92 protein-coding genes and 2 pseudogenes (1 of these 94 cut by a window edge) are annotated in these 115,343 nt (G+C 41.1%); 32 read left to right on the top strand and 62 right to left on the bottom strand.

The window, feature by feature from the left end:
- Window positions 1-497 precede the first annotated feature (497 nt).
- The 6 genes from CDC37_RS19285 (at window position 498) to CDC37_RS19255 (ending at window position 6,379) form a co-directional block, all read left to right on the top strand.
- Window positions 498-1,121 (top strand): exopolysaccharide biosynthesis protein, encoded by a 624-nt coding sequence (locus CDC37_RS19285; RefSeq protein ID WP_096624229.1) that lies wholly within the window; start codon window positions 498-500, stop codon window positions 1,119-1,121.
- 388 nt (window positions 1,122-1,509) lie between these two features.
- On the top strand, window positions 1,510-2,094 hold the full coding sequence (locus tag CDC37_RS19280; protein ID WP_096624227.1) for a DUF1802 family protein: 585 nt from the start codon (window positions 1,510-1,512) through the stop codon (window positions 2,092-2,094).
- Window positions 2,095-3,450: 1,356 nt separating this feature from the next.
- A complete protein-coding gene (locus CDC37_RS19270; protein ID WP_096624223.1) occupies window positions 3,451-4,323 on the top strand; it encodes a DUF4388 domain-containing protein in 873 nt (290 codons plus the stop codon).
- The gene (locus tag CDC37_RS19265) at window positions 4,323-4,904 is read left to right on the top strand and encodes a GTP-binding protein (RefSeq protein ID WP_096624221.1); all 582 of its coding nucleotides are present in this window, start codon (window positions 4,323-4,325) and stop codon (window positions 4,902-4,904) included. The genes CDC37_RS19270 and CDC37_RS19265 overlap by 1 nt, the downstream gene beginning before the upstream one ends.
- 137 nt (window positions 4,905-5,041) lie before the next feature.
- Complete coding sequence (locus CDC37_RS25320; protein WP_096624219.1) at window positions 5,042-5,647, top strand: roadblock/LC7 domain-containing protein; 606 nt, start codon at window positions 5,042-5,044, stop codon at window positions 5,645-5,647.
- Between the two features lie 177 nt (window positions 5,648-5,824).
- The gene (locus CDC37_RS19255) at window positions 5,825-6,379 is read left to right on the top strand and encodes a protoglobin domain-containing protein (RefSeq protein ID WP_096624217.1); all 555 of its coding nucleotides are present in this window, start codon (window positions 5,825-5,827) and stop codon (window positions 6,377-6,379) included.
- A 462-nt stretch (window positions 6,380-6,841) separates the two neighbouring features.
- Here the strand turns inward: CDC37_RS19255 and hypB are convergent, their stop codons facing one another.
- The 8 genes from hypB to psaK all read right to left on the bottom strand — a co-directional run bounded on the left by hypB (window position 6,842) and on the right by psaK (window position 16,066).
- On the bottom strand, window positions 6,842-7,687 hold the full coding sequence (gene hypB, locus CDC37_RS19250; RefSeq protein WP_096624215.1) for a hydrogenase nickel incorporation protein HypB: 846 nt from the start codon (window positions 7,685-7,687) through the stop codon (window positions 6,842-6,844).
- On the bottom strand, window positions 7,678-8,019 hold the full coding sequence (gene hypA, locus CDC37_RS19245) for a hydrogenase maturation nickel metallochaperone HypA (RefSeq protein WP_096624213.1): 342 nt from the start codon (window positions 8,017-8,019) through the stop codon (window positions 7,678-7,680). Before hypA ends, hypB begins: the two co-directional genes overlap by 10 nt.
- A gap of 420 nt (window positions 8,020-8,439) precedes the next feature.
- Window positions 8,440-9,522, bottom strand: a complete 1,083-nt coding sequence (gene hypE, locus CDC37_RS19240) for a hydrogenase expression/formation protein HypE (RefSeq protein WP_096624211.1) — start codon at window positions 9,520-9,522, stop codon at window positions 8,440-8,442.
- A gap of 610 nt (window positions 9,523-10,132) precedes the next feature.
- Window positions 10,133-11,266, bottom strand: coding sequence for a hydrogenase formation protein HypD (gene hypD / locus CDC37_RS19235; RefSeq protein ID WP_096624209.1), 1,134 nt, complete (start codon window positions 11,264-11,266; stop codon window positions 10,133-10,135).
- Window positions 11,267-11,377: 111 nt separating this feature from the next.
- The gene (locus tag CDC37_RS19230) at window positions 11,378-11,632 is read right to left on the bottom strand and encodes a HypC/HybG/HupF family hydrogenase formation chaperone (protein WP_096624207.1); all 255 of its coding nucleotides are present in this window, start codon (window positions 11,630-11,632) and stop codon (window positions 11,378-11,380) included.
- A 302-nt stretch (window positions 11,633-11,934) separates the two neighbouring features.
- Window positions 11,935-14,316 carry a carbamoyltransferase HypF gene (gene hypF / locus CDC37_RS19225; protein WP_096626412.1) on the bottom strand — a complete coding sequence of 794 codons (2,382 nt, stop codon included), beginning with the start codon at window positions 14,314-14,316 and terminating at the stop codon, window positions 11,935-11,937.
- A gap of 341 nt (window positions 14,317-14,657) precedes the next feature.
- Complete coding sequence (locus tag CDC37_RS19220) at window positions 14,658-15,506, bottom strand: prohibitin family protein (protein ID WP_096626410.1); 849 nt, start codon at window positions 15,504-15,506, stop codon at window positions 14,658-14,660.
- Window positions 15,507-15,820: 314 nt separating this feature from the next.
- Entirely contained in the window at window positions 15,821-16,066 is a 246-nt protein-coding gene (gene psaK / locus CDC37_RS19215) for a photosystem I reaction center subunit PsaK (protein WP_096624205.1), read from the bottom strand.
- A 127-nt stretch (window positions 16,067-16,193) separates the two neighbouring features.
- On the opposite strand from psaK, the gene CDC37_RS19210 reads away from it, so the two are divergent.
- Window positions 16,194-16,868, top strand: a complete 675-nt coding sequence (locus CDC37_RS19210; RefSeq protein ID WP_096626408.1) for a phosphoribosylanthranilate isomerase — start codon at window positions 16,194-16,196, stop codon at window positions 16,866-16,868.
- A gap of 450 nt (window positions 16,869-17,318) precedes the next feature.
- On the opposite strand, the gene folE is transcribed toward CDC37_RS19210, so the two are convergent.
- The 5 genes from folE to CDC37_RS19185 all read right to left on the bottom strand — a co-directional run bounded on the left by folE (window position 17,319) and on the right by CDC37_RS19185 (window position 22,708).
- A complete protein-coding gene (folE, locus tag CDC37_RS19205) occupies window positions 17,319-18,011 on the bottom strand; it encodes a GTP cyclohydrolase I FolE (RefSeq protein ID WP_096624203.1) in 693 nt (230 codons plus the stop codon).
- A 255-nt stretch (window positions 18,012-18,266) separates the two neighbouring features.
- Window positions 18,267-18,992 carry an SDR family oxidoreductase gene (locus CDC37_RS19200; protein ID WP_096624201.1) on the bottom strand — a complete coding sequence of 242 codons (726 nt, stop codon included), beginning with the start codon at window positions 18,990-18,992 and terminating at the stop codon, window positions 18,267-18,269.
- Between the two features lie 447 nt (window positions 18,993-19,439).
- Window positions 19,440-20,420, bottom strand: coding sequence for an acetyl-CoA carboxylase carboxyltransferase subunit alpha (locus CDC37_RS19195; protein ID WP_096624199.1), 981 nt, complete (start codon window positions 20,418-20,420; stop codon window positions 19,440-19,442).
- A 343-nt stretch (window positions 20,421-20,763) separates the two neighbouring features.
- Entirely contained in the window at window positions 20,764-21,783 is a 1,020-nt protein-coding gene (locus CDC37_RS19190; protein ID WP_096624197.1) for a long-chain acyl-[acyl-carrier-protein] reductase, read from the bottom strand.
- A gap of 229 nt (window positions 21,784-22,012) precedes the next feature.
- A complete protein-coding gene (locus CDC37_RS19185) occupies window positions 22,013-22,708 on the bottom strand; it encodes an aldehyde oxygenase (deformylating) (protein ID WP_096624195.1) in 696 nt (231 codons plus the stop codon).
- A gap of 209 nt (window positions 22,709-22,917) precedes the next feature.
- Between CDC37_RS19185 and CDC37_RS19180 the strand changes: the two genes are divergently transcribed.
- Complete coding sequence (locus CDC37_RS19180) at window positions 22,918-23,727, top strand: carbohydrate ABC transporter permease (protein ID WP_096624193.1); 810 nt, start codon at window positions 22,918-22,920, stop codon at window positions 23,725-23,727.
- A 219-nt stretch (window positions 23,728-23,946) separates the two neighbouring features.
- On the opposite strand, the gene CDC37_RS19175 is transcribed toward CDC37_RS19180, so the two are convergent.
- The 6 genes from CDC37_RS19175 to CDC37_RS19145 form a co-directional block, all read right to left on the bottom strand.
- On the bottom strand, window positions 23,947-24,309 hold the full coding sequence (locus CDC37_RS19175) for a hypothetical protein (protein ID WP_096624191.1): 363 nt from the start codon (window positions 24,307-24,309) through the stop codon (window positions 23,947-23,949).
- Between the two features lie 60 nt (window positions 24,310-24,369).
- Window positions 24,370-24,576, bottom strand: coding sequence for a hypothetical protein (locus tag CDC37_RS19170; protein ID WP_096624189.1), 207 nt, complete (start codon window positions 24,574-24,576; stop codon window positions 24,370-24,372).
- A 269-nt stretch (window positions 24,577-24,845) separates the two neighbouring features.
- On the bottom strand, window positions 24,846-25,445 hold the full coding sequence (locus CDC37_RS19165; RefSeq protein WP_096624186.1) for a superoxide dismutase: 600 nt from the start codon (window positions 25,443-25,445) through the stop codon (window positions 24,846-24,848).
- Between the two features lie 554 nt (window positions 25,446-25,999).
- A complete protein-coding gene (locus CDC37_RS19155) occupies window positions 26,000-26,416 on the bottom strand; it encodes a hypothetical protein (protein WP_096624182.1) in 417 nt (138 codons plus the stop codon).
- A gap of 320 nt (window positions 26,417-26,736) precedes the next feature.
- Complete coding sequence (moeB, locus tag CDC37_RS19150) at window positions 26,737-27,909, bottom strand: molybdopterin-synthase adenylyltransferase MoeB (protein ID WP_096624179.1); 1,173 nt, start codon at window positions 27,907-27,909, stop codon at window positions 26,737-26,739.
- Between the two features lie 283 nt (window positions 27,910-28,192).
- Window positions 28,193-30,769, bottom strand: a complete 2,577-nt coding sequence (locus tag CDC37_RS19145) for a GAF domain-containing protein (RefSeq protein WP_096624177.1) — start codon at window positions 30,767-30,769, stop codon at window positions 28,193-28,195.
- Between the two features lie 455 nt (window positions 30,770-31,224).
- On the opposite strand from CDC37_RS19145, the pseudogene CDC37_RS19140 reads away from it, so the two are divergent.
- Window positions 31,225-31,893: pseudogene (locus CDC37_RS19140) on the top strand (RNA-guided endonuclease InsQ/TnpB family protein); the annotation flags it as partial.
- 303 nt (window positions 31,894-32,196) lie between these two features.
- On the opposite strand, the gene CDC37_RS19135 reads toward CDC37_RS19140, so the two are convergent.
- From CDC37_RS19135 to CDC37_RS19120, 4 genes are all read right to left on the bottom strand, one after another.
- Window positions 32,197-34,407 (bottom strand): transketolase, encoded by a 2,211-nt coding sequence (locus CDC37_RS19135; RefSeq protein WP_096624175.1) that lies wholly within the window; start codon window positions 34,405-34,407, stop codon window positions 32,197-32,199.
- 232 nt (window positions 34,408-34,639) lie between these two features.
- The gene (locus tag CDC37_RS19130) at window positions 34,640-35,383 is read right to left on the bottom strand and encodes a response regulator transcription factor (RefSeq protein ID WP_096624173.1); all 744 of its coding nucleotides are present in this window, start codon (window positions 35,381-35,383) and stop codon (window positions 34,640-34,642) included.
- Window positions 35,384-36,301: 918 nt separating this feature from the next.
- Window positions 36,302-36,730 carry a DUF2294 domain-containing protein gene (locus tag CDC37_RS19125; protein ID WP_096624171.1) on the bottom strand — a complete coding sequence of 143 codons (429 nt, stop codon included), beginning with the start codon at window positions 36,728-36,730 and terminating at the stop codon, window positions 36,302-36,304.
- 667 nt (window positions 36,731-37,397) lie between these two features.
- Window positions 37,398-37,853: a Spy/CpxP family protein refolding chaperone gene (locus CDC37_RS19120; RefSeq protein ID WP_096624169.1), complete on the bottom strand. Its 456-nt coding sequence runs from the start codon at window positions 37,851-37,853 to the stop codon at window positions 37,398-37,400.
- 524 nt (window positions 37,854-38,377) lie between these two features.
- Between CDC37_RS19120 and CDC37_RS19115 the strand changes: the two genes are divergently transcribed.
- The 5 genes from CDC37_RS19115 to CDC37_RS19095 all read left to right on the top strand — a co-directional run bounded on the left by CDC37_RS19115 (window position 38,378) and on the right by CDC37_RS19095 (window position 42,980).
- A complete protein-coding gene (locus tag CDC37_RS19115) occupies window positions 38,378-39,598 on the top strand; it encodes a sensor histidine kinase (RefSeq protein WP_096624167.1) in 1,221 nt (406 codons plus the stop codon).
- A complete protein-coding gene (locus CDC37_RS19110) occupies window positions 39,595-40,266 on the top strand; it encodes a response regulator transcription factor (protein ID WP_096624165.1) in 672 nt (223 codons plus the stop codon). The genes CDC37_RS19115 and CDC37_RS19110 overlap by 4 nt, the downstream gene beginning before the upstream one ends.
- 482 nt (window positions 40,267-40,748) lie before the next feature.
- Entirely contained in the window at window positions 40,749-41,531 is a 783-nt protein-coding gene (locus CDC37_RS19105; RefSeq protein ID WP_096624163.1) for an ion transporter, read from the top strand.
- 291 nt (window positions 41,532-41,822) lie between these two features.
- Entirely contained in the window at window positions 41,823-42,299 is a 477-nt protein-coding gene (locus CDC37_RS19100) for a phosphate-starvation-inducible PsiE family protein (protein WP_096624161.1), read from the top strand.
- Between the two features lie 102 nt (window positions 42,300-42,401).
- Window positions 42,402-42,980, top strand: a complete 579-nt coding sequence (locus CDC37_RS19095) for a thioredoxin family protein (protein ID WP_096624159.1) — start codon at window positions 42,402-42,404, stop codon at window positions 42,978-42,980.
- 240 nt (window positions 42,981-43,220) lie between these two features.
- Here the strand turns inward: CDC37_RS19095 and CDC37_RS19090 are convergent, their stop codons facing one another.
- The 3 genes from CDC37_RS19090 to CDC37_RS19080 form a co-directional block, all read right to left on the bottom strand.
- The gene (locus CDC37_RS19090; RefSeq protein ID WP_096624157.1) at window positions 43,221-44,441 is read right to left on the bottom strand and encodes an EAL domain-containing response regulator; all 1,221 of its coding nucleotides are present in this window, start codon (window positions 44,439-44,441) and stop codon (window positions 43,221-43,223) included.
- A gap of 322 nt (window positions 44,442-44,763) precedes the next feature.
- Window positions 44,764-48,915 (bottom strand): PAS domain S-box protein, encoded by a 4,152-nt coding sequence (locus CDC37_RS19085; RefSeq protein WP_096624155.1) that lies wholly within the window; start codon window positions 48,913-48,915, stop codon window positions 44,764-44,766.
- 287 nt (window positions 48,916-49,202) lie between these two features.
- The gene (locus CDC37_RS19080) at window positions 49,203-50,783 is read right to left on the bottom strand and encodes an FAD-dependent oxidoreductase (RefSeq protein WP_231943112.1); all 1,581 of its coding nucleotides are present in this window, start codon (window positions 50,781-50,783) and stop codon (window positions 49,203-49,205) included.
- A 212-nt stretch (window positions 50,784-50,995) separates the two neighbouring features.
- Here CDC37_RS19080 and CDC37_RS19075 point away from each other — a divergent pair, with 212 nt between their 5' ends.
- Window positions 50,996-52,672: a pentapeptide repeat-containing protein gene (locus tag CDC37_RS19075; protein WP_096624153.1), complete on the top strand. Its 1,677-nt coding sequence runs from the start codon at window positions 50,996-50,998 to the stop codon at window positions 52,670-52,672.
- A gap of 75 nt (window positions 52,673-52,747) precedes the next feature.
- On the opposite strand, the gene CDC37_RS19070 is transcribed toward CDC37_RS19075, so the two are convergent.
- Window positions 52,748-53,242 (bottom strand): GNAT family N-acetyltransferase, encoded by a 495-nt coding sequence (locus CDC37_RS19070; RefSeq protein ID WP_096624151.1) that lies wholly within the window; start codon window positions 53,240-53,242, stop codon window positions 52,748-52,750.
- Window positions 53,243-53,488: 246 nt separating this feature from the next.
- Window positions 53,489-54,623, bottom strand: a pseudogene (locus CDC37_RS19065) (RNA-guided endonuclease InsQ/TnpB family protein).
- A 266-nt stretch (window positions 54,624-54,889) separates the two neighbouring features.
- Here CDC37_RS19065 and CDC37_RS19055 point away from each other — a divergent pair.
- Window positions 54,890-55,111, top strand: a complete 222-nt coding sequence (locus tag CDC37_RS19055; protein ID WP_096624147.1) for a hypothetical protein — start codon at window positions 54,890-54,892, stop codon at window positions 55,109-55,111.
- Window positions 55,112-55,340: 229 nt separating this feature from the next.
- Here the strand turns inward: CDC37_RS19055 and CDC37_RS19050 are convergent, their stop codons facing one another.
- Entirely contained in the window at window positions 55,341-56,495 is a 1,155-nt protein-coding gene (locus CDC37_RS19050; RefSeq protein ID WP_096624145.1) for a baeRF7 domain-containing protein, read from the bottom strand.
- 652 nt (window positions 56,496-57,147) lie between these two features.
- Entirely contained in the window at window positions 57,148-58,539 is a 1,392-nt protein-coding gene (locus CDC37_RS19045; RefSeq protein WP_096624143.1) for a glycerol acyltransferase, read from the bottom strand.
- A gap of 370 nt (window positions 58,540-58,909) precedes the next feature.
- Here CDC37_RS19045 and CDC37_RS19040 point away from each other — a divergent pair, with 370 nt between their 5' ends.
- Window positions 58,910-59,833: an alpha/beta fold hydrolase gene (locus CDC37_RS19040; RefSeq protein WP_096624141.1), complete on the top strand. Its 924-nt coding sequence runs from the start codon at window positions 58,910-58,912 to the stop codon at window positions 59,831-59,833.
- Here CDC37_RS19040 and CDC37_RS19035 read toward each other — a convergent pair.
- Window positions 59,830-60,390 (bottom strand): hypothetical protein, encoded by a 561-nt coding sequence (locus CDC37_RS19035; protein ID WP_157780787.1) that lies wholly within the window; start codon window positions 60,388-60,390, stop codon window positions 59,830-59,832. The two genes, CDC37_RS19040 and CDC37_RS19035, sit on opposite strands and share 4 nt — an antisense overlap.
- Before the next feature lie 689 nt (window positions 60,391-61,079).
- On the opposite strand from CDC37_RS19035, the gene CDC37_RS19030 reads away from it, so the two are divergent.
- Both CDC37_RS19030 and CDC37_RS25845 read left to right on the top strand, forming a co-directional pair.
- Window positions 61,080-62,849, top strand: coding sequence for a DUF3685 domain-containing protein (locus CDC37_RS19030; RefSeq protein WP_096624137.1), 1,770 nt, complete (start codon window positions 61,080-61,082; stop codon window positions 62,847-62,849).
- A complete protein-coding gene (locus CDC37_RS25845) occupies window positions 62,846-63,019 on the top strand; it encodes a CAP domain-containing protein (RefSeq protein WP_197707084.1) in 174 nt (57 codons plus the stop codon). The genes CDC37_RS19030 and CDC37_RS25845 overlap by 4 nt, the downstream gene beginning before the upstream one ends.
- Before the next feature lie 57 nt (window positions 63,020-63,076).
- Here CDC37_RS25845 and CDC37_RS19020 read toward each other — a convergent pair whose 3' ends face one another.
- The 13 genes from CDC37_RS19020 to CDC37_RS18960 all read right to left on the bottom strand — a co-directional run bounded on the left by CDC37_RS19020 (window position 63,077) and on the right by CDC37_RS18960 (window position 75,955).
- Window positions 63,077-63,325 (bottom strand): hypothetical protein, encoded by a 249-nt coding sequence (locus CDC37_RS19020; protein ID WP_096624135.1) that lies wholly within the window; start codon window positions 63,323-63,325, stop codon window positions 63,077-63,079.
- Between the two features lie 150 nt (window positions 63,326-63,475).
- Window positions 63,476-63,727, bottom strand: a complete 252-nt coding sequence (locus tag CDC37_RS19015) for a hypothetical protein (RefSeq protein WP_157780786.1) — start codon at window positions 63,725-63,727, stop codon at window positions 63,476-63,478.
- 71 nt (window positions 63,728-63,798) lie between these two features.
- Entirely contained in the window at window positions 63,799-64,536 is a 738-nt protein-coding gene (locus CDC37_RS19010; protein WP_096624131.1) for a Uma2 family endonuclease, read from the bottom strand.
- A gap of 68 nt (window positions 64,537-64,604) precedes the next feature.
- Window positions 64,605-65,150 carry a dTDP-4-dehydrorhamnose 3,5-epimerase gene (rfbC, locus tag CDC37_RS19005; protein ID WP_096624129.1) on the bottom strand — a complete coding sequence of 182 codons (546 nt, stop codon included), beginning with the start codon at window positions 65,148-65,150 and terminating at the stop codon, window positions 64,605-64,607.
- Window positions 65,151-65,210: 60 nt separating this feature from the next.
- Window positions 65,211-66,197: a glycosyltransferase family 2 protein gene (locus tag CDC37_RS19000; RefSeq protein WP_096624127.1), complete on the bottom strand. Its 987-nt coding sequence runs from the start codon at window positions 66,195-66,197 to the stop codon at window positions 65,211-65,213.
- A 430-nt stretch (window positions 66,198-66,627) separates the two neighbouring features.
- The gene (locus tag CDC37_RS18995; protein ID WP_096624125.1) at window positions 66,628-67,563 is read right to left on the bottom strand and encodes a class I SAM-dependent methyltransferase; all 936 of its coding nucleotides are present in this window, start codon (window positions 67,561-67,563) and stop codon (window positions 66,628-66,630) included.
- Window positions 67,564-67,637: 74 nt separating this feature from the next.
- Window positions 67,638-70,253, bottom strand: a complete 2,616-nt coding sequence (locus CDC37_RS18990; RefSeq protein WP_096624123.1) for a glycosyltransferase — start codon at window positions 70,251-70,253, stop codon at window positions 67,638-67,640.
- The gene (locus CDC37_RS18985) at window positions 70,246-71,376 is read right to left on the bottom strand and encodes a methyltransferase domain-containing protein (protein ID WP_096624121.1); all 1,131 of its coding nucleotides are present in this window, start codon (window positions 71,374-71,376) and stop codon (window positions 70,246-70,248) included. The genes CDC37_RS18990 and CDC37_RS18985 overlap by 8 nt, the downstream gene beginning before the upstream one ends.
- Window positions 71,377-71,433: 57 nt before the next feature.
- A complete protein-coding gene (locus tag CDC37_RS18980) occupies window positions 71,434-72,030 on the bottom strand; it encodes a methyltransferase domain-containing protein (protein ID WP_157780785.1) in 597 nt (198 codons plus the stop codon).
- Between the two features lie 277 nt (window positions 72,031-72,307).
- The gene (locus CDC37_RS18975) at window positions 72,308-73,015 is read right to left on the bottom strand and encodes a CmcI family methyltransferase (protein ID WP_096624117.1); all 708 of its coding nucleotides are present in this window, start codon (window positions 73,013-73,015) and stop codon (window positions 72,308-72,310) included.
- 414 nt (window positions 73,016-73,429) lie between these two features.
- On the bottom strand, window positions 73,430-74,773 hold the full coding sequence (locus tag CDC37_RS18970; protein WP_096624115.1) for an ABC transporter ATP-binding protein: 1,344 nt from the start codon (window positions 74,771-74,773) through the stop codon (window positions 73,430-73,432).
- Between the two features lie 185 nt (window positions 74,774-74,958).
- On the bottom strand, window positions 74,959-75,123 hold the full coding sequence (locus CDC37_RS18965; protein ID WP_157780784.1) for a hypothetical protein: 165 nt from the start codon (window positions 75,121-75,123) through the stop codon (window positions 74,959-74,961).
- Between the two features lie 7 nt (window positions 75,124-75,130).
- Entirely contained in the window at window positions 75,131-75,955 is an 825-nt protein-coding gene (locus CDC37_RS18960; RefSeq protein WP_442861099.1) for an ABC transporter permease, read from the bottom strand.
- Window positions 75,956-76,158: 203 nt separating this feature from the next.
- Here CDC37_RS18960 and CDC37_RS18955 point away from each other — a divergent pair, with 203 nt between their 5' ends.
- Window positions 76,159-77,652: an aldehyde dehydrogenase family protein gene (locus CDC37_RS18955; protein WP_096624109.1), complete on the top strand. Its 1,494-nt coding sequence runs from the start codon at window positions 76,159-76,161 to the stop codon at window positions 77,650-77,652.
- Window positions 77,653-77,937: 285 nt separating this feature from the next.
- Here the strand turns inward: CDC37_RS18955 and CDC37_RS18950 are convergent, their stop codons facing one another.
- From CDC37_RS18950 to CDC37_RS25595, 3 genes are all read right to left on the bottom strand, one after another.
- Window positions 77,938-78,411: a Fur family transcriptional regulator gene (locus CDC37_RS18950; RefSeq protein WP_096624107.1), complete on the bottom strand. Its 474-nt coding sequence runs from the start codon at window positions 78,409-78,411 to the stop codon at window positions 77,938-77,940.
- Between the two features lie 345 nt (window positions 78,412-78,756).
- Window positions 78,757-79,158 (bottom strand): response regulator transcription factor, encoded by a 402-nt coding sequence (locus CDC37_RS18945; protein ID WP_096624105.1) that lies wholly within the window; start codon window positions 79,156-79,158, stop codon window positions 78,757-78,759.
- 722 nt (window positions 79,159-79,880) lie between these two features.
- A complete protein-coding gene (locus CDC37_RS25595) occupies window positions 79,881-80,012 on the bottom strand; it encodes a hypothetical protein (RefSeq protein WP_255408847.1) in 132 nt (43 codons plus the stop codon).
- 64 nt (window positions 80,013-80,076) lie between these two features.
- On the opposite strand from CDC37_RS25595, the gene clpB reads away from it, so the two are divergent.
- Window positions 80,077-82,746, top strand: a complete 2,670-nt coding sequence (gene clpB / locus CDC37_RS18940; protein ID WP_096624103.1) for an ATP-dependent chaperone ClpB — start codon at window positions 80,077-80,079, stop codon at window positions 82,744-82,746.
- 156 nt (window positions 82,747-82,902) lie between these two features.
- Here clpB and CDC37_RS18935 read toward each other — a convergent pair whose 3' ends face one another.
- Window positions 82,903-83,274, bottom strand: coding sequence for a hypothetical protein (locus CDC37_RS18935; protein WP_096626404.1), 372 nt, complete (start codon window positions 83,272-83,274; stop codon window positions 82,903-82,905).
- A gap of 732 nt (window positions 83,275-84,006) precedes the next feature.
- On the opposite strand from CDC37_RS18935, the gene CDC37_RS18930 reads away from it, so the two are divergent.
- Entirely contained in the window at window positions 84,007-85,311 is a 1,305-nt protein-coding gene (locus CDC37_RS18930) for a type IV pilus twitching motility protein PilT (RefSeq protein WP_096624101.1), read from the top strand.
- A gap of 98 nt (window positions 85,312-85,409) precedes the next feature.
- Window positions 85,410-86,180 (top strand): circadian clock KaiB family protein, encoded by a 771-nt coding sequence (locus tag CDC37_RS18925; RefSeq protein WP_096624099.1) that lies wholly within the window; start codon window positions 85,410-85,412, stop codon window positions 86,178-86,180.
- Between the two features lie 186 nt (window positions 86,181-86,366).
- On the opposite strand, the gene xseA is transcribed toward CDC37_RS18925, so the two are convergent.
- Entirely contained in the window at window positions 86,367-87,581 is a 1,215-nt protein-coding gene (gene xseA / locus CDC37_RS18920) for an exodeoxyribonuclease VII large subunit (RefSeq protein WP_096624097.1), read from the bottom strand.
- Between the two features lie 539 nt (window positions 87,582-88,120).
- Between xseA and recA the strand changes: the two genes are divergently transcribed.
- Entirely contained in the window at window positions 88,121-89,209 is a 1,089-nt protein-coding gene (recA, locus tag CDC37_RS18915) for a recombinase RecA (protein WP_096624095.1), read from the top strand.
- A gap of 477 nt (window positions 89,210-89,686) precedes the next feature.
- Window positions 89,687-90,100: an Hsp20/alpha crystallin family protein gene (locus tag CDC37_RS18910; protein ID WP_096624093.1), complete on the top strand. Its 414-nt coding sequence runs from the start codon at window positions 89,687-89,689 to the stop codon at window positions 90,098-90,100.
- Between the two features lie 70 nt (window positions 90,101-90,170).
- Here CDC37_RS18910 and CDC37_RS18905 read toward each other — a convergent pair whose 3' ends face one another.
- Window positions 90,171-90,824 (bottom strand): HD domain-containing protein, encoded by a 654-nt coding sequence (locus CDC37_RS18905; protein ID WP_096624091.1) that lies wholly within the window; start codon window positions 90,822-90,824, stop codon window positions 90,171-90,173.
- 238 nt (window positions 90,825-91,062) lie between these two features.
- Here CDC37_RS18905 and CDC37_RS18900 point away from each other — a divergent pair, with 238 nt between their 5' ends.
- Complete coding sequence (locus CDC37_RS18900; RefSeq protein WP_096624089.1) at window positions 91,063-92,043, top strand: ABC transporter ATP-binding protein; 981 nt, start codon at window positions 91,063-91,065, stop codon at window positions 92,041-92,043.
- A 67-nt stretch (window positions 92,044-92,110) separates the two neighbouring features.
- Here CDC37_RS18900 and speA read toward each other — a convergent pair whose 3' ends face one another.
- From speA to CDC37_RS18880, 4 genes are all read right to left on the bottom strand, one after another.
- On the bottom strand, window positions 92,111-94,156 hold the full coding sequence (speA, locus tag CDC37_RS18895) for a biosynthetic arginine decarboxylase (protein WP_096624087.1): 2,046 nt from the start codon (window positions 94,154-94,156) through the stop codon (window positions 92,111-92,113).
- 77 nt (window positions 94,157-94,233) lie between these two features.
- Window positions 94,234-95,364 carry a tRNA guanosine(34) transglycosylase Tgt gene (tgt, locus tag CDC37_RS18890; protein ID WP_096624085.1) on the bottom strand — a complete coding sequence of 377 codons (1,131 nt, stop codon included), beginning with the start codon at window positions 95,362-95,364 and terminating at the stop codon, window positions 94,234-94,236.
- A gap of 359 nt (window positions 95,365-95,723) precedes the next feature.
- Window positions 95,724-96,338, bottom strand: a complete 615-nt coding sequence (locus CDC37_RS18885; protein ID WP_096624083.1) for a Uma2 family endonuclease — start codon at window positions 96,336-96,338, stop codon at window positions 95,724-95,726.
- Between the two features lie 146 nt (window positions 96,339-96,484).
- Entirely contained in the window at window positions 96,485-96,937 is a 453-nt protein-coding gene (locus CDC37_RS18880) for a hypothetical protein (protein ID WP_096624081.1), read from the bottom strand.
- A gap of 548 nt (window positions 96,938-97,485) precedes the next feature.
- Here CDC37_RS18880 and cobS point away from each other — a divergent pair.
- A complete protein-coding gene (gene cobS, locus CDC37_RS18875) occupies window positions 97,486-98,262 on the top strand; it encodes an adenosylcobinamide-GDP ribazoletransferase (RefSeq protein ID WP_096624079.1) in 777 nt (258 codons plus the stop codon).
- 29 nt (window positions 98,263-98,291) lie between these two features.
- Here cobS and CDC37_RS18870 read toward each other — a convergent pair whose 3' ends face one another.
- The 4 genes from CDC37_RS18870 to CDC37_RS18855 all read right to left on the bottom strand — a co-directional run bounded on the left by CDC37_RS18870 (window position 98,292) and on the right by CDC37_RS18855 (window position 102,761).
- The gene (locus CDC37_RS18870) at window positions 98,292-98,753 is read right to left on the bottom strand and encodes a PPC domain-containing protein (RefSeq protein ID WP_096624077.1); all 462 of its coding nucleotides are present in this window, start codon (window positions 98,751-98,753) and stop codon (window positions 98,292-98,294) included.
- Window positions 98,754-98,820: 67 nt separating this feature from the next.
- Window positions 98,821-99,531 carry a ComF family protein gene (locus CDC37_RS18865; protein WP_096624075.1) on the bottom strand — a complete coding sequence of 237 codons (711 nt, stop codon included), beginning with the start codon at window positions 99,529-99,531 and terminating at the stop codon, window positions 98,821-98,823.
- Between the two features lie 125 nt (window positions 99,532-99,656).
- Complete coding sequence (gene cobQ, locus CDC37_RS18860) at window positions 99,657-101,135, bottom strand: cobyric acid synthase CobQ (protein WP_096624073.1); 1,479 nt, start codon at window positions 101,133-101,135, stop codon at window positions 99,657-99,659.
- A gap of 444 nt (window positions 101,136-101,579) precedes the next feature.
- On the bottom strand, window positions 101,580-102,761 hold the full coding sequence (locus tag CDC37_RS18855; RefSeq protein WP_096624071.1) for an XdhC family protein: 1,182 nt from the start codon (window positions 102,759-102,761) through the stop codon (window positions 101,580-101,582).
- A 449-nt stretch (window positions 102,762-103,210) separates the two neighbouring features.
- Between CDC37_RS18855 and CDC37_RS18850 the strand changes: the two genes are divergently transcribed.
- The 3 genes from CDC37_RS18850 (at window position 103,211) to CDC37_RS18840 (ending at window position 104,870) form a co-directional block, all read left to right on the top strand.
- On the top strand, window positions 103,211-103,420 hold the full coding sequence (locus CDC37_RS18850; protein ID WP_096624069.1) for a photosystem I reaction center subunit IV: 210 nt from the start codon (window positions 103,211-103,213) through the stop codon (window positions 103,418-103,420).
- Window positions 103,421-103,575: 155 nt separating this feature from the next.
- Window positions 103,576-104,451: a DNA-formamidopyrimidine glycosylase gene (locus CDC37_RS18845; RefSeq protein WP_096624067.1), complete on the top strand. Its 876-nt coding sequence runs from the start codon at window positions 103,576-103,578 to the stop codon at window positions 104,449-104,451.
- 203 nt (window positions 104,452-104,654) lie between these two features.
- The gene (locus tag CDC37_RS18840; protein ID WP_096624065.1) at window positions 104,655-104,870 is read left to right on the top strand and encodes an NAD(P)H-quinone oxidoreductase subunit O; all 216 of its coding nucleotides are present in this window, start codon (window positions 104,655-104,657) and stop codon (window positions 104,868-104,870) included.
- A gap of 159 nt (window positions 104,871-105,029) precedes the next feature.
- Here the strand turns inward: CDC37_RS18840 and CDC37_RS18835 are convergent, their stop codons facing one another.
- On the bottom strand, window positions 105,030-105,722 hold the full coding sequence (locus CDC37_RS18835; RefSeq protein WP_096626402.1) for a RibD family protein: 693 nt from the start codon (window positions 105,720-105,722) through the stop codon (window positions 105,030-105,032).
- Between the two features lie 558 nt (window positions 105,723-106,280).
- On the opposite strand from CDC37_RS18835, the gene CDC37_RS18830 reads away from it, so the two are divergent.
- The gene (locus CDC37_RS18830; RefSeq protein ID WP_096624063.1) at window positions 106,281-108,254 is read left to right on the top strand and encodes a sensor histidine kinase; all 1,974 of its coding nucleotides are present in this window, start codon (window positions 106,281-106,283) and stop codon (window positions 108,252-108,254) included.
- Window positions 108,255-108,467: 213 nt separating this feature from the next.
- Here CDC37_RS18830 and CDC37_RS18825 read toward each other — a convergent pair whose 3' ends face one another.
- Window positions 108,468-110,372, bottom strand: coding sequence for a WD40 repeat domain-containing serine/threonine-protein kinase (locus CDC37_RS18825; RefSeq protein ID WP_096624061.1), 1,905 nt, complete (start codon window positions 110,370-110,372; stop codon window positions 108,468-108,470).
- Window positions 110,373-110,608: 236 nt separating this feature from the next.
- Window positions 110,609-111,115: a hypothetical protein gene (locus tag CDC37_RS18820; RefSeq protein WP_096624059.1), complete on the bottom strand. Its 507-nt coding sequence runs from the start codon at window positions 111,113-111,115 to the stop codon at window positions 110,609-110,611.
- 257 nt (window positions 111,116-111,372) lie between these two features.
- Here CDC37_RS18820 and murJ point away from each other — a divergent pair, with 257 nt between their 5' ends.
- Window positions 111,373-113,007: a murein biosynthesis integral membrane protein MurJ gene (gene murJ / locus CDC37_RS18815; RefSeq protein ID WP_096624057.1), complete on the top strand. Its 1,635-nt coding sequence runs from the start codon at window positions 111,373-111,375 to the stop codon at window positions 113,005-113,007.
- A gap of 177 nt (window positions 113,008-113,184) precedes the next feature.
- Here the strand turns inward: murJ and CDC37_RS18810 are convergent, their stop codons facing one another.
- Window positions 113,185-115,343 carry the 3' portion of an nSTAND1 domain-containing NTPase gene (locus tag CDC37_RS18810; RefSeq protein ID WP_096624055.1) on the bottom strand. 499 nt of this gene lie beyond the right edge of the window, so the window shows 2,159 of its 2,658 coding nt (coding positions 500-2,658); the start codon falls outside the window, past its right edge; its stop codon occupies window positions 113,185-113,187.

Raw genomic sequence — 115,343 nt, 5'->3', positions numbered from 1 at the left:
ATCGGGGAGGGTTAGGGTGGGGTTCTTTCTATGCGTCTTCATATTAAATTGGTATTAATTAAATTGAAATTAATGAGGATTGCTCAAAATATCCGTGAATATATAGTCAAGAGATTGCCACTATAAAGCCAAAGTTACCATACACTTTCCACCTTCATCAACTTAGGTTTTCTGTTAAATGCTTAACGATTGAAAGTCAACTGTCACCTGTAAACCGTCAACAAACTAAAAGAGAGATATATCAGCGTGCGAAGTATACCATTTAAACCTCATGACCACAAATAATAATCAAACTATATATCAGGATAGGAAAATTCCCCTGCTCACGAGGGCTTTCTTTACACCCTAATACTACTTCCTATTCCCGTACAGACGCGACATGTTGTGTCTCTCCCCACTCCCTCTAATTTTACAAACGAATGCTTGATTCAACTCTATAAACTGTGGTATTTTCTGCAACATTGAAACTAAATTCTCATCTATAGTAGTAATTATTTATGGCTAGACTTTCTCAAGAACTTGGACGATTTTTTTTTGAAGAAGAACGCTCAGAGACAGTAACTTTAGCAGAAATACTAAATCTTGCGGGGGAGCGAATTTTTGGATTTTTGTTTGTTATCCTTTCCCTTCCTTCCGCTTTACCAGTTCCTGCACCTGGTTACTCAGTTCCTTTTGGCGTATTATTATTCGTTTTAGCAGTACAATTAATTATTGGGAATAAAACCCCTTGGCTACCGCGAAAAATGGCTAAACATCCCATTAATTTGGAATTAGCACAAAAATTCATCAAAGCGGGAATCCCTTGGTTACAAAGAATAGAAGCAATTACCCGTCCTCGTTTAAGCTATGTTTGTACAACTTTACCAGGGAGGGTAGTTATTGGTACGGCAATTAGTTTAATGGCGATATCAATGATGATTCCAATTCCGGGAACAAATACCTTACCCGCGATGGGAATTTTTGTCACCGGTTTTGGTTTGCAAGAAGATGATGGTGCAATTAGTTTAGCTGGTTTAGTTTTATGTTTAATGGGTGGAATTCTCAGTATTTCGATTATCGCTGCTGTTGTTTGGGGTGGTACAAGTTTGTATGACCAGATAAAAATTTGGTTGGGTCGATAAGTAATATTATCTGTTGAGATGAGGGAGTACAGACGACCCGTCGGTTCGTCTGTAAAGGGAGTAGGGAGTAGGGAGTAGTGAGTTGTGTGTAATATTTCCATAGAACTCCTACAGTTTTTGATAAATAATAATTAGGGCTTGCTGAAAAAAAAATAGTAAAGACGCGATATATCGCGTCTCTATATGTTGCAAGGAATTGACGGGATTTTAGTCTTCAAAAGTGCGAACAATAGGCGTACAGAGTGAAAAAACCTTGCATCTGTAATTTTTAGAAGCCAATAAAAAAAGGAATTTCTGGGTTAAAACTACTCCCCACTCCCTACTCCCTTCCCTATCCCTATTCCCTTTTACCTTTGCATCAATTCCTACTAAAATTTCGGAACCACAGATGATGACATCAACTTTCCTTACACATGCATTAAAAGAATGGTCTGTTGCTATTAATGCACTGGAAACAGGACAAACCATCATGTTGTTGCGCAAAGGTGGTATTCGCGAAGAAGGGGGACGCTTCCAGGTTGACCATACTCAAGTTTTATTATTTCCTACCTATGAGCATCAAAATGCTGAACTACTTAAAGATTCCTATGGAACACAAGTTAAAACAGTCGAGTCGGGATGGCATCCTCTGGAAATAAAAATTAGTAGTTGGGCAGAAATTACGGATATTTTACCGATTTTTACGGCTGATAATTTGGCAAGTTTATTCCCTTTTCATATCTGGAATCAACGATTTATTCAAGAAAGGTTAAAGTGGAAACCACGCCAACCTTTATATATTTTGTTATTGCGAGTTTATTTGTTCTCTACACCCTTTTTGATTCCCTACAACAGTAAATATGGCGGATGCAAGTCTTGGATTAGTTTAGAACAATCAATTACTCTAGATTGGCAAAATCCGGTGATGGGTGAATCGGATTATTTGAACCAGGTAAGTAGTATTCGGCAAATTCTCAATAAATTTGTTAAATAACACAAGTGTATGAAAAATGATGAAAAATTGCTAGCAAAAGCAGATTTATTCATCTTAATTAGTACTTCTACCAGTTAAACCTGATTTCTGACAAACCTCTTCAACTTTCAGGGATTAGGGTAAAACTAAACCTTTACTCAGCGCTGAACAATCACTTGTGGAAAATATGGGTTAAGTATTTATGCAGTAAAGCAAAGGAGATATGCGAAGCATAAACTCAGGTTTTGAGCAAAATTTTTTTTATGACACTCATATTTGATTTCTGAAGACCCCAACTAACTGAAAGCTGGTCATACAAAGCTTTATTTATAAGTATACCTCATAAGGTTCAAGTACGATTCCTATATTTAGGCGACATTGATCCAAAAAAACTGATTTCTCACCCCAAATATCCATCAAGATACAAGATAAATCATCTCGGAAAAATTTATCTTTACTAATTATTCTTTGAGAAAATTTTATTAGAGCAATTACTTTAGCTAGTTATATAGCGAATTGTAAACCTATAGTTGAACAAATGCTCAGGTAATCCTAATTTATATTTCCTTTATTTCACAAAATTGTGTTTATGCTTTACTATGCTCAGTGTAGGTAGTATTGTTTGAGATACTTACCTGAATAAGTATATATATCTAATACAATTTACAGCAAATATACTTTGCACGCTGATATATTTCCCTTTTGGTTTATTGACAGGTTACAGCTGACCTTTAAGCACTAAATATTTAAACCAAAAGCTCACATATTTAGAGGTGTAAAGTGTAACAGCAGATAGTAGTCCGATATATTTTGGGAAATTTTTGAATATTTTGAATCGATAGATACAAAAGTCCTTATTTGATGAATGCAATTGCGAGTTTGTTTGTTAATTAGTTTGGTGCTGATTTTAGCTGAAGTTTCGCTTAAGTCCATTGTTGTATTTGCATAAATAAATATAGCTTCATTTTTCATCCAGGGAAAATTAGATTATCTAATAAGTTTTTTTAACTATAAATACTTGTGAATTAAGGACTGCATCGATACAACAATCTACCTAATTCCATTAGTATGAATTGATTTCCATGATTTTTAGTTTGGCAATTAGATTTCCCACAGATGATTGGGTAATTAGATATGACTTGACTAATTTTGATACAAAGCAAACCAGTGTATCCATTAGGTCAATCCAAAATCCGTCTTGGAGAGTTGGTTGCGACGGAAACCGACTCCAACACATTTCCGTAAAATCCATACTCTCTGATAAAGCTATGCGTAACCATTCTCCGATTTCTCTGTGCATAGCACAGTAGGCTAGGGTAATCCAAAATCGTTTTGATGATTATCTAAATTACTTCACTTAAATTAAATGGATCAAATATGGCTCTTTCTAGTTCTTTTGCAGATTTTTCCTTAGCGGAACTATTTCAGTTGATTGACAGGGGTAAAAAGTCGGGATGCTTAACAGTTTGTACTTTACCAAACATTAAAGTTCTCGGTTCCAAGTCGGAGTATTATTATATTTGGTTTCGTCAAGGACAATTGGTAGCAGTAGCCAATAAATTAAATCATCATGGCTTGTTGGAAAAAATGAATAAGCGGGGTTTAGTCAACGAAAAAATTATCAAAAATATTCTCCAAAATTCGCCCAATTCCTCTAGCAAGCTTTTACCTTTGGGTTTACAATTAAAAACACAAGGGGTGTTGAGTAGTGAAGACTTAAATTTACTATTTGCCAGCCAATTGCAGCAGGTACGAAAATTATTTGAAACCCAACAGGGTGTGTTTCAATTTGACGCTAAAGCCGAATTACCGCTCAACGAAATGACTGGATTAAGTATCAGAGCCATTGAAGTTGCTTTAATGGTATTACGGGTGTTAAAAAATTGGTCAGCTTTGGCAGATGCTTTACCCGACAAAAACTCCGCAATTGAAACCATTGCTCCAGCAAACTCCCAATTACATCTGCATCCCTTGGAATGGCAGGTATGGGAATTCGCCAATGGTAGTGCAACCTTAACCGCGATCGCATCCCAACTTAACCAACCAATCGCTATCATACAACAAACCGCTTTTCGGTTGATGTTAGCGGGTTTAGTGGAAGAAGTTCCCTTTGTACCCCCATCCTCCGAACTGCAAGACCGTTCCATTAGTGCTAGTTTAGCAGCAAGAAAAAGCCAAAATTCGCGATCGCTCACCATCAGTAGTGCATTTTTGCAAAACCTAGTTGGATTTTTAAGGAGCAAAACTTAATGGAAATCCTGCGAATTGTCGTCACAGGAAGCGTAGGTGCGGGAAAAACTACCCTCATTCGTACTATCAGCGAAATTGATGTGGTAGACACCGATAAACGTGCTACCGATGAAATGGCAGATATCAAAGATAGTACGACGGTGGCTTTAGATTTTGGTCGATTGACCATTGCGGATCAACAATCATTGCATCTCTACGGAACACCGGGACAAGTTCGCTTCGATTTTATGTGGGACATTCTTATCCAAAAAGCCCACGCTTATATTTTACTGGTTAATGCCCACCGTCCCGAACATTTACGCTTTGACCGCAAAATCCTCCATTTCCTCAACCAACGGGTAAGTATCCCCCACTTGATCGGTTTAACCCACACCGATTTTGCTGATGCTTGGGAAGCAGAAGATATTGCGATCGCTCTAGGTTTAGACCCCAACAACAATTATCCCCCCATTATTCAGATTAATCCCACCCAACCCCAATCCATCATTCCCGCTCTGATGAATCTGGTTGAACAATTAGCTGCTGATGTAGACCCCGAGATGAACAATTGTTCGAGCATCCAGTCATTTGGGCAAATGTAGCTAATTTGACTTACATAAACAATTCTTATTCTCTTCTTTACCTAATCCATCTAAGTTTTATTTAGTTTTCCCAAAAAAGTATCAAAATGGAAGTGTTCAAGAATACCCAAATTTAATAGAATAATTAGGCGACTACCATGACTCTGGGTAAAATTATCCAGCTAATTACCAAGAGGTTGACACAAAAAACCTCTGAGTCAGCAGAAATAACGGAGTTGTCAGAAGTTGAGCAATCAACATTCGTAGCACCTACCCGACCTCCAACCACGGAATCCGAATCGGTGGAATCGTTGACCGTGGATGGGGACGGTTTGGCTTCGACAACAATGGTTTTTGTTAAAACAGATGAACTCAGAAGAATTAAGGAAAACAGTATGATTAATTTCTCAATGTTACAGCAGGAATTACAAACCTTCGTCAGTGGTTCTGCTGATGTTCAAGGAGCAGCTTTAGTTAGTCCTGATGGTTTAGCATTAGTTTCGGTTTTATCTGCGGGAATGGATGAGGAGCGAACTGCGGCCATGTCTGCATCCATTCTCTCCTTGGGTGAAAGAATTGCCAGTGAACTAGCACGGGGAGTAGTTGAACGGATTGTGGTAGAAGGTGAAAAAGGCTATGCAGTCTTGGTGGGTTGTGGTAGTGATGCGGTTCTGCTGGTATTAGCCAATGAGAACGTGAAACAGGGAATTTTGTTTTTAGAAGTGAAGCGAATTGTGTCCAGATTAGCCCCTTTGTTGGGGTAGTCAGTTACCAAATCATCAAAAACAATCCGTACTCTGATATTTGGATTGCTGACTTTCGCTGACACATGTTGTCGTGATTTTGTCGCGACTAATTTTTCCCTGGAAAAATTCTATTGATTAATTATAACTTATAACTTTCATTCCGAATTTAGAAATTCGTCAACTCAGGAGTTCGTAATGGCTTTGGAACCACATGCATTTTTAAAAACCTTAATTCAGCGTGCTGGATTGACGGAAGAAGATAAACAATTATTGCGATCGCAATCCGAATGGGGATTTAAAGTCGCACCGGAAATGGCAGACCATTTTTATAATTATTTACAACGGGACGAGGAAATGAATGCCATCCTCAACAATGGAGAAGGACGTATTCATCGTCTCCGGGAAACTTTTATTCAGTGGTTCCAGGAAATGTTTACTGGTATGGACAACTGGGGTGATGCATACGCTGACCGTCGTTGGAAAATAGGTCTAGTTCATGTCCGAATTGGTATTGGACCCCAACACGTAGTCCCAGCAATGGCCACCGTTGTTCATGAAGTTGGTAAGCGTCTCAGGAATGACGGTCAAAGCGAAGAACTCAAGGATGCACTCGGTCGCATTTGCATGATTGATTTAGCTTTTATTGAACAAGCCTATATTGAAGTCTCATCTTCTGCGGTATTACGGGAAACAGGGTGGTCAGAAGCCTTATTCCGTCGTTTAATTGCTACCGGAGCAAAAGTGATGTAAACTCCCATCGAATTGTTGACAGTTGACAGATAAGATGAATGTTAACTGTCAATTAATTTGCAAGTTGGTATTATTTCGCCGGAGAGCATCCCAAATATGTAAAAACATATTTTGTCTATGTAAAAACATATTTTGTCCGCAGCGAGTGCAGCGTACGCAGAGCGTTCTCGAAGAGTAGCGATCGCAAAATCCATCACTCAGAATGAGTCCATCGATTGCTGAAGGTCATACATCCAATACAATGATCAGATTACTCTTTTACCGAGCAATCAAAGCTTTTTATCCCTAATCGGGATTAATTTGAATAAACACCCTCAACCAGATTAATTTTGATTGATAAGAAAAGGAACGTAGTGGCGCTAGTCTACGACAACCCTGGGGGTATAACGCTTTATACTAAAACTTTTTCGAGGCTAAAGCCACCACTGCAAACCCCTCAAAACTTATGTAGTCGAATACTAATTACTCACAATTTTTTAACCACTCATACCATTCCCCTAATCCGCTACCAGTTAGGGAAGAAACTTGAAAAATCTTGATATTGGGATTTACCTGTCGAGCATATTCTAAACAACGTTCCACATCAAATTGTACATAGGGTAGCAAATCAATTTTTGTAAGAATCATCACCTCACAAGCGCGAAACATATGGGGGTATTTAATCGGCTTATCATCCCCTTCTGTAACAGAAAGAATTACGACTTTGAGTCGCTCTCCTAAATCAAATAAAGCCGGACAAACTAAATTACCAACATTTTCAATCATCACCACCGAATTCATCGGTGGATTCAATTCTTCTAACCCCTTTTCCACCATTGATGCATCTAAATGACAGCCAGTACCAGTGTTAATTTGCACAACTCGACAACCTGTCTCTTGAATTTTTTTAGCATCATTAATTGTCTCTTGGTCTCCTTCAATTACACTGATAGACAATTGATTTTTTAAATCTTGAATTGTCCGAGTTAACAAAGTCGTCTTTCCCGCACCAGGAGAACTCATCAAATTCAAAGCCAGGATATTTCTGCCTTTCAACCAACCCCGATTTTGGGCTGCTATCAGATTATTTTTTGCTAAAATATCTTGCTCTAAAGTAATAGTGGTACCATGAATTTTGGCATGAATATGGCTGACTTCATGATGGTCATGATTATGGGAGTGGGAATGGGTAATTACAGTACCATCCGCTAAAGTATGGGTATGATGTTTATGGTCATGGTCATGGTTATTAACAGCTAAAACTTTACCATTTTCTAGATTAGCAATTTGTGCATTTCCCTCATCACTACAGCCACAAGTTACACACATATTTCCTCTACCTCAATTTCCTTAATTTTCAGTTCTTCACCAGCAATAACATCTATCTCTCTACTACCACATTGACAAACACCAAAATGTATATCTAGGTTAAATTCTCCACCACACACACGACATTTTCCTAAACCAGGAATTTCCCTAATTTCTAACTTTGCTGCTGCTAAAACCGTACCCTGGGAACATATATCAAAACAAAAACGAATTGCATCCGGCATAATTGCCGAAAGTTGACCAATTTCCAGTACGACTCGCTTAACCTTGGCTTGTTGCGCATGTTCTGCGACAATCGCCACAATGTTTTGTGTAATCCCTAATTCATGCATAAAATCATGATTTTTTTTATAGTTGACAATGGGTAAATTATCTGTATGAGTAGGGAGTAGGAAACAGAAAAAAACACTTTTTAAGTCTACGGAGTTTTTCAGAAATCAAATATGAGTTTAATGTCATACTTATGATGCTTAATTCACAGTTTAAAGTAATAAATCGGCAACAAGAAACAGAGTAAAAAACGTAATGACAAACTCTTATCCCTAGAGAAGAAATATAATTTGATAAAATGCACAAACATCTTGAAATTTTATCGAAAATCTATCAATTTAATTTATTTATGATAATAATTTCATGAAATGGTAATGCAGGATGATTTTATCACTTAATGAATTTCAAATATGACTACCGATTCCCTTAGAGACGCGACATGTCGCGTCTCTACTTAAATATCCTCTAAAAATCAGACAAAATCAACAAATTCTCGGTAACTGCTCACCCACCAACATATCCACAATTCTCTCCGCACCAAAAATACTTTTTAAAAACACCACTCCCCTGGGGTTTGCAACCACCTCACCAATGATACAAGCATCTTTCCCCGCAGGATGGGACTTCATCGCTGTTAAAATTTCCTCCCCATATTCCTGTCCTACAAATAATACTAACTTCCCTTCATTCGCCAAATATAAGGGGTCTAAACCCAAAATTTCACAGACCCCTTTCACCTCTTCCCGGATGGGAATATATTGTTCATCCAGACGAATTCCCACATTTGCACTGACTGCAAATTCATTTAAAACTGTTGCTAAACCACCTCTAGTTACATCCCGCATTGCATGAATTTCTGGACAAATATCCAGAATAGTTTCTACTAAACTATGCAGGGGTTGACAGTCACTTTCAATATTAGTTTCTAAGGCTAATTCACCCCTCGCAATTAAAATTGCTGTCCCATGATTACCCAACTCACCATTTATAATCACCACATCTCCCAGTTGAATATTCTGCGCAGCACAATTAATACCTCCAGGAATCACACCAATCCCCGTAGTATTAATAAATAATTGATCTGCTGCACCACGATGCACAACTTTTGTGTCACCTGTAACTATTATGACTCCTGCTTGATTTGCAGCAACCTGCATACTTTCAGCAACTCGACGTAAAGTGTCTACCGCTAATCCTTCCTCTAAAATTACACTACAACTCAGGTATAAAGGCTTTGCACCACTAACAGCTAAGTCGTTAATAGTACCATTAACAGCTAACTTACCAATGTCACCTCCAGGGAAAAATAGGGGATCTACCACATAGGAATCAGTCGTAAAAGCAAGTCGATTTCCATATTCCATCAAACTCGCTAAATTTAAACTAGCTTGGTCTTCTAGGAGGGAGAGAATTGGATTATCAAAATTACTTACAAAAATATCATCTATTAAATCCCGCATTGCTTTCCCACCACTACCATGTGCAAGGGTAATATGGGTGTCCCTCACTTTTGCTTTTTTAATCAATCGAGAATCTGATGATGAGTTATTTGTGGGAATTTGCATATTTACGTGATACCAGATATGAAGTTAATTCGTAATTTGTAATACCCGCTACCCGGGAAGCAAGCTACATAATTCGTAATTCGTCTTGGTCTAAGGGAAAGCTGCAACTAGGTAATTTAAACATTTAAAAGGGTTGAATTCCTCTACTTCTATCTATATCCTGCATTTCTCACAAAACCCTAAAACTCGCAGGGAATAGTCCGTGACAGGAGTAGTGTAGACGCTACGCTTCTAGTCTACGACAACGCTGCTTGTACCCGTAGGGTGTAGAAGGAAAATCAATCCCTTACTCAAGGCTTACAACTTACTCCCTCAAAATCCAGGTATATGTAGTGCTGTTTCTGGTGGTGTTTAGGAACTTCTAGAAAATAAAATATCAAAATATCCTGTGGTTTCGCATCTTGTCAGAAAAGACAGGCTAGGATGACAATAGAAGATTGGATAATTATTAAATTTAGATTACCCTTAACTTGATTCATAATTACGAATTATGAATTGATCTTATATCGGTTCCCGGTCTGGTGAGGTACGATTGTAATTCTGCTTGTATTTTGATCAAAGCTAGAGAATTTTAGATGTACCTCAGTCGCTTGGGAAAGGCTATATGCACTTAGGGTTTTTTAGATGAATTTTGTTTTTCAACAAGAGGGAGACGACCGTACTTGTAATAAGCAGCACAAGCACCCTCGGAGGAAACCATACAGCTACCAATTGGTGTTTCTGGTGTGCAAGCTGTACCAAAAACTTTACATTGCCAAGGTTTTAATACTCCTTTGAGAATTTCTCCACATTGACAAGCTTTATGGTCAGCAACAGTTCGATTGGGAATTACAAATTTAACTTCAGCATCAAATAAAGCATATTCGGGACGAATTTTTAACCCAGAATGGGGGATATCTCCTAAACCTCGCCATGCAAAGGTTTCTCGTTCAATAAAAACTTGATTAATTGCCTTGAGAGCGATAGTATTTCCCTCTGGTTTAACTAAGCGATTATATTGATTTTCTACCTCACAGCGACCATCTACAAATTGTCGTAATAACATCCAAATTGATTGGAGAATATCTAAAGGTTCAAATCCGGAAATTACTATCGGTTTATGGTAATCTTGAGGTATGAATTGGTAAGGTTTTGTTCCAATTACCATACTAACATGACCAGGCCCAACAAATCCATCTAGCTGTAAATCGGGGTTTTCTAGTAATGCTTTTAATGCTGGTATTACTAGGACATGATTTGCAAACATACTAAAATTTTTGAGATTCTCACCTGCTGCTTGGAGAATTGTCAAAGCCGTGCTAGGAGCAGTTGTTTCAAATCCAATCCCAAAAAACACTACTTCCTTAGTGGGATTTTCCTGGGCGATTTTCAGACTATCTAGGGGGGAATAAACCATCCGAATGTCTGCTCCTTCAGCTTTTGCCTGTAGTAAACTTTTGCTGGAACCAGGAACCCGCATTGTGTCACCAAAAGTCGTCAGAATCACATCAGGATATTCTGCGATCGCAATTGCATCATCAATCCTTCCTTTCGTCATCACACACACTGGACAACCGGGACCATGAATTAATTCAATTGATGGTGGTAAAACTTCTTCAATCCCATATTTAAAAATTGCATGGGTATGACCACCACATACTTCCATAATTTTTAGAGGCTTACCGATAATATGACAAAGCTTTTCTATTTGCCACAGTAAAGCTTCTCCTTTGTAAGTATCACGAAATTCATCTACGTATTTCATTGTTTTCCCCTGAATTTTCAGCGAGTAAGTTATCAGCATTGAGTAACCCCTCGATTATTTTCTACTCCCTGATTCCTGAAAGTTTTAGGATTTTTGAGATAATAGTGGAAGTTAATAATCAACCATTAACTCTGCCATTTCTGTTAATAACTGTAATGTTTCTGCGGCTTCTTCTTCATTAATGCGATTCATTGCAAAGCCAACATGAACTAATACCCAATCCCCAACACAAGACTCCGGTGGATGTTCCTCATCCACAATACAAGTAATATTTACCTGACGTTTCACACCACCGACATTGACAATCGCTAATTGATGATTGGTATCGCTGATTTCTACTATTTGACCTGGAATTCCTAAACACATGATTTATTTTCCTCTTTCAGGGAATAGGGAGTAGTGGGGAAATCAACTTATACTAATTCGTAATACCCGCTACGCGGGAAGCAAGCTACGTAATAACCTACAGCAAGACTACGCCTACGTAATTCGTAATTTAAGAAGATAGAGGTAGGAATGATTTCGTTGATTCCATTTTTTACCTAGTTTGAGATAATTATTATTAATCAATGCTAATCGCGATATGAATGAAATTTGGGATACTAACTTCTGGAAAATTAAACAAGCGACAGGTATTTATTGATGCAAGTATAAGTGAATAAATAAAGTTATGATTTGATGACTCTTGCAGCTGCGATCGCAGCTTGTCCCAGAGATAAACCACCATCATTACTGGGAACTAGGTGATGGGTTAGTACCTGTATCTGTATTGCTTCTAACTGGGTTTTAACTTGTTGTAAAAGGATTTTATTTTGAAATACACCACCTGTGAGTACAACATACTTAATGAAGTTTTGTTGACGAAGACGGATTACCATTTTGACAATGGTGTCTGCTAAACCTTTGTGGAATTTAGCTGCTATCATTGCTGGTGATGTTTTTACCTGTAAGTCGTTGAGTAATGCCTCCCACATCGGACGTGGATCTATACAATCAATAGTATCTAAAATCTGCACATCAAAAGGATAGCTAATAATTTCTTGATAATTATTTAAGTTATTGGTATCACATACAGCTTCCATTTCCATCGCAGCTTGTCCTTCATAGCTAGATTCTTCTCGACAAATACCGATAGCTGCTGCTACTGCATCAAATAAGCGTCCCGTAGAAGATGCAAGGGGAGAGTTAAGATTTTGCTCAATCATCCGTGAAAGGACATGTAAGGGTTTTTGCTCCAGAAATTGAAAAATTTCTAAATCGGCGTATTTCCCTCTTAATTCTTCCCAATTAAATGCAGAAACTAATTGAGCGTAGGTATTTCGCCAAGGTTGATAAATAGCCTGTTTGCCTCCTATCATGGGTACAGGTTTTAATGTTGCCAGTCGGGTAAACTGACAGTAATCTGCCAACAAAAATTCCCCTCCCCAAAATGTATTATCTGCACCATAACCCAACCCATCTAAGGCAATCCCTAGGACGGGTTGTGTATCCAAAGGTAAGCCATTTTCTACCATACAAGCTACGATATGGGCATGATGATGTTGAGTTTCCACCACTTGAATTTGATTGCCTATAGCCAATTCTATGCCTAACTTAGTTGATAAATATTCTGGGTGTTTGTCTAGGGCAATTACCTCTGGTTGATGAGCAAATAAATGTAAATATAAATTCAAAGTATCTTGATAACTAGCAAACACATTTTTATTTGCTAAATCCCCTAAATATTGAGATAAAATCGCTTGTCTAGCTGTCAATAAACAAAAGGTATTTTTTAACTCACCTCCCATTGCTAATACAGGAGGAGCCTTGTCAAAACCTGGAGGTAAATTAATTGGTGCTGGTGCATATCCCCTCCCACGACGCAGAACTTGTACCTCCTGATCAACCACTCGGACAACCGAATCATCAACCCGATTTACAATATCTCGATTGTGTAGTAGAAAATAATCAGCAATCTGACCTAACTTATCTTTTGCCACTTCATTATCGATACATTGTGGTTCGTCAGAAATATTCCCACTAGTAAATACAATTGGTCGATCCATGCGTTTACAAATCAGATGATGAAGGGGGGTATAGGGTAGCATGAAACCAAGGGTATTTTGTCTAGGAGCAACTAGCTGAGAAATAGGACGATTTAAATTCTTGTTCCCATTTATCTCCGTCCCCATTACAGCTTTTATTCGTAACAATACTATCGGTGCTGCGGGACTTTCTAATAACTCTTTCTCCTGGTCATTAACATCACAATATTGCTCAATTATAAACCTATCCCGTGCCATTAAAGCCAAGGGTTTATCATATCTTTGCTTGCGTTGACGCAGAGTTGCCACCGCAGTATTATTAGTCGCATCACATGCTAAGTGAAATCCGCCTATTCCTTTAATGGCAACAATCTCACCCCTTTGTAATAACGTACAAACCGCATCCACATCATCCAGCATCGAAAACATGGAAGCAGTCACAGGTTTACCATCACTACGCTCCAACCAAGCCTTTGGACCACACACATGACATGCGATCGCCTGAGCATGAAAGCGACGATTATCAATCTGTTGGTATTCCTTGGCACACTCACCACACATAGGAAAAACACCCATACTAGTGTTATTTCGGTCGTAGGGAATAGCGCGAACAATACTCAGACGGGGACCACAGTGGGTACAGTTAGTAAAAGGATAGCGGTAGTAGCGGCTATAGGGGTCAAAAATCTCTTGCTGACACTGGGGACAAGTAGCAGCATCGGCAGCTATTTCCGTGGAAATTTGACTATTAATACTGGGGGAAATCACAAAATCATTAAATTTAAATTCGCCTTCATCGGGTTGACAGACTAATTCATTAATTTGTGCTAAGGGTGGAGATTCCGTTCGTAATTTTTGCATAAATTCGGTAATGGATTTTTCACTACCTCCAACCCGAATTAACACACCTTCACCATCGTTACAAACATCACCAACTAACCCATAATTTTTTGCTAAACGATATACTGTCGGACGAAATCCTACCCCTTGAACTGTACCACGAACCCTGATTTTCACTTTCATCATCATCTTTAATTATTAACTAGTACAAACAGGCAAAAAATAATAACCAAGCTGCAAGATATCAGGGGAGTAGGAAGCAGAAAAAAGCCACTTGCATCACTTTTGGTGTTAGCTTTACATCTAGTCTACTCTCCTATATCTAATTCCTCGCCTTTACAGATTAGAATAAAAATCAGGGAAAAATTACCAAACAAGATACAGAATTGATACTGTGAAACCTCTAATAGATAAAAATCCTGGGTGTTGCTGAATTTGGGTATGGATTATAATTATTTACGTTTTACATTTTGTATTCAAACCAAAATCATTGTAGAGACGTAGCATCGCTAGGTCTCTACCAACCCCTAATTACGATTTCGCTCCGATAAATCCTGTGGATTAATATTAATCATCGGTAAAGAACCACCACCAGTCATCACCGTCGGAAAACGTCCATCCCACTTTTCAATAGCTTGCTTCCGTAATAATTCCGGTGTTAACGTTTCCCTTTGTAGCCTTTGTGCTTCCGCTTGTCCCTTAGCTCGGTTTACCTCCGCTTGAGCTTCCTGAGTAGCTTTTTGAGCAATAAACTCGGCTTGTTTTGCTTCCTGTTCAGCAATTTGTTTTGATTCAATCGCCTTACTAAATTCCGGCGAAAAGGCAAAATCTACAAGGGAAACATCATCAATAATCACATTGTAAGCAGCTAATCTTGTCTTCAAAGCTGTATCAATTTCTTGCTTTAATTCAGTGCGTTTGGTGATAATTTCCTCCGCAGTTTTCTTCGCAGTTGCAGCTTTTAATACTTCCGAAACAGCCGGAGTCATAATTCCCCGAACAATTTGATTTTCATCTCCTATCTGTTGATAAATCTGGTTCGCCTTTGTCGGTTCAATGTGCCAATTAATCGCTAATTCAGTACTAATTTTTTGTAAGTCTTTCGAGGCTGCATCTGCCTTAAAACTATTTTGCTGAACTCGAACATTCAGGGTTTTTACAGAAGTGACAATTGGTAAAATTGGATGAATACCTTCTCCTAAAATTCTGTCCTCAACCTTCCCAAAACGCATGACCACTCCCCTTTCACCCGCGTTCACAATTGTAAAAGGGCGAAGAAAAATTAGTAATAGTAAAAAGATGAACCCACCCACAGGGAAAATACCTATCCACCGCAGATTCCCAGCATGTCTACCGATGCCATTAGTGTATTGCATATTATTATCTATCAATCCTCGTTTTTTTTTTAAACGGGTGCTAAGTCCCATAATATGCAGAGATTGTGTAAATAAACTTTAAACTTTATGTGTAGTCGTAAACAAAATCAATCCCCAACTCATGGGTAAAGTCGGGGATTGGTGAAAATCGGGAAATTTGGGGAAGATACTGGTAAGCTAAAATACATTTTCATCGTCCAATTATTTTATCAGGTTGTTAACTGTTAACTGCTAACAGTCAACAACCTTATACAACACCTGGTTTTAAATTCATCATTGAGGTAAATGCACCATCCAGTTCAAATTAAATCAAATCAAAACCGACCGAGATTTGCCAATCCTAAAATCACACCCACACCAACAATATGACCCAAACACATTGCTGCAACAAAAGCAGGTATACTCATCGGTAGTAGGGGAAATTTTGGCCCAACCATTGGTCTATTAATTTGAAGTGTCACAACTAAAGTCAGAATGCAGCAAATACCAATCACAATCGCCACACCTGGGTTCCATTCTAGAGTAGTAGGAACAGATGCAGTCATCAACAGGGTTTTCATGGGGTTATTTGACTCCTCAAAATTTTTGCTTAAACCACAAAGATTATAGAATTTTCCACAGAAAAACCCGAATTTAATCAGAAAAATAGAATTTACTGTGACAATGATGACAAAATCGCCAATTCCCCTGCAAATAAAAATTTGCGGAATCACTAAACCCGATCAGGGTGTAGTTATTAGTAAACTAGGTGCAACAGCTTTAGGATTTATTTGTGTTCCTAGCTCTCCTCGCTATATCTCACCCTCAGTAATTGGCTCGATTGTTGAACAAATTCCCACCAATGTAGAGAAAATTGGTGTTTTTGCGAATACAGATATTGCCACAATTTACACAGCAGTTCAAACTGGAAAGCTGACGGGTGTACAATTACATGGGGATGAATCACCGGAATTCTGTCAGCAACTTGCAAGTAAATTCATAGATATCAAAGCAAATATCAAAATTATTAAAGCTTTACGCATTCGCAGTGCTGCTGATTTACAACTAACTACTCAATATCAAAATTATGTGGATACTTTTCTATTAGATGCATACCATCCCCAGCAATTAGGAGGAACGGGAAAAATATTAGATTGGGAACTTTTAGCCGATTTTCAACCTGGTCGTCCCTGGTGGTTAGCTGGGGGAATCAACCCTGATAATGTGGTTGAAGCAATTAAAATCACCCATGCAGATGGGATTGATTTATCCAGTGGGGTGGAAATTTCACCGGGAAATAAGGATTTAGAAAAAGTCAAGCAGTTGTTTGTGCGATTGCAATCAGTTGGGGGAGTAGGGAGTAGAAAGCATTTTGGATTTTAGATTTTGGATTAATTGCAACACGGGGAACCCGCGCAATGTAGTGGTTCCCCAACCTTCCTGAGAGGATGTTTGTCAAGTGTCAATAAATACTTTATCAACCACTTCTTGAAGACGGTCAATACCCGGATTTCTCACAAACCCCTAAAAGCTTCAGGGAATAGGGAGTGGGGAGAGACGCAATATATCGCGTCTGTACGGGAGTAGCAGGAAAAACAACCCATGACCAACCCTTATCACTCACTCGTGAGAAATACAGGAATAGGCTCAAACGGTATATTTTTCGTTATGAACTACCGATTCCCTTCTCCCTGCTCCAAAAAGCGAGCTTGTTAAGTATTAAAATCGACTTTTAAAACATCCTCTGAATAAATACAATCAAAACCCAACTGCTGACCTGAATTTTTGATCAGTCATCCGTCAACTGTCAACAATCATCAACCCGTCAGGTGATTACATAAACGCAGGTTGGTGACGGATCAAGTTAAAGAACTCTTCGCGGGTTTTTTGTTCTTCTTGGAAGACACCTAGCATCGCGCTGGTGACAGTCCAGGAACCGGGTTTTTGAACACCGCGCATGGCCATACACATGTGAATTCCTTCCATGACAACCGCTACCCCTTGGGGTTCGAGGATTTCTTGGATTGCTTCGGCTACTTGTCTGGTTAAGCGTTCTTGGACTTGTAAGCGTCGGGAATACATTTCCACAATGCGAGCGAGTTTACTCAATCCGACGACTTTTTGGTTGGGAATATAAGCAACGTGAGCTTTACCCATGAAGGGTAACATGTGGTGTTCGCAAAGACTAAAGAAATCTATGTCGCGAACTAGTACCATCTCGTTGTGTCCCTCGTCAAAAATTGCTCCGTTGACGAGTTGTTCGAGGGATTGACTGTAACCACTGGTGAGGAAGCGCATTGCTTCGGCTACCCGTTTGGGGGTTTTTAATAAACCTTCCCGTTCGGGGTCTTCTCCAACACCTATTAATATATTTCTGACCGCATCCTGCATTTTTTCCATCATTTCTGGTGATGGGGGATGGAATTCTGCATCTCGACCGTTATTTTTGTTGCGGTCGGGACGAATTGCTTCTTCTAAATCGGTGATAAGTGGTGATTTGGAGCCGTTGGAACGCGCAATAGTCATAGTGAATGTTTATTGAGGATTTACTGCTGAAATTGATGGAAAAACCGAGTTTGGGCGTAATGCTTGTCTGGGGTTTAGTAAATGGTCGCGGTTAATAGAAATCTGGAATTCATCCTTTATTTTTGACCAAATTGAAATCCAAAAACTGGTTCGTGGTGATGAAGTTCATACTGATTGTTTATGGATTGGATATGATAAATTTGGGCAAATTTGGGCGAATTTAGGATTTTTGCTGGGCAAAATCAAGTTTGTTGTCTAGAGAACTCCGGCACTGGGCATAATTGTTAACTCATCAATGACTGCTAATGGTGGTAAGAGGGCTGCATAGAGGATTGATTCGGCTACAACTTCTGGAGTTAACATACGAGTACGGTCAAAATTGGCTTCAACTGTGTCCGTGTCCCAAATTTCCGTGTTGACTGCACCTGGACAGATGGCGGTGACGCGGATTCCGTGGGGTCTTTCTTCTTGGGCTAATGTTTGGGAAAATGCCATTAGTCCGGCTTTGCTGACGCAGTATGCCCCCCAGTTGGCAAATGCTTGCTTACCCGCGATGGAGGAGACATTAATGATGGTTCCCCGACCGCGATCGCGCATTCCTGGTAATATTGCTAGGGTCGTCTGAAATACGCTAGTTAGGTTCAAATCGATCACCCGTTGCCAATCCTTGAGGGGTGTATCTCGTAACATCCCGGTGTATCCAATTCCGGCATTATTGACGAGAATATCAATCTCTCCAAAGTCTGCTAATACCTCGCTGATTTTGGCTGGTATTTGCGTAACTTCACTTAAATCAAGTGTATAGGATTTTGCTTCCACTCCCACATGCCTAGCGGCATCAGCGACGGGTTCTAACTTGTCAAGAGAACGGCTGATTAGGGCTACATCTACACCTGCTTTCGCAAAGGCAAGAACTGTAGCTTTACCAATTCCACTACTGGCTCCGGTAATCAAAGCACGTTGTTTTTTTTGACCACTCATTACGTGATTAATCCTTCAGTAATTTTGGTGCAGTTGTTCACAGTGCAATAGCTGCAAAGGTCAACAGCAAAAATACATGCAACCCATGGGGATGATGACAGGGGAAATTTAACCGATGTCAATTCATCTGACATCAAAATTGCCATCGATGACTAGAGTCAATGATTTAAATTGGCATTTAAGCTCACGTTTGTAATATTGGCCTAATGTTGTAGGCATTGGTTCATGAGGCAAAATTCGTTGTTGTTGCTGATTGTGTACCGAAGATAACCGGACTCCACGATTTTGAGGGGTACTGTATATCTTTACCCTTCCCACATTGGTCTTGCAGGTAGTATCAGTTTGCCCATAATACAAATGCCTATGAAACATTAGTCGATTGTTAAAAATCTTTAAGTTCATAGGCAATTATAACATTTTGATTTCCCGAAAGCATCAAATCCCGATTTAGGCGCTAATTTCCGTGAAAGCGCCAATTTTGCGGAATTTTTCGTAGCGTAGGTTACGTCGTTCCTGGGGAGTTAATTGTTGGAGTTCTTCAATATTTTCCAGCAAAGCCTGTTTGAGGGTGGCAGCAGACTTGAGGGGGTCGGAGTGAGCGCCACCGATGGGTTCGGGTAAAATTTGGTCGATGATACCCAATTTTTTCAAATCGTGGGAGACCATTTTCAGCGCGATCGCAGCTTGGGGGGCTTTACTGGCATCTTTCCACAAAATTGCCGCACAGGCTTCTGGAGGTGCAACGGAATAAACTGAATGTTCAAACATTAACAGGCGATCGCCAACACCGATTCCCAAGGCTCCACCGGAACCACCTTCACCAATCACTGTACAAATAATTGGCACATCAAAGCTAAACATTTCGCGCAAATTATAGGCGATCGCTTCCCCTTGTCCCTGGTGTTCAGCTTCCACACCAGCCCAAGCGGCAGGTGTATCGATAAATGTTAAAATAGGCATTCCGAAGCGATTGGCATGTTCCATCAGCCGCAAAGCTTTGCGATAGCCACTGGGGTAAGCCATCCCAAAATTGCGGGCGATATTATCTTTGGTATCCCGTCCCTTCTGCTGTCCTAACATGACGACGGGTTGACCACCTACACGACCAACACCAGCAACCATCGCCGGGTCATCATGACCACCGCGATCGCCGTGTAACTCAAACCATTCATCACTGATGGATTGAATGTAATCTAAAGTACTAGGACGACGCGGGTGTCGGGCTACCTGCAATCGCTGGGATGGTGTTAAACTGCTAAAAATTTCCTCACGTAGTTGCATCGCCCTGGCTTCTAGTTGCCGAATTTGACCAGAAACATCGACGTTATTTTCATCTGCAAGTTGCCGAATTTGCTCAATGCGCGCGGTCAGTTCTGCTAATGGCTTTTCAAAGTCTAACAGTAATGGTTTTCGCTCGGTAGTTGCCATATTTTGTGATTCTTGATATGGAATTGGGTGGGGAGGATGGTAAATCAAAAAGGGAAGATTTAGTTATGACTGAGCATCTAAATAGGGAGTAGGGAGTAGGGAATAGGTAAGGGAACAGTCATCGTTTTGCCGCGTACACACGTTCTCTAGTAGAGATGGCTGTACCGACATGGGAGACTAGCATGGAGAGAATAATCACTTAGATTGACATCCTCCACGCTCCTTGAGAAGCGTGAATTCTAGGGTCGGGTTGAAGAATGCTCTCGTTAATTTCGCCTTGTCAACTAGACAAGAACCCGCCTAGTTAGATTACTCCCCAAAAACCAAAAGTGGTCTGCAAAGACTAAATTAACAACGGTCGAAATCCATGTTTAACAGATAAACGACCTATATATTCCATCTTTTCTACAGTAATCTGATTTCGTCCCCAGGAAAAGTTAGTATACAACTTCTCGAACTCCAAAAGCATGGATTCTGCAAAACATGCAAACAATTGACGAGCGGGAACGTTCATATTGACAATATGCATGATTTTCCAGTCTATATCCAAGGAATGTTCCACAATTCCACCATTGAGAACATGTAATCCTGGATGCTGGATTTTGGTGGCCAGGTTTTTCGGATATCCCCCGTCAATTAGTAAACAAGGCTGCTTGAGTCTACTCGGATCAATTTCCACACCCTTGGGCATACTCGCCACCCAAACGATAATATCAGCTTCCGGTAAGGCAGATTCTAAATCCATAATCTTACCCCGTCCTAATTCCGCTTGCAGTTCGGTCAGACGTTCTTGATTACGGGCAATCAACAGTAAATCTTTGACATCGGTACAAGCATCTAACCAACGGCAAACAGCACTACCAATATCCCCCGTCGCTCCGCAAATCGCAACCGTTGCATCAGCCAAATTAATACCAACTTGGGCTGATGCTTGTTCCACCTGGCGACAAATTATATAGGCGGTATGGGTATTCCCCGTGGTAAATTTTTCAAATTCCAGTTGAATATTCCGCACTTGGGGAAATTGTTCGAGTTTAAAATTCTCAAAAATAATTGACGAAAAACCACCCAGGGCCGTAATGTCAATGCCATGTTTTTGAGCATGGGCCATGGCGTTGAGGATTTTGCGAGTTGCGGCCTTAATTCGTCGGGTCGCCAGCATTTCTGGCAAAAAGCATGATTCTACGTATCGCCCTTCAATGGTTTGTCCGGTAATACTAGTAACTTTGATATTGTCAACGATTTGCGGTGGGGCACTACACCAAAAGTCTAACCCTTGGTCGGCGTATTCAGGGTATCCCAAATCGCGTGCTACACTTTGCGCGTGTTCTAAACTTGTCAGATGTCCGATTAAACCAAACATGAACGATGTGGATAGGCCTATTATTGATTATGGATGGGAGAATTGCGATCAGCCAGAGGCTTTATACTTCGCGTATCCCGTTTGTATATGTGATGATTTTAGTTGAAAAACAGAACGGGAATTTTTGACTTCGTAATTCAGTAAACAGTCATCAGTTTGAGATTTACCTGACCACTGTTTACTTGCAATTAACTACTGCTTCCCTGCCAAGATGGACTCGGTGAGGAAATTACGCAGCTCGCAGTCCGTAGGCGGAAAGGCGCATAATTTCACGGGTATTGAAGCCGATATTACTCAATGCTTCTCCATATTGAATCATAAAGTCTTCTACTAATGCGTCTTTTTCCATTGCTAAAATACTGGCATCGGCAGCAACTTGATTCAGCATACTCCAGACCAAGGGTAAATTTTCGGCGTTAGCAGTTTCTAATTCCGCCTTCGACTCTTCAAAGTGTTCCTTGAGCCAAACTTCGCCAAAGTTCAAATGCATGTATTCATCTTTAACAACCCCTTCAGTAATTTTACGGGCAAAATCATCAGCAACGGGGATATAAATGTTGTAAGCTGCGATCGCAAAACATTCAATAATTAATGATTGAATCAGCAAACAGGTGACGACTTTCCCGGATGCAGCAGCTGTTTGGAAGTTTTGATGTAAACCGTGGAAGAACTCTTTGGCAAATTCCATGTCGGGAGTCACTTGCAGATTCCGTCCACAAGCTTCAAATCCCTTTTGATGTCGCTTTTCCATTTTCGACAAACGAACCAATTCTTCCGCACTTTCGGGTAACATCTCGGCTAACCGGATGTAATTGTCATGAGCTTCTTGTTCACCTTCAATCACAATTGCATTAATGCGACTGTACGCATCTTTATAAGTTTCGCTGTGATAATCAAGTTGAGTTTGGGTTGCAACTTGCTGCATGGTTTTGTTTTCTCCTGATAAATTTAGTAGCTTTTAATGTCAACAATTGATTTAATTTATAAATGCAGGGCAGCCAACACCCGCATTCTCAATGTGCATTGTGCCGATAGTGATTTACAATCAACTTGAGGCACAATTGTTCCGATGGTTTTTTTGACACTATGTTTTAATTTAACTTAACAAGCGACCATGTTATAAATAAGCTCCCCATGCCAAAATTGCTCCAATCTCTTTTAATCCTAGTTTTACTACTGTTTGCAGGGTTAATTTTACTACCATTAGTGATTGTGGTGATGACTTCTTTTTCACCAACCCTGACAAATCCAGGGACAATTGCGCATCAGCAGTGGACACTGGCAAATTATCGGGAGGCTTGGGAGCGGGGAAAATTTTTACTTGCTTTTGCCAATTCTACTTTCGTGGCGATCGCTGTCACCGGACTACAAATTGTTACTTCTGCCTTGGCTGGTTATGCCTTGGCAAGAATGCAATTTCGCGGACGACAGGCTTTACTATTAATTGTGTTAGCCACCCTAGTGATTCCTTTCCAGCTACTGGTTATCCCCATTTTTTTGGTATTGAGATGGGGTAATTTAATTAACACCTATGGAGCCTTGATTTTACCGACAGCCGTCAACGGTTTTGGCATTTTCCTCCTGCGACAATTTTTCCAAACCATTCCCGTTGAACTAGAGGAAGCCGCAGCCCTCGATGGAGCAAATCGTCTGCAAATTCTCTGGCAGATAATGTTACCTTTAGCACGTCCAGCTTTGGTGACATTATTTTTATTTACCTTTATCGGTGAGTGGAATGATGTTTTTAAACCGCTAGTGTTTACCACTCGACCCGAACTACGCACCGTTCAATTAGCCTTGGCTGAATTCCAAGAACAGTTTACCAGTAATTGGCCATTGATGATGGCAGCCGTAACAATTGCCACTGTTCCCGTGGTGATTTTGTTTTTAATTGGACAACGACAGTTTATTCGCGGTATTGCAGCAACGGGGATTAAAAATTAAACCTCGTCCATAAATCAAAAACTGGAGTTTTCGTCATTGCGACAAGAGGTAGACGCGCAGCAACTTCTTGCAGAGTAGCAATCTCATAATCGCAACTAAGAACAACAATTCTCAAGCTGGACAGGGTTTAAAATCTATTTTGATGGGTCGGGTTAGGTAGGGGAAGCAGGGGAAGAAAATATTTTTTTCATGGATTCTGGTGTCAGCAGTACAAGTCGGCTACTCCCTGGAAAAATGTAATTTCAGACGAACAAACTTTTTGGACAGTTGATAAAAGCCGATAGCAAACATCAAAAAACCGCAAGAGCTAATAAATCCAGTCACAGTTACAAATAAAGCATATTGAGCAGGAGGAAAAACTCTGACGAGAAATACATGGGCGATCGCAGAGGTGGCAACATTGGAAAAAAATAGTAAAATGCTACCGACTAACAAGCAAAAACGAGTGAAATTACTCAGGTGTTGAAAAACAGCGATCGCACCTAAAACCAAGAGGGATTTTACAGTCAAGTTTAGGGCTGTGGAAATATAGGCAGCAGTTATTAATTCAGATTCGCTGGGAAAATTAGATAGAGATTCCATACATAACTAAAACATATTTGACTAACCTTTGTTTTAGCCTGTTAATGGAACATCAGCAACTTAAAATACTTCCTTTTCTCGACCTTTCCACCATTCCCCCAATTTCATTAAATCACCGTGGATATCCTCCAACTCCTGTACATACTCCTGATGAGAAATGCGATCGCGTCTTTCCTGTAATTTCTTTAACCGCAATTGCACTAACAACCAAGGTTTAGAAATACCGTCAGTGTGTTCAATGTATTTGGCAATATCTTCACTATTCATACATGTATATCAAGCTAATTTTTTCCAGTCTGTAATACTTTCCACGTTCATGAAATCTTCCTTGAGACGGCTAACCCTTAAATCACTTGTCAACCGTCAAAAAATAAAAGGAAACCATATCACCATGCAAAGCATAATTAGAAAGACGTAGCTATGCTACGCCTCCGATGTAGGTAGAACGTAAATGTAACAGTAATACTTAGCTATTTTCTGTTAAAGCATAGCCCAGTATAAATACTGACTACGAACTACTCCCTCACCAAAATCCACTACGCAGCGAGATTTTGAGCCACGAAGTCCCAGTTAACCAACTTATCCAAGAAGTTTTGAATAAAGGCAGGACGAGCATTTCTGAAGTCAATGTAATAAGCATGTTCCCAAACATCAAGGGTCAACAGTGCTTTTTTCCCATGTACGAGCGGGTTTTCCGCATTAGGGGTTTTCATGACTTTCAGAGTACCACCATCGTCTACCAACCAAGCCCAACCACTACCAAATTGGGTAGCTGCGGCGTTGGCAAATTCTTCCTTAAACTTATCAAAACTACCAAAATCTTTGTCAATTCTTGCAGCTAAATCTCCAGAAGGCTTACCACCACCACCGGGTTTCAAGCAATTCCAGAAAAAGGAGTGGTTCCAAACCTGTGCAGCATTATTGAAAATACCAGTTTTGGCAGAATCTTGAAAAGAAATTTGAATTACCTCTTCCAGCGACTTATCCGCTAGGTCTGTCCCATCGGTCAGCTTGTTGAGGTTGTCTACATATGCTTTATGGTGCTTACCGTAGTGATACTCAAACGTTTCGGCTTTCATACCGTAAGGTTCGAGTGCATCCATTGCGAAGGGTAAAGCAGGCTGTGTAAATGCCATGTTCTTAAGTCCTCTCTTGACCGGTTTTCTAATTACAGCTGTATGAATACAACTGACGAACTCACATACCAAGTCCACAACACCTTACGTCTATTAGCTTTTGGTTCCGTCACAGAGAATAATCAACAGTCAGACACTTTTGAATCAACTTCTGAACCTTTCCAAAGCACCAACAGTTGTAAAGGTGTACTGGAATTGGTGATAAAACTTAACAATTTGATTTTACAAGCAAATGTAGCGAAATACAGGAGTCAAGAGGCAGATGTAGCAAAAAAAATTTCTATATCCCCGTGGTGAGTAATCTATCGACAGAAGATAAAGATACCTGGAAGAATACCTTTCCCCTGTCACTAGTCTACAAAACAAACCAGAAATATATCAGCGCGCAAAGTAAGTAGGTAGGTGTAATTAAACATAAAACACAATGTAACCAATGATTCGGCGTAGAGACGCGATATATCGCGTCTCTCCCTGTACAGAAAACCCGACGGGTCGTCTGTACTCCCTAATCTGAACAACAATTTTCGCCACCCACCGACTTATAACCAACATGCTTAATCAAAAACATACTTCTCCGCTACTTTCCAATAACGAGAGAACCTTTTCAAATCGATAAAACCATCGTAATCAAAAAATGGTTCAACCTCAAACACTTCCAGTTCCCAAGACTTTTCCAATTGTCCACAAATCTCTTCAAAACGAGGACTAGGACTATTGACCGTCACAATTTTATCGGCATTATTTTCCTGAGCAAAGGTAATTAGCTCTTGGACAACATCACCGCGACGGATAACAACAGGTAATTCCAGCAAGCATTCGTAAATGAACAAAATTCGCTTGAAACTAATTTTCCATTCCGCCAGTAAATTTTGATCCCAAACCCAAATTGTGGGGGTATCAGGATATTCCACTAATGCAGGATTCTGGGGACTTAAGCAGTCACCATGTACCCAAATAATTGATTGAGACATAAGTCATAAACTAGGGTCTGCGGAAAAAGTCTTTGAGTAAGGGGGGAGCAGGAAGTAGCCTATATGTACTGCTTATACCATTTTACTTTGGAGTTCATACCTGACGGGGAGCTTTCGGGAGCAGGGGGAGTAGGGGAAGCAAATTTAAGTTGTGAAAAATAGCGTGCCGTTGACGGTTAACTGGTGACTGTCAACCCTTAACAACCCTAAATGTAAGATTTCAAAAATCCCCCTCGGACTGCTGTAGTTCATTTCCATTCCCCACTCCCGATTCCCTATTCCCCACTCCCTCCAAGCTTGAGGGATTGGAGAACACAGGATTAATAGGTGGGGACGGTGGGGTCTACTTCTTGACTCCAAGCATTAATTCCACCCTTCACATTGATACCTTCAATTCCAGCAGCCTTGAGGATACCTAAGGCCTTGGCAGAACGTCCACCCATTTTACAATGGGCAATTAAACGATTACCATTAACTAACTCGCGGACTTTTTCCACACCGTGTCCGGCTTCGATATCCCCTAAAGGAACCAAAACCGCACCGGGTATTCTGGCAATTTCATACTCGTGGGGATTACGTACATCAATTAAGACATAATCCTTGGCATCACTATCCAGTAGCTGTTTGAGTTCAGTGACGGTCATTTCCGGAATATCCATCTGCTGTTTTGCCTCCTGTGCTTTAGCTTGGGGTATACCGCAAAACTGTTCGTAATCTATGAGTTTTTCAATGACGGGACGTTCCGGGTTAGGACGTAGTTTTAATTCCCGGAATTTCATTTCTAGGGCATTATACAGTAACAATCGTCCACTTAAAGTGGTTTTGCTGCCAAGAATAATTTTAATCGTTTCTGTTGCTTGAATACTGCCAATAATGCCGCACAGTACCCCTAGGACACCGCCTTCCGCACAGGATGGAACCATTCCTGGTGGTGGTGGTTCTGGATACAAATCGCGGTAATTGGGGCCATCTTGGTAATTAAAGACCGTTGCTTGTCCTTCAAACCGGAAAATAGAACCGTAGACGTTGGGTTTGCCCAGCAATACACAAGCATCATTAGTTAAATAGCGGGTGGGAAAGTTATCCGTACCATCAACAATCACATCGTAAGGTTCCATGATGGAGAGGGCATTTTCTGAACTAATCCGGGTTTCATACAAATCAACTTGACAAAAGGGATTGATTTCTAAAATCCGGTGTTTAGCTGAGGCAATTTTCGGTTTACCCACCCAGGAAGTACCGTGAATTATTTGGCGTTGCAGGTTGGAACTATCAACTACATCAAAATCGACAATACCGATACGTCCGATACCCGCAGCCGCAAGATACAGTAACAAAGGAGAACCGAGTCCACCCGTACCAATACATAATACGCTGGCAGCTTTTAAACGTTTTTGCCCTTCTAGCCCGACTTCTGGCAAAATTAGATGTCGGGAGTAACGTTCGTAATCGTCTTTTGTGAGTTGGACTTCATCCAGATTAGGATTTAACATAGCAGTCTGATGAGGAAGCGCAGACTCTCTATTGTACCGAATATGGGGTTACTATTTGCATCGGTAAATAATTTTGGATTTTGGATTATCCTTCGAGTACGCGCGGTGTTGTCGAAGACTAGTACTTCACCACATACATAATTTCTGAGGGGTTGGTAGTAGTAGCTCTAGTCAGGAAAAGCTCTAGCATGAAGGCGCTATACCCGCAGGGTTGTTGTAGACTAGCGCAGCTACGTACCTTTTTCCTTACCCATCCAAAGTTAGTGTGGTGGAATACTATTTCCTACTTCTCCTTGAATGTCCACACACCATCGTCCCAGTCGGCTTCGGTGGGGGGAGTTTGTAACCAGTGCTGACAACGAGCTAGGTGCATGAGAGCGCCTTTATCGTTGGGGTCGATGGCGATTACTTTGGTGAATTCGTTTTGAGCTAGGGTAAATTGACGCTGGATGTAGTATTCCCGTCCTTTGTGGTAGTGTTCGATGGCGGAAAGTTTGGCGGGACTGATATTGTCGGTGCGTAAACCTACTAACTCGTAAATAGCCACTGGTTCGTTGCGTCCTTTGACACGAATGAAATCAAGCTCTCGGGCCCAGATGTGATTTTGACAAGGATTATATGTATTATCACTGATGACAATATCACAACCATAGTGTTTTGTAACGCTTTCCAGTCGGGAACCCAGGTTTACACCGTCGCCAATGGCAGTAAATTCCATTCGCTTGCTGGAGCCGATATTACCACTGATCACGGTATCTGAGTTAATCCCAATACCGATATCAATGCGGGGTTTACCATCATGGTGACGACGGTGGTTAAATTCACGCAGACGTTGACGCATTTCCAGGGAGGTTTGGACAGCCATCCAAGCGTGTTCTTCTAGGGGAAGGGGGGAACCAAATACGGCCATAATCGCATCGCCGATGTATTTATCTAGGGTTCCTTTGTGGGTGAAAACAGCTTCCACCATTGATTCAAAATATTCGTTGAGCATACTGACCACTTCCTCCGCTTCCAGGTTTTCTGTGAGGGTGGTATAGCCGCGAATATCGGAAAAGAGAATAGATACCTCTTTGCGATCGCCTCCTAATTTGGCATCATCGAGTTTGAGTAGTTCTTCTGCCAATTCTTGGGTCATGTAGCGGTACATGGTACTTTTGAGGCGTTTTTCATCGCTGATATCTTCCATGACGATCAAAGCACCGCGTACCTGTTGCTGGTCACTTGCATCGGCGATCGCATTGATGGAAAGATTGACGCTATGCTGTTCCTGGTTAGCTGTAATCAGGGTGCGGTCGGGATAATACTGTTGGCTATTGTTGGCATTTTCCGTTTGCAGAGCATGGTCGCACCATTTGCGAAAATCCCCTTCTTTGATATTAATAATATCGTGGATTTTACGCCCTTCTAAACGCTCTGACAAGCCAAGTAAACGTTGAGCGCTTTCATTGGCAGCAACCACCCGTCCATTTTTATCGGTGGAAATCACTCCGTTCGATAAACTACGGAGGATATCACGCTGCATCTGCTCCTGCTGTTTTACGGTATCAAACAATTGAGCATTTTGCAAAGCTACACCCGCTTGAATATTAAAGGCTTCCATAAACCCTTCATCGTTACGGTCAAAGCTTGCTTGGAAACATTCGGGTGCTTTTGGCCAATCGGCTGGATTATAGGGGGGGTGTTCTCCGCTTTTTTTCTTATTAACTAGTTGGGTGACACCTATTAACTGCCGATCCGCATTGAATACCGGCATACACAATAAACTACAGGTGCGATAGCCGTTTTGCTGATCCATTTGTTTGGCGGTGTCGGAGTCGGGATGGTCGTATAAATCACAAGGAATATTCAGGGTTTTCCCGGTTAAAGCTACTTGACCAACAAATCCTTTCCCCAAGGGAACCCGTAACTCCCGCATGGTTCCATCGGGTTGACGAATTTTCGTCCACAGTTCCTGAGCTTCCCGATCGATTAACCACAGGGTACTACGGTCAGCGCTCATCAATTCCTTGGCTTCATCCATCACCCGTTTGAGGGTATCTTCTAAATCGAGGCTACTTTGACTGAGGGATTCAATCGCCTTCATCAGTGCCGCCGCAGCCCGTTGTTTCTGGGTAGCTACGTAAAAGGAACGGGAAGATTCTAAAATTAAGCGGATGGAAAGGGCAAATTCTTGAAATAATTGTTCATCTGTACTCGTAAAACCACCTAAATCAATTCTGTCAGCAAGGGGGATTGAGGGGTCACAATGGGGTTTGAGTTTATTGAGTAATTGCACCACCGCCACTAATTTCCCTTGTTCGTTGAGTAAAGGCAAAGCCAACATGGTATAAGTGCGGTATCCGGTGCGCTTTTCCTGTTCCTTGGCAAAAATCGAGCGCGGGTCATTATAAAAATCATAGGGTATATTCACAACTTCCCGGTGAATTGCTACCTCCCCCGCAATCCCCTTATCCGCAGGAATACGGATTTCCAGCGAGCGATCGCCTTCGGATGCTGCTACTATTGACCACAGTTCCTGTTTTTCTTCATCCAATAAAAAAATTGTCGTTCGGTCTGCTCCCAATAACTCCCCTGTTTTCAGGGTAATCGAATGCAACATCTCCTGGAGGATTGTCTCAAAACCCTGCGAATCCAACATCGATAGGGTTTGATTCACAATCAATAGTTTTTGTTCAACTTCCCGCACCACCTGTTTAAAGGTATCTTGGGTAAGAGGAGCCAAAAAAGTAGATATTGTTCCCTGATTTTTTGCGAGAGTCCCGACAGGTGCAGTTTGTGGCTGCAAGTCGCGGTATTCAGATTCTCTCCCAATAATTAAATCGGTGGTCTGTCCGCAACTAAGTTGTTCGAGTGCCATAGTTTAATGTTTTGATATCGAATTCGATTTAAGAGATGTTTAACAACGCCATTAGTTTTATACGTATGCTTTCATGTAGCAACGAGGACTTTAATTATCCACAGTTTAATGCCTGAAATTGCTAGCGTCATCATTACCTATGCGGTATTTCACCCTCTTTATCGAATTTACACATCTACGTGTATACCGTATTTTATGAAGGAATTGGGAACAGTAAAGGATGGAGGATACAGAATACAGGAGACAGAATACAATACCTGAAAAAAATAGGACAGATAAATTTTGTCGAATTTTGTAGGAGACGTAGCATTGCTACGTCTCCTATTCTAGATGTGTTGCCAACTTTTTTAAGTTGGTATAAGTATTGGTATAAGTAGTAGATAGTAATATCGTTTACGCTAATGCTTGCTACATATCAGGGGCTGTAACCGTTGATTATTCTAGTTTCATTTGCGGAACGCAAAGAACAGCATCAGCACAATGGTAAACAAGTAGGAATTGATGTAGGACTTGAATTTTTCTACACTGATTCTGATGGCAAGACAGTTGAAAATCCCAGATTTTTGCGTAAGTCTGAGAAGTCTTTGAAACGCAAACAACGCAAAGTTTCTAGATGTAAAAAAGGCTCTTCTAATCGCCGCAAAGCTGTTAAAAAGTTGGCGAAAAAGCATCTCAAGGTAAGTAGACAGAGGAAAGATTTTGCTGTGAAGACAGCAAGAACTCTAGTCCAGTCAAACGACTTGGTAGTTTATGAGGACTTGCAGGTGCGAAACATGGTTAAGAACCATCATTTAGCTAAATCTATCAGTGACGCATCATGGTCACTGTTTACTGATTGGGTAGACTACTATGGCAAAGTTTTTGATACTTGGGTGATAGCAGTTGCACCTCACTACACATCGCAAGATTGTTCTGTTTGTGGGACACGAGTTCAGAAATCTTTGTCCACTCGTACCCACAAATGTCATTGTTGTGGTGCAGTGATGCACCGTGACTATAACGCGGCGACTATGATTTTGAACAAAGGATTAAAAAGTACTGTGGGGCGCACAGAATCTAAAGCTTGTGGACAGAACGACCTCTGCTTAAGTGGGGAGACTCCTTTAAGTAAGTCGGCTGAATGAAACAAGAATCCCACGGCTTTAAGTCGTGGGAGCGTCAATTAACTTGTATGAATCTGGTATGAATAGTGTAAAGCCCCAAAAAGAAACACTCGGACTTAATGAGCGAATGTTTGAATGTGTTAATCGTGGTTTTTTGACATCCTCACCGCACTTGTAGGGTGGTGTCTACTCGACCAAATAAGTTCTGAAGGGGTTTGTAATCTTGACTTTAGTCGCGAAAAAGCTTGAATATGCAGCGCTGTGAGCGCTACTATGTGCTTTTTCCCACTCCCTATTCCCGACTCCCCACTCCCTCAGAAAAAGCTAACCCACTAAATCCGCACTGCGCTTCACTAAAGCCTCCGCAGTCAAACCATTAAATGCCATCAGTTCCCCTGCACTGGCGGTAGTTTCTCCCCTTTTCCAAGCAAAAGTATCCCGTTGACAGGTACTTCTGAGCATAATTGGTTCTAACATGGCTGCTGCACCACCCGTCACCCCAATTAAGGCATCACCAGTAAATAGGGTGGCAAATTTACCATCATCAATAAAACCACCGTCAGCCTCTGCACAGGTATCCCAAGCAACATCGTGGGGACGATACAAACGCCGGGGATTGATCACAGCGACAATTCGACTACCGATACCTTGAGCTTGTAATTGTTGAGCAGCTGCATATACTGGTATCAAGGTCATATCACCAATCACCGCAAAAACCACTGTTTTATCTCCTGACAGTTCTTGCAGTACCACCGCACCATTTTCTAATCCCTCTTGAGTTTGGGCAAAAGTAGTTCTAATGGGTAGGGGGGATTTACTCGCAGTAATCACAATCCCCTTATTTTTCGTTGTTAAAGCCCAGTCATAGCAAACTTGGATACTATTTGCATCACAGGGAAACAGGGGAAAAATATTCCCGTTACGCATCATCGCTGCAAAGTAGGCCTCTATTTCTGGACGTTGGTGAGTCCAACCATTGCGTCCCTGTTCTAAAGCCCCGGCTGTATATAAGGTAACTGTTGATGGGGTAGGACGACGTAATTCCGCCATTGCTTGGGTAACGGTTTGCCAAATTGGTAAACCATTCACAGCAAAGGATTCATAGGAACACCATAAACTTCTTCCCCCCATTAGGGCTATCCCTGCTGCTAATCCCGCACAAGCATCTTCACTTAGAGGTTCATACACCTGACCTCCGGGTACCTGATTATACAAATCGTCGGCGACTGGGTGGTTAATCTTCAATGCCTGGTTAATATTACCAATACCCGATGCTTCGTTGCCATCGGCGTTGGTGACAATAAAGTTTTTGTCTTGTTGTCCAACTACTCCCACCAACTTACCCATTGCAGTAGTAGCCACTTTTGCTTCTCCACCAACTGGATATTCTTCTAAGGGTAGGGAACCAATCTCAGCCAAGGGTAAAATAAATTCGGTAACGACGGTTTTTGCTGCTGGACCACCTCCAGCTTTCTCTACATTCTCCCGCACCAATTGCCATGCAGCAGGAGGTAGAGCGCGAGCTTTTAATGCCTCAACGATGTGGGGTGCGTCGAGGGTATCCTTGGGATAGAGGTTGTGGGATTTCGCTCCCCGTGCGTGTACACCTGCACCCTTGAGTTGCTTAATGATAAATACGGTCAGTTTTCCCGATAAAGCTGATTTTGCAGCCTTATCCACCCCTGCTAACACTGCTTGGGTAAACTCCATCCGTTTTGCCCAGGAAAACGCCGTACTATCGACATAATCACCCGGTTGGTTCTGGTCGTCAAAATCCTTAGCATCCACCAATACAACTTCGACAAAGCCATTCCCTTGCCAATAGGTAATCATCTCAGCGTTGGTTTTGGTGGAAACCATGCTGTGGTGTTCTTGACTGAAACCGTTCCACACCAACACAGGTAGGAAATTAGTGACTTGGGGATAGGCTGTATGGAAATGGGCCATTCCGCTCATAATGTAGGGTTCACCTAAACCCCCGTCACCGACGGTAAACGGAAATAATTGATCCCGATGGAGTAAAGCTGCGGCCATGGCAAAATGTTGTCCCTGTCCCAAGGGACCAGCAGGTGCAAGAATTCCCGGAATATAACCTGAAAGATGTCCTAGTAAACCGTGTCTCTCACGAAAGCGATCGCGCAATTGTTGTACTGTTGTAATCCCCATGTCTTCTAGGGAACGATCTAAAAACATGGCACTGTAAAAACCAGGCGCATGATGCCCAACTTCGGTAATAATATTCTTGTATCCCAGCATGACTAGGGCTGCATAGGCTTCCGCTTGACTAGCAAACCCACCAGGGTGTCCTGATGCTTTCGCTCCTGTAATTTGTAAGGTAAGGTAGCGTAGGGCATCTGCATAGAGGATAGTCTGGTACACTGCTGTATCGTCATTGGGGTTAACCGCAGTTTCTCCAGCCCTAATGGCGCTACTTTGACCGTACTTGGCAAATTCTGGTAGAGATTCCCCAAAATATTGAATTCCTTCACAAAACTGGGGATGGGTGGATGTCGCTTTTGGGGTTGTTGCTGTCATGCTAGTACCTAAATAGCTGTGGGGAGAATTCAGATTTGATTGGTTGGGGAAAATTTCCCACCCTGATCAATTTGTTAAATACTGTTTAAATTTAACAAAGATTTTACAACCTTCTGCCCACCGCTATTGATTGAGATTTCAGAACCTACACATAAATAACAACAAGCACTCGTGCAAAAGCCTACACGAGCGCCAATTTGGCGTGTATTGTGGAGCGAGAAACACCCGAAAACTATTCGACACCCAATGCAGTTGCATTATCTCCTGATACTGGAGTACTAGGAAGTTCTAAACAATAACCAGCACCGTAAACGGTTTTGATATAACGAGGATGACGGGGGTCTGGTTCCAACTTGGTGCGTAGGTGACGAATATGGACGCGAATGGTTTCGATATCATCGTCAGGGTCGTATCCCCAAACTTCCCGGAGAATCTCGCTGGGAGAAACGGTTTGTCCGTGACGTTGCAGCAGACAATGAAGCAGTTCAAATTCTAGATGGGTTAGTTTCACGGTTTCGCCAAACCAAATTGCTTCAAACCGTTCCGGTACCAGGGTTAATGAACCGTAGTTGAGGATTTCGCTGTGTTTAGCAGCTTGGGGAATGCGGTCGGTACGTCGTAACAATGCTCGAACACGAGCAAGCATTTCTTCCACCTCAAAGGGTTTGGTCAGATAATCATCCGCACCAGCATTAAACCCTTCCACCTTATCCTGGGTTTGACTTAAGGCTGTCAGCATTAAAACTGGGATTTCGGCGGTGCGTTCATCCCTTCGTAATCTCTGACAGACTGTAAATCCGTCTACACGGGGTAGCATTAAGTCCAGCATGATTAAATCAGGCTGCAATTGTAATGCTAACGCCTGTCCCTTAATCCCGTCTTCGGCTTGACTGACATCGTAACCAGCCATTTCCAAGTTGACGGCAACAAGTTCCGAAATCGCGGGGTCGTCATCAATTACAAGAATCCTTGGCATTATAAATGCTTTTCACGTATTTTTTTAACAATAAATTAAGAATCTTTGAGTGGAGCAAAGATTGCTGTATTGATTATAAAAAAGTTTTTAAATATTACTTAAAGATTAAGATGAAATAATTGTAAAACTACATATTTTTCTGAAAAACTTCTTTGTGGTAGAGGATGCGGCTGGTGATAGCTGGGTTTTTGCCGTCCGCTATACATCAATCAATATTTGTACAAACACTACATTGGCATGTGGGACAAAGCTTTCTGTATTTATTTTTGTCCAGAGCTTAATCTAGAGCCTTGGGGAAAAAGTCTGATGGGGGTTGGAAACAGGGAACCCGAGGAAAATGAACCTATTGCTCAACAACCTCAACTGAAGTTATCTACATCCACTGGGAACCTGTAATGTCAGTTAATGTCTGTTTCCTAATCGATAGGATTAGACTGTTCAGATATTTCTATCCTAAAGTTAACCTAGGGTTAAGGGATGTGTACACACGTTAATGATAAAAGCAAACTAATTTTATAAAAATTAACCTGATACCATTTCACTGAAATTTTGATACATTTTCTTCCCCCGCTCCCCGTCAGGAGTCAACTCCAAAGTAAAACGGTACACCAGAGTAGGAAGCGCTATACGTAAGAGTTAGGCATTGGTAAAAAGTCAAAGTAAAAGGTAAAGTTTTCAATGCTTATAGCTAGAGATGTTTAATCAGATTCTCGCGATACTCCATATAAAGGTGTTGATCAAAGCCTGGAACCAAGTATTTACGCTTATACATTATGTATAATTATCGCTACCTGTGTTGTTAGCAAATTATACAAAAAAACTAATTTGGAAAAATAATGGGATAAATAGGAAGATAAAACCCTGATATCAAAAGGGTATTCAGAATAAAATCCAAAATCTAAAATCCAATTTCGGGTATTAGCTGGCTTTTTCCTTTCCTGAACTAGGCTTATTGGATTTAGCCTTTGTCGTAGAAGAGTTTTGACGGAATGAAGGAGCTTCTGAAAGTACGGCAATAATACCAGTTCGCGTTGTTTCTAAGGTTGCGTCAGAGAAAAGATCAATTACATTGATACCAATCATGTTTTCGATTAATTGCTTGAGGGGTTCTTGAATTGCCTCATCAAGTTTAGAACGAACTTCTTCAGCTAATTCGTTTTCTCCCTCTTTAATTAAAACTTGTTCTGCCAAAGTAATAGAATCATCAAGAATTATAATTAACTTATTGTCGCAAATTTGACAGCTAACCTTATCAGGGGTATGTCCTAACTGTTGGATATAAAAACGGATAACATCTTGAGAAATATTGCGCTCTAGTTCACCACGGGTTAGGGTTAACTTTTTCACTGGGTCTAACTCCTTGATCCAATCTGAAAATTAGATTTTAAGCATGTAAAAGTAGGTGATAGTGTTAATTAACAATTATCTGATATGAAGTGATCCAATTCCATTTTTGGTTGAAAGTACCATTCGGATATATATTTCCTATCTCAAGATAGATATTGAGGATATGGAATTCCAGTTTGATTTGTGTCAGCTATTCCTGCATCCTGTTTTGATATAACTTGCTGAACTAGCTGTTGATTACAATTGGAAATTTGGATCGATTGGTTGAGCGAGAATATCGGGAGCAATGTAGCGCAAGTCTGGTTGATATTGTTCTGTCAATTGACAATTACCTGGGTGTTAGTCGTTTGTTTATTCCATAATTGACACCGATTCCCAAAATTTTTGCAACACATATTTAACATGAGACTTAGCAATGCTATGTCTCTAAAAAAAATAATCTGTTGCATTCTTTTTTCCAATTGGTATTACAAAAATCGGCAAACCCAGGGCTTGCCGCAGTTGTAAAATAGTCTCAGGAATGTGATGCTGACATGGTTGTGTGTGGTGTGTGAGGAAACCAGGAATGTACTATTCGACCTGTAACCTGCTTGAATGCTAATTTGGTCTAGATAGGCAATAGAACTCTAAAAATCTAACTAGCTAGTTGAGAAGTAAAACTTAAAAATTAACGATTGCGAAATTGTCTACGATTTCCTCTATTTCCTTTCATTTGCGCTAATTGCTGACGTTGCTCTTCGGTGAGTACAGCATTAATTCTTTGTTGTTGCGATTCTTTGATTTGACGCATTTGGGTACGCTGTGCTTCAGTTAGGTTTAACTCACGCCATACACCTCTTTTATTTCCACTTTGTTTTGCTGCTTCCAATTGTTGACGTTGAGCAGGTGTTAAAACATTAGCCATTGCTGCGCGACCTTCTTGCATAATAGCTTGAATTTGAGTACGTTGTGCATCTGTTAAGCCTAAACGTTCAAATTTAGCACCGTAACCAGGTTTACCTTGAGCTTGTGCAGACATGAAGGATGCACGGTTAAAACGCATTTGAGCGCTAGCTGATAGGGGGACGGTGGTCAGAGTGACAGCGATAACACTAGCAATTAGGGGTAATGCTTTAAATTTCATCGGTTTCTACCTTTTAATTTGTGTATGTGCTTGAGTTGGTTTACTTTTCCCATTGGGATGTCCCCATCATAGAAACTGAACATACCAAAAAACATCTAGAAAAAGTCACGACCATCCAATAATTTCCCAAGCAGAAAGTCATGTCATCATCTATGACTAAAGTCATATACCCTGGTAAGTGTAACAATTCTATGATGAGATGAGAATGGAGAATATAGGATACAGGAGTCAGAATTTATTATGATTGATTTTTGGTGTTGCTGGAGAACTGGAGTAATTTGTGTTTTCAAGATAGATGAAATGGTTTCACTATGACAATTTTCAACCTTTTTTTATTTATATAAGCCTGATTTTTGTTGCTTTTAAATACATATTTTTAGATATTTATAATCAATTATTCCTAATTCTGTAGAGATGACCTACCGAGTCGTCTCTACTACCTAGACGACCCACCGGGTCGTTTTTACCTAGACGACCCACCGGGTCGTTTTTACTCCCTGTTTTCAAATTTGAGGAATATAAACGTGAATCGTCCGATTCAATATAAAAATCATCCTTTTCGATTCCTATTGTATTTGGAGTGGATATTACTGGGAATGGCTATTTTTATGACAATGGTACCCCTTCCCCCCCGGAGATATCCAAGTACATCTATGCCGGAATGGGCTGTGTTAAGTTTAATTACTTTTGGACTAATGGGGTTGCGATTACCAACGAATAATACTCCTGTGAAGGTGATTTATACGGGATTACAAATTATTTTGGTGGTAATTACAACTTTTTTTCTGGGGAAAACAGCGAGGTTATTTCCGGTTATTTACCTTGTTTTAGTCACCCGTAGTTGTTTGATTTTTCAGTTAACAGGGCGCTTAATTGTCACAGCGATCGCGTTTAGTTTATTTTTGTTAACTTTGATGCTCCGTTTTTATAGTTCGCCCTTTGCTACTCCGGGAATTAGCCATAAATTCCGGGTTTTTGGGTTTAATTTAGCCACTTTATTTAGTATCACGTTAATATTTATCTTGTTGTTAATGAATGCAGTGTTAGCGGAGCGAAAAAGCCGTGATGAACTTAAGATTGCGAATCAAAAATTAAGGGAATATGCCTTAAGAATTGAAAATCAAGCTACCCTCGAAGAACGTAATCGCATCGCGAGAGAAATCCACGATTCCTTGGGACATTCTCTGACCGCTTTGAATTTACAATTGGAAACAGCAGTAAAATTATGGCAATCCAACCCCCAAAAAGCCCAAGAATTTCTCTCCCGTGCGAAAGAGTTAGGTTCTAAATCCCTGCAAGATGTGCGTCATTCTGTTTCCGCTATGCGATCGCATCCTTGGGAAGGAAAATCTCTCCAGCAATCTATACTCAAATTAATCGAAGATTGTCAACACTCCACAGGTATAAAACCCACCTATCAAATCCACCTGAATCATCCCCTACCTACGGAAGTTAGTAGCGCAGTTTATCGCATCATCCAGGAGTCCATGACTAATATATCTAAATATGCCCATGCTAGTAGGATTGATATATATTTGGTCAGTACACCGAATCAGGTTTTATTACAAGTAGCCGATAATGGTATGGGTTTTGACCCCCAGCAAAAAACGACCGGGTTTGGTTTACAAAGTATGCGCGATCGCAGTCTTGCTTTAGATGGTGAATTTGCGATCGCCACAGCACCTAATCAAGGGTGTCAGATTGAAGTCAAAATCCCTTTGCATTCGGGTGACAGGAAAAAATGATTAAAATTATGCTGGTTGATGACCAAAATTTGATTCGTCAAGGTTTACGAGCTTTACTAGAATTGGAAGCGGATCTGGAAATTGTCGGTGAGGCTGAAAATGGTCGAGAAGCTCTCGATTTAATTCCCCAGTTGCATCCTGATGTCATTTTAATGGATATGCGAATGCCAGTTATGGATGGTGTGCGAGCAACTTTAGAAATCCAAAAAAATTATCCCCAGGTCAAAGTGTTGGTTTTAACAACTTTTGATGATGATGAGTATGTGACAGCGGCCATGCAAAATGGGGCAATGGGCTATCTCCTTAAGGATACACCTTCGGAGGAATTAGCGGTAGCAATTCGGGCTGTACATAAGGGATATACCCAACTCGGACCGGGAATTGTCAAAAAACTACTCACCCAGTACCCTGGTAATCATGTTTGTGACAGTCCCATCCCACCCCCTAGTTTAACAGAACTCACACCCAGGGAAAAAGAAGTATTAAAATTGATTGCCAACGGCGCTAGTAATCGAGAAATAGCCCAGGAGTTGTATATTTCCGAAGGAACAGTCAAAAATTATGTCACCAACATTTTAAATCGACTCAGTTTACGCGATCGCACTCAAGCTGCTATTTTTGCCAATTCCTATCTATCCTATCTTCAGGATGGGGACGCGGAAAAATAACCTATAGAAATCCGGTTGAGTTTTTGAATCTATCTATTGGATCAGGGAATAGGGAGTGGTGAATAGAAACTTTACTGTGGACGCAACAGCGACTTTCTCAAAGGTATTTTATTCAATATCTGTATGGGGTTTGCGGAATAAGTCTTTTAGTAGGGGTAGGGAATGGGGAGTGGGTAGAGGGGACTCGTCGGGTCGTCTGTACTTTTAAACTAATAATTCTACTTTTCAAAAGACCCAAAAAAATTACAAATGCCAGATTTTGAAGTTTTATATACCCATGTATTTGCACTTTTTTTCAGCCAAAATAGCCTCAACAGCTTACGATATCTAAAGTCCAATATCGATTCTCTTGTACTTTGATATGAATGAAACTAAAATAATCAACGGTTACAGCCCCTAATATGTAGCAAGCATTAGTGTAAACAATATCAAGTCTAACTATTTTTCAGCAAGCCCTATATAGGACTCCTGTATACTTACTTATGCAATTAAGTCGAGAACAGACAGCATTTTATCTTAAAGACCTAGAAACACCTCTCGGTCAATTAATTAATTTAACAATCGCAGGGTTAGTTTTTATCTCTTCTGCTATTTTCGTCACTGAAACCTATGCTTTACCCAACAGTTTACTAATTCTATTTAAAACGATAGATACGATTATTGTCGTTATTTTTGCTCTAGAATACCTAGTCAGGTTGTGGAGTGCAGAACAGAAGTTAGCTTACATGGTGAGTTTTTATGGCATCATTGATTTAATCGCTATTTTACCCTACTTTTTTGGCGCTTTTGATATTAGTTTTTTGCGTTTATTTCGCTGGTTTCGGATTCTGCGGTTAATTCGTTTGATTGACAGTAAATATATTTTTGGTATCAATTCGGAAGATGGTGTAATTTTTGCCAGAATTTTGTTTACCCTATTTGCAATTGTTTTTGTTTATTCCGGATTAATTTATCAGTTTGAACATCCCGTTAATCCCCACACTTTTAAAACCTTTTTTGACGCATTTTACTTTTCAGTGGTGACAATGACCACAGTTGGCTTTGGAGATGTGACACCCATATCCCAATTCGGCAGAATTTTAACTGTATTGATGATTTTTACGGGTATTGCCCTCATTCCTTGGCAAGTAGGAGATTTAATTAAAAGGTTAGTGAAAACAGCTAATCAAATTAAAATTATTTGCTCCAATTGTGGACTTGCATTTCACGATGCTGATGCTCAATATTGTAAGCGCTGCGGTCATCATTTAAGTCCTTCAAAGTAATATTAATATCTCAGTTTGGGTGTAATTAGTGAAATCAAAAAATTATGTCGAATATGGTTAGAGGATGTTTTAAAATTCGATTTTAATACTCGTTTTTTGGGAGTAGGCTTATGAGATTGCTTCGTCGTTCCTCCTTGTTTCAGAAAAATTGTGTAACTTCACGTGAAAATTGTATTACTATTTCCAATTAAAAAACGAGTCGTATCTAATACCACAAATAATCAACCCATAGTTATTTATGATTGAATTATCACCCAACAATCACAATCCATAAATAGCTTTAAATTAAATATGCCAAATCCTATCCCCACCCAGATAACTAAATGGTTTAAACTCCATACAATTGTCAGAAATTTAGAACTATTTCAAGACTTTATTGTAATTTCCCTCTGTTTGGGTTTATTTTGTGTCATGTTATCACGACTAGTGGATTTGTTTTCCCGTTTATTACAACCTTTAGATTTACGTCAGGTAACGTCTGATATTCTATTTATTTTAATTTTAGTCGAATTATTTCGCCTGTTAGTAGATTATTTACAAGAACGACGGATATCCGTTGGTGCAGCTGTGGAAATTTCCATCGTTTCCTCGCTACGGGAAGTAATTCTTCAGGGTGTATTAGATATCCCTCGTGATAGTATTATTGCTATTTCCATATTTTTAGTTGTATTGGGGGGATTATTGATATTTATGCCCTTAATGGTAGAGCATTTTACACATATCTCGAAGATGCAAATACCTAATTCCTTGGAAGATTTACAAAATTAGTGTTGGACATTTGGGTATTCCGTGATAACTTCCTATAATAAATTCGGTTAAACTGAAATTGTAATTATCATTAATTTTTATCGCACCAACATTGAAACGATTATGACAGAACCAGTCCTAACTAATACGGATATACAGGGGAAAAGAGTGAGAAATTTTTTAATTGCAATTGTGGCGATCGCTCTGAGTGTGGCTTTCATTATTGGACTGCGTACAGAAGCCACTAGCACTAGTCTCGCTAGCCTGAGTCAACAATCCATACCCTTGGAAGTCGCTTTGACCAATGGTAAACCCAGCCTAATTGAATTTTACGCTGATTGGTGTACAGTTTGTCAAAAAATGGCTCCAGATATGGCTGCTTTGGAAACCGAGTATGCAGGTCAAGTCAATTTTGTGATGCTGAACGTCGATAATAGTAAATGGCTACCGGAAATGACCCAGTACCAAGTCGATGGTATACCCCATTTTGTCTATGTTAATCGCAAAGGGGAAGCTGTAGCTCAAGCCATAGGTGATACTCCCCGAACAATTATGGCTGATAATCTCAATGCTTTGATTGCTGGGGATAATTTACCCTATGCTCAAGCAAGTGGTGCAACTTCGGCTTTTAAACCACCTGTTACACCTAGTGGTAGTGATAATACTGACCCCCGTTTGCATGGCGCTCAAGTTAAAAGTTAGTTAGAACCCAAATTTACTATGGTTCTTGATACAGTGTTATTGAACTCTGTTTGCTGGTTTGAGGCAGAGCCTTGTGGAATGCGTCCCCACGCGGAGCGTAGGGACGAGATAAAAGACGCGATATATCGCGTCTCTCTCTACATCAGTGGAATTTTGAGTTCCCTACCCTCACTAAAATACTTTTACAGCTTGCGCTGCGCTTTGCGAACAGCAGACCCTAGTTAGGTATCCTGTATTCCCTTAACTAATCGGTGTTGCCAATCTCCTATCGGTCATTAGTTGTTCTTCAAATTCTTCAGCAACTACGGCTTGACTAAATAAAAATCCTTGGATGGCATTACAACCGTGGGTTTGGAGGAAATCTAATTCTTCTTCGTTTTCAACGCTTTTGGCAACTACGTATAAATCTAAACTGCGTGCCATTTGAATCATGGATTTTGTGATGGCCGCTTTTTGTGTGTCCTGGGAAACTTTATGGATAAAGTAACGGAATATTTTGAGGATATCTACTGGCATTTGGTGTAATAACATGAGGGAGGAATCACCTAAACCAAAATCATCAATAGCGATTTTAATTCCCTGTTGTTTGAGTTGGCTAATGGTGTTAACGGAGGTTTTAAAATTGCGAAGAATTGAATTTTCACTCACTTCTAATTCCAGGTTTTCTGGAGCAAGATGATAGCTGTCTAACAGTGCTATAATTTGTTCACAAAAATCGGGTTGATTTAATTGATTAACTGATATATTTACTGATAAACATAAATCACGAAAGCCCTTGTCTACCCAACCTTTCAATTGTTGCAAAGCAGCGTTGAGTATCCATTCACTGATGGGGATAATTAATCCTGTGGATTCGGCTAGGGGTATTAATTTGGTGGGGGAAACTAAACCTAATTCTGGACTGTGCCATCTGACTAAGCTTTCCGCAGCAACTATTTTTCCAGTCTCGATATCCACTATGGGCTGATAATGAACTTGAAATTCGTGAAAGTTTTCCGATTCTAGGGTTTTGAGTAAACAGTTTTTAATGATATTAATTTCGCTCGATGAAGCACTGGATTCGGATGTAGTTTGCAAATACTTTTTCAAACTCGCTTGACGTTCGAGACGACCGAAAATTGCACTGAGTAATTCCGCACGGGTAAAGGGTTTTGTCAGGTAGTCATCCGCACCTAAATCCATCCCTTGACGGATATCGCTTTTAGATGCTTTTGCTGTTAAAAATATCAGGGGAATAACAGATGTTTTCGGGTCTTCCCGCAAGGTCGTTAATACCCCGTAGCCATCCATTTCCGGCATCATCATATCGCACAAAATCAAATCAGGGTTATGGGCGATCGCTTTTTCAATTCCGATTCTACCGTTTTCTGCCGCAATGGTTTCAAAGTTTTCGGCTTCAAGTAAATCAACGAGATTTGCACGGACTGTGGGTTCGTCTTCAATCACTAAAATTTTGGTCACAATATCCTCTTTTTCCGAAGTTACAAGTATATTACAATTTTTCCTATCGCTGACAGACGGTAGAACCGAAGAATCAAGCTATTAAGTCGTTGGACACGTCAAGAAAGGGTACGGGGAATAGGGAACACAATAGTAAGTATGGGATTAATCCTGTCTGGCTATTTATAAAGGTATTATCACAGTTGTGGCTTTTTTAGTCCCTGTTTGTCAATCAATTAACTTGATATTCACATAATTAATCACATAATTAATTATTATTGATAGTAGAGACGACCCAACGGTAGAGACGACCCAACGGTAGAGACGACCCGTTGGGTCGTCTCTACGGGTTTTGATGGGGGAATTTGACGATAAATGTTGTGCCTTTACCTAACTCGCTGTAAACGTCAATTTCGCCTTGGTGTAGGTTGACACATTGTTTGACAATCGCTAGTCCTAATCCTGTACCTTGAATATTACCAACATTAGTCGCTCGATGGAAGGATTCAAATAAATGGGGGATATCGGAGGGGGGGATACCAATTCCTTGGTCTTGAATTGTAAAGGTAATTTGGGTAGAAGTGGCGGCTAAATCAAAGTTAACTTTTGTTTCTGGTGGGGAATATTTGACGGCATTATTGAGCAAGTTGGTGAGGATATGTTCTAATAAGCGCTCGTCCATATAGGCTGGGATTGATGCTGCCGAGTGGGTAAATAGGATTCTATCAGTAGATTTAATCATGATGAGAATATTTTCAATTATATATTGGCAGTATGAGACGAGTTCGATGGGTTGCGGATTATATTCCAGTTTTCCAGCTTCAGCTTTTCCGATTAATAAAACATCATTGAGTAAATTAGTCATATGTCTGACCGCAGCTTGAATTCTTTGGAGGTGTCCAAGTTGTTTTTCTTCTGTTAATTTGTGGCGGTAGTATTCTAATAATTCGGAAGAAGAAAGGATGGTACTTAAGGGTGTGCGGAATTCATGGGAAGTCATGGAGATAAAACGGGATTTTAACTCGTGGAGTTCTTTTTCTCGTTCTATGGCTAATCGTAATTCCACTTCTAGCTGTTTGCGCTCGGTAATATCAATCCATTGACCAATAATTTCTAGGGGGTGATCGCAATTATCTTTGAGTATGGTCAAGGTATCAAAAATCCAGACGTATTCCTGCTGTGAATTGAGTACACGATACTCTAAACTAAGGTCAGTGGCGGATGTTAAAATCTGCCTACGGATGTGCATCGCAGCTTCCCGGTCTTCGGGGTGGATTTGTTTTTCCCAAAACTCGGTATCAAAGAGGAATTGTTCGGGATTGTAACCCAAAATATTCAAAATATTACTGCTGACAAAACTAATGGTAATATCTTGAAAGTCTTTGCAGGAATAGAGAATACTGGGACTAGATGACATCACATGATCCAGTCTAGCCCGACTGATTCGCAGGGCAATTTCAATTTGCTTTTCATCCGTAACATCCCTTTGCACACCGACATAATGGGTTAAATGACCCTTTTGGTCAAATACAGGAGCAATGGTTAGTTCATTGACAAACATGGTGCCGTTTTTGGTGTAATTTCTGATGGCTGCGGTGTAGGTAGCTCGTCGGCGAATAGCAGATTTCAGACCTTCTAATCCCGGTTGGTGATGGTCGAAACGTTGGAGGAAGCGACAGTTACGACCAATTACTTCATGGCTCTGAAACCCGGTTAGGCGTTCAAAACTATCGTTAACGTAGCTTAGAGGTGCATCGGGTAACTTCATGTTACTAATACTTACACCGTGGGTTCCCACACTTAAAGCCCGATCCCGTAGTCGAATCATCTCCTCCATGTGGCGCATTTCCGTGGTTTCAGTGTAAATGGCAACATAACCAATAATTTGTTGATGGCGATCGCAAATTGCATCAGCCCGCATTTTGGCATCAAATAGCTGACCACCAGCATCCTCCATGACAACTTCCCCATTCCAGGGTTTTCCCTGTACGATATGGTGATAGACTCTGCGAGCGCATTTGCGTTGACCATAGATTAAAATCGAGTTATTGCCTTGGTTTAATTCCTCCAGGGTGTAGCCCATTCGCGATACAAAGGCGGGATTAATGTAGATCACTTGACCTTGAGTATTGGCAATTGCTATCCCATCGACGGTGGTTTCAATGGCTTTTTGAAAGCGAATTAAATTTTCTTCCAGGTGTTTGCGTTCCGTAATATCAGTGGAAATACCACAAACAGCGTAGATTTTACCGCTAGTATCCCGGAGGGGAAATTTGACAGAAATATAGGTATGTTGGGTATTGTCAGGGTTTTTGACAAATTCCTCAACCTTGATGGGAGCGCCAAGTTGAACTGCTTTTGTATTACTAGTAATGCATTCGGCGACAGTTTCTGGGGGTAAAAATTCCGAGATATGTTTACCAACTAAATCCTGGGGTGAAAGATTAAATAGGCGAGCAATTTTTTGATTCGCTAAAATGTAACGATTATCCAAATCCACAAGATAAATTAAGGTGGGGGAGTAATCTAAAATCGCTTGGAGTTGACTATTTTTATAGTATAGAGCAGCCTCCGCTTTTTTTCTGGCGGTAATATTTTTTTTCACCCCTCGATAACCGCACCAATTACCATCCTCATCAAAAATTGCCAATCCACTTACTTCTAAATAGATCGAATCACCATTTTTATGGTATTTTTCAATTTCTAAATCCTTCAACGGTGCATAATCATTGGCTAAGGCTGCTAACCACCGGGATTGAAATCGTTTCTTTTCAATTGTGGGCATGAATCCAAATAGGGATTGACCAATTAATTCCTGGGGGGAGTAGCCAAGTAGGTTTTCCACATTGGGACTGACGTAAGTAATTATACCTTCCCTATCTACTTCCCAGAGCATATCACTGGTCAGTTCAATCAGTTGTCGGTAGCGAGCTTCGCTTTGTTTTAGTTGAATTTGAGTTTGTCGGAATTCGTGGACATCGGTATCGGTTGCCAAATATTTGACGATGTTGCCTTTTTCATCGCGAATTGCCACATATTTACTTAAGTGCCAACGGTATTCACCGCTAGGTACATGCAGCCACCGTAATTCCATTTCTACTGATTCTCCCAGGGGAGATTTGAGGTCTAATTCTGCTAAAACTACCTTTAAATCTTCCGGATGCAGCCATTTATGCCAACCTTTACCCTGTTTACTCTTAACCTCAGCTAAGGTGGTTTGAAAATAATCTAAAACCCGTTGATTAACATAAATAATTTCTCGATTGGCATTATACATCCACACCATTTGGGGGATATTTGCTAATGCTCCCAGTTGGGTGGCTTCGCTAATTATTAAAGCTTGTTCAATTTCGGTTTGAATTTCAATTTGGTGATGAAAATCCACAGCCGCACCGACATAACCAATAAATTCGCCATCGAGATTGAATCTTGGTGAAGCTTGATCTAAATGCCAACGATATTCTCCATCATGACGACGCAAACGATATTTTAATGTGATTGGTTGATGTTGGGAAAATGCAGTTTGAAAATTAATTTTATTTTGTTCGTAGTCATCGGGATGAACCCAATCTCCGCAGCTATCACTCCGCAATTTTTCCGTCGGTTCCCCGGTAAAATCTGATAAATATTTACTGACAAAAGTCACCTTTCCCTGGTGATCCATAATCCAGATTCCTACGGGTGCGGTTTCCGATAAAGCGCGAAAACAGGATTCAACTTCGTATAAAGCTGCGATCGCATTTTGATGTTGACTGATATCTGTACCCCGTAGCAACACCAAACTTTTACCGTCTACTTCCAAGCTGCAATAACGCACTTCCCACTTCACCTGTTGACCGTTTGCACCCAGGAAAGTCTGTTCTAGCAGCACCGGAACCCCCCCCAACACACATTCCCACAAACTTTCTTCCACGGGGGATACCACTAAATCCGTGAACTGGCGATAGTATATTTGCTCCCAGTCATATCCCAAAACACGACAAAAATGGGAATTAGCATCAATAATTTTGCCTTGGCGATCGCAAACTATTAAAACATCATTTGCTGCATCCATGAATTTCAGAAGATGCTCGCAAGTTGCTTGGATATTAGGGATGAATTGACACAAATTATGAGCTGCGATCGCTCCCACAACGCAACCATCATTGGTATCAACAACAGGTAAAACCGACGGTTGAAATTGTTTCCAGAGATTGACCACATGGGTCAGGTGACAATCTTCATAGTTGCAACAAACTTCCACTGCTGCCATAATTTTTCCCACGGGAGTTTGACGCAGATCCAGTCCTCCCACCACTTGCTGGAGAATATCTTGAGCGGTGACTATACCAATTACTTTTCCCGCTTCAACTACCAAAGCATAATCATTTTTTTGACTGCGATCGCAAATCAACTCCATCACCTCGAAAACCGTTGTTGGGGGAGCAACAATAACTGGATGGAAATTAATCAACGCATCTAAGGGAGATGAAACAGCTTGGAAAAATGATTGCATAGATTTATCAGCCTTGCTGCCAAGTGATGGGACTATTGGCAAATTGACGAGCCATTATCTCATATTTTCCTGTGAATTAACACAAATAAGTTGCGTATAACTACGGAAAAGGCAGAGGATTTTGGATTTTAGATTTTGGAATACTCTTCGATCGATCCGCACTACGTGCGTCTATGGATTTTGGATTTAGTCGATACATGCTAACACCGGGTTTCTCACAAATCCCTAAAACTGAATAGGGAGTAGAGACGACCCGGTGGGTTGTCTCCAGGGGAGTAGTATGAAAATTAATCAAGGTGGTGGAAATCACTTCCGGAACCATATTTCCATGCATCAAAATAACGATGCCAATAGTACTGGGATTTGTCTGGTAAATTTTTCACCCAAGTTGTCAAAAATGGTTGCAGGTGGTGTAAAACTGTGTAAATTCCTAAATTAGTGTAATGAATTAGCCAATCCAACAGGGCGAATATACCCACTTGGGGGAGGATTTTGGTAATAATTAACGGATGGGATAGGGAGGTTTGCCACAGGGTTTTCGTTAGTCCGGAAAATTGCACTACATCTTGTAAAAATGGTTTGAGTACGGGTTCCCCTAATTGCTGCATTTGGGTAAATACTGCTGATAATAAATCGTTGATTTGGGTCGGTGGAATTTGCTGATTTGGCTCCACGCTCATGGTTTTTTGAAATAGCCAGGTGACGGAAAGATTTGGTTGATAGGGTTGGAGTAAACCTAAAGCGGGTGCGGATAATTCGTTTACTTCTAAGGCTTCACAAATGCCGATAGTTAACCTTTTTAAATGTCTTACCATTGCTCCAAAACCACCAAAACTGAGGGGAGATTGGGAACCACTGCTATCACCAACGGGTAATATGTAATTCCAAGGTGTTGATAGGGGACTTTGGCGATAACTAGGGAAAAATCCGAACAAGGCGCGTAAAAAGTTTAATTGCTCTAACTCTATATTTTGGTATCCCGGTAATAATCGGAAATACTCAGTAAATAACTTTTCTAAACACAAATTATCTGTCTTACCATCCAGGTAGGTAAATAGATAAGTAGTCCTACCATCCCGTGCGGGAAAAGCCTCCCAAAAATATTGACATTGATTTTCGATGGGAGTAAAAGAAAATAATAAATCACCAGAGGAATTATCCACAAAACCCTCAGCACAGGTTCCCACAACTAAACATAAAGCATCGGGTTTATTCCCCTTCCGAGCTTGTTGAGAAATAGGGGAAAAATGACCCATTGCATCAATTAATAACCTAGTTGTAAATAGCTGCTGTACCCGTACCCCATTCGGGTGAATTACCGCACCAGTAAAAGGAGTTTGCTCGTATAACTTTCCCCCTGCTGCGAAAAACTTTTGTTTGAGGATTTCTAGTAAATAAACCGGATCAACACCAATATTTAAAACATCCTCCACCCAAGCAGACCAACCTCCAGCAAAACCGACACGCACCGGATTAAACTCAATGGCGATCGCCTGTGCTAATTCTTCCGCAGTGAGCAAATCTAAATCAATAAACACCTCCAATTCCCGTCGGGAAATATTCCATTCCTGCACCCTTCCCCGCAATACACCCCGTTCTAACAATGCTACCTTCACACCCCGTTTTGCTAAAGCAGCAGCCAACAATATCCCCAAAGTCCCACCGCAAATCACCACATCATAGTCAAAATCCCCTGTTAACATCTCCTGACTGTGGCTAATTACTTGGGGAACAGGGGTAGTATTTTTCCCCTGCAAATTCGCCAACAGTTGGTCAGCGCGTCGCAAATTTGTCAACGCATCACCAGGAATTTTCGCCAGAATATCTTCCGCTAACGACACCGTACCCTCCCTTTTATCCCGCAGCATATAATTATTTATATTTTGTATTAAAACCAAAATTAATGTAGAGACGCAGCAATGCTACGTCTCTACGTAACGTAAAATTTTCGGTTATTCATCCCCTCTATCCCCACCATTCTGTTACAGTTAACACCATAATGGGAATCCTAGTGTTGACAGATTAAAAATACAAATTCCGTTTTCATCGGGTTGGCAGACACAAGCATGGTTATGGATTGATGGATATTCGCAATGGGTCAGGGGATTTAGATTTAATTATTTCCAGGATTGAACGTTTGGAAGCACAAAACCTGCTGTTAAAAAAGTTTTTGGCGGTTTTGAAACGGGAGTTGAATTCCTTACGGGAGGAATTCCAAAATCGTCCGGAAATTCAACAGGTGGAAAGTATTCAATGGGAATTGGTTGATATTCAAAATCTGTTGGAGTCGGGTAGGTTTGATCCGATGCGGACAACCACGACTGTCCACCGTCATTCTTTACCACCTGATTTAGATGATACGGAAAACCTGACCTCACCAGTAGACAGTCATGATGATTGCAAAATGACGGTACTTGCAAAGCCGAAATCTGCTTACTTTCGCAGTGAGGTGGAATTTAAAGTTGAACGGATGTTGTTTATTTTAGACAAAATTTACACCTTCAGAGAAAAACGCAATTTGGATGTGGGGGAATTTTTGGCTGGATACCAAAAAGGCGATCGCAATTTTAGTCAAGTTGAATTAAGGTGTGCTGATTTAACCGGAAATGCCCTTAACCATATTCGCTTAAGTCATGCTAATCTTCAAGCTGCCAAATTGGGGGGAGTGGATTTACGTTATGCCGATATGAGTTATATCAACCTGGAAGGTGCAGATTTACACAAAGCTAATTTGTATGGAAGTAAACTCTGTTACGGAAATTTAGCCGCAGCAAACCTAAGTGGATCAAAGTTGACCCGGGTTGATTTAAATGGTGCAAACTTGATGGGTGCGGATCTCAGTGGAGTCGATTTGAGCGATCGCGTTTTACGGGATATAGATTTGAGCTATGCGAACCTCAGTTGGGTAACATTTCGCAACACGACGTTAATTAATGTTAATCTCAGTTATGCCCATCTCAGTCGCGCTGATTTTCTCAACACTAATTTAGCAGAGGTGAATTTGGAAGGGGCTAATCTCCAACACTCCCTATATAACCAGAAGACAATTTTTCCAGGGGATTTTGATATTACTAACCACGAAGCATATTTAATTGCACCCCAAGCTCACCTGCAAAATGCCAATTTAGCAGGGGTACAACTATGCCATGCAGATTTGTCCGCAGCCGATTTAAGGGGTGCAAATCTGAATTTAGCCGATTTGAGCGGTGCAAATCTTTCCAGCGCTAATTTAAATAATGCCAACCTCAGTCGAGCTAATTTAGAAGGTACTAATTTTGCGATCGCTGACTTGAGCAATGCAGACTTGAGTGAAGCCATATTTAGCAGTCCCCAGGGAGATATAACAGCCAAATTAGTCGGTGCAAACCTCAGTGGAAGCAATCTCAGTCGTGTTCGACTGACCCATGTTCACCTCACTGCGGCAGATATCAGTCGCGCGAATTTTAAATATGTTCAAGATTTTACCTCCCACTTAAGTCATGCTAATCTGACAGGTGTGAATCTTATGGGTATGTATTTAGGTGCTGTCAATTTAAGCTGTAGTAATTTAACAGGGGCAAATTTGTGTGGAACTTTCCTACAAGGTGCTAATTTACGCAATGCCATTTTAGTATCAGCCGATTTACGTGGTGCAGACCTTCGTCATACCAACCTGGAAAATGCTAACCTTCAAGATGCCAACCTCAATGGAGCAAATTTAGAGGGAGCAATCCTGAAAAATGCTATCTTACCAGATGGTCGCATTTATGCTAGGTAGAGACGCGATATATCGCGTCTCTACCTACAAACCATCGCGTTTCTACAAACAAACCATCAGGAATCCAAAATCAAATTAAATCATCTCAGCTAAACGCCTAATTCCCGCTCCTGTAACTCGACAAATTCGCCATTCATCGAGGATTTCTGCACCCATACGGGTATAGAATTTCTGTGCGGGTTCGTTCCAATCAAGTACACTCCACTCCAATCGACCACAATCCCTTTCTGCGGCAATTTTGGCAACTTTGACCAGCAGAGATTTACCAATTCCTTGGTGACGATAGGCTGGTAAAACAAAGATATCTTCCAGATAAATGCCTGGTTTAGTCAAGAAAGTGGAATAATTGGAAAAAAACAGAGCAAAGCCAACCAATTTCTCTTCAATTTCTGCGACAATTGCCTCTGCATAGGGTTTATCACCAAATAAATGGTCGTGCAGTAGTCCTGGATTTCCTGTCACCATTTCCGTTAGTTTTTCATATTCCGCTAACCCTAAAATCAGGTTGAATATTTCTGCACAATCATCAGGTTTGGCTAAACGGACAACTAATTGGGGATGGGAATTCATCTATGGGGAAGATAGGTATGTACAGTATATAGAATATCGTAATTCGTAGTTCGTGGTTCGTAATTACGAATTATCAATTAGGAGTTATCAATTATTGAAGATGTTTCTTTCGGAGGTTTTTCTTCACAAAATACACTTTTAGGATATGAAGTGTTGAAACTTTGGGCAAACAGCCATGATTAGGAAGTGGAATGGACAAAACAGATTTGACATACTCCCTGCCCTACAAAGGCAGGGATTCTAGGCTCAAACAACGATTGCAGACAAAGTCCGTCTTAAATCGTCTAACCCAGCAGTTGATGCCCCAACTGCACAAATATTTTTAGCTGCGTTTTCGTCTCTCCCATTGACTGACTGACAGGACGGACAACGCCACTTTCTAACTAACAAATCTAATTTTTCTAGAACGTGTCCACAATTAGAACAAGTTTTGCTAGACGGATACCATTGATCAATAAATACGATTTGTTTGCCTTTCTTTTTGGCAATCCACTCTAGAATTTGTAGAAATTCTCCAAAAGCCAGGTCTGATATCTTGCGCCCCCAAAGACGTTGCATTCCTTTGAGGTTGAGTGTTTCAAAACACAACACATCAAACCTATTAGTTAGGTCGTGAGCTAATTTCCAAAACCAATCACGTCTAGTATTAGAAATATCCTCATACTTGCGTACTAAATTTTTTCTAGCCCGTTCTCGATTAGCTGACCCTTTCAACTTTTTGGAATGCTGCCTACTGGCTTTTTTAATAGCATTAAGTGACTGTTTGAAGAATTGGGGCGACTCAATTTTAGTGCCGTCTGAGCAAGCGAGAAATGTCTTTAATCCCAAATCGAAACCAGCGATTTTACCTGTCTTGATTTCAACGTCTGGATTGCTAGCATCATCAACAACAATAACCATAAACAACTCACCTAATGATGTGCGTTTTCTAGTTAAAGTTTTGACTGTTCCTTCTATCTCTCTTGACTTCCAAAATTGATATATTCGATTACCAATCTTTACCTTGTTGCCACTTAAAAACTTATAACCTGCTTGCTTAAGGGTGAATGATTTGTACTTTTTAACTTTCTTGAATCCTGGTGGACGAACCCCCTTCTTGTTGTGTTTAAAAAATAATTGGTATGCTTTCTCAATGCGTTGGCAAATATCTTGTACTGCCTGAGAACCTACTGATTGCCAAAACAAGTTACGCTTCCGCAATTTGGCTATATGAGATTGGAGGAGATTGGAGTTTCGCACAACTCAAGTGTTTACCCCACATCCGGTAGTATCGACGATGAAGGGCAATGCAATGGTTATAAATCACCCCAGAAGCGTTAATCATTCGCTTGAGGTGTTTATTGCGTTTATGTTCGTACAACTTAAATCGTAGTGTTCTCATGCTACTATTGTACACAATAACGCTGTACAATAGTTAGTATGAAGAAACGATTAGATTTTAGAGTAGAAGAATACGAACTTCAAATCCTTGAAGACTACTGCTTATTTGTCGGCAGAACAAAAACTGATGTGCTTAGAGAACTCATTAGAAACCTGAAGATAAAGAAAAATCGTCCTAGAAGGACGGGGCTTTAGACCCATTCTTTCGGTAAATATCGACTCTATTCTCGAACTAAGAAATTCTTAGGTATCAGCTTACAAATCTTTTTGCTACTCATTATAATACTAATTGGCTTACCAGCCCCATTGCTGATTCTGAATGTACCTTCTTTTAGCCTCGGTCAGGAATGGTATTTAATTCTTCAGTGGAAAAATGATGTCACTGGCTTTGGGATTGAATTTAAGCTATTACCAATTGTGATTTTGGCAATAGGTTTTGGGTTTTTGATATTCCTTTGGCAATGGCTTCAGGGTCAAAAATCTGACTAATCAAGTATTTTTCACAAATATTTGCCAATTGGTGGGAATAGGTAGTCGTGGAAAAATCAATTCATTATTCAACGCTTACTAATCACTCTGGAAAAATCCAGGTGGGTAAATAGATAATCAGTAATCGCTAACAACTCAATTACCAAATTATCCATTCCTAATTACCGCAAAATCCCCCTGACTTTAGTCGGTGGATGAACTCAACAAACCGTACTGCAATATCAGATATCTAGTAACGCAGTATGGCTGCTAAGGGAGCATGTCCCGGTACTTTTTCTGGTGATACTGCATACACTTTACCACCGTTGATGAGGGTATGGAGTGCCGCTAAATCCAGTAAATCTTCGTCACCTGGTTGGGGTTGGGAATGGACTTGAACGCTATTGTTATCTGGATTAAATACTCCCCATATCTGCTTTCCGAGGGGAACAAATAGGGATTCTACTCTTTGGAAATAGGCTGCACTGATAACTTCGGGAATGTTATTGGCGGTTTTTCCTGTACCTAAATTGGCTTGATATTCAGCTATTGTTTGGTGTTGTTGAGCAGCAAAATAGGGTTCGATAATTTGCCATGCTTGGGATTGTAATTCTTCTGGTTTTAATTCGTCGGGGTTTCCGGTAATACCTGTTTCTACTAAATTGGGGTAGGAATTTACTTGTTTGTAAATGGGTAAAAGATAATCCACACCTGCTAAAATTAGGGGACAGGTTTGATTTTTTAATAATGTTTGTACACCATCGTTTACTTGACGAAAGTAGCGTAATATATTGTCTTTGGCATCATCATTTCCTGCTCCCTGTCCATGAAAAATAGCTGCTCTGTCACCACCACGACCTGGGGATGGTGTTCCGGTATGAAACTGAAGACTTTTCTCCGGGTCATCATATTGTAGTGCTTCCTCCATGCTGGTAGGAATGTCTGTTAATTCAATTTCCTGGACACTGTAACGGGTTGCTTGCAATAGACGCACCAAGTTTTGACTCAAAGCCAAAATATAAAAGCTCCCATCATCCGTGAGTAAGGGAATTAACGGTTTAAAATGAAAGCGATCGCTAACCACAACTAGTTCTGGAAAGTCAATTGGTACGGTATAGTAAGCAAAAAAATCTGGGGAGATAAATATTACTAAGCCATCACTTTGATGCTGCCAAAAATTATATTCATCCAGTTCATAAACCGGTGCAATGAGATCTTTTACATCTTGATTACGCAGTCCGGTTTGTATGAGTTTTTCTTCTGCTTCTTTTACTAAATTTTTAAATCTGATGGGGTTTTGTAGGGTTTCTGTACCCTTTTTCTCGGTGGGGATATAAATGGAAACACAGTTTTTATTGGCAACTGCGCTAATGATTGCTAATTCATCAATGGAAAATAATCTCATAATCAGACTGCTTTTCTCTAAATTTACTTTTAGTGAATGGAGTTTTAGGGGTAAGGCTTTGAGGTGAATTTATGTTTGATTTAACCCACCACTAAATTGCTATTACGGTGCTGCTGAATTTAGGTGTGAATCATGATTATTTACATTTTGTGTTCAAACCAAAATTATCTCTTCGAGAAGCCGCGCTATGCGCGTCTACGTAGAGACGTAGCGGTGCTACGTCTCTACACAACGTAACGTTTTCAATTCATATTTGTATTCAGCAACGTCGCTATGATTTTTATTTATTTTGGCGATTTTCATGTCTACTTGACATCTTCCGAGAGTCCATGACACCACCTATCTTTAGGGAGATATCTGGAATACAACCGAATATGAATCAGTAGAGACCTAGCAGTGCTACGTCTCTACACAACGTAACGTTTTCAATTCATATTTGTATTATTTGTATAATTATTCACAAACTATGAATTTTCTGCATATTAAAAATGAAATATTTGCAATTCATTCCGATGCTCAACTAGCTGAAACTCACAATATATGATAAATTTAATACTTCACGAGTTACACATAATTAGCGGCTACAAGTTTTATCTGGAGCCGCTTTCAATATTTCTGGTAATATCTTACTTAGATAAAATTACGTAATTATTTATATTAATTTCTCTAATGAAACCTGTAAATCTTGGGTCAAATCAGCAACGGCTTGTCGCGCACTCAAACGATTAGCTTTGTAAGCGGGGTAGCGTTGGGAGACGGATAGGGGTTGACCGATGGTGATTTTGGCTTGTTGTTTACCGAGGTGAGGGGTTTTTAGACCTGTTTCCTGACCGAGGATACAAGTCACCATCTCCCAGAAAATCAAGGTCATTTCTGCAAAGCGTTCAAAGCTAGGTTTTTCCCGGATATAGGTTCCAGTGACCGCGACGAAATTTTCCACAAGACGCATATGCCACATTCGCAGATTTGCTTCTTCGGCAATGCGATCGCCTAATCCTTTTTCTAGGGGTGATAAACTTTTAATATCGCGGAAATCGTCACGAAATATATAGTTCCACCCCGCTTGTTCAACTCGCCGACATCTGTCATTTAAATTACCTTTCGGTTGCAGATCAAAATACTCTTCGGCTACCTGTAAAATTACATCTAGCAGGGTTTGTAATCTAGTGGCTAGTTCCAGATTTTTATCGCTTGTTTCTTGGCTCTTGGGTAGGTCGCGATGGTAAAATTTGGTATAAAAATTTTCCATTATCCCCAGCAAATGGTCAGCAAAGGTGACTAAACGGGGATACAATGATTCCAAACTGGGAGGTTGATTTGTTGAAGAAGTTGCCATCCCGCAAGCTGTTCCCAATTCCGTTAATAAATCAGCAATTTTGTGCCAAGGAGCATCTAAATAATAATACTTAATCCCTACTGGTACAATTAATACCTCTTGATTTCGTCCTGCTTTGTGTAAATCTTCCACACACCAAAACCCAAATTGGGCGATTCCCGGTTCAAGGGGGTTGACAATTTCCGTCAAACCATTGGTAGCACCTTCCGGAGCAGCAGCCATTGGAAATTCCCCGTTCGCAAACAAATCCCGCGCACTCCGTAACCCAGTCCAATCAGCCTTACCCCGTTGGATGGGTGTTCCACCGAGATTTTGGGCAATCCAACCAATATGGCTTCCTGCCCACAATGGTACACCCCGGTCATAGATAAAATGACAATGAACAGGTTTATTTAACTTTGGTAAACCGGATTTTGCTTCCTGTTTGGCAACTTTGGGAACAATCTGGGATAACATATAACCTAGGCAAACCGGGTCTTCCACCTTGGGATGACGGAAGGCTAGCATAAAGCGAATTTTTCCCGCTTCAAACTGACGATACAAATCTGTGAGTATTTCCACATTTTCCGCTTCCACCTGGACAATACTCGTCATCAACCGCATCCACAGGGGGATTCCCACTTGGGCGATGCGTAAAAAAGTCGGGTTTAGGGTTGGGGGGATAAACTCTAAGGGTGGTTGAGCTTGATACAGGGATGATTTCGTCAAGGTAGATTCTCCAATGGGTAAATTTAGGTGATATTTTAGCCGTTTTTATTTCGATTAGCCCAAATTCGTACCCAGAGATAAATCCGTAATATAAATGTGTAAATTAATGCTATTGATGAACCTCACCCCAACCCCTCTCCAGGATGGAGAGGGGCAGAAAAATCCGTAGTTTTAGCCAAAAATCTATGTTTTCAGTTTTCAAAGCCTCTCTCCAAGAGGGGGAAAGGTTTGGAGAGGGGTTATTTGAATCCGTCGAATTCACGTTTATATAAATGCGATCGCCACCTTATAATAAAGGTGTGGCAATAGGGACTTTTATATTGACGTCAGCCTTGCTGTCCTCGTCATGAGGTCAATATATTGATTGGAAATGATTGGAAACCTAATTGGGAACTGGCAGCAAAAAATCGGTAATCAACGGGATTGGATTTGGCATGGATGGCAAACCCGTTATACTTTTGTGCGTCCGCAGCAACAAACTTCCCAAACAACACCGTTAATACTTCTACATGGTTTTGGCGCTTCCATCGGTCATTGGCGACATAACCTAGAAGTACTGGGACAACAACACATGGTTTATGCGCTGGACATGTTGGGTTGGGGTGCATCGGAAAAAGCCCCCATCAACTACAGTGTAGATTTATGGGTTGACCAGGTGTATGACTTTTGGCGCACCTTTATCCGTCAACCAGCAATACTAATTGGTAATTCCCTGGGTTCCTTAGTATCCCTGACCGCAGCTGCTAAATATCCGCAAATGGTCAAAGGGGTAATTATGATGAGTTTACCAGACCCCAGTTTAGAGCAGGAAGCCATTCCTCCCGGATTGCGTCCCCTGGTGAGGGGAATCAAAAGTATCGTTGCATCCCCCTTCCTACTCAAACCCCTATTTAAAATCCTCCGTAAACCGAGTGTGGTTCGTAATTGGGTAAAATTAGCCTATGCTAATCCCGAAGCAATTAGTGATGAATTAGTGGAAATTCTCACCGCTCCTCCCCAAGACCGGGGTTCTGCAAGGGCTTTTAGTGCTTTATTTCGAGCTACCATTGGCATAAATCTCCAACAGGGTGCGAAAGCCATGCTACCCAATCTATCCGTACCGATTTTACTCATCTGGGGTGAAAAAGATCGATTTGTACCACCTGCGATCGCCCCCCAATTTATCCAGTACAATTCCCAATTAGAGTTACTGAATTTGGCTAATGTCGGTCACTGTCCCCACGACGAATCACCGGAAACCGTTAATCAATCAATACTAGAATGGATTGAACGTAAGTTTACTCCCCAAACCTAACTCTTGAACCGACGTACTAACCAAACTAGTCCACCAATCACTAAAATACCGGGAACCATGACTGCTGGGAACAGATTCCACCCACTGTTTGCATCACCCTTCTTCTGTGCTGATACTTCCTCCTGGGTCGGAATGGGGTTTGCCTGTACGGAAGGATTTTCCGCCAAAACTGTCACATCATAGGTCAACTTAAAAGCCGTAAAATCCGCATTTCCACGAGGTTGACAATTCAACTGTAGTTGGTATATTCCCGGAGTGGGAAAAGTCACCTTCGCACCGGGAATCCCCCGATACTTTTCCGCATTAATCGGGATAACCGTCGGTGTTAAAATTGGTGCATCATTTGCTTGACGTGGTTGAGCATAGACACCCATCCCACAATTAACGGTTTCAAAAGGGACTAATTTTCCCCCTCTACGGGTCAGTACAACCCAAGCAAGGGTTTCTTCCCCAGCTTGAGGATTATGATTTGGTTCCACATGCCATAAACCAGCCACATCCCCTGCAATTTGGATTTTATGGGCGAAAACGGGATTGGTAGATATCAGCAGCACCATACCTATTCCAATACCTGGAAGCTGGTATATTTTATTTTCTAATTGAGAACGAAGGTACGTGAAAAATTGCTTGGGAAATAGGTCTTTGGGAGTTGGGAGTTGGGAATTGAAGTGAAGTATTCTCATGGTTTGGTTGTGTAAAAACGTTTTCGTAATTCGTAATTTCAACTGGAAAAAAGAATGTGACAGATTAATTTTGTCGCAATGCTACGTCTCATCTTCATGAATGTGTTGCAAACATTTTTTGAATCGGTATGATTTGTAATGCCCACTACGCAGTAAGCAAGCTATGTCATAACCTATGATCAGGAACTGTGCCTATATAATTCAATAGGTTCTGAGGGGTTTGTCGTTGTGGCTCTAGCTCCGAAAAAGCTTTGATATATAAGGTACTATAAGCGCAACTACGTACTTTTTCTGATCCATCAAAGTTAATGTGGTCAAATACTAGCGTGTATGGATGGGTTCCACTGCGTTGCCCAATCGTGGTATGAATTAAAAATGTAGTGACATGACCATCTAGTCAAGGATTTGCAAAACATACAGATATTGTAGATAAATCTGCTGGGCTATACCATTCCATTAAGGGAGAATTGCAGAGAAGTTAGTAAATGTAGTAAACATTACCTAGATTAGGTTGGCAAAGGTGGATTATATAGATTGTCTAAGGGCTATTTGTTAAATTAATCATGAGCGATCGCCTAGTTAAGTTAATTATTCTCGATCAAGATCCGATTTTTCGCTACGGATTATCTGCGATGTTAAATGAGACATCGGACTGTGAGGTAATTTGGAATGGCGATCGCGAAGCGGATGCTTGGGATTTTTTGGGGGAGTTGATGCGGGATAGTAATATGGATCATCCTGCGTCTGTGTATATGTTGTTGTTGGAGTTGGGGGATGGACGGAGTGAAGCGAGTTTATATGGGGGAATTCGTTTTTGTCAGCAGATAAAAAGTGAGTACCCCCAAATCCCAATTTTAGTTTTAAGTGCGGTGGGTGATGTCCAAATTGTCAATGCTGCTCGCAATGGGGGTGTGGATGGTTGGTGTGTCAAAGGTGCTTCTGTTACAGAAATCCAGAGTGCAATCGAGAGTATCCTTGCTGGACAAGGTTATTGGGATGGATTTATTGGTGTGACTAATTCCCTAACCCAATTTACTCCCGATTTCCCTAACCAGAGGTCTAATAGTTCTCTTTTTACCAATTTTCGCCAACGTTTACACCAATCGGGGGATAATTACATTAACGATAGCTTGCGACGAATTCAGCATAAATTGAAAACACCCGGATTGCCTCTATTAGAACAAGTTATTTTAGCAGGGCGATCGCGTGAGTTATTGGCTGCAAGATGGTTACTCGATCAAATTTTACCTTCCCCCACCACACCCGAAACCATCAGTAATACGGAAAACAGACAACCTTTGAGCGATCGCAATTTACCTGTGTTATCCCCTGTCACGACCCCCAGTAATCACAGTCCTAGGGGATTACAAGCCGAATTATTTGCCAATTGCGCGAACCACCTCCAGCAACCTCTCCACAATGTCAGTGATTTGGCTTTGGAAATTGATATCCTCCTAATTGACAAAAAACGCGAACTATTATACCTAGTCCTGCAAAATTTTGCTAATCAACTAGAGGATTTACGCAACGCTCAACTGGGAACTGAACAAATTAACCAATTAGCTGGGAATTTGATTCAGGATTTATGGGAAACCACCGTCATCAATTTTTTTGGCAAATTTTCCCGCATTCAAATCCCAGATCAGCAATTTCAGCAAGAGCGGGAAATAGAACTATCTCAATTAATTCTTCAAGACCGCAAACTAGTCAATCAAGAAATCCTCGCAAAAATCCCCCGTGTTGCTGATTTAATTGTTTATTTAATTCATCAAACCGATTGGTACATGGAAAATGAAGTATATCCAGCTACCCATCCGGAAGCGAAATCCGATGCACAAATTATTCTGGAAAACCTGCTAATTCAAGTCGCAAATGCCACAATTCAACCATTAATCAATCGACTTGCGGATGTAGAAAGTATCAAAAAGAACTTTTATAACCGCCAAATGCTGTCATCGCGGGAGATAGAGCGATTTCGGAATAATTTATCTTGGAAATATCGTTTTCACAAATATTATTTAGAACCTAAAGCCATCTTTGAAAGTCGTTATCATCTGTTTGTGTTTGCACCTCGGGGAATTGCACAGACTTCTGTTTATGCACCGCGACAAGCAGAACTCTCCCAACTTCGGGGTATCCCCTTATTAGTAACCATTGGATTTGAATTTCGGGATGCGATCGCTCCTCGTTTACAATCTCTGGTGTCGGTTTTGGGTAGTGCGGTCGTGTTTGTCTTGACCCAAGTTGTTGGAAGGGGATTAGGTTTGGTTGCAAAGGGTATTCTCCAAGGTATTGGTAGTGCAGCTTTACCTAATATGAAAAATCGGAAATAGGGAATTACTGGAAAAATAAAAAAAATTTTGCAACACATCCATGTAGAGACGTAATATATTACGTCTCTACTGGTAATTGGGTTGATGTTGGTCATTATACTCAAATTATTTGGCGTAATACCACCGAAGTTGGTTGCGCGATCGCTACCGCAGGGGTAATGATATTCTAGTCTGTCGTTACGCACCTGCGGGTAATTACATGGGAGAGAGGGTTTTCTAATCAAAAATCACCATTTTAAAAATGCTGCTTCTGTTCCCTGTTCACGACGGATTTTTCCATCTTTCTCAAACCAAGAAATAATTTGCTTTGGTGTCAAATCTTCCACAGCAACTTGGTTTTCTTTGGCTATGTGTATTAATACACGCAGGGAGGAAATCGTAATCCGAGTCAAAAATTTTTCTGGAGAGGAAAGTAAAGCTGCATCAACTTGACCAGATTCTTCCGGAGTGAGAAATTGAACTGTGGGTTCCTGCATTGGCAATTAAGAGAATAAAAGGATACAGAATACAGGATACAGGAGGAATGTAGATATACTACTCCACCATAATCATTCTACTTCAAATTTGAAATTTGATATATTTATGCAGCAATAAATCCCAAGGTTCACAATCCCACAGTCGAAAAATCATTCCACCTCCGAATCTGGTTCTATACCCAATTCCCCCAATTTCGCAGCCAATTTTTCTAGTTTTGGTTGACCTTCCTGGATTGCAGTTTCTTCTGGAGTGGGAACCAATTTAGCATCTGCGGTAAACAACCTTAATAATCCCTCATGGATACCAAATATAAACCTAACTGCTAACTCCATAACTGACCCTGGGGATTTGCTGCGATCGCTTGATTTTTTCCAATTTAAGCAACTATCGTAGACTAGCAAGCTGACAATCCTAATTGAAAACTACAAAATTTACAGATGGATTTGGTTTCCCTTTCCCCACTCCCCTATTGCTAGGGTAAATTATCAGGATCAATTCCTTGCTCACGCAAATAAGCAGCTAGTTGATCAGCTCGTTGACGTTCCATTTCCGCTCGCTGACGTTCCATTTCCGCTCGCTGACGTTCCATTTCCGCTCGTTGACGTTCCATTTCTGCTCGTTGACGTTCTTGTTGCAGTTGTTCAGCTAATTCCGTCGGGATTAGTAACTTCTCTCCCGTATCTATCCGATAAAATCCTAACAAATCTCCTTCGACCTTCACAAACAATCCCAAAGGTTGAGATTGTCCATCTGTAATTAATTGGTAGGTTTCACCTTGTAAACGGTATCCCCGTAATTTTTCTGGAATCCATTCCCCCTTCGGATCAAATAACCAATATTCAAAAACCCCTAATTGTTCATAGAGAGTCTTCTTATATTCCTGGTCTTGATTTTCAGTCCCTTTGGAGGTCATCTCAAATATGACTTTGGGAACTTGACCCTCTTCCCAAACCTTATAATTATCCCTACCACCAGGTTCCACATCAAAAATCACCATCACATCCGGCGCAACCCTTAAGCGAGGAAATCCTTGTGCATAATAGAGAAACTGATTTGCTAAAACTGTTGCCTTTCTCCCTGTCAAATACTGTTTTAATACTTCTAAAGTAGTTAAAATTGCGTAAAGATGCACATAGGTTTCTGCCACTGGTTCACCGTCAGCACTAGGATATTCAATATTGGGGTTGCTTAAGTCGATTGCTGTGGTCATGGTTTATCCTCCGACTGAAGCTGAACTTGGGGGAATTATAGTATTTTAATTCTATCCAAATCTTGTTCCTATGGAAATAAATCGGCTTGCTTCCAAGGCTTCCCGGCTTGGTCTTTTGCTGATAGGATGGGTGATGTGGAAATTGGCCAATTTATACCCAAATCTATGTCATTCCACAGAATAGTGCGATCGCCACCAGGTGCATAGTAATCTGTAGTTTTGTAAAGCACTTCCGCAACTTCGGAAAGGACAACAAAACCATGAGCAAAACCGATGGGTATCCAAAGTTGTCGTTTGTTTTCTGCACTCAGTTCGTATCCTACCCATTGGCCAAAGGTGGGAGAACTTTGACGCAGATCGACTGCAACATCGAAAATTATTCCTGTTACAGCACGAACTAGTTTTCCCTGAGGTTGGATAATTTGGTAATGTAGTCCTCGGAGTACGTTTTGTTTGGATAGGGAATGGTTGTCCTGGACGAAATTGATGGTTAAACCAGTTTTTTCGGTGAATTTCTGGTGGTTGTAGGATTCAAAGAAAAAACCGCGTTCGTCTGCAAATACTTGCGGTTCGATTAAAAGCACATCGGGGATTTGGGTGGGGATAATTTTCATGGTTTGAGTAATAGTTCAGAATGGGGATTTGGTGTATTTGAAGTTATCAATCACAATTATTTAACACCAATTTTTACCCAATTTTCCTATCAAACCATGATATGTACCCAAAAAACAAGCTTGAATTTTTGAGTATCTATCTTCTGGATGATATAAGTATATTTTCACTATCATACTCAGTGTCAGCTTAATTCGCCAAAGATATACTATAATTACCAACCACTTATTAACACTTTGATTGACATATTTTAATTCTAGAAAAGTGTGATTACGACAGATGTAATAATGACGTAGTGGTGAGTATAGATGTATTGTTTTTTCTTGACCTAAAAATGATACTTGTGTGGGAATACCAAATAAATGGTACATTTTAGCTGAAGTAATAATTATGTTATGAAAACCCTGTTGTTTAATTTGCATTCCTAACTCAAAATCCACCCCATCGATAAATAAGTTTGCAAGTTGGAGAGAAATGGATTGAATTACCGATAGGGGAATTAGGGAACCAGAAGTAATGGGTGCATCACACTCGTAAAAATCGACATCTTGGTGATGTTGTCCTAAAAAGCGATATTTTTGGAATGTTGCAGCTTCGATGATCGAGTTGGTACGTTTATCAATTGCAGTTGGAGCAATAATTCCGATGGGAAAATTGGTTTGGGAGATATGATAGTATTTTTCGATGAGAATTTGTAGACAATCGGGACTGGGAATACTATCTTGATCAAAAGTCCAGATAAAATCATATTTTTCCTGTTTCCCAAAGTTGAAAGCAATTTCTAACCCTCCTCCAACTCCAATATTTTCTGGATGATATTGGATAATGATTTTTTCCGTTATTTCTGCACAAACATCTTGATAATCTGTGGGTAAGATTGGTCGATTAGGGGAATTATCAACTATTAAAATTTTAGCAACGGGAAATGATTGGTCTGCGAGGGATTGAAGACATCTTTTCACCGCACTAATATCTTCAAAAGCTGTAATGTATGCTAGAACTTTGATTGTCTTTGTTGCTCGGATTAGGGTGATGATGTCATTTCCCATTATAAAATAGAGAGGAATCCTTATTTAATTATGAAAATCGAATGAGATAAAAACAGAACTTACGCAATCACTACGCAGTCACGTCATTGCGATATCAGAAAGCAATCTCAAAGTCTTGTTTTATCGTCATAAGTGCGTAAGTCCTAAAAAAACTGGGAGGTTTTTAAAAAGTCTTTTTAATGCTCAAGTTGTTATTCTGTTGATAATGGAGAACTGGGAGTAGTCTCAGGGGAGTATTCCACTTTATTATTATTCGACCAAAAAATAATCTTGTCATTGCGAGGAACGAAGCAATCGCAGGGACTTGAACTTTTCAGAATGTTAAATTAGCTTTGCACGACTACATACCCCCAAAAACTGACGCAAAGGTTTGAAGTTAATTTTGATTTTTTTGATTTTGATTATGGTCATACTATAGGGGCATTAATTATTACTCATCACATTGAATTCCCAGCATTTTTTTTAATTTAAACCAGTGGGTACGTAATTTCCAAAATTTACTGCTTTCCATTGCTGCAATTCTTTGCATCAGTTCTAATTCTCTAGGACTGGGATAATTTTCTACTGGATTTGCGGGAATTTTCACTGTTGGATGCTGACAATAATTACTTAACTCATGAGTTGCAGAAGTTTCTACTAATTGGAGAGCAATTAAAAATTCATGATAGGGAAGATGATTCTCTAATTTATCGATGATTTTCAACCCATCAAGTATTTTCCCATCAACTAAATACTCAATTTGCTGGAAAAATTCTTCATCTGTCCATACATGACAATGGATATCAGCGTTTCCAGATTCTAAATGCTGACGACCCCATTCATAAAGACTGTGAGCAGATTTAATACTTTTTTGTTTAACTTCCTCTGACCAAGCTTTGCCAAAATGTAAAATATGCTCTAGGGATGGATACTGACAATTCTCGTAATAATCCTGGATGAGATGTTCTACTGTTGTGGAAGGGGTAGGAGTATCAGGTGTTCTACGTTTATCTGGACATGCAATTACAAGTACACCACCTGGCTTTAATAAGTTCTGTAAATCCTGAATATAACCAATTACATTGGGTATATGTTCAATCACATGACAAAGAACTACATAGTCAAATTTTTTCTCAATTTGTAAATAAATTGGAGTATCTTTTGCTAAGACATACTTTACCGGTACGACAGTTTCTGGGGGAAGATTCCAAAGATTAATCAGTTCTTCTGAGGAGCGAGAATCTGCAAATTCACAATTACCGATTTCTACAGGTACTGTAGGTAAATCGCAAGCTCCTATTTCCAATCCTTGGGATGTTTCTAGCTTGATAAATCGCTGGAGAAAATTCAACCTATTTACTTGATAATCTTGACGCGTAATAGTCATATGGGAATTTGGTTGGATTACTAAAACTACTTTTATTTACTGGTAAAATGATTATCGAAAATAAAGGTATAAGGCTACACGAGAACGGAGTCATATAAACCGACAAGTTCTTCTACCTGCTCGCTAATTTTACGAATTTGATGGGATGTAAGAGTTAATTGCTGTTGATATTTATGAATGTCCTGATCTAGACTTTGGAGAATATTGACTAAATCATTAATATCCTCTGGATCAAAAATATTTCCATTCACTCCAGTGATAATATCTTCTGCTAATCCTCCCTTATTGGAAGCGACTACCCAAACACCTGCTAATGTGGCTTCACGGGTAATTAAACCAAAACTTTCTGGCCACAGGGAAGGTGCAATTAAAACATCAATATTACTAAAAAACTCTGGCATTTTTTCTGATTCAATTTTGGGAATAAAGGTGACACGAGTTGTTCCCCAAGTCTCGTGACGTACTTCATCTGAGGATATAAAAAAATCAATAACTGTTAATTCTGTATTGTGTAAGTTAGCTGATGTAATAGCTTCTTTCAGGAAATAATAACCCTTGTGAACACAAATTCCACCCGCATAACCGAGACGCAATTTGTTGCGCAAAGAAGGTTTACGGGGTAGGACGGGTATTGGTTTAATTCCATTGCGATTTACTTGTATTTGTGTAAATCCATTCAGACGGTATAGTTCGGCTTGAAATTCGGAAACTGCAAGGATTAATTTAGCTTTATTCAGGTATTTAGCTAAATAGCGTAAACGCTGCATAGAACTGTTGATATCATCAGCGTAACGAGCGAGAATTAGGGGATCATTTTGATGATAATTGCGTTCTAAACCATTGCTGTCAAGCATAAATTGGTGGTCACAAATCCACCAAGCATCATGAACAGTAACAAAATAAGGGATGTTTAAATCTACTGATGCTTCCAGGATTGAAGCTGTTAATCTTTGAACACAATGAAAGTGTATCAAGTCGGGTTGATTAAATTCTAAATACTGACGAAAGATTTCGTATACTCTTTGGTCTTGATAGTTCCAATCAATTCCTGGATAGGGTGGTAAACTAAGTCTGGTGACATGAATGCCATCTTGATTGTACTCATATAATTCATAACCATTGGGGTTCTGAATATCGTAGGTAAATACAGAAATGGAGTAGCGATCGCTGTATTCTGTTTGCAGGTGATCGATAATGTTTTTTAATAACCCGGTAGCTCCTCCCAGGGATTGGGGAGGATACAAAACATTGACAAATAGTAATTTCGGTTTGGATTGGTTTCTAGTAATTTTGCCTTGGGAGATGGCTTTTTCGATACCTGTGGTGATGATGGTTTGGAGATTATCAGCCATTGTCTCTGGTGCGTAATCAGACATGGCTTTTTGTTTAGCTGAATGGGCTATTTTGGCACGAATTTCCCGATCACCGACTAATTTATCTAACTTTTCTAACCATTCCTCTGCTGTTTGCGCCATCATGACATCGACCCCATTTTCCAGGGTTTCTAAGTACATTTGGGTAGGACTAACGATGGATGGTACACCAAAAATAGCTGCTTCCAACCATTTAATTTCACTTTTACAGTCATTAAATAGACTCATTTTTAAGGGAGCAATATTAATATCAGCTTGTGATAAGAACTCCCAATAAACTTCTAAGTTAGTTAATAATGGAACTCGATCAATCCGGTCTGCAAAACTATCCAGTTCTTTCGGTAAGGTTAAATATCCAACAATGGTTAACCTCACCTGGGAATATTTCTCCATGATTTGGGCGATCGCAGGTGCAATAACTTGAAAATCTGCATCGTGGGTTTTGGTTCCACTACCGTAAAATATGGATAAATAATCCCTCTGTAATTTGGGAGGGGAAGAGCGTAAAAAGTCTAAAACTCTGCGGTCGAGAGCGTTACGATGGCAAAAACTAGTACCATTCCCTGTGACTTTTTCCATTTCCCGAGCTAGGGTGGGAGTAGATGCGATCGCATAATCACATAAGGATAAGGCTTCCCGATACAGTTTTACACCTTTGATTAGTCCTTCATAATCTTCTAGTGAAAGCTGGGATTTGAGGTTTTCATAGGGTTCAGGATAAGCGTCACGACAAAAAATTAAATCATCAATGTCGAAAAAGACGACTTTGTGGAGGGATTTAGCATATTTGATGGTGTGGACAACATCCGGGAATGCAGGAACTCGATAGAAAATCACCACATGACAAAAGTGTAATAAAAATTCCGCCTTTCGGCGATCGCGCCATGAAACCCAATTCACCTGGTAATCTAAAGATTGTAATTGCTCTAATTTTTGCTGTACCCGATAACGCATACATTGGGGAAGGGTTTCTTCTACCACAAGTAGCACATTGGGCTTGCTGGGTACAAATCGCGGTATATTCAGAGGTGATGGGGAGTAACTTTCCCCAGGTTGATCGACTGGTGATGCTGGGGATACAGGGGAAGTCTGTCTGGGAATTAGGGTTTGTAGTTTTTGTTTGAATTTTTGTCGTAAATTAATAAATTTGAGACGAGCTTTCCAAAATTTACTTGTTTCCATCCAAGCAACTACACCTTGACAATTTGCTAGGTCTGCTTGGGTTGACTGCAATTGGGTTTTGGTTTGTTCTAATTCTAATTGGATAGTCCGTAATTGTTGTCGTAACTGCTCTTCCTCTGATTGATGATTAATCATTTGCTTTTATCCCCATAAGTTGTTTAATTGAAAACCAAAAATTCCGCAATTTCCAAAATTTACTGGATTGCATTGCTAATATTTTTGTGATGTGAGTTTGTACATCTGTTTGGATTTGTTGCAGTTCTATTTGAGATTGATTTAATTCTGCTTGGGTTTGTTGTAGTTCTATTTGAGATTGATTTAATTCTGCTTGGGTTTGTTGTAGTTCTATTTGAGATTGATTTAATTCTGCTTGGGTTTGCTGCAACTGTGAATTTAACACATCAAAATTCGACTGCTGCTGTTGAATCGTCAATTGCGATCGCTCTAACTCAATTTGGGTTTGTTGGAGTTGGGATTTAGTTTGTTCTAGTTCTGTCGATAACGCAGAATAACGTTGACGCAGCTGTTGATATCTCCCTTCAATGGTTTCTGGAACTGCTTTAATCACAAATTGTAAAGTTTCCGATTCTGGTGATGCTTGAATTTCTTGAACTAGATCAGGTGGAAAATCATTTTGTTTCACATCGGGAACTAATAAAATTCCTTCTGTGAAAAAGATCGGTTTTGTTGTCCGCTCCATTTCATGAATAATATACCCACTATCCTCAAATAAACTTTCCACCGACGCACGGGTAAAAAATCTTAAATGGGTATTATCTAAAATCCCATACTCCACATATTCAAATCGACCTTGCAACAGAGCTAAACGTACCGCACCATGAGCAATATTCGGAATAGATGCGACAACATATCCACCTGGTTTCAAAACCTGTTTCACATCCCGCAAAATCTGCCAAGGATTTCGCAAATGTTCCAAGACATCGCCAAAAACTGCTATATCAAATTCTCTATCTTTTAATATTTCTGGGATGGAAACGAAATCCAAATCAGCAACTACAACTTCTTCACAGTATTTCTCGGCTATTTTCGCTGCTGCTGGATTCACTTCCACCCCCGTTACTTGACATCCCTTATGGATTAACAACTGGGCTAAACATCCAGTTGCACAACCAAAATCAACAACTTTTTTCCCAGGCTCAATCAGATTATACATCTTCTTGGTAGATGTATTCTCATCCAAATCTTCTATTTTTAGTTCTATTGCTTCTTGGTAATTTTTAATTAAGCTATTATTCATAGTTTTTTTTATATCTTAAACAAAAAATATTAAGATAGGTTTATCTTTTTCCACTAATTATTTTTTATGACTTACATCAATACTTTTTAACCATATACGCATTAAAAACATCAATGATTTCTGAGTGACTTGCTGTTGCCATGAAGCAGGTTTCTTCCTTGCTACCAAAACAGAGTCATGCCATTCATCACTACTATCTTGATAGCCTTGATTATCCCACTGGGTAAATGCATCTAATACCTGTAAATTTGCAAACCGAGCTAAAGCAGAAAAACCATCCGGATAAAACCTCCAACAATCCACGGGATATTTATGTTCGCAACCGCTAGATGGAGCAATAATACAACATAAGCCCTCTGGTTTTAAAACCCTAGCAATTTCCAACATTGTCACCCAAAAATACTCAATATGTTCAAAAGCCTGACCGGAAATCACAACATCCATTGAATTGGTTTTTATAGAATGCCAATTGTAGGGATTATCTAATACGATATCGACATTTGCTCCGGGACACATATCAGCACCAATATACTGCCATTGGGGGGAATCAAAAATCGGCTTGTAAGTCCCATTGACATCAAAACTACCAATATCCAAGATGGTTAAATTTTCATTTTCTTTCCCATCTAAGTGCTTGACTCGAAAATTCTTCATTTTATCTAGCGAGCTGTCATGCATTGTATCCCTCGACTTTTATCATCAAATTCAATTAAAGAATAAACTTATACAATTTGGGATTTTAGATTCTAGGTAAGTTTCAAAGGTATCAAAACTGATTTATCAAATGCAACACCAGAACATATGTGATTTTTTACCATCCGCATATCTTAAATTAATCCACACCTTCAAAACTGAAAAAATACACCCCTGATGATTTAATTTATGAGGGTTGATAACCGATATCAGATGGTAAAAGTAATTTTAATAATATCTACAGCCGTTTTAAATAGCCATTAGAATTGAAAGTTGCCAAAAACTTGTGACACTGCTTATCAATATAAAAATCTGGATGTGTCACCAAAAATTCCTCCACTGCTTCCATTGGTCCTAAACCAAACTCTGGATAGATGGGATGGTTGTTGACGATGGTATCCTCAACAATTAAATAACCTCCCCTAGGAATCAACCGATGATAGGTCTCTAATTCCTGAATTACATGCTCCTTGCTATGGTCAGAATCAAGAATCACAATGGTATTCCGATCACCAGCGATCGCGTATACTTGTTCTGCGATTTCCCGACTCACGGAATCCCCCTCAATTAACTGGATATTATCGTATCGATTCAAGGATGTTCTGGTTTCTGCTAGTATCTGAATATCGATACCAATCACCTGACCTTTACCAACTAATTTGCACATATCAGCTAAAAAAGCCGTACTTCCTCCCCTGGAAACACCGCATTCAACGATAAAATCCGGTTTCTGCTGGAAAATAATTTCTTGATAAATCCACAGGTCTAGGGGACACTTTAAAGCAGGTATACCTTGCCAATAGGTATTCACCCAAGCTGGTTTACCATCAATTACAGGTGTATAAAAGTATGCTTTCACAAACTCCTCTGCTGTATTTCTAACTACTGCTGCTGCGTCATTGATGGGAATTTGATGATTAAGACTTGGTTTTTTTTCGGTGAACATAATAGTTTTTGCGTGTTTTAATTAGCTCAAACACATTCAACTTGTTAACTAGTCAATTAACCTGGTGAGTGTGTCATTTTGCGGGATGCTTGCTGGAAATTTACGGAAATAACCAACCATTTAGCTGGATTTGCCAAAATATTAGCGGTTATCACGGCAAAATCCGCAAAAAACGGACAAATATATATTCTGCTCCTAAGTTACCCTATCTGGGTTAATTTCTGGCGATAAGCAGAGCTTGACGGCTAAAGTCGTATCGCAATTTATTGGGAGTAGGGAACAGGGAGTAGGAAGGATCATATATTGACTAGACGCTTTGCATCCAGCTAAGAGTAATCCAAAACCCGTATTGTAAACCGACCCCAGCAAATTTCCACAAAATCCAAAATCTAAAATCGAATAATCTAAAATTATTCAACTTACATGCTCCTTAATGACTGATTGTTCAATTTGATCAACTGTAACATCTATAGGTATGTCCACCAGGGAATGAATCTGTTTACCGCTTTCTGGAGGCAAAACTTGAAATACAATGGCATTATCAATCCAGTCAAATGGAATTGCGTGGGGATTTTCTGCACCAGCAACGGTTAAACTATAGGAACCAGTACGTAATGGTAATTTAAATTTGAATCTGATTTCCACCCGTTGTTCTGGTTGCAAGGCTTTGATATCCACTCTTTCTTCAAAGGTGTTGGTTCCGAGAATTTCATTGCCGTTTTTATCACAAATAAAAAAGCCCAGTACACATCCTTTGAGCGGTTTGACGGCTTTGATTTCTGCAACTAGTGTCACTTCTTCATTAAAGCCAAATACGATTTGTTCTGGGTTAAATTCGTGATGACTACCAATTAACTCAATTCTTTCGATTAATGCATTGCCATTACCGCGACGACTGATACCATTAAATAATCGGTCTAATTGTTCAATTTGATTATTTACAACTAGTTGTTTGAAACCGTCATTGGTTTGATTATTCGTATTACTTTCTGCCGTTTGCTCATTTTGTTCTAAACCAATTTCAATATTTGTCATTAACTTCATATACTCGATAATCACCGCGCTGGGGAAACCAGACGTATATATCTGTCCATCGTGAATCATTACCGCGTAATTACAAAGAGTTTTGATGGCTCCACTATCATGGGAAACAAATAATGTTGTCACTCCCGAATCCATCAAACTCCGCATTCTGCGCATACAGCGATGTTGAAAAGCAATATCACCCACCGCTAAGGCTTCATCTACAATTAAAACTTCTGGATCAACATTCACCGCAACAGCAAACGCTAACCGCACAAACATCCCGCTTGAATAGGTTTTAACCGGTTGTTCAATAAAATCACCGATATCAGCAAAAGCCGCAATTTCGTCAAATTTACTTTCAATTTCGGTTTGACTTAAACCCAATAATCTACCGTTAAAAAATACGTTTTGTCTCCCAGTGAATTCGGGGTTAAAACCACTTCCCAGTTCCAGCAAAGCCGAAACCCTTCCTTTCACTCGTACTTCTCCCGTTGTAGGAGTAAGAGTCCCAGCGATAATTTGCAGCATTGTGCTTTTTCCTGAACCATTACGCCCGATAATACCAAATGTTTGTCCTTTAGGTATTTCTAGGTTGATATCTCGTAAAGCCCAAAATTCGTCACTGCGATTTTCTCCCGGTAATAGTATTTCTTTGAGTCGATCAACAGGACGATGATATCGTTTAAAACTCTTGGAAACATTGCGCAGGGAAATTGCAATTTCTTCGCTCATATTTTGCCACCAATCCTTACACTCTCACACCAGTCAATGAATTTTGGATTTTAGATTACTCTGGGAGAAGCCGCACTATGTGCGTCTATGGATTTTGGATTGAGGAAACAGGAGAAAAAGAATAAATTAGCTTTTCTTCCCTGCTTCCCTTGCTTCCCTATTCCCATCTATTCCTTATCCATGTATCAAACTAAACTATCAGGATCGATACCTTGTTGGCGGAGGTAGGCTGCAAATTTCTCCGCTCGCTCTCGTTCTTTTTCATAATTTTGTCGCATTTCTAGGGACGCACTGTCGTCATGGGGATACCTCCGTAATTGCGGGTTTAGTTTTGATTTTAAGTGAGGCATCAAAAACTCACAACACATCGGCAAAAGCTGGACGTAATTTGCGATAGCACCACAAACCTAGACAAAATATCATTAGGGAAATCAAGCTACTCATACCCCACTCACCCCAGTGTTTTACTTCCCCGTTAATCACCAAGTCGCGGTAAACTTCCACAATGGCAGTCATGGGATTGAGCCAAAATATCCAATTTCGCCATTCTGGGGGAATTGATGTCGCAGGATAGATAATTGGTGTGGCGTACATCCAGATATTTAAAACAACACTGATGGTTTGGGGGATATCCCGGAGAAATACGGTAAAACCTGCGGCTAAGTAACCTAATCCTGCGGTTAGTAATAGTTGAGGTATCCAAACTAGGGGTAAAAGAGCTAGGGTCGGATGGAGGGTGTGGGAAGTAAAAGCCACAAAGATAATTAATACAATTAAACCCAAGGAACTTTCAATAAAGGATGAGAAAATTGGCACTAGGGGTAGTAAACCCAGGGGAAAAACGACTTTTTTCACCAGGTTAGGTTGACCAATTACTGAGTTAGCCGATTGGATTAAACCACCACTAAAGGCAATCCAGGGTAACAGTCCGGCAAATAACCAAAGTCCAAAGGTAAAGTTATTATCGGGTAAAGATTTCAGGGTGAGTCTTACCTTGAGGACAACCGAGAAAACGTAGGTCAAAATTAAAAGCTGGGCAAATTGGTTGAGTAGGGGCCAAAAATTTCCTAAGACTGAGCCTTTATAACGTGCTTCTAAATCACGACGTACTAGGGTTCTCAGTAGGTCGTACTTGGCGATGAATGGCTTACTGATGGGTAATAAATCTTCGATCTGTCGCAGCTTGCGAACAACTCGCGCTTTGGGGGTAAGCAATTGGATTTTCCTCCGTCACTCCGAACACACCTAATCATTTTGAAGTATACCCGTAATGGAAGTTCCTTGGGAAAAATTGGAAGATAGGAGTCTGTCACTTATCTCCTGCGAGAGTGATTTTTAAGTTCGATTAAAATGGGTTTATAAAGAATTTAACTGGTGGTTTGGGTATGGTGACTCCTCTAACCTGTCGGAATTTTATACATGGGGAATGGTTGGCAAGTAGTGATGGTAGCTGTTTAAATAGCTACAATCCCGCTAATAGGAGTGAAGTGGTTGCGGTGTTTCCCCGTTCGACCCTGGCTGATGTGAATCGGGCGGTTGCCTCAGCCCGTGAGGCTTATCAACGGTGGCGGCTTGTACCTGCACCTGCTCGTGCTGAGTATATTTACAGGGTGGGGGAATTACTGGGTAAGTATAAGGAAGAGTTGGCGTTACTTATTTGTCGAGAAATGGGTAAACCCCTGGTGGAAGCGCGGGGTGATGTGCAGGAGGGGATTGATTGTGCTTTCTACAGTGCTGGGGAAGGACGACGGTTGTTTGGACAAACTACTCCTTCGGAAATGCCGAATAAGATGGCGATGACGGTGCGGACTCCGGTGGGGGTATGTGCTTTAATTACTCCGTGGAATTTTCCGGTGGCGATTCCCTGTTGGAAGGCTATGCCGGCTTTGGTGTGTGGGAATACGATTATTCTCAAGCCAGCTGAGGATACACCGGCTTGTGCGACAAAATTAATTGAGATTTTCGCGGAAGCGGGTTTGCCTGCGGGGGTGGTAAATTTAGTGCATGGGGTGGGAGAAGAGGTTGGTCAAGCTTTGGTGGAACATCCGGATGTGAATTTGGTTTCCTTTACGGGTTCTAGTCAAACTGGGTCGGTTGTGGGTGAAATCTGTGGTCGGATGCATAAGCGTGTTTGTTTGGAAATGGGTGGGAAAAATGCCCAGATTGTGATGGATGATGCGGATTTGGATTTGGCGGTGGATGGGGCGATATGGGGGGCTTTTGGGACGACGGGACAAAGATGTACGGCGACGAGTCGGTTGATTTTGCATCGAGATATTAAGTCAAAATTTACCCAGATGTTCCAGGAACGGGCTGAACAGTTAAAGTTAGGGGCAGGGGATCAAGGGGATACGGATATTGGTCCAATTATTAATGCCAAGCAGCTGCAACGGGTCTGTGAATATATAGATATTGCTCGGTCAGAGGGAGCGCAGGTGTTACTGGGTGGGGAAGTCGTGCAGACTGGTCATCTCCAGCAGGGATACTTTTTTCCACCGACAATTTTAGATGGTGTGACTCCGGATATGCGGGTAGCGCGGGAGGAAATATTTGGTCCTGTGGTGGCATTAATGGAAGTGAGTTCTTTTACAGAAGCGATCGCAATTTTGAATAATACTAATTATGGGTTATCTTCGTCTATTTATACCCGTGATGTGAATCTTGCTTTCGCTGCTATGCGGGATATTGAAGCTGGTATTACCTATATTAACGGACCAACCATTGGTGCTGAGGTTCATTTGCCTTTTGGTGGTGTCAAACAAACCGGAAACGGACATCGGGAGGCTGGTAGTACTTCGATTGATATTTTTACGGAGTGGAAGACTGTTTATGTCGATTTTTCCGGCTGTTTACAACGAGCGCAAATTGATAATCGATAGGCATTGACAATCTTTTGTATTCAACAACGCCGAATTTTTGACTACTCCCTGCTCCCTGCTCCCCGCTTCGTCTATAGAGCTAAAGCACGACTACGAGCTAAATACAGGTTGACATACTACCACGGGTGGAAGGAATTTTTCCTGTTGCTGAATTTGGGTATGAATTATGATTATTAACATTTTGTCTTGAAACCACAATCGTTGTAGATACGTAGTGATGCTACGTCTCTACACAACGTCTAAATTTTCAATTCATATTTGTATTCAACAACGCCGAATTGTTGACTACTCCCTACTCCCTACTCCTTGCTCCCTATCTTCTGATTGATTCCGATATCCGTAAAAGTTAATGCTGTAATCGGTGATTTTGACACCCGTTTGGGTCTCGATTTCGGCTATTAATTCTGCTGGTAGGGTGACGTGTACGTCTAGGATTTGGTTGGTGTCTAAACAATTAATATGACTATGGGAATCACTAATGTTGCCGTATAATCGCCCGTCGCATCTTTCAATACATTCAATGATGCCGTTCGATGATAGGGCTTCAAGATTTTGATAAACTGATGTGTGCCCAATTGCTTTTCCTTGCTGATTTAAACGGTCGTATATTTCCCGTGCTGATAGGTGTTCTTTGGCATCCCACAATAATTCCAGGATAAATCGACGTTGGCGACTAACTCGCATTCCCAAGGTCTGACATTGTTCGAGAGCGTCTTCTAAGGATTGGATTGGCTTGTTTGATACTGGGTTTTTTTGCATATGCCAATTTATTCAGGAATCTTAATCTAAATGTGGTTTTAATGGGTATATTTTAGTTGGAATGGAAAGTTGATAAATGTGATTATTAATTAGATTTTTGGCTACTTTAATCAGAATCCGGTAAATGGTGGACTGGTGAGGATACATCCCGATAAGGCTACTAGCACGTCAAGGTAAAAGCTCAAAGAATATTACCTATCTTTAATAAATTGAACTAAAACATACTCATTACCACTTTAGCTTGTTTGTTGACAATTCGTCTACTTGCAAGCCTGTAGGTGGGTAGGGAAAACTGTTGTTGTGTTCAGGGAATAGTGAATGTTGTTGAAATACTTTCAACTTGACTCACTCACGCAACAAATTCTCTTCCAGCAAACGAGTAATCATAGCTGTTCTCGATGTTACACCCAGTTTCGTAAACATACGGCGCAGGTGGGTGGCTACAGTCCAGGGACTAATGTGTAAATGAATACCTATGACTTTGTTGGGTAATCCCTGAGCCACAAGTTTGGCGATCGCTTGTTCCCGTGGACTCAAACTGACACTTTGCTTTTTGTGAGGACGACAGCGAATCAAACAGTAGTGTTCACCATCGATGTCAGACTCAAATACGACTTCGTTGATATTTTGATCTCCATTGGGGAGGATGCGAGATGGGGATTCAACTGTTAACCCTGCAAGGAGCATCCTCAAGATTTCTTCGCGCTGCAATGGTTGCTGGTCAGGCTTTCTATTCGCTGTTTTCATGGCACTGACTCACCCTTATGTATGAATGTTGCTTAATGAACATTTCAACTACTTAGGTAATATTTCCGTATAGAATCTATAAATTTTGAGAATTTTTGGGAATTTTTTCGGTTTCCAAATTAGATACTTTGATGTACTTGCCTTGATTCACCCATACTTTTACTTAAATCTTTTCCACTAGTTTTGACAAAGTATATGTCAGGAAATCTTGAAAAATCTGGTAATGTCAGTGTATTCGCAGCCACCGTTCTGTTCTTGATTTTTTGTATGTTTTTAAACATGTCCCTCAAATGAGTTACCTCAAATTAGCGTCCTGAGAAAAAGCGACTGGTGGAGGCGCTAGTAAAGTGTTATACATAAATTAGTGCGTGACGACAAAGACGGCCTACCCAATCACCGTAGGAAAATAAGGTCTTCATGCAAAGATTAACTGTCCCCATGACGATGCTGTGCGTAATTTCCCTAGCCCAGGCACAGGATTGTGATGGGGCTTTTTATTTAGTGGATGGGTTGTCTATGGAGTTGGAAAGAAGTACGCTACACTGTCAGATGTTTTTGTCGAAGAGGCTTTGATTAATTTAGTCGATGGTTAGGAATTGCTCGCGGGGATAGGTGACACGGTATAATATGTGAAGGGGGAAGTGGAAAATCCCTAGTCCATAGCTGCGAGTTGAAGACAAAACAGGTGGACGGAAGGGGTGTCCTAATCCTTAACTCAGAAATCAAAAGGGGATGCTCCAGGGGAATAGTTTAGCATTGAGAAACTGCTGAAGGGTGTCTAGGCGATCGCTGGTATTGAGTAATTTATTGAATAGCAACCCAGAAGTTTGCCCGAATGTAGTAGGCTTAATCATCAGCTACAGGATAATCTAAAATCTAAAGCCTAAAATAAAAATCTCAAATCGAAACTTCTAGAAGATGCAACCTACAGACCCAGATAAATTTACGGATAAAGCTTGGGAAGCGATTGTCAAATCGCAGGATATTGTGCGTGCTTATCAACAGCAGCAGCTTGATGTAGAGCATTTAGTGTTAGCTCTATTGGAACAGGATAATGGATTTGCCCTGCGGATTCTCACCCGTGCGAATATTGATTCCCACCGTTTACAACAACAACTAGAAGAATTTACCAGTCGTCAACCACGGGTAGGCAAAAGCGATCAACTCTACCTGGGACGGGGTTTAGATGTCATGTTAGATCGAGCCGAGGAAGTGCGCGATCGCATGAACGACAAATATATCTCGATTGAGCATATTTTACTGGCTTTTGCCGATGATGAGCGCATTGGAAAACGTTGTTTCCGGGTGTTGAATGCGGATGTGAATCAACTGGAGGCAGCAATTAAAGCCATTCGCGGTAGTCAAAAAGTTACTGACCAAAATCCCGAATCTCGATATGAAGCACTACAAAAATTTGGGCGGGATTTAACGGAAGCTGCGAAAGCCGGGAAACTTGACCCGGTAATTGGTCGGGATGAGGAGATTCGCCGTGTGATTCAGGTCCTATCTCGACGTAGTAAAAATAACCCCGTATTGATAGGGGAACCAGGAGTGGGCAAAACAGCGATCGCGGAGGGTTTGGCACAGAGGATTATTAATGGGGATGTGCCGGAATCTTTAAAAAATCGCCAGCTAATTTCCTTGGATATTGGTAGTTTGATTGCTGGAGCCAAATATCGGGGGGAATTTGAAGACCGTCTCAAGGCAGTTTTACGGGAAGTGACCGAATCCAACGGTCAAATTGTTTTGTTTATTGACGAGTTACACACCGTTGTCGGTGCTGGTTCCGGTCAACAGGGGTCAATGGATGCGGGTAATCTACTTAAACCCATGTTAGCGCGGGGAGAATTGCGCTGTATCGGGGCGACAACCCTGGATGAGTACCGCAAGTACATTGAAAAGGATGCAGCCCTAGAAAGGCGTTTTCAGCAGGTGTATGTGGATCAACCGAGTGTGGAAAATACCATTTCCATTTTACGGGGGTTAAAGGAACGTTACGAAGTCCACCACAATGTGAAAATTTCTGATTCGGCTTTAGTTGCCGCTGCGACCCTCTCATCTCGCTATATTTCCGACCGATTTTTACCAGACAAAGCCATCGACTTAGTGGATGAAGCCGCAGCCCAGTTAAAAATGGAAATTACCTCCAAACCAGCTGAATTAGAAACCATCGAGCGTCGCTTAATGCAGTTGGAAATGGAAAAATTATCCCTCGCTGGGGAAGAAAAAGCCACCTCCCAAACCAGGGAACGTCTACAAAGTATTGAAAACGAAATTCAAGGTTTGACCCATAAACAAACCCAATTAAACTCCCAATGGCAAGGGGAAAAACAACTATTGGAAGCTATTAGTGCTTTAAAACAGGAAGAGGAAAAAATCCGTTTACAAATCGACCAAGCGGAACGGGATTATGATTTAAATAAAGCCGCCCAACTCAAATACGGCAAACTCGAAGGTTTACAACGGGAACGGGAAGCCAAAGAAACCCAGTTAATTGACCTGCAAAGTAGTGGAGCCACCCTGCTGCGGGAACAAGTCACCGAAGCCGACATTGCCGAAATTGTTGCCAAGTGGACAGGGATACCCGTTAACCGTCTCTTGGAATCGGAACGCCAAAAACTCCTCCAACTTGAACAACATCTCCATCAACGGGTGGTCGGTCAAACTGAAGCCGTTGCAGCCGTAGCAGCTGCCATCCGTCGAGCTAGAGCCGGGATGAAAGACCCCGGTCGTCCCATTGGGTCTTTCCTGTTCATGGGACCTACAGGAGTCGGGAAAACTGAATTAGCACGGGCTTTAGCACAATTTCTCTTTGACTCGGAAGATGCCCTGGTGCGGTTAGATATGTCCGAGTATATGGAAAAACACTCCGTATCCCGGTTAATTGGTGCCCCACCGGGCTATGTTGGCTACGAAGAAGGTGGACAGCTATCGGAAGCAATTCGTCGCCGTCCCTACGCTGTAGTCCTATTGGATGAAGTGGAAAAGGCCCACCCAGATGTGTTTAATATTTTGCTGCAAGTCTTGGATGACGGTAGAATTACTGATTCCCAAGGCAGAACCGTGGATTTTCGGAATACTGTCATTGTCATGACTAGTAACATCGGTAGCGAACACATCCTTGATATTTCCGGAGACGATAGTCAATATGAGCAAATGCGTAATCGGGTGTTAGATGCCTTACGTAATAACTTCCGTCCTGAATTCTTAAACCGAATTGATGATTTAATTATTTTCCATGCCCTAACACAGCAGGAAATGGCAAAAATCGTCCGTATCCAACTTAAACGGGTGGAAAGTTTACTCGCTGAACAAAAAATTGCTGTGGAAATTACGGATGCAGCTTGCCGTCAAATCGTCGAAAAAGGTTACGACTCGGCCTACGGCGCACGTCCCATCAAACGGGCAATTCAAAGGGAAATCGAAAATATCATTGCCACAAAAATTTTAGAAAATACCTTTGTGGCTGGAGATACAATCATCGTGGATGCGGACAAAACCAACCTATCATTCCGCAAGAAAAAACTAGCACCTAAACGGGAAATATCAGCACAGCAGGTATTAGTTGAATCCTCCTCGGAACAGTGATATTAGCACGAAAAAGCCCGGCTTGACCGGGCGGATGTGCTGATTGTCTAACTGAATTTTGCGCTTTTTTTGACTGTATTAAGCTGGAAAAATTTTGACTTGAGATATCTTGGTAAAGTCAATCTCAAATTGATAAAAGATAAAATTACAAGAAAATTACTTCATTTCACAGGTTAAAGGACAAGCTGCATAGACAGCACTTTGCACTTCTTCGTTTTCGCCATGCAACCAACTCAACCATTTAACTTGGCTAGGATGAATTCCTTTTGCTGTCAACACACCCGCACCAATCATAACTGCCGCAATATTAATAAAAAAGATACTACCAGCAACGAACAATACCGCACTCACAGGCATAACTGACTGCAAAACAACCGACAACAGACATCCGACCGTGGCCATGAGAACCACAAAAGGAAAACCAACAACTAATAAGCATACAGATAACGTAAACGTCCAAATCAAAAAGCTTTTTAGCATTAACATCGAGTAAGCTTTTCCTAAATCGGAAGTCTGAGATAACGCCATTTTATTTTCTCCCATATACATTGCAGAAAACTGTTTGGATCTGCTTTGGTTTAATGCGCTTTGATCCGCGATCGCCACCGGGGATCAATTCGCTTGTGAATTCAAGTATATAGAAGCAAATTTCTTAAATGAGCATTTCTTCAATATTCTTTACAATTTATCTCTCATAAATATGAATAGGTGCTGTCCGCGTAAAAAGTTTCCCTGAGCCAATTTGGCCATCTATCCTAAGGGGTATAACCCTCTTTTTTGTCCTCATTAATCTGAGAATTCCCAGGAGTTTTCCAGTCACCTTTACATATCTTTACAAAATATTCAGGTTTTCTCATAAAAGACTTTGGTGGGGAAAACTAGCTTGTATCAAGAAAGCTTATGCAAAATAGATGTTTTTCTAATGCGATTTTTCCAGGGAATCAGACTCATATTTCTCAGAAATCTAATGTACGTAATCATGCGAATGTAACTATTTTTTAAATAACATCAAAATCTACATACATGTACTGAATATATTTCCGGAATTTGCCGTGTTTAATAGATTTGTAGGCAACTGCAAATGATGAACTTTTGTTACAAAAAAATATTTGCAACTTAGTAGACACGCCATTGATATGGCTGGCAGATACATCTGTGCAACATTTGTTTGCAAATCGGGATTGCCATGCAAAAAACTGGTGACAGCCAGTGCTGAGACTAAAACAACTAAATTCCATCAAAATCACTTAACACAAGACTATGACAGAAACACAAAGACCATCAGGTGTGACACCCACCATGCCAACTCGTAAAGTTCCCACCGCACCACCAGCACCACCCCCACCTCCACCAGTAGGAGCTACCCAACGTCAAGCGACCCAAACCCTGGATTTATCAGGAACCAACCGCAGTGGGGGAGCAGTAACACCATCCACACCAGTAGCTGCTCCAGCTCATCGACCCGGAACACCACCGACCCCAGCGACAGTAAAAGCCGCACCTGGAGGATTAACCTTTGCCAGTTTAATTCGTGAAGCCTACGACAAAGGGTTTTCAGACGTGCATTTAGGGGTTGGCGAAGTACCCCGTTTCCGGAATCGGGGGGAAATTGAAACCACTAATTATCCCGTCACCACCAAAGAAGTATTCATGGGTTGGTTGCATGAAGCATTAACACCGGAGGAAGTAAAGCGATTTGAGCAGGATTTAGAATTTGACGGTGCGACCCAATATGATTTTGCTCGAGTACGGATCAACGTCTTCGATTCCCTACGGGGTTATGCGATGGTGATGCGACTAATTCCGTTGAAAATTCTTACCATTGACGAATTGCGTTTACCCCCCGTATTCCGGGATGTTTGTCATTACCACAAAGGATTGATATTGGTGACAGGACCAACTGGTTCCGGGAAATCAACAACAATGGCGGCAATGGTAGATTATATGAATCAAGAGATGCCGCGTCATATCATTACTATTGAAGACCCGATCGAGTTTGTCCACCAAAGTAAAAAATCCCTAATTAAACAAAGGGAAGTGGGAGTACACACCCGTAAATTCGATAATGCCCTCAAAGCCTCCCTCCGGGAAGACCCAGACGTGATTCTCGTGGGGGAGATGCGGGACAAGGAAACGGTGAACACAGCCTTAAAAGCAGCCCAAACAGGACACTTGGTTATGGGAACCCTGCACACCAACAGTGCGGTGAAGACAATTGAGCGGATTTTGAACCTGTATTCTGGGGAAGAACAGGATGCAATGCGGGTGGCGATATCGGAATCCTTGGTGGCTGTAATTGCTCAAGGTTTATGTCGGACAACCGATGGTAAACGGGCTGCATTCCACGATATTCTCATTAATACAGATGCAGTCAAAGACTGGATTAAAGACGGTAAGTACGATGAAATTACGGAATTAATGAAACAAGCAAGCTTTGATGGCATGATTACCATGAACCAATCACTGTTTAATTTGTACCAGGAAGGGAGAATTACCGAAGAAACAGCCCTGGAAATGTCTCCAACACCCAACGAAATGGCCCAATTCCTGCGCGGACGGGTGTAATTCGGATTATTTATTGTTGGGAAAATCCCCGTAGAGACGACCTGACGGGTCGTCTCTACAGGTCAATCAAAAATCAAAAATCTAAAATCCAAAATCCATTGACACCGTTCACCTCCCCCGCAAAAAATCCCCAATTATATAAGGGTATAGCCTTGCTTACCCCTGGTGGTGATTTGATTTACTGTATTGACCCTAGTAAACAGGGACGATGGCATTTACATTTGTGTGCATCATTACAGGAAATCTTGGGATTACCCGAACCACCCCATTTTCTTGTTCCCTGTTATACTGCGACCATTGACCATTGGTTAGACCCTCGTACCCAAAAAATTCACACTTTTGCTGAAGCATATCCTCCCCTTCTTCCCTATCAATCCTTACTCAACATTATTTTTGAAACTGATAATATTTCTTGGCAACCTGCACCTTGGCAAGAGGGGGTATGTGATCCGATTGTATTATCTACCTATCGTGCTACCTTTGCCCCTCTGTGGGAAAATCACAACTTGGTGGTCAAAGTTAATATTCCGGAACCATCTGTAAATCCGGAATCTGCTCTGGTGGTATCACCACAAACAGAATTCAGCGGTCAAGGTTATGTTTTAAGGTTATTTATTGCTGGACACACACTCCATACCGAAAGAATTTTGCAAACTCTCCACGAGTTGCTAGAAAAGCATTTAAGTCATCCCTACACATTAAAGGTGGTTGATGTCCTTACCCATCCTGACCAAGCCGAAATTAATCAGGTTTCGGCGACACCAACCTTGGTGAAGGTGTTTCCGCCTCCTATGCGTCGTATTATTGGTAATCTGGAGAGTGCGGAGCGAATTTTGCAGATGTTGCAGGTTGGTGGGGTTAGGGAGTAGGGACACCCGATGTAGAGGTGACCCGACATAAAGACGACCCGATTTAGAGACGACCCGATGTAGAGGTGACCCGACATAAAGACGACCCGATGTAGAGGTGACCCGACATAAAGACGACCCGATGTAGAGGTGACCCGACATAAAGACGACCCGATTTAGAGACGACCCGACGGGTCGTCTCTACAGTTATTGATAATCTTCTACTCGGACTTTAATTTTGCCTTTGCCCAATGATAGGATTAACTCCTCATTAATTTCCACGTCTGTTGCAGTACGGATAATATCACCATTTTGATTGCGTACAAGGGCATAGCCGCGCTTTAATACGGCATTAGGGTCAAGGACGGTGAGTTTTTCCCGTAACATTTTCAAATGCTGGCTTTGCTGTTTTAATTGGCTAGAAACTATTTGTAGTAGGCGCTGACGTTGCCATTGTAGGTTTGTGAGTTCCTGCTTAACTAACTTATCGGGATGAATACGATTTAAGCGATCGCGCATTTTTGTCAGGTGCATTTGTTGCTGGCTATAAACTTGCTCTACTGCACCAATTAACTGCTCTATTCGATGCTGATGTTGTCGGTATAAATCCGCAAGGGCTGGAACCACTAATTCTGCGGCCGCAGTAGGGGTATGCACAGAAACGTCGGCGGCTAAATCGGCCAGGGACTCGTCCCGTTCATGACCAATCCCGGTAATTACGGGAATAGAACAAGTTGCGATCGCTCTGACTACTAACTCATCATTAAAACAAGCCAATTCTTCCACCGCTCCCCCACCCCGTGCCACAATTAATACTTCGGCTCGGCGATCGCGTTCGATACGTTGGATGGCTTGGACAATTGATTGGGGGGCTGTATCTCCTTGAACCGTGGCAGGGGCAAAAATTACCCGTAAACCAGGATAACGCGATCGCCAAGTTTTTTGCATGTCACCCCAAGCAGCTGCGGTAGGGGAGGTGACAACGCCGATAGTATGGGGATGGACGGGTAGGGAACGTTTGCGTTCAGGAGCGAATAAACCTTCTGCCTGAAGACGATTTTTCAGTTGTTGAAAGCGCAGGGCTTGTAAACCCACTCCATCGGGTAACACTTGCCACACCTGCAACTGGTACTCACCCCGTTGGGGATACAAACGCAGGGAACCTAAAATAATTACCCGTTCGCCAATTTGGGGTTGTTGGGATAATTTACTCATCATTCCCTGCCAAACTACACAACGAATCGAGGCACCGTTATCGGGGTCTTGCAGGGTAAAAAATAAACCTACGCGGTGATGGTTGGCACTGGAAACCTCCCCTGTCACCCAAACTTGATGCAAAATCGGATCCTGTTCCAACAGTGCCTGAATATACTCAGTTAAGCCAGCCACGGAGATTGCTTGATTTGGGGTTTGGGAAGTCATTGGGATTTTGGATTTGGGATTACTCTGCGAGAAACCGCACTGGTTGCGTCTATGGATTTGAGATTGGGCTAGTAGCTTGAGCTTGTTGCGTAGAGAAACGCCTAAATAACTCATTCCTACTCCCTATGTTAAGTAGGTAGGTGCAATTAAACATAAAACCACAATGTAACTAATCATTCGTACAGAGGCGATATATCGCGTCTCAGGAGTACAGACGACCCGACGGGTCGTCTGCACTCCCTATTTACAAGCAAGCGACTTTCCTCTTCCCAAATCTAAAATCCAAAATCTCAAATTTTCTGAGCGATTACAGACTATGATGGGAGTAAAAAGTTTTGAGTGTAAAATTTTTCTGCCACCGTGATTACAGACTATCATAGTTTCCATGAACTACACCTATTTAGTTGCGATCGCGCTAGGATGTTGTCAAATTTTTCAAATTAAGTCATATTAATCGAGCATTTTGCGGTTAAAATAGTATATTCGTTCTATAAGAACTAGCATATAGCTCCTGAACTTTATATATTTTCGAGGCGAGAATGGCTGTAAATACCACAGATAACGCAGGAAGGCAAAAAGCGCTGAACATGGTACTCAACCAAATCGAGAAGACCTTTGGTAAGGGTACAATCATGCGGTTAGGTGATGCTACCCGGATGAAGGTGGAAACAATATCCAGTGGTGCGTTAACATTAGATTTAGCTTTGGGTGGAGGAATTCCCAAGGGTCGGGTTGTGGAGATTTATGGGCCGGAAAGTTCGGCCAAAACAACGGTGGCTCTCCATGCGATCGCGGAAGTTCAAAGAAATGGTGGAATTGCTGCGTTTGTTGATGCGGAACACGCTCTAGACCCCACCTATGCGGCTGCCATCGGTGTGGATACAGATAATTTGCTGGTATCCCAACCAGATACGGGAGAAGCGGCTTTAGAAATCGTTGACCAATTAGTTCGGTCAGCGGCGGTGGATTTGGTAGTGATTGACTCCGTGGCTGCCCTTGTACCCCGTGCAGAGATTGAAGGGGAAATGGGTGATTCCCACGTGGGTTTGCAGGCTCGTTTGATGAGTCAGGCGCTACGTAAAATTACTGGTAACATTGGTAAATCTGGTTGCACTGTGTTGTTTATTAACCAGTTGCGGCAAAAAATAGGTGTTAGTTATGGTAATCCGGAGACCACCACTGGTGGACAAGCGTTAAAGTATTATGCTTCGGTGCGTTTGGATATTCGACGCATTCAAACATTGAAAAAGGGAACCGAGGAATTTGGAATTCGCGTGAAGGTGAAGGTGGCAAAAAACAAAGTAGCACCACCCTTTCGGATTGCAGAGTTTGACGTGATTTTTGGTAAGGGTATTTCTACCCTGGGATGTATCGTTGACTTGGCGGAAGAGACGAATATTTTGACCCGTAAGGGTGCTTGGTATAGTTACAACGGTGAGAATATTTCCCAAGGACGGGATAATGCGATTAAGTATTTGGAAGAACGTCCAGAGTTGATTGAAGAAATCAAAGTCAAGGTACGGGAAAAACTGGATTTAGGTGCGGTTGTGTCCGCGAATTCGGTTAATCGAAGTATGGAGGATGAAGAGGAGGATGAGGATATGGATGATTTTATCGATGAAGAATGAAGATAGAGACGTAACATGTTACGTCTGTCAAAAGGTTTTGAATCGGTAGATTGGGTAGATTAATTATTGCCAGTAGGGGTGAACAAATGTTTACCCCTATTTTTGATATTCAAATTTTAACCTTATACCGTTTTAATATAAAGTTGCACATAACCAAGTTGTCCGAAGCGAAGAGGAACGATGAAGCAATCTCATAATCTTCAATGTTAACGAGTTGCTGAGATTCATCTAATAGACCTGTAGCGGATCGACCAAAGGATAATCCAAAATCCATAATCCATAATCCAAAATCAAGTTAACCGTACCCAAGTTTTTCCAGTTTACCGAACCGACTAATTCCCCTGATTAATTGGTCGGTATTCATCAATTAATAGGTGATAAAAGCCGAATTTACACACCTTTGAATCATCACTAATATAGGAATCAAAGAAACAAATTAAATCTCAAGCAAACAGGTAAAACGAGGAGTTAAAAATTATGGCTATTGTACGTTACAACCCTTGGGCAGAAATGAACGCTATTCAACGTCAAATTGACCGGTTATTTGAAGATTTACAAACACCATCTTTTCGAGTTCCCGCAGCTGAATTGACGGAAACAGAAGATGCTTTACACCTGAAATTAGAACTACCGGGAATGGAAGCGAAAGATGTTGATATCGAAGTTACCAAGGATGCAGTTAAAGTAGTTGCTGAACGTAAAACTGAGCATCAAGAAGGTACTCACTCCGAGTTTTACTATGGTAAATATCAACGGGTAATTCCCCTGAAAACTAAGGTTCAAAATACCAATGTGACTGCTGAATATAAAAACGGTATTTTGAATTTGACCTTACCTAAAGCTGAAGAGGAAAAAAATAAAGTTGTCAAAGTCAGCTTAGGTGAAAATTAAAGTTTGATAGGATGACAAAGGTTTTGGCGAACCGTAATTAGTGTGACAGAGTGATATTACAGCCTAGTTGTTAACTCAACTGGGCTTTTTTATTGATATTATGATACTCATAAAGCATATTCTGACGTGCAGTTACTTCCAATTCTTCTAGGAAAAAATAAATTTGTGGACGTGCCAAAAATTTTGCTAAAATCGCTTTTCTAGCAAGGATATAATTATCATCACTTACCCAACTATATTCCCGGCGAATATTTTGAGCATACAGCCGATATTTTGACCAATCACTACCCAAAATCGCTAAATCCGCATCTAATAATATTTGCCCATCAATATCATTGCTATCAACCCGATGATGCTGGGTTAATAAAATCAACTCACTCACACGATGGATGATACTTTCATCAACGGATAACTTTTGTAAACAAACCCTGGCAAATTTAGCACTTTTAGCTTCATTATTGTTCCATTTAGGATTGTAAACTATATCATGAAACCAGGCAGCAAACTTCAGTGAGGTTAAATCCTGTCCGTATTTATGGAGAAGTTGGATTGATTGCAAAACATCCTTAATATGGGTCAAGTTATGGTAAAAGCGACTTGAATTACCGTAAGCACGAGCAATTATTTTGTAAATTTCTACTGCTGGATGGTAATGAACATCCTCAGTATTTACATTTCGCAAAAATTCGTACCAACTGTTTTCTAAATCTATAAAAACATTCATAAGTGGGTGGGTAGTGAAAATTGTTGTTGTGGTCAGGGGGTATGGAATAGAGACAACCCGTCGGGTCGTCTCTACAGAAAGCAGGGGGAGCAGGGGATACGGTGGGAGTAAGTAATAGATAATTTCCTATCTCCTATTTCCTGTATTTTCAAATTAGTAAAAATAGATTAGGATTTGGCAATAGGATTTAGATGTAGCACGATTTGATATTTCCAGTGCATTACCGCAGGTTGAGTGTATGTCCATCATCATTGCTCAAAATCTGAGCAAATTTTATCCAGTTGCTGTTAAAGAACCAGGTATCAAGGGAACGATGTCACACTTTTTCCGAAGAACCTATCGGAGAATAGTTGCAGTTCAAGATGTTTCCTTTGAGATTACTCCTGGGGAAGTGGTCGGGTTTTTAGGTCCAAATGGAGCAGGAAAAACCACCACATTAAAAATGTTATCGGGTTTAATTCATCCTTCAAGCGGGAATGTACGGGTTGCTGGACATGTACCCTTTCGTCGTCAAGCAGAATTTTTGCAAAAAATTACCCTCGTGATGGGACAAAAGCAGCAATTATTATGGGATTTACCTGCACTTGATTCTTTAAAAATTAATGCCGCAGTTTATGATATCTCTGACCATGAATTTTGGATTCGGGTCGGGGAACTGACGGAAATGTTATCTCTGGATGGGAAACTGACCCAACCGGTGCGAAAACTTTCCCTGGGGGAAAGGATGAAAGCGGAATTGTTAGCAGCGCTGTTACATCGTCCCCAGGTATTATTTTTGGATGAACCAACTTTAGGGTTGGATGTGAATGCTCAAGTGGGGGTACGGGATTTTTTGCGGCAATATAACCAACGATACCGAGCCACCGTGCTATTAACAAGCCATTACATGGCTGATATTACCGCATTGTGCGATCGCGTGTTGATGATTCACCAGGGTAAACTTATGTATGATGGTCGTCTCGATGGTTTACTGGAAAGGTTTGCACCCTACCGGGAAATTCACCTGGAACTATCCCATCCCCCCCATCCAGAGAAAATTGAATTGTATGGGGATGTGAAACATATTGAGGGACGTTCGGTCAGTTTGATTGTGGAGCAGGATATGTTAACGCGTACAGTTTCCCGGATTCTCGATGATTTTGATGTGGTGGATTTAACTGTGACTGAACCTCCTGTTGAGGAGGTGATTGGTCGGGTGTTTCAAGCTGGGGTGATTTAGGATTGACATCCCCTGCTCCCCCCGCTTCCTCTACAGACGCGACATGTCGCGTCTCTCCCCACTCCCTCTAAGAGGGACTGGAAGGATTATTTAGATAGGTGTATCTACTTAAACTTTGTTCGTAGGTTTGTAGTAATCGCTGGGATTCTGCGAGGCTGATTTTTTTCTCTTCTAAAGCTTGTTCGCAACGCTGACGAATATTTTCCACCATATCCTCGGCATCGTATTGCACATAACTTACTACTTCTTGCATGGTGTCACCCTTAACCACATGTTCTATTTGATACCCTTTGGGTGTTAATTGGATATGGACAGCATTGGTGTCACCAAAAAGGTTGTGGAGATTACCCATAATTTCCTGGTAAGCTCCGTTAAGAAACATACCCAGGTAGTAGGGTTCACCGGGTTTAAGTTTGTGAAGTTCAAGTACGGATTTAACATCCCGCAGGTCAATAAACCGGTCAATTTTGCCATCGCTATCGCAGGTTAAATCGGCGAGGATACCGCGTTGGGTTGGTTCTTCGCTCAAACGATGGATGGGCATAATCGGGAATAATTGATCAATTGCCCAACAATCGGGGGCCGATTGGAATACGGAGAGGTTGATGTAATAAATCGAAGCCATGATTTTTTCCAGGTCTTCGAGGTCATCCGGTACGTAGTCGATTTGGGGTATCAAATTGAGGATTTTATGACAACAAGCCCAGTACAAGCGTTCGGCTTTTGCCCGTTCGGTGATGCTGAGGATACCTAAATTAAACCTGCTAATGGCTTCCTCTTTGAATTGGGTTGCATCGTGGTAGAGTTCTTGGAAGTTTTCGCGATTGATTGATTGGTAGGTTTCCCAGAGGTAATGGATCACCTGGGTATCACTTTCGACGGGAGCTTCCGGAGACTCAAAGGGAATTTCACTGGTACTGAGAACGTCAAAAATCAGTACGGATTGGTGGGAAGCGATCGCTCGTCCACTTTCACTAATGAGGGTGGGTACGGGAATATTGCGTTCGGTGCAGGTGTCTCGCAATTCCGCCACAATATCATTGGCGTAGTTTTGCATGTTGTAATTTTTGGATGCGTAGAAGTTGGTTTGGGAACCGTCATAATCGACACCTAGACCACCTCCCACATCTAGGTATTTCATGTTGGCACCTAATAGGGCTAACTCGACGTAAATCCGACTGGCTTCCCGAATTGCCTCCTTAATGACGCTGATGGCAGAAATTTGTGAGCCAATGTGGAAGTGTAATAATTGTAACGAATCGAGTAAATTCGCTTGGCGTAACCGATCGACAACAGTGATAATTTCCGGAATTGTTAAGCCAAACTTGGCGCGATCGCCGGTTGAAGTTCCCCAGCGTCCCACTCCTTGGGTACTGAGTTTTGCGCGGACACCGAGGACTGGTTTGATTCCCAATTGCTGACTCAGGGAAATTGCCAATTCCAGTTCTTCAATTTGCTCCAGGACGATGATGGGTGTTTGTCCCAACTTGGACGCAAGCATAGCTGTTTCGATATACTCACGGTCTTTATAGCCATTACATATGAGTAAAGCACCTGGAGTATTTAGTAAAGCCAAAGCAATCATTAATTCCGGTTTAGAACCAGCTTCCAACCCAAATTGGTGAGGTTTCCCAAACTTAACCAAATCCTCAATTAAATGGCGTTGTTGATTGCATTTTACCGGAAATACACCCCGATACTCCCCAGGGTAATTATAACGAGCGATCGCTTTGGCAAAACAGGCATTCAAACGTTCAATGCGGTCTTCGAGGATATCTGAGAACCGAATTAACAACGGTAAACCCAAATTTCTCAACTTTAAAGCATTAACCAACTCAAACAAATCCAAAGAACCACCGCGATCGCCTTTGGGGGAAACCGTCACATGACCCGCAGCATTAATCGAGAAATAGGGATGTCCCCATCCATCTATTCGATACAGTTCCTCGCTTTTTTCAATCGTCCAGGAACGAGGTAATGTATCGATAGCATTCACCGTTTCCTTGGTTTTGGCTAATGCATGGTCGTTCTGGGAACGACGCTGAATTTTGCCATTGGTGGCTGTATTTACCTCTTTTTCTGATTCCGATGCAGCAGTTGACTCAACACCCATTTGTCGCTTAACCTTTGTTTTCACCCACGAATATCCAGTTTAGCTTGAAAACAGGGGATAGGGTAATAAGCTAAAAATCACATAACTACTTGATCTGCTGTTGACCAATCCAGCCAACTAGCAAATTCGGATGCAAAAGTATCATTGATGATGGCTTGACGGATTTTTTGCGTAAAGCGGACTAGTTCGGTGATATTATGAATTGTTAGCAGTGTGTAAGCCAAAATTTCCTGCGATCGCACTAGATGGGATAGGTAAGCGCGACTAAAGTTTTGACAGGTATAGCAGGGACAGGTTTCATCTAGGGGTTGAAAATCATCCCGAAACTTGGCATTTTTCAGGTTCCATCGTTCCCCCTGTACCATTGCCGTCCCGTGACGTGCCCATCTTGTGGGAATTACGCAATCGAATAGGTCTACTCCAGCTGCGATCGCGATCGCCATCTCCCTGTAGGTTCCTACCCCCATCAAATAACGGGGTTTATTGTAGGGTAATAGGGGTGCTGTTGCTTTGACTATCTGCGCAATGAGTTCCGGTGGTTCCCCCACGCTGACCCCACCAATCGCATACCCTGGTAAATCTAGTTTCTTCAACTCTTCTGCGGCTTTTGCGCGTAAATCTAAATGCACCCCTCCCTGGACAATTCCAAATAAAGCTTGGTCAGGACGCTGGTGAAAATTTATACACCTTTCTAACCAGCGATAGGTACGGGCTGTAGCGGCTTCCACTTCACTGCGAGTAGCGGGATAGGGCGGACATTCATCAAATGCCATAATCACGTCTGCCCCCAGGGTATTTTGAATTTCAATCGATTTTTCTGGGGTAAGGTTGATGATTTGACCATCGTGGGGTGAGCGAAATGTTACTCCTTCTTCTGTAATTTTCCGCATTTCACTCAAACTAAATACCTGAAACCCTCCGGAGTCAGTTAACATTGGCCCATCCCACCCCATAAATTTATGTAAACCTCCTCCCCCAGCCACAATTCGCTCACCGGGTTGGAGGTGTAGATGGTAAGTGTTGGAAAGTACCATTTGCGCACCCGTTTGTTTCAGTTGGTCGGGTGTAATTGTTTTTACATTAGCTAGGGTTCCCACGGGCATGAACCGGGGTGTCTCAACTACGCCGTGGGGTGTATAAAATATGCCTGCACGGGCTTTGGTTTGACTACAAGTTGCTAAGGGTTGAAAGGTAAAGTTGGCTGTCACTCAATTGGGAATTTTCGATTTTGGATTAGTTATTATACTTTACACGGTGAATAATTAAGCTTTTTGAGATGGTTAATGCCTGATTTCTCATAAATCCCTAAAACTTTCAGTGAGTGGGGAACTGGGAGTAATACGAAAATCAACCCATTACCCTAAGTTTATCACCTCCCTGACGCGAAATCCAGGAACAGCTACCTGTCAACTGTTAACCAACCAAAAGAAAATATATCAAAGTATAGCAGTTAGTAGGATAGCACAAAGGACTTGATATCCCATCTATCAGAATCCGATTTCATACGTCCGACTAATAGCTCATTCCTGACTTGAAAGTGATTTGGGAGCAGAGTGTCAAGAATTCTCTAGCCAACTGCGGCAAAAATTTGGCTGGGGGTGAGGTGTAATTCTGGAAAAGTTGGGGATATGATTGGTTGTTGACCTTGAAAGGGTGTCATGCGGTATTCACCTTCTACCAATTCACACACGAAAAAGGTCGGCTGTTTTGGATAACCAAGGAACTTACGCGCACCAAAAGCCGCATAATCAGAAATCCAATATTCAGCTATTCCCATTTCTTCATAATCAGCAAATTTCTTGTGGTAATCGTCTCGCCAATTTGTAGATACCACCTCAATCACCAAAGGTATGGATGCAGCTTGGGTGAGGGTGGATTCTTTTTTCCAAAGTGGTTCATTTTTTAAATTGTCTCGATTCACAACCACCACATCTGGTAAATAGCCGGAATCCCCATTCGGTGTCCTGATAATACCTGTCTTCGGAAGATTAAATGGTAAATTTAACCGTTCTATTTCCACGGCTAACTTACGGACTAAAAAACCCACCACGTCTTCATGGTCTCCGGATGGGGGAGGCATTTCCCTGATAACTCCATTATGCAGCTCATAAAATTTACCATTGTTGGGATACCAACTGATAAATTCTTCAAAGGTTAACTGGTGTGGTTGGCTTTGAATCATCCACTCAGATTCAGCTACTACGTTTAGACAAAACCGTCATTTCCCTCAAATCTATCAAACTTTGAGGAATTAGGGAGTGGGGAATATTACGAAAATCAATCCATTATTCTAAGTTGATCATCCCCCTTGGGCGAAATCCAGGAACATTAAAATGGTTCGGATGTATCATCGTCAAATTCCGCATCCCATTTTGCCGATAAAACCTGCTCCATCATAGCTTCGATTGCGGTGACGGTCATGGTGCGATCGCATCGTTCTTGGATGGGTGTTGTTTGGGGAATAAGACGTAGACACCACCCTTCTTGGATTAAATCAAAATAGGTTTCATTTTCCGGTGATTGTTTGAGTTCCAGGTAATCAAAACTATTAACGTTTAAATATAAAGCTTGATTCGCAACCAGTGTGGAACGCTGTGGACTGGAAAAAACTTCTAATACATCTCCTTCCCCTTGACTATGCAGTTCTCCATCACGAGTGTAGGTATAATGCACACGTCCTAAATCGGATAGCAATCGGCGCATATCCAGTTTATTAACAACAACACCTGTATTAATAATACATGGGGCTGGTATGTGGGTTTCAGGTAGATGGTGAGTCATAATCTAGAACTTCAAGGTTTGTTGCAAACAATAAAAATTGAGGATTATTTGGAATTAAAACCGATACATTACTTTTTCTTTCAAAATATCAATACAAATGTATATGCTCACTTAGCTAACTTGAGTTAGCGGCAAATTCTCCTATCAATACAAATGATTTCAGCTCTGCTGGAAGGTTTTCACCAGCCATTTTGAGTATTTTTCGCATATCTTGAATAGACACCCAATTAATTATAGTTAATAACGGATGCGAATAAATAATTTTTTGAATACCCAAAAACAATTTTTGACTTAAATTGACAATATTTGAATTTTTTCATACACCTACACAAATGGAAGGGGTGATTCCTGTTTTTTGAGTTGCAAAGTGTTGATTTATACTTGGTTTTTGTAAATGCTATTATCAGGATAACAAAAAACGCTACCGTCGCAGCCAATTAGGATTAATCTTGTTTAAACCTTTAAAAAGATTGCCGTAGTTCTGCGGATGATGATAAGTTAACTGAATATTAATAAAGCTATGTAAATAATTAGTAAGTGAAATTAGGATGAAAACTGTCTGGCAATGGTGGTACAAATTGGTTGCGGGTTTGTATGCTAGTCTCTGTTTTTACACTTCCTTGCCATTACCATACTTACCCCATCTTGATTTTCAATTTGTATCCAGGTTTGCACCCTTTGTGGGATTACTGATTGGCTTGATTTTAATTACTACGGATAACTTACTGGCACTACTGAATGTATCAAATCTCACAAGAAATGCCCTAGTTGTGATGATTTGGCTAGGAATAACCGGGGGTTTACACTTAGATGGGGCGATGGATACAGCCGATGGGTTAGCGGTGACAAATCCGGAGCGTCGTTTAGAAGTGATGGCTGATAGTGCAACGGGAGCATTTGGAGCAATGGTGGCGATCGCGATCCTTCTGTTAAAAACTTTTTCCCTCAGTGAAATTTCGGAATCCAGAGGATTTATTTTGATGGCAGTATGTGGATGGGGTCGGTGGGGACAGGTGTTGGCGATTTGGCGATATCCCTATCTGAAACCCGCGGGAAAAGGAGCTTTTCACAAACAAGCCATTGATTCCGCTGGGTGGTTATGGCCAGGAGTTTTGGTATTAATTTTAATTAGTATTATTCATTACGTACTGAATCCCACTAGCCATAGGATCAGTTTTGCAACTTTAGTAATGGGGATAGCGATCGCATTTATCACTGGAGCATGGTTTAACTACAAGCTCCAAGGACACACAGGAGATACCTACGGAGCAGTAGTTGAGTGGACAGAAACCCTGATGTTGTGTGGATTAACAACATTAACTTGACCAGAGCAATATCTCCTGTATTCTATCTTCTACTTAACAGGTTGTAACCTTGTCACCCTCAACTTAAACTTACCGACTCCCGTTTCCCCGAAGGAACGAACACGGACTACATAGGTTCCCGTTTCGGTAATCCGTGTAAACAACAGGGAATTACTAGTACCATCCGGACCATCGTCATTTTCAGCCACCGTAGTCCCGTTAGGTCCAAGCAAGGTAATAATTGTGTCAAAGCTATCGGAAGAAAGGTCAATCGCTAAATTATCGCCTTTGTTGAGTTTGACTAGATAATCCCGTGCAAAACCTCCCTGTCCGGTGGGGATATCTTTATCAGACAAAAAATCATCAACTTCGTTGCTGAGGGGTAAAGGTAAAGGGTTATACAGTTTATTTACTTGTGCCCAACTTACAGGTAAAGCTATATTGAAAACAAATAAGGTTACGGGTATAAATGTAATTTTTTTCAATCCCACCAGCAAATTCCTAATTCTCATCCAACAATTATCCCACAAATACAGGTTTGCTGGCTTAATTATAGTTTTATCTCCATCGGCTTGCCCATCAATTCTTCGTTAAGGATTCTGAAGTGGATGTTGCAACTGCAACCACACCCACCACCGGGTGACGATGTTGAAGCAGGGTTTCCATTGCCGCAGAAACGGTTGCACCCGTTGTATAAATATCATCCACCAGGATAATTGGTCGGGAAGGATAACGTGTGAGAACCGTACCGACTTGAAAAGCAGCAGTTAGATTAGTCAAGCGATCGCGTTCCCCCAGTAAATGTTGAGCTTTGGTATCCCGTACCCGAACTAATCCCTGGGGGACTAGTTTCATTTGGGTAATTTGACAAAAACCTTTACCGATGATTTCTGCTTGATTAAATCCCCGTTGTTTTTGTTTGTGTGCATGTAAGGGGATGGGAATCACAATGTAATCACCCCAGGAAGAAGGATGACCAGATTTGCGAAATAAATCCCCATATTCCCACCAGATTTCCCCCAACCAATTTCCCAAAAGTAAACCGATTTCGGGATGATGATGATATTTCATCGTCGCGATCGCTCGTTTGAGGGTTCCCCGGTATCCACCCCACACCAATACCGGATAGTTAGCTTGACTACGGATAGTCGGATTCTCCAAACGACAAGCTGCTAAACTGCGAGTACAATACACACATAAACTTGTGGATGTCGCACGTCCACAACTAGGACAATTCCTGTCCAAAAATAAATTTAAGAAACCTTGCCAACCCCGTTGTAACAATTTCATCTGAATTAATCGCCAAACCTCGCTGATAAATAGGAGTACAGATGAATGTATGTAGAGACGTAATATATTACGTCTCTACATACATATTACGTCTCCACATATATCCCCTCTCCTGTATTCTTCCCCTAGGACAAAAATGGCGTTAAATCCAGATGTTTTTCCACCTCTGTCGCTAGGGAATCAAGCATATTTTCACGCTGCTCACGGTAATTAGCGACACCCGTAGGTAAAGATTTTAAACCACGCTGTTGACGTAAACGGTTCAACCAAGCCCGTCGCCACGGACCATTATCAAAAATACCGTGTAAATAAGTACCCCATACCGACTGACAACTATCCACCAGACCCAAATTTAGATCATCAAATAGGGGTTGATAGGCTTGTGGATCATTAGCAGGAAGTTCAAAGCGCGATCGCCCTTGATGAATTTCAAATCCGGTAACGGGTAATCCCATCTGGGGATAATTAGAAGTTACTTGCCGTTGACGGGCAATTTTTTGTCCCGTAATCACCGTTTTTATTGGTAATAAATTTAACCCTTGAAATCTGCCAGCCTGTCCTTCCACCCCCTCGGGGTCAGCAATCATTTGTCCCAACATTTGAAAACCACCACAAATCCCCAGAACCGTTCCCCCAGCGGCGGCATACTCTTGAATAGCTTCCGCCATACCGCTTTTTTGTAAAATCAACAGGTCGGGAATAGTCGCCTTTGTTCCTGGTATAATTACGGCATCGGGGTGTCCTAAATCCTGTTTCGGGCTGAGATATTTCACCCCCACACTTAGTTCTGATTCTAAGGGGTCAAAATCAGTAAAATTGGAAATGCGTGGTAAACGAATCACGGCAATATTAATATCGCTACTAGCCTTATTGGCTTGGCGATCAAGTAAATCTAAGGAGTCCTCCGCCGGAAAAATCTGCTCCATATAGGGAATCACACCCAAAACCGGTATCCCTGTCCGCTCCTCTAACCATTTAATCCCAGGTTCCAACAAAGAACGCTGTCCCCGGAATTTGTTAATCACCACACCCTTAATTAAAGCCCGTTCTTCCGGTTCCAGTAATTCCAAAGTCCCCACCACATGGGCAAACGCTCCACCCCGGTCAATATCTACCACCAAAATTGTGGCCGCATTCAGGTGCTTTGCCACCCGCATATTCGTTAAATCACGGTGCTTGAGGTTAATTTCTGCCGGACTTCCCGCACCTTCGCAAATCAGTAAATCAAACTCGGTTTGCAAATGTTGTAAAGATTCTTCAATCGCTCGCCAACCCAACTCAAAATACTGCTCATAGTAATCCTGGGCACTCACTTTCCCCACTGGACGACCCTTAATTATCACTTGGGAAGTCATATCCCCTTGGGGTTTAAGTAAGATTGGATTCATCTCCACCCAGGGAACAATCCCCGCAGCCCAAGCTTGTACCGCTTGCGCATAGCCAATTTCTCCCCCATTGGGGGTGACATAGGCATTTAAAGCCATATTTTGCCCCTTAAAAGGAGCAACACGATAACCCCGACGGGATAGTATTCTGCAAATAGCTGTTGTGATTAGGGATTTACCTGCGTGGGATGTCGTCCCCACCACCATAATTGCTTTCATAGGCTTTTAGAGATTCAAAAAGTAAGAATTTTTCTAGATATTGTCTTGATATGAACTAATTAACTCACTCGACTAGTTTGCTAAATCAATCTAATCAATGTTAACGGTATTATTCAAGATTTCATCAAGCTTCAGTATCCTTCCGTATATTATTGTTCCCTTTTATAGCCAATTATTAACCTAATTGTCTGTAGGGGATTGGTGAATCTCTTAGCCTAGCTTGTCAATAGGGAGTAGGGAGTAGGAATCAGCTATTTTCCTGTTTAGTTGTGTCTTAATGACATGGGAGACTAACTTGAAAGGAAGTAAGTCGATATGTAATGCTTACACCCAACATATACGCAAATAATGTGGTTGCGAAAGCTGTGTGTACCCGCAGATAAACCAAAATCCCTAAACCCGTAGCGAATTGACCCCAGGGGTAATCCAAAATCCAAAATCCAATTATCTTTCCAGCATTAACAAGTTATTAAATTGCGAGTTGCTGGAGATTTGGATCGGATAGGGTTTATGGGTGATTTCGCTGCTGTTGGTTAACATTCCTCCCTGACGTTTACTGTTAACGGCTTGAATTTCGGCAATAATTGCCAGGGCGATCGCGTCTGGATTATCTGCACCAATATCTAAACCAATCGGTGCATGTAAGCGCTCTAGTTGGTTAGGAGTGGGAATTATGCCACTAGCACAAATTTCGTTGATAATTCGGGTACAACGATGTTTGGCGCATAGTATGCCAATATAGCGTGCGTGGGAAGGCAATAAAAACTTGAGGATTTCTACGTCATCTAGATAATTATGGGTCATGACGACGCAAAAACTATTTTCGTTTAGGTTTACTTGCTCTCGAATTCGATTCCGGGATGTCAAAATCACCCGATCCACCTTGGCAAAACGGTGGGGTGTGGTTTCCTGACTTTGGCTATCAACAATGGTGACTTCCCATTCCAAAGCCTTGGCAAATTTAGCCACAGGTTCCACATCCCGCCCTGTACCAAAAATTACCAAATTTAAGGGGGGATGGATAGCTTCAATAAATACATCGATCATCCCTTCCCGAAGCTGATAACGGTAAACGGCTGATTGACGGCTAGATAGAACTGTACGCGCATCGGCTTCAATTCTCTCCGCCAACCCAATATCCTTAATGTCGGTTGTTGCACTACCATCCGCACCGATAGTCAAACGGGAACCAATGGTAACATATTCAATGCCATTATTCGTAAATACCGTTGCTAATACACCCCACTGCTTTGCTCCCCAACATTCGGCAATAAATGTAATTGGATTTAGCCAAGAATCAGCTTTCAGGGGTTCTAACAACACCTGTACTACACCATCATTGCCAATGCCAAAGCCACAGGCAATGTCATCCAGGGTATGCATATCGTAGGCGAAGGTAACGGGTGTATCTCCAAATCTCCATTGCTGGACATGGTGGATAATCTCTGATTCAATATTTCCCCCACCAATCACACCAGCGACATTTCCGGTCTGTGTTATTAGCATTCTCGCCCCAGGTCGGTAATAAATCGAACCTTGAGTATTAACAATTGTTGCGAGAAAACACGATTCGCCTTGAGTTTGCGAACGGGTATATGTATCGATAATTGCGTGAAAGTCGTTCATGATTTATATTCCGAGCCTGTAGTTCAGATTACAAGGCTACCCTATCCCCGATCGATCATCCTTTAGGATGATTCTTGATTGAGATTTTGCACCTGGGGTGAGTTAAAAATAAATTGGCATTATTCAATTTAGACCTGAATTATAAATGCTTTTTGTACCTGTATTTCTTACGAGTCTGAGCGATCGCCTATCTTCTAATCCTTAGCTAAAGGGTGTTTCCCGTCTTTTTGAATGGTCATCATTTTGTCGCAGTCCGAAACCGATAAATTTAGGTTTGATAAGGCGTATTGAGAGATGTAGTGAGAAATTTTGCCAAACGATAGCAACTCCATCTACCAACTTTCCAGATAAATAACTTAACAAATCACCAAAGAAAGCTCCGAAGATATTAGAGTGAAATAAATCAGCCGTACATTTTGGCAATATTATAACCAAAAGGGAAGAAACTCATGGTTCAACGTGGTTCTAAAGTACGTATTCTTCGTCCTGAGTCCTACTGGTATCAAGACGTGGGAACAGTCGCATCCATCGATCAAAGCGGGATTAAATATCCTGTGATTGTTCGGTTTGATAAAGTGAACTACTCTGGTATCAACACCAATAACTTTGCTCAAGACGAGTTAATCGAGATTGAAGCACCTAAAGCTAAAGCGAAATAGGCTGAAGCAATCAACCGGAATCAAAGGCGATTAAACACTCAAAAATCCGCCTTTTGCGGTAGTGTGGAGATAGGGCTAAGGGAAAACGATGTTTTTTCTTGCTCCTATCTCCAATCTTTTGTGCATCTATCAATAGATATATTATTGTGTAACCAATGCCCGAATTGCCGGAAGTGGAAACCGTCCGTCGCGGACTTAATCAATTGACCCTCAATCAAAAAATCGTGGGTGGGGATGTGTTGCTAGAGCGTACTATAGCCAATCCTTCAGTTACGGTTTTTCTCAGTCAATTGGTAAACCATCAAATCATCAGATGGCATCGTCGGGGTAAGTATTTATTGGCGGAATTAGGAGAAATTGGGAAGAGTCAGGAAAAGGGTGGGAATAATCACCTGGGTTCACCTCCCTATTTAGGGGTACATCTGCGGATGACTGGACAACTACTATGGTTAGAACGGGATGAACCGTTACATAAACATACCCGTGTGCGCTTATTTTTAGAGAATAACCGTGAATTGAGGTTTGTAGATCAACGCACCTTTGGACAGATGTGGTATATTCCCCCCGATACTACCGTAGAAAAAGTGATGACAGGTCTAGGGAAATTAGCCGTAGACCCCTTTGCCGAGGAATTTACGGTAGATTACCTTTGGGAGAAATTGAAAAGCCGTCGTCGTCCGATCAAAACCGCGTTACTCGATCAATCGGTAGTCGCTGGACTGGGAAACATCTATGCTGACGAAGCCCTATTTTTGAGCCAAATTCGTCCTGACACCCTATGTGTTCATCTGTCCCAATCCCAAGTGGAAAAACTCCAACCAGCAATTATTCAAGTTTTAAGCCAAAGTATAGCCGCAGGGGGAACCACCTTCAGCAATTTTTTAAATGTCAAGGGTGTCAATGGTAATTATGGTGGTCAAGCGTGGGTGTATAATCGCACCGGTCAACCCTGTCGTGTTTGTAACTCCCCCATTCAACGCATACGACTAGGAGGACGTTCCAGCCATTTTTGCTTACAGTGTCAAAGATAAGCTAAGACCATGCTTGCTTGATATAGGGGGAGTAGGGAGAGACGCGATATATCGCGTCTGTAGGGGAGTACAACGTGAGATGCTAAATTTTGAATTGGCAAGACGACCTTCCATTCCAAGGGTATCCATTTCCCTACAAGCGCTAGAATCCTAGATAGCAAAATCTCATATACTATAATTCAATCATTTACAAGGATTCTTCTATGGCAGTCAAAAAAGGCGAAATGGTGCGCGTGATTCGCGAAAAACTTGAAAACAGCCTCGAAGCTCAAGCAAGTGATACCCGATTTCCTACGTATATATACGAGAGTCAAGGGGAAATTATGGATATAAAAGGAGACTACGCCTTCGTCAAGTTCGGTAAAGTACCCACCCCAAATATCTGGCTTCGTCTCGACCAGTTAGAAAGCTTTAGCTAGTACAAGTCGGCGGAAATATGCCTACCATTCCCCTAGCTCCCATGCGGAAGCGTGGGAGCAGAATCTGCGAGGCTTCAGCCTCGTGAACGAAAGCGGTAGCCCTCATTATAGTCAAGGGAAGGAACACAAAAGTAAGACAGGTAATCCAAAATCTAAAATTCATGGTCTCCGAACTCGGTAATGCAAAAACACTTCATTCTCCACCACTTTTGTGGATAGTAATTCTAATTGTGGAGCGGTCGATTCTAAAAATCCTTGACCGGAAACGAGGGAGGGAGCGGTTTTTCCTCCGAGAATCAAGGGACAAATTGTTAGATATATTTCATCAATGAGGTTCGCGTTTAAGAATGATGCAACTAGTTCACTTCCTCCTAATACAGCTAAACGTCGAATTCCCAAATTCGCGAGGTGGTTAATAATCGAGCTTAAATCAAATTCGTCGGACAAGAGGGGAAAAGTTAAAATCCGATTAAATTCGGAACGATGCTGCCAAAATAAAGCATTATTTGCTGTTGTAATTAACCAGCGTTCAATTGGTTGCTGAAAGAAGCGAATTTCCGGATTTAAATTGGCTTTACGCGTAATTACTATATGAACTGGCTGAGGTGTTTGACCTTGTTGAGTTCTTTGTTCTAGTAATTGTGGCTGGGTGACGGTAAGTGTTGTACCATAGGCACGGAGAGTATTTGCACCGAATATGACTGCATCCGCAGCTGCAATTTGGGTTTCCAGGTGTGCTTTGTCTGTTTTTGAACCAAATCGTGCGGGAGAATGGCGAAAATCTGCAATTTTTCCGTCTGCACTAACTGCAAGAATCGCAATGATTTGGGGACAAGTGTGTGTCGTTATCATTAAAAACTGAATGGTAAAGGTTGAGTTACGGAATGATTTCCCTTCCACTCCCATCGGTCTCCAGGATTTATGAGAAATGTGGGTTTGGAGTAATTTGATTATCTGTCACTATTTTTCCGGATTACAGGTGCAGACTTTTGGGGAATACACCGTCCTTTCCTTGGTTACGGTTTCACGAAAACCTGAAAATAAGTAGTCAAATGGTTTTTGGGACTAATGCGTAGCATCAACTGTGAGTCTGTATACACAGATGCATTATTTTTGTGTAATAATTCTGAAGAATTGGTTTGAAGTTAATTGATTAATCAAGTTCTGTGTCTGTCTTCGTAACGTTTGTCTAGGTATGCTGTGAATGGTTAGCTAGAATCCTAATTTCAGGTGATTATAGTGATTTATACTCGTCAAATTCTGGCTGTTTTTCGCATTGCTTCTGAAATTACTTCGGGTTTCCCTTGGCAATTTCAATAATTCGGTTTGAGATACTGTTATATTTTACGTTTAGGTTTTTTTGGATTGGATGCAGCTGTTGTAATGTACAGACCTTGAGCGAGACTACCGATGGCTAAACCCCGTCAATCATCATTCCGTCGAATCTTGGTATCGCGACTTTTAGTTTTATCGGTTCCTGTATTGCTAACCGGGGAATTGGTAGTCTTTAAAAAAGCACGACATAGTATGCTGGAGACGGCGAGTCGAAATCTTCATGAAAGGGTGGTTTTGAAAGCCCAGAGGATTTCTGATACGATTGGTAGTCTCAAAAGTCATCTCAACAGTGCAAGTCAAACCATTGTCGTCAGAAGCGGGAATCCAGAGCAAGTTCAAGCATTTGTTGATAATTTTGCTGTGAATCATCGTCGGCAAATCGAATGTATACAAGTTCTCGATTTGTCAAAAAAACAACCCCTTGCTAGTACCTGTGGGGATGAACCTATTCTCCCGATTCATAGCGGGAGTATGGAGTTTTCTAATGGGTCTGTGGTTAATTGGGGGGAAGTACAGAGTGAAGTTGTTATTCCTCCGAAGGTGGTGACCAATTCTCTCGCTGATGATAGTATCCCCACACAAAATAGGTTGCAAATTATGATTTCTGCACCTGTATTCAATATGGAGGGCAATCTTAATTATTTTATGGCTATTCGCGCTCAATTGCGAGAAAAAGTTAAGCAGTCAGATAATTTATTAACTGGTTACACTTTTGTCGTGGGGGAAGATGGAGAAATTTTATCCCATCCCCTACCTCAACTGGTGGGTACGAATATCAATCAACACCCAGATGGGGAGGGATTACGAAGAATCATTAGCAGCGCGATCGCGAATTCCCATGACCATCTCCATTTCTTTTCTGACCACCAGGAGCAGCAGTTAATTGCTGGATATACAGCGATTCCCAGTCCTGTCAGTGACAATCCAGCACAAAAATGGATTATTGTTGATGCGAAAACAGTTGATACTGCTTTGTATGGATTGCGGGATATTAAGGTAATTTTAATTTTGTTGACAATTGGTTTGATTGCTGCATGTGTGATTGCTTCCCTGTATTTAGCGAAGGATGTATCCCACCCGTTAGATGAATTATGTGACTATGCTCTGCAAATTGGTATTGCTCCTCAAACTCAGAAAAAACCTTATAATTTTCAAATTCGTGAGTTTCATCAGTTAGCACAGGCTTTTGATTTAATGACTGAACGCTTAAATGTTTGGGCTGAAGAAATTGAAAGTGCTTGGAAAGATGCAAAAACAGCTAATCAATTAAAAAGTCGTTTTATTGCGACTACATCCCACGAAATTCGTAATCCTTTAAATGCCATTATTAATTCTATTCAATTTGTCAAAGATGGTCTCTGCGATGACCGGGAAGAAGAGTTGGAATATTTGGAAATTGCTAATCAAGCGACTCTTCATTTGTTAAATATGATAAATGATTTACTGGATATTTCCAAAATTGAAGCGGGAAAACTATCTGTCAATTTAGAAATCACTGATTTGCGGGAAATTATTAAAGAAACTATTAATTTGCAATCTGTCAATATTCAAACAAAAGGTTTAAAATTTAATGTCCCCCAACTAGAAGAGGAAATAACTGTTAAGGTTGATCGGGGTAAGCTCAAACAGGTTTTAATTAATGTGATTGGTAATGCTAGCAAATTTACTGAGGAAGGTAGTATTACTTTAACGGTCACCACCGATAATCGTAGGGAAAACAATCAAGAAGTTAACCGCGTGATGATTGCAGTTACAGATACGGGGATTGGTATTGACCCCTGTCAACAACAGCAACTATTTCGTCCTTTTGTCAGGGTGGAAGATACAACCCACAGTCGCTTTAAAGGAACGGGTTTAGGATTGGCAATTTCTAAAAATCTCATCGAAATGATGGGTGGAACAATCACCCTGTTTAGTGCTGGTTTAAATCAGGGTACAACCGTCACTATTACCTTACCATTACTGAATAATACTGTCCCAACTCAAAATTTAGATGTTTCCAGCGAACGACCTGGGGTATCCCAACCGGAACGTTTGCTGTCAAAATAGCAGGTCAACGGTTAACAGTAAACAATAAGTAGGTAGGTGCAATTAAACAGAAAACCGCAGCGCAACCGTTCATTCGACGTAGAGACGACCCGACAGGTCGTCTCTACTCCCTGATCTGAACAACAATTTTCACCACTTACTCCCGTACAAAGGCGATGTATCGCGTTTCTCCCTACTCCCATCACGGTTTCACTATTTTTCCGCAATCCTTACCTACAAATATTCTCTTAAACGCCAGATTTTGATTGTACCGTCATCGCTAGCGCTAATTATATCACGGTGGTCGGGACTGATGGTCAAGGAAGTGATAGCTCGAACATGTCCGGTGAGGGTTTGGATTTCCCTATGATTGTTATTTATATCCCAGATTTTAATCATGCGATCGCGACTACCACTAATTAGTAAGTTACCCACGGGGTTGATGGTGATCGCTGTCACCCAATCCTGATGTCCAGTATAGGCACGGATGAATCTACCAGTACCCACATCAAAGGCCATAATACTACAATCCCGGCTGCAACTAAATAGGGTTTGGCCATCGGAACTAAAACAGACACCACTAACCCAATCGGTATGGTTATCTAAGGTATGCAATAGTCTCCCTTGATTCCCATCCCAGAGTTTGACGGTATGGTCTCGACTTGCGGTGGCAATAATTTGGGAATCTGGTGTAAAAGCAATACTTGTAATTGTATTTGTATGTCCCTTGAGGGTACGTAGACGGTGGGTTTTGAGGAAATCCCAAATTATGACTTGATTATCCCGTCCTCCACTGGCTAAAGTTTGTCCATCGGGACTAAGACTGAGTGCATAGATCGCATCTTTATGACCATTTAGTTGCTTGATGGAGTGATTATTTTGCCAATCCCAAAGGCGAATTTTTTTATCCAATCCACCACTAATCAAAGTTTGACCATCACTACTAAAGGCGATCGCACTAAACCAGGTAATATTACTTTTAAATAAACTGGGGGGGATAGAAAGGGTCTGTAATAAATTTCCCCCTTCGCGATGCCATATTTTAATCCGATTATCATCACTACCGCTAGCAATAATTTTGCCATCACGACTAACGGCGATCGCTCTCACGGTGGTAGTATGACCTGTAAGGGTGGAAATGCAACTCCAACCAGCATTTTGACGAACTGGGTTCACCGCAACTGTGGGAGCGCAAGCAACGGGATTTTGACTGATGATGGTGGATTTGAGATTAGCTGGATTATGGGTTTCCACATCCCCTAAGACATCTGCTGCGGATTGATAGCGATCGCCAACTCGATCTTTAATCAATCGATCCAAAATATCACTCAAGGCATTACTAACGGATTTACCCTGCTGTTGTAAATATTCCTTCCACGTCCACCGCGATTCCCAGGGATTGTAAAGCTGGTTGGGAAATGAACCCGTTAATAAATGTAAACAAGTTGCACCTAAAGCATATAAATCACTTGCAGGGTAAGCTTCACCAAAACGAATTTGTTCATCGGGAGCGTATCCAGGAGTACCAGCCATTGTCCCCCGCGCTCCACTAATTACCGTTCCCGCAGCCTGTTTAGAAACGCCAAAATCAATTAATACCAAGGCTTTATCATGTGTGCGTCGCATGATATTCTCTGGCTTGATATCTCGGTGGATAACACCATGTTCATGGATAAATTGCAACACGGGTAGGATATCCGCGAGAAATTGCCAGATTTCCTCTTCACTCAAGTTACCATGCGATCGCCATTCATTCAGCAAGTTCACGCCATTAACTAATTCCTGAATTAAGTACAAGCGTTTATCTTGTTCAAAATAAGCTAAAAGATTGGGGATGCGGTCGTGCTTTCCCAACTCATATAACCTGACTGCTTCTTGATTGAATAATTCTACAGCTTTTTTCAGTGCCACCGAATTTCCCTGAATTTCTGGAGATGGCAAAAACTGTTTAATCACACATTCTTCATTCATCCTATCGGTATCAATCGCTCGATAGGTGCGACCAAAACCCCCCTCACCCAATAGGGAAACCGCTTGATATCGCTCTTTCAAAAACAACTTTGTCCCACAAGTCAAACAAAAATTGATCCCATCGGGATTTTGCGGACGTTGACATTGGGGATTGAGACAATAGCTCATGGGGATTTTGGATTTGAGATTTTGGATTTTGGATTAAGTAATCTAGGAGACAGGAGAAAATTCACAGGAAATATACTTTACACTTACACTGTCAATCAGTGAGCTTTTTGTGGAGATGGTTAGTTCTTGAAGGTGAACTTCTGTATTTTCAGCAGGGGAGTGATAAGCCTTGAGTAATGGGTTGATTTTCCTACTAAGTGCTGATGTTAATTAAATAAACTTAGTGTATTCCAAGTCTAACTGGGTACAAAAGTTCCATAAACAATCATTAACCATAGACAAACACCGAAAATAATCCAAATTATCTCTCGAACACTAAATCCTTCATTTACGGGTAAATCCGGTTGTTCATGTTGCCAATAGTAATTTGCGGCACGGACTACACTGAGGAGGGGGAGAAACATCAATAACCCCAGATAGCCTATCCAGTTTTCCATCCGATACAAAACTACGAAAATCCAGTAAAATACTGTCACCCAGAAAGCCGAGGGTTTATGGCGATAGCCATAGGTTTCGGCTAGAGCGAAACAGCGTCGTGAAAGACCATAAATATAAAAAGGCAAAAATAGCGATCGCACCCACGGACGAATCTCTAGGTTTTCCCTTTGTTTAATCCCCTTCCACTGTTTGTGGGCCCAAGCAAACTGATATAGTCCGATTGTGAACACAAATAAAACAGAAAATTTCCATGTTGTCAATACATTTGAGTATCTACCCTTAGCTGGTAAATTGACTGATGCCATCGCTGAATTTTGAATAACGAGGTTTCCTAACCCTACTTACTACTAATTTACTGATAACAAGGCGAGAGGGGAAGGGGAAAAGTCAAAAAATTAACCTTTTTTGTGAAATTCTCCTCCAGCGCAACTTGGGTTACTAGATAATCCAAAATTCCAGGACATAACAAAAAAATGTGGGATTTTGCCTGACAGTAAGCCCAATATCAGGTTAAATAAGTCATGTGAAACGCCTATGTGTAAGCTGTCGGATTGGCAAAATTGTGACGAAAGAACAATCAAAACCTACTCGCTCCCTTGTTAGTATTGCGGGAATCGTAGCGGCCGCTACTTTGATTAGTAAAGTGGTGGGTCTGGTACGTCAATCGGCTATGGGAGCTGCTTTTAGTACTGGTGCGGTAGCGGATGCCTATAATTTCGCTTACGTAATTCCCGGTTTTCTATTGATTTTGTTGGGGGGTGTCAATGGCCCCTTTTATAGTGCAATTGTCAGTGTTTTAGCTAAACGCAAAAAGGAAGAGGCTGCACCCCTGGTTGAAACCATGACTACCCTTGTCGGGTGTGTGTTGATTGCTGTTTCCGTATTATTGGCGGTATTTGCTGGTAATATTCTTGACGTTACCACCCCTGGATTAAGCCAACGGGCTGATGGGGAAATTGTCCGCGCGATCGCAGTGCGACAGCTGCAAATCATGGCTCCAATGGCGGTACTTTCCGGGTTTATCGGTATTGGCTTTGGTACCCTGAATGTGGCTAATCAGTTTTGGCTACCTTCCATTAGCCCTTTGCTATCCAGTATTACGGTGGTAATTGCCATTGGCGTACTTTGGCTGCAATTAGGGGGGGATTTAGTTAGTTTAAGTAGTCCAGGGGCGAGTACTGATTTGTTATTATACGCCGGGAGTATCCTGGCTATTGGTACTTTAGCCGGAGCCGTACTCCAGTGGGTAGTACAATTATTTGCCCAAACTCGGGTGGGGATGGGTGCGTTTCGGCTCCGCTTCAATTTCCATGACCCAGGGGTACGGGAAATTATGCGGATTATGCTTCCTGCCACCTTTTCATCGGGAATGTTGTATATTAACTGGCAGGTTAATTCCATGTTTGCTTCCTATATTCCTGGTGCTGCATCGGGTTTAAATTATGCCAATTTACTAGTACAAACACCCCTGGGAGTTATTTCCAACATTGTTCTGGTTCCCCTATTACCCATTTTTTCCCAACTCGCAGCTCCAGAGGATTGGGGTAGTTTAAAACAACGTATTCGTCAAGGCTTAATTCTATCTGCCTTTACAATGCTACCTTTGGGGGGGATGATGATTGCCCTATCCCAACCCATAGTTAGGATAGTTTACGAACGGGGAGCATTTCAACAACAGGCTTCTGATTTAGTCGCATCCCTGCTGGTTGCCTATGGGGTAGGTATGTTTGTATACTTGGGTCGAGATGTGCTGGTGCGGGTATTTTATGCATTAGGTGATGCAGACACACCATTTAAAGTGAGTTTATTTAATATCTTCTTGAATATTTTCCTCGATTGGATTTTTATTAATCAATTCGGCGCACCCGGATTAGTACTGGCAACGGTTGGTGTAAATTTTACGTCAACGTTGATGCTGTTATACGTACTGAATCGGAAAATCAACGGTTTACCCCTTGTTACTTGGAGTTATCCCATCTTTGGTTTAACCGCAGCTAGTGTATTTGCTGGGTTTGTCAGTTATGGTACTTTGCTAGTTTGTGAAAGATTTTTAGGAACCCAAGGGTTATTAATTTTAATAATTCAACTGGGAATTTCAGGGTCTGTGGGGATGTTAGTATTTATGGCGATCGCATTATCGATGAAGTTACCTGAAGTCGATAAATTCCTCGCTCGATTCCTGAAAAAAGCCGGATAATCTAGGAACTCCCATTTTCGGAATTTCTCGCAAATCTCTCAAACTTTCCGGGAGTTGGGAGTAGGGAGTTAGGAGTAGTAGGAAAATCAACCCGTTGTTTAACACTGTAATGGATTACTTGTGAGAAATGCAGGATTGGCTGCAAATATCGGAAAATTGTAGGGAGTAGTGGGGAAATCAACCTCTTCTACTCCTGTTTTCTTTTACATCTAAAATTAAGTGTGTTTGAATAATTTCGTAGAGATAGGTGTAGGCAATTTGATATTCTTGATAATCCGTATTTTGTTTGATGATAATAATCCCAGCTAGGGACATAATGGTGATAATTGTCTCAATCTGGCTGAAATGGAATTGATGGGATAAATTTTGACGCAGTTTGGTTTCTAGTTCAGGATGAGGTTGGGGAAATGGGGTGAGGTTTCGTAATAATTGGATGGTAATTTCCCGGTTTTCCTGACCACATTCAGCAATAATTCCATATAAATAGCGAATGATTAAATGGGTGTGACAACCATATTTTTGATATTGACCCAGGGTTTTGATACCTTCTCTTTGCAGTTGGGTTGCAACTATTTGTAGTTGGAGGGGGGAAATTTGGTTATTATGGGTCAGGTCATTGATAATTTGCTGAATTAATTTCGCTTCAAAACCCAGATGGTGAGTTTGATTGAGGGTTGTGATTAATTGATAGGCGGTTTCCTTGGTCAGGGGTTGGAGATGGTAATAATTATCTTGGTTAGAGAGGTGATGGGAAAGGTGAGAAATGGATTTAATTTGACTGTCTTGCTGTAGAAAGGTGAGGAATTCGCTGCGGAGGGAAAAAATGAGTTTAATGGCTAATATATTTAAACATTTATTGATGAATTGTAAGAGTTTTTGTTTATGTTCGGGGCAAATCTCCTGGGAAAATAAATCCTCAAAGTGATCCAAAATAAAAACGAGACGAAAATTATGGTCGATGCAGGTTTGGAATATGCTAAAAATGTCATCTGGGGATTGGTACGAATTTCTGGATGTCGGGAAATTTTTGCAGTGATTTTTGATGGCTGGAGTTTGGGAAATAGCCGTGATAAAATTATCAATAAGAATGGTTTGCCAATTAGCATGGGGACGGATAACAATGGCAATTACCTTTTGAAAACCGATATTTTTACCCATCAAAGCCGGAATTAATCCGGCTGTAATTAGGGAAGTTTTACCAATACCAGAATTCCCATGCAAAATAATTAATTTGTAATCCGGTCGGGTGATTCTTTCGATGAGTTTGGCAATATCGCGAATACGTCCGGAAGCGGTGATTTCCTGAGCGATTTCTGGGGTATAGTCAATGCGGGAATTTATCCCTAACCATTGCATCATGAGCAACTTAGCGGGTTTGGGTGGTTGGAGACTATTGACACCGACGAAAGCATGAATCCTTTGTTGAGCCATGATTGAGTGCATTTCCTGTCGAATCAGAAACGCTTCTAAGTACTGACCAGATGTGCGATAATGCGATCGCAATTGGTGTAAAATTTTGAGGTATTCACGCCAGTTGTCGCTGATTCCCCAATTCCGAGCAATTTCTAGATAGCGAATCGCTAATTGGGTATTACCTAAACTATGTTCCACTTGAGCAAGTTGCAACAGGTAACGTCCCGTTAGGGGGGATGGAGTTTTTAATTGGGCTAAACTGTGGAGAGATTTGTGTAGGTATTCCTTCGCTGCTAAATGCTGTTGCTGTTGTAGCGCAACTGCTCCTAAAAATCCGTAGGCTTGAGCTACTCGCAGAGGGTTTCCATAGAGTTTTTGCAGGTCAATTGCTCGTTGGGAGACTTTTTCCAGGTCTGACCAGGATTCGAGTCGAAAGAGGATTGAACCTAGTAGGTTAATATATTTGGCAACTAAATAATCTAGTTGGTAGGACTGGAAGATATCTAAACAGGATTGAATTTGGGAACGAGCAATGTTTAAATAGGATACATATTGGGTATAGTGCTGATGATTTTGTTCCGCTAATTGGTAGTAGCACAAACTTAAGTAAAAGTGTAAAACCCCTGTGCGTAAATGGGGATGGTAAATCAAATTTTGACTATTTAAATACTGGGGAAAGTTTGATGACAATTGGGTTTGATGTTGCCAAAATTGCCAACTCGATTGAAAATAAGTTAATGCGAGGTCAATTTGCTGATACAGATAGGCTGTTTGAGCATTAGCAAAATCGATACAAGCTTGCAATTCTGGTGATATGGTGACATTCAGTTGTTGTAACTGCTCAACTGCGGTATTTATCTCTTGACGACGCAGATGTCCTAACTGCCAACCAATTGTATACTTATCAGATAACAAAGATGTGG

Source organism: Calothrix sp. NIES-3974, assembly GCF_002368395.1.
GTDB lineage: Bacteria > Cyanobacteriota > Cyanobacteriia > Cyanobacteriales > Nostocaceae > NIES-3974.
Note: the sequence above shows the minus strand (reverse complement) of the source record. Positions and strands in the feature narration are given on the sequence as shown.

What these genes read in the sequence shown, in the direction of transcription:
- CDC37_RS19285 (WP_096624229.1), top strand. Translation starts at nt 498, where the DNA reads ATGGCTAGACTTTCTCAAGAACTTGGACGATTTTTTTTTGAAGAAGAA.
- CDC37_RS19280 (WP_096624227.1), top strand. Translation starts at nt 1,510, where the DNA reads ATGATGACATCAACTTTCCTTACACATGCATTAAAAGAATGGTCTGTT.
- CDC37_RS19270 (WP_096624223.1), top strand. Translation starts at nt 3,451, where the DNA reads ATGGCTCTTTCTAGTTCTTTTGCAGATTTTTCCTTAGCGGAACTATTT.
- CDC37_RS19265 (WP_096624221.1), top strand. Translation starts at nt 4,323, where the DNA reads ATGGAAATCCTGCGAATTGTCGTCACAGGAAGCGTAGGTGCGGGAAAA.
- CDC37_RS25320 (WP_096624219.1), top strand. Translation starts at nt 5,042, where the DNA reads ATGACTCTGGGTAAAATTATCCAGCTAATTACCAAGAGGTTGACACAA.
- CDC37_RS19255 (WP_096624217.1), top strand. Translation starts at nt 5,825, where the DNA reads ATGGCTTTGGAACCACATGCATTTTTAAAAACCTTAATTCAGCGTGCT.
- hypB (WP_096624215.1), bottom strand. Translation starts at nt 7,687, where the DNA reads ATGTGTGTAACTTGTGGCTGTAGTGATGAGGGAAATGCACAAATTGCT.
- hypA (WP_096624213.1), bottom strand. Translation starts at nt 8,019, where the DNA reads ATGCATGAATTAGGGATTACACAAAACATTGTGGCGATTGTCGCAGAA.
- hypE (WP_096624211.1), bottom strand. Translation starts at nt 9,522, where the DNA reads ATGCAAATTCCCACAAATAACTCATCATCAGATTCTCGATTGATTAAA.
- hypD (WP_096624209.1), bottom strand. Translation starts at nt 11,266, where the DNA reads ATGAAATACGTAGATGAATTTCGTGATACTTACAAAGGAGAAGCTTTA.
- CDC37_RS19230 (WP_096624207.1), bottom strand. Translation starts at nt 11,632, where the DNA reads ATGTGTTTAGGAATTCCAGGTCAAATAGTAGAAATCAGCGATACCAAT.
- hypF (WP_096626412.1), bottom strand. Translation starts at nt 14,316, where the DNA reads ATGATGAAAGTGAAAATCAGGGTTCGTGGTACAGTTCAAGGGGTAGGA.
- CDC37_RS19220 (WP_096626410.1), bottom strand. Translation starts at nt 15,506, where the DNA reads ATGCAATACACTAATGGCATCGGTAGACATGCTGGGAATCTGCGGTGG.
- psaK (WP_096624205.1), bottom strand. Translation starts at nt 16,066, where the DNA reads ATGAAAACCCTGTTGATGACTGCATCTGTTCCTACTACTCTAGAATGG.
- folE (WP_096624203.1), bottom strand. Translation starts at nt 18,011, where the DNA reads ATGACTATTGCGCGTTCCAACGGCTCCAAATCACCACTTATCACCGAT.
- CDC37_RS19200 (WP_096624201.1), bottom strand. Translation starts at nt 18,992, where the DNA reads ATGAGTGGTCAAAAAAAACAACGTGCTTTGATTACCGGAGCCAGTAGT.
- CDC37_RS19195 (WP_096624199.1), bottom strand. Translation starts at nt 20,420, where the DNA reads ATGGCAACTACCGAGCGAAAACCATTACTGTTAGACTTTGAAAAGCCA.
- CDC37_RS19190 (WP_096624197.1), bottom strand. Translation starts at nt 21,783, where the DNA reads ATGTTTGGTTTAATCGGACATCTGACAAGTTTAGAACACGCGCAAAGT.
- CDC37_RS19185 (WP_096624195.1), bottom strand. Translation starts at nt 22,708, where the DNA reads ATGCAGCAAGTTGCAACCCAAACTCAACTTGATTATCACAGCGAAACT.
- CDC37_RS19180 (WP_096624193.1), top strand. Translation starts at nt 22,918, where the DNA reads ATGCCAAAATTGCTCCAATCTCTTTTAATCCTAGTTTTACTACTGTTT.
- CDC37_RS19175 (WP_096624191.1), bottom strand. Translation starts at nt 24,309, where the DNA reads ATGGAATCTCTATCTAATTTTCCCAGCGAATCTGAATTAATAACTGCT.
- CDC37_RS19170 (WP_096624189.1), bottom strand. Translation starts at nt 24,576, where the DNA reads ATGAATAGTGAAGATATTGCCAAATACATTGAACACACTGACGGTATT.
- CDC37_RS19165 (WP_096624186.1), bottom strand. Translation starts at nt 25,445, where the DNA reads ATGGCATTTACACAGCCTGCTTTACCCTTCGCAATGGATGCACTCGAA.
- CDC37_RS19155 (WP_096624182.1), bottom strand. Translation starts at nt 26,416, where the DNA reads ATGTCTCAATCAATTATTTGGGTACATGGTGACTGCTTAAGTCCCCAG.
- moeB (WP_096624179.1), bottom strand. Translation starts at nt 27,909, where the DNA reads ATGTTAAATCCTAATCTGGATGAAGTCCAACTCACAAAAGACGATTAC.
- CDC37_RS19145 (WP_096624177.1), bottom strand. Translation starts at nt 30,769, where the DNA reads ATGGCACTCGAACAACTTAGTTGCGGACAGACCACCGATTTAATTATT.
- CDC37_RS19135 (WP_096624175.1), bottom strand. Translation starts at nt 34,407, where the DNA reads ATGACAGCAACAACCCCAAAAGCGACATCCACCCATCCCCAGTTTTGT.
- CDC37_RS19130 (WP_096624173.1), bottom strand. Translation starts at nt 35,383, where the DNA reads ATGCCAAGGATTCTTGTAATTGATGACGACCCCGCGATTTCGGAACTT.
- CDC37_RS19120 (WP_096624169.1), bottom strand. Translation starts at nt 37,853, where the DNA reads ATGAAATTTAAAGCATTACCCCTAATTGCTAGTGTTATCGCTGTCACT.
- CDC37_RS19110 (WP_096624165.1), top strand. Translation starts at nt 39,595, where the DNA reads ATGATTAAAATTATGCTGGTTGATGACCAAAATTTGATTCGTCAAGGT.
- CDC37_RS19105 (WP_096624163.1), top strand. Translation starts at nt 40,749, where the DNA reads ATGCAATTAAGTCGAGAACAGACAGCATTTTATCTTAAAGACCTAGAA.
- CDC37_RS19100 (WP_096624161.1), top strand. Translation starts at nt 41,823, where the DNA reads ATGCCAAATCCTATCCCCACCCAGATAACTAAATGGTTTAAACTCCAT.
- CDC37_RS19095 (WP_096624159.1), top strand. Translation starts at nt 42,402, where the DNA reads ATGACAGAACCAGTCCTAACTAATACGGATATACAGGGGAAAAGAGTG.
- CDC37_RS19085 (WP_096624155.1), bottom strand. Translation starts at nt 48,915, where the DNA reads ATGCAATCATTTTTCCAAGCTGTTTCATCTCCCTTAGATGCGTTGATT.
- CDC37_RS19080 (WP_231943112.1), bottom strand. Translation starts at nt 50,783, where the DNA reads ATGCTGCGGGATAAAAGGGAGGGTACGGTGTCGTTAGCGGAAGATATT.
- CDC37_RS19075 (WP_096624153.1), top strand. Translation starts at nt 50,996, where the DNA reads ATGGATATTCGCAATGGGTCAGGGGATTTAGATTTAATTATTTCCAGG.
- CDC37_RS19070 (WP_096624151.1), bottom strand. Translation starts at nt 53,242, where the DNA reads ATGAATTCCCATCCCCAATTAGTTGTCCGTTTAGCCAAACCTGATGAT.
- CDC37_RS19050 (WP_096624145.1), bottom strand. Translation starts at nt 56,495, where the DNA reads ATGAGATTATTTTCCATTGATGAATTAGCAATCATTAGCGCAGTTGCC.
- CDC37_RS19040 (WP_096624141.1), top strand. Translation starts at nt 58,910, where the DNA reads ATGATTGGAAACCTAATTGGGAACTGGCAGCAAAAAATCGGTAATCAA.
- CDC37_RS19035 (WP_157780787.1), bottom strand. Translation starts at nt 60,390, where the DNA reads ATGGTGCTGCTGATATCTACCAATCCCGTTTTCGCCCATAAAATCCAA.
- CDC37_RS19030 (WP_096624137.1), top strand. Translation starts at nt 61,080, where the DNA reads ATGAGCGATCGCCTAGTTAAGTTAATTATTCTCGATCAAGATCCGATT.
- CDC37_RS19020 (WP_096624135.1), bottom strand. Translation starts at nt 63,325, where the DNA reads ATGCAGGAACCCACAGTTCAATTTCTCACTCCGGAAGAATCTGGTCAA.
- CDC37_RS19010 (WP_096624131.1), bottom strand. Translation starts at nt 64,536, where the DNA reads ATGACCACAGCAATCGACTTAAGCAACCCCAATATTGAATATCCTAGT.
- rfbC (WP_096624129.1), bottom strand. Translation starts at nt 65,150, where the DNA reads ATGAAAATTATCCCCACCCAAATCCCCGATGTGCTTTTAATCGAACCG.
- CDC37_RS19000 (WP_096624127.1), bottom strand. Translation starts at nt 66,197, where the DNA reads ATGGGAAATGACATCATCACCCTAATCCGAGCAACAAAGACAATCAAA.
- CDC37_RS18995 (WP_096624125.1), bottom strand. Translation starts at nt 67,563, where the DNA reads ATGACTATTACGCGTCAAGATTATCAAGTAAATAGGTTGAATTTTCTC.
- CDC37_RS18990 (WP_096624123.1), bottom strand. Translation starts at nt 70,253, where the DNA reads ATGATTAATCATCAATCAGAGGAAGAGCAGTTACGACAACAATTACGG.
- CDC37_RS18985 (WP_096624121.1), bottom strand. Translation starts at nt 71,376, where the DNA reads ATGAATAATAGCTTAATTAAAAATTACCAAGAAGCAATAGAACTAAAA.
- CDC37_RS18980 (WP_157780785.1), bottom strand. Translation starts at nt 72,030, where the DNA reads ATGAAGAATTTTCGAGTCAAGCACTTAGATGGGAAAGAAAATGAAAAT.
- CDC37_RS18975 (WP_096624117.1), bottom strand. Translation starts at nt 73,015, where the DNA reads ATGTTCACCGAAAAAAAACCAAGTCTTAATCATCAAATTCCCATCAAT.
- CDC37_RS18970 (WP_096624115.1), bottom strand. Translation starts at nt 74,773, where the DNA reads ATGAGCGAAGAAATTGCAATTTCCCTGCGCAATGTTTCCAAGAGTTTT.
- CDC37_RS18965 (WP_157780784.1), bottom strand. Translation starts at nt 75,123, where the DNA reads ATGCCTCACTTAAAATCAAAACTAAACCCGCAATTACGGAGGTATCCC.
- CDC37_RS18955 (WP_096624109.1), top strand. Translation starts at nt 76,159, where the DNA reads ATGGTGACTCCTCTAACCTGTCGGAATTTTATACATGGGGAATGGTTG.
- CDC37_RS18950 (WP_096624107.1), bottom strand. Translation starts at nt 78,411, where the DNA reads ATGCAAAAAAACCCAGTATCAAACAAGCCAATCCAATCCTTAGAAGAC.
- CDC37_RS18945 (WP_096624105.1), bottom strand. Translation starts at nt 79,158, where the DNA reads ATGAAAACAGCGAATAGAAAGCCTGACCAGCAACCATTGCAGCGCGAA.
- CDC37_RS25595 (WP_255408847.1), bottom strand. Translation starts at nt 80,012, where the DNA reads ATGATTAAGCCTACTACATTCGGGCAAACTTCTGGGTTGCTATTCAAT.
- clpB (WP_096624103.1), top strand. Translation starts at nt 80,077, where the DNA reads ATGCAACCTACAGACCCAGATAAATTTACGGATAAAGCTTGGGAAGCG.
- CDC37_RS18935 (WP_096626404.1), bottom strand. Translation starts at nt 83,274, where the DNA reads ATGGCGTTATCTCAGACTTCCGATTTAGGAAAAGCTTACTCGATGTTA.
- CDC37_RS18930 (WP_096624101.1), top strand. Translation starts at nt 84,007, where the DNA reads ATGACAGAAACACAAAGACCATCAGGTGTGACACCCACCATGCCAACT.
- xseA (WP_096624097.1), bottom strand. Translation starts at nt 87,581, where the DNA reads ATGACTTCCCAAACCCCAAATCAAGCAATCTCCGTGGCTGGCTTAACT.
- recA (WP_096624095.1), top strand. Translation starts at nt 88,121, where the DNA reads ATGGCTGTAAATACCACAGATAACGCAGGAAGGCAAAAAGCGCTGAAC.
- CDC37_RS18910 (WP_096624093.1), top strand. Translation starts at nt 89,687, where the DNA reads ATGGCTATTGTACGTTACAACCCTTGGGCAGAAATGAACGCTATTCAA.
- CDC37_RS18905 (WP_096624091.1), bottom strand. Translation starts at nt 90,824, where the DNA reads ATGAATGTTTTTATAGATTTAGAAAACAGTTGGTACGAATTTTTGCGA.
- CDC37_RS18900 (WP_096624089.1), top strand. Translation starts at nt 91,063, where the DNA reads ATGTCCATCATCATTGCTCAAAATCTGAGCAAATTTTATCCAGTTGCT.
- speA (WP_096624087.1), bottom strand. Translation starts at nt 94,156, where the DNA reads ATGGGTGTTGAGTCAACTGCTGCATCGGAATCAGAAAAAGAGGTAAAT.
- CDC37_RS18885 (WP_096624083.1), bottom strand. Translation starts at nt 96,338, where the DNA reads ATGATTCAAAGCCAACCACACCAGTTAACCTTTGAAGAATTTATCAGT.
- CDC37_RS18880 (WP_096624081.1), bottom strand. Translation starts at nt 96,937, where the DNA reads ATGACTCACCATCTACCTGAAACCCACATACCAGCCCCATGTATTATT.
- cobS (WP_096624079.1), top strand. Translation starts at nt 97,486, where the DNA reads ATGAAAACTGTCTGGCAATGGTGGTACAAATTGGTTGCGGGTTTGTAT.
- CDC37_RS18870 (WP_096624077.1), bottom strand. Translation starts at nt 98,753, where the DNA reads ATGAGAATTAGGAATTTGCTGGTGGGATTGAAAAAAATTACATTTATA.
- CDC37_RS18865 (WP_096624075.1), bottom strand. Translation starts at nt 99,531, where the DNA reads ATGAAATTGTTACAACGGGGTTGGCAAGGTTTCTTAAATTTATTTTTG.
- cobQ (WP_096624073.1), bottom strand. Translation starts at nt 101,135, where the DNA reads ATGAAAGCAATTATGGTGGTGGGGACGACATCCCACGCAGGTAAATCC.
- CDC37_RS18855 (WP_096624071.1), bottom strand. Translation starts at nt 102,761, where the DNA reads ATGAACGACTTTCACGCAATTATCGATACATATACCCGTTCGCAAACT.
- CDC37_RS18850 (WP_096624069.1), top strand. Translation starts at nt 103,211, where the DNA reads ATGGTTCAACGTGGTTCTAAAGTACGTATTCTTCGTCCTGAGTCCTAC.
- CDC37_RS18845 (WP_096624067.1), top strand. Translation starts at nt 103,576, where the DNA reads ATGCCCGAATTGCCGGAAGTGGAAACCGTCCGTCGCGGACTTAATCAA.
- CDC37_RS18840 (WP_096624065.1), top strand. Translation starts at nt 104,655, where the DNA reads ATGGCAGTCAAAAAAGGCGAAATGGTGCGCGTGATTCGCGAAAAACTT.
- CDC37_RS18835 (WP_096626402.1), bottom strand. Translation starts at nt 105,722, where the DNA reads ATGATAACGACACACACTTGTCCCCAAATCATTGCGATTCTTGCAGTT.
- CDC37_RS18830 (WP_096624063.1), top strand. Translation starts at nt 106,281, where the DNA reads ATGGCTAAACCCCGTCAATCATCATTCCGTCGAATCTTGGTATCGCGA.
- CDC37_RS18825 (WP_096624061.1), bottom strand. Translation starts at nt 110,372, where the DNA reads ATGAGCTATTGTCTCAATCCCCAATGTCAACGTCCGCAAAATCCCGAT.
- CDC37_RS18820 (WP_096624059.1), bottom strand. Translation starts at nt 111,115, where the DNA reads ATGGCATCAGTCAATTTACCAGCTAAGGGTAGATACTCAAATGTATTG.